At 56.6% G+C, this 115,343-nt stretch carries 99 protein-coding genes, 4 tRNA genes and 1 pseudogene (1 of these 104 running past the window's edge); 72 read left to right on the top strand and 32 right to left on the bottom strand.

The window, feature by feature from the left end; genetic code table 11:
• On the top strand, positions 1-170 hold the final stretch of the coding sequence (gatA, locus tag MHK05_RS06930; protein WP_239205676.1) for an Asp-tRNA(Asn)/Glu-tRNA(Gln) amidotransferase subunit GatA. Its footprint begins 1,318 nt before the window's first position; the window shows 170 of its 1,488 coding nt (coding positions 1,319-1,488); its start codon lies beyond the left edge, outside the window; its stop codon occupies positions 168-170.
• 87 nt (positions 171-257) lie between these two features.
• On the top strand, positions 258-752 hold the full coding sequence (locus MHK05_RS06925; RefSeq protein WP_239205674.1) for an META domain-containing protein: 495 nt from the start codon (positions 258-260) through the stop codon (positions 750-752).
• Between the two features lie 74 nt (positions 753-826).
• Here the strand turns inward: MHK05_RS06925 and MHK05_RS06920 are convergent, their stop codons facing one another.
• Positions 827-1,150: a hypothetical protein gene (locus tag MHK05_RS06920; RefSeq protein ID WP_005323344.1), complete on the bottom strand. Its 324-nt coding sequence runs from the start codon at positions 1,148-1,150 to the stop codon at positions 827-829.
• Positions 1,151-1,197: 47 nt separating this feature from the next.
• Here MHK05_RS06920 and MHK05_RS06915 point away from each other — a divergent pair, with 47 nt between their 5' ends.
• The 3 genes from MHK05_RS06915 (at position 1,198) to MHK05_RS06905 (ending at position 4,693) form a co-directional block, all read left to right on the top strand.
• Complete coding sequence (locus MHK05_RS06915; protein WP_239205672.1) at positions 1,198-2,574, top strand: DHA2 family efflux MFS transporter permease subunit; 1,377 nt, start codon at positions 1,198-1,200, stop codon at positions 2,572-2,574.
• 24 nt (positions 2,575-2,598) lie between these two features.
• A complete protein-coding gene (locus tag MHK05_RS06910) occupies positions 2,599-3,630 on the top strand; it encodes an ATP-dependent 6-phosphofructokinase (RefSeq protein ID WP_023021719.1) in 1,032 nt (343 codons plus the stop codon).
• Positions 3,631-3,709: 79 nt separating this feature from the next.
• A complete protein-coding gene (locus MHK05_RS06905; RefSeq protein WP_396130080.1) occupies positions 3,710-4,693 on the top strand; it encodes a bile acid:sodium symporter family protein in 984 nt (327 codons plus the stop codon).
• On the opposite strand, the gene MHK05_RS06900 is transcribed toward MHK05_RS06905, so the two are convergent.
• A complete protein-coding gene (locus MHK05_RS06900; protein ID WP_239205668.1) occupies positions 4,690-5,475 on the bottom strand; it encodes a DUF4261 domain-containing protein in 786 nt (261 codons plus the stop codon). The two genes, MHK05_RS06905 and MHK05_RS06900, sit on opposite strands and share 4 nt — an antisense overlap.
• Positions 5,476-5,532: 57 nt before the next feature.
• Here MHK05_RS06900 and gatB point away from each other — a divergent pair, with 57 nt between their 5' ends.
• The 4 genes and pseudogenes from gatB to MHK05_RS06880 all read left to right on the top strand — a co-directional run bounded on the left by gatB (position 5,533) and on the right by MHK05_RS06880 (position 10,947).
• Positions 5,533-7,038 (top strand): Asp-tRNA(Asn)/Glu-tRNA(Gln) amidotransferase subunit GatB, encoded by a 1,506-nt coding sequence (gene gatB, locus MHK05_RS06895; RefSeq protein ID WP_234288100.1) that lies wholly within the window; start codon positions 5,533-5,535, stop codon positions 7,036-7,038.
• A gap of 138 nt (positions 7,039-7,176) precedes the next feature.
• A pseudogene (locus MHK05_RS06890) lies at positions 7,177-8,229 on the top strand (NAD(P)-dependent alcohol dehydrogenase).
• Positions 8,230-8,432: 203 nt separating this feature from the next.
• Complete coding sequence (locus MHK05_RS06885) at positions 8,433-9,860, top strand: YkvI family membrane protein (RefSeq protein ID WP_086588772.1); 1,428 nt, start codon at positions 8,433-8,435, stop codon at positions 9,858-9,860.
• A 7-nt stretch (positions 9,861-9,867) separates the two neighbouring features.
• Positions 9,868-10,947: an aldo/keto reductase gene (locus tag MHK05_RS06880; RefSeq protein ID WP_239205666.1), complete on the top strand. Its 1,080-nt coding sequence runs from the start codon at positions 9,868-9,870 to the stop codon at positions 10,945-10,947.
• Positions 10,948-10,968: 21 nt separating this feature from the next.
• Here the strand turns inward: MHK05_RS06880 and MHK05_RS06875 are convergent, their stop codons facing one another.
• Entirely contained in the window at positions 10,969-11,661 is a 693-nt protein-coding gene (locus MHK05_RS06875; protein ID WP_239205664.1) for a LysE/ArgO family amino acid transporter, read from the bottom strand.
• Positions 11,662-11,731: 70 nt separating this feature from the next.
• Between MHK05_RS06875 and MHK05_RS06870 the strand changes: the two genes are divergently transcribed.
• The 4 genes from MHK05_RS06870 (at position 11,732) to MHK05_RS06855 (ending at position 14,519) form a co-directional block, all read left to right on the top strand.
• Entirely contained in the window at positions 11,732-12,604 is an 873-nt protein-coding gene (locus MHK05_RS06870) for a LysR family transcriptional regulator ArgP (protein ID WP_239205662.1), read from the top strand.
• Positions 12,605-12,673: 69 nt separating this feature from the next.
• The gene (locus MHK05_RS06865) at positions 12,674-13,621 is read left to right on the top strand and encodes a DoxX family protein (RefSeq protein ID WP_239205660.1); all 948 of its coding nucleotides are present in this window, start codon (positions 12,674-12,676) and stop codon (positions 13,619-13,621) included.
• Between the two features lie 126 nt (positions 13,622-13,747).
• Positions 13,748-14,212, top strand: a complete 465-nt coding sequence (locus MHK05_RS06860; protein ID WP_239205658.1) for a hypothetical protein — start codon at positions 13,748-13,750, stop codon at positions 14,210-14,212.
• Positions 14,205-14,519, top strand: a complete 315-nt coding sequence (locus MHK05_RS06855; protein ID WP_200287647.1) for a transcriptional regulator — start codon at positions 14,205-14,207, stop codon at positions 14,517-14,519. The genes MHK05_RS06860 and MHK05_RS06855 overlap by 8 nt, the downstream gene beginning before the upstream one ends.
• Here the strand turns inward: MHK05_RS06855 and MHK05_RS06850 are convergent.
• The 3 genes from MHK05_RS06850 to MHK05_RS06840 form a co-directional block, all read right to left on the bottom strand.
• Entirely contained in the window at positions 14,494-15,768 is a 1,275-nt protein-coding gene (locus MHK05_RS06850) for a glycosyltransferase family 87 protein (RefSeq protein ID WP_239205656.1), read from the bottom strand. The two genes, MHK05_RS06855 and MHK05_RS06850, sit on opposite strands and share 26 nt — an antisense overlap.
• A gap of 77 nt (positions 15,769-15,845) precedes the next feature.
• Positions 15,846-17,699, bottom strand: a complete 1,854-nt coding sequence (ilvD, locus tag MHK05_RS06845; RefSeq protein ID WP_239205654.1) for a dihydroxy-acid dehydratase — start codon at positions 17,697-17,699, stop codon at positions 15,846-15,848.
• A 54-nt stretch (positions 17,700-17,753) separates the two neighbouring features.
• Entirely contained in the window at positions 17,754-18,296 is a 543-nt protein-coding gene (locus MHK05_RS06840; RefSeq protein ID WP_239205652.1) for a PH domain-containing protein, read from the bottom strand.
• A 306-nt stretch (positions 18,297-18,602) separates the two neighbouring features.
• Here MHK05_RS06840 and MHK05_RS06835 point away from each other — a divergent pair, with 306 nt between their 5' ends.
• The 9 genes from MHK05_RS06835 to MHK05_RS06795 all read left to right on the top strand — a co-directional run bounded on the left by MHK05_RS06835 (position 18,603) and on the right by MHK05_RS06795 (position 29,235).
• Entirely contained in the window at positions 18,603-20,453 is a 1,851-nt protein-coding gene (locus MHK05_RS06835; protein ID WP_239205650.1) for an acetolactate synthase large subunit, read from the top strand.
• A gap of 2 nt (positions 20,454-20,455) precedes the next feature.
• The gene (gene ilvN / locus MHK05_RS06830) at positions 20,456-20,974 is read left to right on the top strand and encodes an acetolactate synthase small subunit (RefSeq protein WP_086589129.1); all 519 of its coding nucleotides are present in this window, start codon (positions 20,456-20,458) and stop codon (positions 20,972-20,974) included.
• 100 nt (positions 20,975-21,074) lie between these two features.
• Positions 21,075-22,088, top strand: a complete 1,014-nt coding sequence (ilvC, locus tag MHK05_RS06825) for a ketol-acid reductoisomerase (protein WP_239205648.1) — start codon at positions 21,075-21,077, stop codon at positions 22,086-22,088.
• 113 nt (positions 22,089-22,201) lie between these two features.
• Positions 22,202-23,992, top strand: coding sequence for a GmrSD restriction endonuclease domain-containing protein (locus MHK05_RS06820; RefSeq protein WP_239205646.1), 1,791 nt, complete (start codon positions 22,202-22,204; stop codon positions 23,990-23,992).
• A gap of 103 nt (positions 23,993-24,095) precedes the next feature.
• Complete coding sequence (locus tag MHK05_RS06815; RefSeq protein WP_239205644.1) at positions 24,096-24,887, top strand: hypothetical protein; 792 nt, start codon at positions 24,096-24,098, stop codon at positions 24,885-24,887.
• Between the two features lie 63 nt (positions 24,888-24,950).
• Positions 24,951-26,537: a phosphoglycerate dehydrogenase gene (gene serA, locus MHK05_RS06810; RefSeq protein ID WP_239205642.1), complete on the top strand. Its 1,587-nt coding sequence runs from the start codon at positions 24,951-24,953 to the stop codon at positions 26,535-26,537.
• A 120-nt stretch (positions 26,538-26,657) separates the two neighbouring features.
• Positions 26,658-27,677, top strand: coding sequence for a 3-isopropylmalate dehydrogenase (locus MHK05_RS06805; protein WP_239205640.1), 1,020 nt, complete (start codon positions 26,658-26,660; stop codon positions 27,675-27,677).
• A 181-nt stretch (positions 27,678-27,858) separates the two neighbouring features.
• Entirely contained in the window at positions 27,859-28,668 is an 810-nt protein-coding gene (locus MHK05_RS06800; protein WP_049360951.1) for a fumarylacetoacetate hydrolase family protein, read from the top strand.
• 201 nt (positions 28,669-28,869) lie between these two features.
• Positions 28,870-29,235 carry a hypothetical protein gene (locus tag MHK05_RS06795; RefSeq protein ID WP_411338689.1) on the top strand — a complete coding sequence of 122 codons (366 nt, stop codon included), beginning with the start codon at positions 28,870-28,872 and terminating at the stop codon, positions 29,233-29,235.
• Here the strand turns inward: MHK05_RS06795 and MHK05_RS06790 are convergent.
• The gene (locus MHK05_RS06790; protein WP_023021695.1) at positions 29,232-30,335 is read right to left on the bottom strand and encodes an isochorismate synthase; all 1,104 of its coding nucleotides are present in this window, start codon (positions 30,333-30,335) and stop codon (positions 29,232-29,234) included. The genes MHK05_RS06795 and MHK05_RS06790 overlap by 4 nt on opposite strands.
• Before the next feature lie 100 nt (positions 30,336-30,435).
• Between MHK05_RS06790 and MHK05_RS06785 the strand changes: the two genes are divergently transcribed.
• On the top strand, positions 30,436-31,551 hold the full coding sequence (locus MHK05_RS06785; RefSeq protein ID WP_239205638.1) for an alpha/beta hydrolase-fold protein: 1,116 nt from the start codon (positions 30,436-30,438) through the stop codon (positions 31,549-31,551).
• 85 nt (positions 31,552-31,636) lie between these two features.
• Here the strand turns inward: MHK05_RS06785 and MHK05_RS06780 are convergent, their stop codons facing one another.
• Genes MHK05_RS06780 through MHK05_RS06750 form a run of 7 tightly spaced genes read right to left on the bottom strand, consistent with a single transcriptional unit; the run spans position 31,637 to position 41,190 of the window.
• Entirely contained in the window at positions 31,637-33,118 is a 1,482-nt protein-coding gene (locus MHK05_RS06780; protein WP_239205636.1) for a choice-of-anchor M domain-containing protein, read from the bottom strand.
• A complete protein-coding gene (locus MHK05_RS06775) occupies positions 33,115-34,023 on the bottom strand; it encodes an anchored repeat-type ABC transporter permease subunit (protein WP_023021692.1) in 909 nt (302 codons plus the stop codon). The genes MHK05_RS06780 and MHK05_RS06775 overlap by 4 nt, the downstream gene beginning before the upstream one ends.
• Positions 34,020-34,748 (bottom strand): anchored repeat-type ABC transporter ATP-binding subunit, encoded by a 729-nt coding sequence (locus MHK05_RS06770; protein ID WP_239205634.1) that lies wholly within the window; start codon positions 34,746-34,748, stop codon positions 34,020-34,022. Before MHK05_RS06770 ends, MHK05_RS06775 begins: the two co-directional genes overlap by 4 nt.
• The gene (locus MHK05_RS06765; protein WP_023021690.1) at positions 34,741-35,619 is read right to left on the bottom strand and encodes a choice-of-anchor M domain-containing protein; all 879 of its coding nucleotides are present in this window, start codon (positions 35,617-35,619) and stop codon (positions 34,741-34,743) included. The genes MHK05_RS06770 and MHK05_RS06765 overlap by 8 nt, the downstream gene beginning before the upstream one ends.
• Positions 35,612-37,111, bottom strand: a complete 1,500-nt coding sequence (locus MHK05_RS06760) for an anchored repeat ABC transporter, substrate-binding protein (protein ID WP_239205632.1) — start codon at positions 37,109-37,111, stop codon at positions 35,612-35,614. The genes MHK05_RS06765 and MHK05_RS06760 overlap by 8 nt, the downstream gene beginning before the upstream one ends.
• The gene (locus MHK05_RS06755; RefSeq protein WP_239205630.1) at positions 37,111-38,712 is read right to left on the bottom strand and encodes a choice-of-anchor M domain-containing protein; all 1,602 of its coding nucleotides are present in this window, start codon (positions 38,710-38,712) and stop codon (positions 37,111-37,113) included. Before MHK05_RS06755 ends, MHK05_RS06760 begins: the two co-directional genes overlap by 1 nt.
• Before the next feature lie 36 nt (positions 38,713-38,748).
• Positions 38,749-41,190: a choice-of-anchor M domain-containing protein gene (locus MHK05_RS06750; RefSeq protein WP_239205628.1), complete on the bottom strand. Its 2,442-nt coding sequence runs from the start codon at positions 41,188-41,190 to the stop codon at positions 38,749-38,751.
• A gap of 232 nt (positions 41,191-41,422) precedes the next feature.
• Between MHK05_RS06750 and gltX the strand changes: the two genes are divergently transcribed.
• From gltX to MHK05_RS06730, 4 genes are all read left to right on the top strand, one after another.
• Complete coding sequence (gltX, locus tag MHK05_RS06745; protein WP_239205749.1) at positions 41,423-42,916, top strand: glutamate--tRNA ligase; 1,494 nt, start codon at positions 41,423-41,425, stop codon at positions 42,914-42,916.
• Between the two features lie 246 nt (positions 42,917-43,162).
• Positions 43,163-43,234: transfer RNA gene (locus tag MHK05_RS06740), tRNA-Gln, on the top strand.
• Between the two features lie 38 nt (positions 43,235-43,272).
• Positions 43,273-43,345 (top strand) — tRNA-Glu (locus tag MHK05_RS06735).
• Between the two features lie 691 nt (positions 43,346-44,036).
• Positions 44,037-44,112, top strand: a tRNA-Glu gene (locus tag MHK05_RS06730).
• 299 nt (positions 44,113-44,411) lie between these two features.
• On the opposite strand, the gene MHK05_RS06725 is transcribed toward MHK05_RS06730, so the two are convergent.
• The 4 genes from MHK05_RS06725 to MHK05_RS06710 form a co-directional block, all read right to left on the bottom strand.
• The gene (locus tag MHK05_RS06725) at positions 44,412-46,619 is read right to left on the bottom strand and encodes a YhgE/Pip domain-containing protein (RefSeq protein WP_239205626.1); all 2,208 of its coding nucleotides are present in this window, start codon (positions 46,617-46,619) and stop codon (positions 44,412-44,414) included.
• Positions 46,620-46,622: 3 nt separating this feature from the next.
• A complete protein-coding gene (locus tag MHK05_RS06720) occupies positions 46,623-49,274 on the bottom strand; it encodes a YhgE/Pip family protein (RefSeq protein WP_239205624.1) in 2,652 nt (883 codons plus the stop codon).
• 198 nt (positions 49,275-49,472) lie between these two features.
• A complete protein-coding gene (locus MHK05_RS06715) occupies positions 49,473-49,784 on the bottom strand; it encodes a hypothetical protein (RefSeq protein ID WP_239205622.1) in 312 nt (103 codons plus the stop codon).
• A gap of 190 nt (positions 49,785-49,974) precedes the next feature.
• The gene (locus MHK05_RS06710; RefSeq protein ID WP_034656457.1) at positions 49,975-50,658 is read right to left on the bottom strand and encodes an IclR family transcriptional regulator; all 684 of its coding nucleotides are present in this window, start codon (positions 50,656-50,658) and stop codon (positions 49,975-49,977) included.
• Positions 50,659-50,710: 52 nt separating this feature from the next.
• Here MHK05_RS06710 and leuC point away from each other — a divergent pair, with 52 nt between their 5' ends.
• The 3 genes from leuC (at position 50,711) to MHK05_RS06695 (ending at position 53,821) form a co-directional block, all read left to right on the top strand.
• Positions 50,711-52,132: a 3-isopropylmalate dehydratase large subunit gene (leuC, locus tag MHK05_RS06705; RefSeq protein WP_239205620.1), complete on the top strand. Its 1,422-nt coding sequence runs from the start codon at positions 50,711-50,713 to the stop codon at positions 52,130-52,132.
• 21 nt (positions 52,133-52,153) lie between these two features.
• Positions 52,154-52,744: a 3-isopropylmalate dehydratase small subunit gene (gene leuD, locus MHK05_RS06700; protein WP_239205618.1), complete on the top strand. Its 591-nt coding sequence runs from the start codon at positions 52,154-52,156 to the stop codon at positions 52,742-52,744.
• Positions 52,745-52,945: 201 nt separating this feature from the next.
• Positions 52,946-53,821: a hypothetical protein gene (locus MHK05_RS06695; protein WP_239205616.1), complete on the top strand. Its 876-nt coding sequence runs from the start codon at positions 52,946-52,948 to the stop codon at positions 53,819-53,821.
• 104 nt (positions 53,822-53,925) lie between these two features.
• On the opposite strand, the gene MHK05_RS06690 is transcribed toward MHK05_RS06695, so the two are convergent.
• Positions 53,926-54,924: an NUDIX hydrolase gene (locus MHK05_RS06690; RefSeq protein ID WP_239205614.1), complete on the bottom strand. Its 999-nt coding sequence runs from the start codon at positions 54,922-54,924 to the stop codon at positions 53,926-53,928.
• A 162-nt stretch (positions 54,925-55,086) separates the two neighbouring features.
• On the opposite strand from MHK05_RS06690, the gene MHK05_RS06685 reads away from it, so the two are divergent.
• Positions 55,087-56,085 carry an NAD(P)H-dependent glycerol-3-phosphate dehydrogenase gene (locus MHK05_RS06685; protein WP_023021677.1) on the top strand — a complete coding sequence of 333 codons (999 nt, stop codon included), beginning with the start codon at positions 55,087-55,089 and terminating at the stop codon, positions 56,083-56,085.
• 22 nt (positions 56,086-56,107) lie between these two features.
• Entirely contained in the window at positions 56,108-57,169 is a 1,062-nt protein-coding gene (locus MHK05_RS06680; RefSeq protein WP_239205612.1) for a D-alanine--D-alanine ligase family protein, read from the top strand.
• A 14-nt stretch (positions 57,170-57,183) separates the two neighbouring features.
• Here MHK05_RS06680 and MHK05_RS06675 read toward each other — a convergent pair whose 3' ends face one another.
• A complete protein-coding gene (locus MHK05_RS06675) occupies positions 57,184-58,083 on the bottom strand; it encodes a DUF3515 domain-containing protein (protein WP_239205610.1) in 900 nt (299 codons plus the stop codon).
• Between MHK05_RS06675 and MHK05_RS06670 the strand changes: the two genes are divergently transcribed.
• From MHK05_RS06670 to MHK05_RS06635, 8 genes are read left to right on the top strand one after another with little or no spacing between them, the layout of a single operon-like run.
• On the top strand, positions 58,031-59,068 hold the full coding sequence (locus tag MHK05_RS06670) for a thiamine-phosphate kinase (protein WP_086588490.1): 1,038 nt from the start codon (positions 58,031-58,033) through the stop codon (positions 59,066-59,068). The two genes, MHK05_RS06675 and MHK05_RS06670, sit on opposite strands and share 53 nt — an antisense overlap.
• Before the next feature lie 2 nt (positions 59,069-59,070).
• Complete coding sequence (locus MHK05_RS06665) at positions 59,071-59,709, top strand: uracil-DNA glycosylase (protein ID WP_023021673.1); 639 nt, start codon at positions 59,071-59,073, stop codon at positions 59,707-59,709.
• Positions 59,710-59,719: 10 nt separating this feature from the next.
• Positions 59,720-61,063: a DAK2 domain-containing protein gene (locus MHK05_RS06660; RefSeq protein ID WP_239205608.1), complete on the top strand. Its 1,344-nt coding sequence runs from the start codon at positions 59,720-59,722 to the stop codon at positions 61,061-61,063.
• Between the two features lie 2 nt (positions 61,064-61,065).
• Positions 61,066-63,198, top strand: a complete 2,133-nt coding sequence (locus MHK05_RS06655) for an ATP-dependent DNA helicase RecG (protein WP_239205606.1) — start codon at positions 61,066-61,068, stop codon at positions 63,196-63,198.
• 19 nt (positions 63,199-63,217) lie between these two features.
• The gene (locus MHK05_RS06650) at positions 63,218-63,430 is read left to right on the top strand and encodes an acetyl-CoA carboxylase biotin carboxyl carrier protein subunit (RefSeq protein ID WP_239205604.1); all 213 of its coding nucleotides are present in this window, start codon (positions 63,218-63,220) and stop codon (positions 63,428-63,430) included.
• Positions 63,431-64,012 (top strand): 16S rRNA (guanine(966)-N(2))-methyltransferase RsmD, encoded by a 582-nt coding sequence (gene rsmD / locus MHK05_RS06645; RefSeq protein WP_023021669.1) that lies wholly within the window; start codon positions 63,431-63,433, stop codon positions 64,010-64,012.
• Positions 64,013-64,041: 29 nt separating this feature from the next.
• Positions 64,042-64,515, top strand: coding sequence for a pantetheine-phosphate adenylyltransferase (gene coaD / locus MHK05_RS06640; RefSeq protein ID WP_023021668.1), 474 nt, complete (start codon positions 64,042-64,044; stop codon positions 64,513-64,515).
• Positions 64,512-65,255 (top strand): sulfite exporter TauE/SafE family protein, encoded by a 744-nt coding sequence (locus MHK05_RS06635; RefSeq protein WP_023021667.1) that lies wholly within the window; start codon positions 64,512-64,514, stop codon positions 65,253-65,255. The genes coaD and MHK05_RS06635 overlap by 4 nt, the downstream gene beginning before the upstream one ends.
• 84 nt (positions 65,256-65,339) lie before the next feature.
• On the opposite strand, the gene MHK05_RS06630 is transcribed toward MHK05_RS06635, so the two are convergent.
• The 4 genes from MHK05_RS06630 to MHK05_RS06615 are packed head-to-tail and all read right to left on the bottom strand — an operon-like array spanning position 65,340 to position 68,773.
• A complete protein-coding gene (locus MHK05_RS06630) occupies positions 65,340-66,104 on the bottom strand; it encodes an amino acid ABC transporter ATP-binding protein (protein WP_275436463.1) in 765 nt (254 codons plus the stop codon).
• Complete coding sequence (locus MHK05_RS06625) at positions 66,104-67,057, bottom strand: amino acid ABC transporter permease (RefSeq protein WP_023021665.1); 954 nt, start codon at positions 67,055-67,057, stop codon at positions 66,104-66,106. The genes MHK05_RS06630 and MHK05_RS06625 overlap by 1 nt, the downstream gene beginning before the upstream one ends.
• Positions 67,050-67,937 carry an ABC transporter substrate-binding protein gene (locus tag MHK05_RS06620; protein WP_023021664.1) on the bottom strand — a complete coding sequence of 296 codons (888 nt, stop codon included), beginning with the start codon at positions 67,935-67,937 and terminating at the stop codon, positions 67,050-67,052. The genes MHK05_RS06625 and MHK05_RS06620 overlap by 8 nt, the downstream gene beginning before the upstream one ends.
• A complete protein-coding gene (locus tag MHK05_RS06615; protein ID WP_034656484.1) occupies positions 67,937-68,773 on the bottom strand; it encodes a DUF368 domain-containing protein in 837 nt (278 codons plus the stop codon). The genes MHK05_RS06620 and MHK05_RS06615 overlap by 1 nt, the downstream gene beginning before the upstream one ends.
• 443 nt (positions 68,774-69,216) lie before the next feature.
• Here MHK05_RS06615 and MHK05_RS06610 point away from each other — a divergent pair, with 443 nt between their 5' ends.
• A complete protein-coding gene (locus MHK05_RS06610; protein WP_239205602.1) occupies positions 69,217-71,448 on the top strand; it encodes a LamG-like jellyroll fold domain-containing protein in 2,232 nt (743 codons plus the stop codon).
• A 60-nt stretch (positions 71,449-71,508) separates the two neighbouring features.
• Here MHK05_RS06610 and MHK05_RS06605 read toward each other — a convergent pair whose 3' ends face one another.
• A complete protein-coding gene (locus MHK05_RS06605) occupies positions 71,509-71,691 on the bottom strand; it encodes a hypothetical protein (RefSeq protein ID WP_239205600.1) in 183 nt (60 codons plus the stop codon).
• Between the two features lie 758 nt (positions 71,692-72,449).
• Positions 72,450-72,523, bottom strand: a tRNA-Leu gene (locus MHK05_RS06600).
• Positions 72,524-72,672: 149 nt separating this feature from the next.
• Between MHK05_RS06600 and polA the strand changes: the two genes are divergently transcribed.
• The 3 genes from polA to MHK05_RS06585 all read left to right on the top strand — a co-directional run bounded on the left by polA (position 72,673) and on the right by MHK05_RS06585 (position 76,714).
• Positions 72,673-75,321: a DNA polymerase I gene (gene polA, locus MHK05_RS06595; RefSeq protein WP_239205745.1), complete on the top strand. Its 2,649-nt coding sequence runs from the start codon at positions 72,673-72,675 to the stop codon at positions 75,319-75,321.
• A complete protein-coding gene (locus MHK05_RS06590) occupies positions 75,305-76,264 on the top strand; it encodes a DNA glycosylase AlkZ-like family protein (protein WP_275436461.1) in 960 nt (319 codons plus the stop codon). The genes polA and MHK05_RS06590 overlap by 17 nt, the downstream gene beginning before the upstream one ends.
• A gap of 93 nt (positions 76,265-76,357) precedes the next feature.
• Positions 76,358-76,714 (top strand): hypothetical protein, encoded by a 357-nt coding sequence (locus MHK05_RS06585; protein ID WP_023021657.1) that lies wholly within the window; start codon positions 76,358-76,360, stop codon positions 76,712-76,714.
• Here the strand turns inward: MHK05_RS06585 and MHK05_RS06580 are convergent.
• Together MHK05_RS06580 and MHK05_RS06575 are read right to left on the bottom strand one after the other, a co-directional pair.
• Positions 76,678-77,148, bottom strand: coding sequence for an RDD family protein (locus tag MHK05_RS06580; RefSeq protein WP_239205598.1), 471 nt, complete (start codon positions 77,146-77,148; stop codon positions 76,678-76,680). The genes MHK05_RS06585 and MHK05_RS06580 overlap by 37 nt on opposite strands.
• Before the next feature lie 9 nt (positions 77,149-77,157).
• On the bottom strand, positions 77,158-77,889 hold the full coding sequence (locus MHK05_RS06575) for a class I SAM-dependent DNA methyltransferase (RefSeq protein WP_239205596.1): 732 nt from the start codon (positions 77,887-77,889) through the stop codon (positions 77,158-77,160).
• 249 nt (positions 77,890-78,138) lie between these two features.
• Here MHK05_RS06575 and rpsA point away from each other — a divergent pair, with 249 nt between their 5' ends.
• The 7 genes from rpsA (at position 78,139) to MHK05_RS06540 (ending at position 86,308) form a co-directional block, all read left to right on the top strand.
• A complete protein-coding gene (rpsA, locus tag MHK05_RS06570; RefSeq protein ID WP_239205594.1) occupies positions 78,139-79,599 on the top strand; it encodes a 30S ribosomal protein S1 in 1,461 nt (486 codons plus the stop codon).
• A gap of 298 nt (positions 79,600-79,897) precedes the next feature.
• Positions 79,898-81,946 (top strand): glucose PTS transporter subunit IIA, encoded by a 2,049-nt coding sequence (locus tag MHK05_RS06565; RefSeq protein ID WP_239205592.1) that lies wholly within the window; start codon positions 79,898-79,900, stop codon positions 81,944-81,946.
• A gap of 81 nt (positions 81,947-82,027) precedes the next feature.
• The gene (coaE, locus tag MHK05_RS06560) at positions 82,028-82,636 is read left to right on the top strand and encodes a dephospho-CoA kinase (protein ID WP_239205590.1); all 609 of its coding nucleotides are present in this window, start codon (positions 82,028-82,030) and stop codon (positions 82,634-82,636) included.
• Between the two features lie 67 nt (positions 82,637-82,703).
• Positions 82,704-83,066, top strand: a complete 363-nt coding sequence (locus MHK05_RS06555) for a DUF4259 domain-containing protein (RefSeq protein WP_051138343.1) — start codon at positions 82,704-82,706, stop codon at positions 83,064-83,066.
• 40 nt (positions 83,067-83,106) lie between these two features.
• Positions 83,107-85,200: an excinuclease ABC subunit UvrB gene (uvrB, locus tag MHK05_RS06550; protein WP_239205588.1), complete on the top strand. Its 2,094-nt coding sequence runs from the start codon at positions 83,107-83,109 to the stop codon at positions 85,198-85,200.
• A gap of 131 nt (positions 85,201-85,331) precedes the next feature.
• Positions 85,332-85,784 (top strand): universal stress protein, encoded by a 453-nt coding sequence (locus MHK05_RS06545; protein ID WP_023021649.1) that lies wholly within the window; start codon positions 85,332-85,334, stop codon positions 85,782-85,784.
• Positions 85,785-85,867: 83 nt separating this feature from the next.
• Positions 85,868-86,308 (top strand): universal stress protein, encoded by a 441-nt coding sequence (locus tag MHK05_RS06540; RefSeq protein WP_005323273.1) that lies wholly within the window; start codon positions 85,868-85,870, stop codon positions 86,306-86,308.
• 67 nt (positions 86,309-86,375) lie between these two features.
• Here MHK05_RS06540 and MHK05_RS06535 read toward each other — a convergent pair whose 3' ends face one another.
• The 4 genes from MHK05_RS06535 to MHK05_RS06520 all read right to left on the bottom strand — a co-directional run bounded on the left by MHK05_RS06535 (position 86,376) and on the right by MHK05_RS06520 (position 91,492).
• A complete protein-coding gene (locus tag MHK05_RS06535; protein ID WP_239205586.1) occupies positions 86,376-87,392 on the bottom strand; it encodes an App1 family protein phosphatidate phosphatase in 1,017 nt (338 codons plus the stop codon).
• Between the two features lie 20 nt (positions 87,393-87,412).
• Positions 87,413-89,638: a HelD family protein gene (locus tag MHK05_RS06530; protein WP_239205584.1), complete on the bottom strand. Its 2,226-nt coding sequence runs from the start codon at positions 89,636-89,638 to the stop codon at positions 87,413-87,415.
• Between the two features lie 157 nt (positions 89,639-89,795).
• Entirely contained in the window at positions 89,796-90,812 is a 1,017-nt protein-coding gene (locus tag MHK05_RS06525; RefSeq protein WP_023021646.1) for a DoxX family protein, read from the bottom strand.
• A gap of 77 nt (positions 90,813-90,889) precedes the next feature.
• Positions 90,890-91,492: an MBL fold metallo-hydrolase gene (locus MHK05_RS06520; RefSeq protein ID WP_200287571.1), complete on the bottom strand. Its 603-nt coding sequence runs from the start codon at positions 91,490-91,492 to the stop codon at positions 90,890-90,892.
• 65 nt (positions 91,493-91,557) lie between these two features.
• Between MHK05_RS06520 and uvrA the strand changes: the two genes are divergently transcribed.
• From uvrA to tyrS, 21 genes are all read left to right on the top strand, one after another.
• Positions 91,558-94,398, top strand: a complete 2,841-nt coding sequence (gene uvrA, locus MHK05_RS06515) for an excinuclease ABC subunit UvrA (protein WP_023021644.1) — start codon at positions 91,558-91,560, stop codon at positions 94,396-94,398.
• 8 nt (positions 94,399-94,406) lie between these two features.
• Positions 94,407-95,255 carry a serine hydrolase gene (locus MHK05_RS06510; RefSeq protein WP_239205582.1) on the top strand — a complete coding sequence of 283 codons (849 nt, stop codon included), beginning with the start codon at positions 94,407-94,409 and terminating at the stop codon, positions 95,253-95,255.
• Positions 95,256-95,525: 270 nt separating this feature from the next.
• Positions 95,526-96,047: a translation initiation factor IF-3 gene (gene infC, locus MHK05_RS06505; RefSeq protein WP_080970442.1), complete on the top strand. Its 522-nt coding sequence runs from the start codon at positions 95,526-95,528 to the stop codon at positions 96,045-96,047.
• A gap of 36 nt (positions 96,048-96,083) precedes the next feature.
• The gene (rpmI, locus tag MHK05_RS06500; RefSeq protein ID WP_023021641.1) at positions 96,084-96,278 is read left to right on the top strand and encodes a 50S ribosomal protein L35; all 195 of its coding nucleotides are present in this window, start codon (positions 96,084-96,086) and stop codon (positions 96,276-96,278) included.
• Between the two features lie 55 nt (positions 96,279-96,333).
• Positions 96,334-96,717, top strand: a complete 384-nt coding sequence (gene rplT / locus MHK05_RS06495; protein WP_005323264.1) for a 50S ribosomal protein L20 — start codon at positions 96,334-96,336, stop codon at positions 96,715-96,717.
• A 155-nt stretch (positions 96,718-96,872) separates the two neighbouring features.
• Positions 96,873-97,325, top strand: a complete 453-nt coding sequence (locus tag MHK05_RS06490; protein ID WP_239205580.1) for a TM2 domain-containing protein — start codon at positions 96,873-96,875, stop codon at positions 97,323-97,325.
• A gap of 107 nt (positions 97,326-97,432) precedes the next feature.
• Positions 97,433-98,236 carry a TrmH family RNA methyltransferase gene (locus MHK05_RS06485; RefSeq protein ID WP_034656460.1) on the top strand — a complete coding sequence of 268 codons (804 nt, stop codon included), beginning with the start codon at positions 97,433-97,435 and terminating at the stop codon, positions 98,234-98,236.
• Between the two features lie 101 nt (positions 98,237-98,337).
• Entirely contained in the window at positions 98,338-99,384 is a 1,047-nt protein-coding gene (pheS, locus tag MHK05_RS06480; RefSeq protein ID WP_023021638.1) for a phenylalanine--tRNA ligase subunit alpha, read from the top strand.
• A 23-nt stretch (positions 99,385-99,407) separates the two neighbouring features.
• Positions 99,408-101,921, top strand: coding sequence for a phenylalanine--tRNA ligase subunit beta (gene pheT, locus MHK05_RS06475; RefSeq protein WP_239205578.1), 2,514 nt, complete (start codon positions 99,408-99,410; stop codon positions 101,919-101,921).
• 151 nt (positions 101,922-102,072) lie between these two features.
• Positions 102,073-103,116 carry an N-acetyl-gamma-glutamyl-phosphate reductase gene (gene argC, locus MHK05_RS06470; RefSeq protein WP_023021636.1) on the top strand — a complete coding sequence of 348 codons (1,044 nt, stop codon included), beginning with the start codon at positions 102,073-102,075 and terminating at the stop codon, positions 103,114-103,116.
• A gap of 16 nt (positions 103,117-103,132) precedes the next feature.
• Positions 103,133-104,302, top strand: a complete 1,170-nt coding sequence (argJ, locus tag MHK05_RS06465; protein ID WP_239205576.1) for a bifunctional glutamate N-acetyltransferase/amino-acid acetyltransferase ArgJ — start codon at positions 103,133-103,135, stop codon at positions 104,300-104,302.
• Positions 104,303-104,315: 13 nt separating this feature from the next.
• A complete protein-coding gene (gene argB, locus MHK05_RS06460) occupies positions 104,316-105,251 on the top strand; it encodes an acetylglutamate kinase (RefSeq protein WP_239205718.1) in 936 nt (311 codons plus the stop codon).
• Positions 105,248-106,426 (top strand): acetylornithine transaminase, encoded by a 1,179-nt coding sequence (locus MHK05_RS06455; protein WP_239205574.1) that lies wholly within the window; start codon positions 105,248-105,250, stop codon positions 106,424-106,426. Before argB ends, MHK05_RS06455 begins: the two co-directional genes overlap by 4 nt.
• Positions 106,423-107,343, top strand: a complete 921-nt coding sequence (argF, locus tag MHK05_RS06450; protein ID WP_023021632.1) for an ornithine carbamoyltransferase — start codon at positions 106,423-106,425, stop codon at positions 107,341-107,343. Before MHK05_RS06455 ends, argF begins: the two co-directional genes overlap by 4 nt.
• A 3-nt stretch (positions 107,344-107,346) precedes the next feature.
• A complete protein-coding gene (locus tag MHK05_RS06445; protein ID WP_023021631.1) occupies positions 107,347-107,829 on the top strand; it encodes an arginine repressor in 483 nt (160 codons plus the stop codon).
• Between the two features lie 80 nt (positions 107,830-107,909).
• Positions 107,910-109,130 carry an argininosuccinate synthase gene (locus MHK05_RS06440; protein ID WP_239205572.1) on the top strand — a complete coding sequence of 407 codons (1,221 nt, stop codon included), beginning with the start codon at positions 107,910-107,912 and terminating at the stop codon, positions 109,128-109,130.
• Positions 109,131-109,136: 6 nt separating this feature from the next.
• Positions 109,137-110,567 (top strand): argininosuccinate lyase, encoded by a 1,431-nt coding sequence (gene argH, locus MHK05_RS06435; RefSeq protein ID WP_239205570.1) that lies wholly within the window; start codon positions 109,137-109,139, stop codon positions 110,565-110,567.
• 220 nt (positions 110,568-110,787) lie between these two features.
• On the top strand, positions 110,788-112,305 hold the full coding sequence (locus MHK05_RS06430; RefSeq protein WP_239205568.1) for an amino acid permease: 1,518 nt from the start codon (positions 110,788-110,790) through the stop codon (positions 112,303-112,305).
• A 12-nt stretch (positions 112,306-112,317) separates the two neighbouring features.
• Complete coding sequence (ocd, locus tag MHK05_RS06425; RefSeq protein WP_005323253.1) at positions 112,318-113,355, top strand: ornithine cyclodeaminase; 1,038 nt, start codon at positions 112,318-112,320, stop codon at positions 113,353-113,355.
• A 56-nt stretch (positions 113,356-113,411) separates the two neighbouring features.
• Positions 113,412-113,585, top strand: a complete 174-nt coding sequence (locus MHK05_RS06420; protein WP_005323252.1) for a Trm112 family protein — start codon at positions 113,412-113,414, stop codon at positions 113,583-113,585.
• A gap of 24 nt (positions 113,586-113,609) precedes the next feature.
• A complete protein-coding gene (gene tyrS / locus MHK05_RS06415; RefSeq protein WP_239205566.1) occupies positions 113,610-114,869 on the top strand; it encodes a tyrosine--tRNA ligase in 1,260 nt (419 codons plus the stop codon).
• The last annotated feature ends 474 nt before the right edge of the window (positions 114,870-115,343 follow it).

The following is a 115,343-nucleotide window of genomic DNA, read 5'->3' as shown; positions in this document are numbered from 1 at the left end:
ACCTGTGCACTCTGCCGCTGAACCTGGCTGGCCTGTGCGGCATGTCTGTGCCATCCGGTATGGCAAGCGATACCAATTTGCCCACCGGTCTGCAGATCATGGCGCCAGCCTTCCAAGATGACCGCCTGTACAAGGTCGGCGCTGCCTATGAAGCTGGCCGCAATAAATAAGCGACTTCCTGTGGGGTCCCTGGCAATTCCATAAAGGTTTATCTGCCCCCGTTGAATTTATATTCGGCGGGGGTAAAATTATCGGGTATGCATTTCAAGAAGACCGCAATTTTTTCGCTGTCCGCCGCTGCACTCATGGGCGTGGGCGTTGCCAATGCCGCGCAGGTGCCCTCCATTGATCCGGGGTTCAGCATGACCGCGCCGACCAACTCTGGGCTTATTGCCCCGCTGCCGAAGGGCGCGGAGAAGCTGGAGCCTCACATCGAGGGGCAGACCATCACTGGAACTCTCCACTCCATTAAGGAAGAAGGAAAGTTTAGCGTCGAATTTGCCAAGGACCACTCCTTGGTGATGAATGATGGCCGCAATACTTACACCACCACCTACAAGGTGGCTGCGGATGGCACCATCAGCGTCGGCGAGTTTAACTCCACCCGCGCGGCGTGCGATGAGCATACGCAGCAGCTTTCCGACGCCCTGCTCGGCCTCCTTGAGTCCAAGCCTTCCTTCTTTAACCTCCCTGGCGGCACCGTCGCCTTGGGCAGCGAGGAAGCTGCGGCCGAGTTTAGTGTTGCCAAGTAAAAACTCGCAGCACACTAAAACTAAAAATGCGCACCATGTCTTCGGGCATGGTGCGCATTTTGTGTGTGTGGGGATTACTTGGCGTCGGAAAGCGCATAGGCTGCGCCCGCCGAGGCCGCGGTCACGCTAAGGACGGCTGGCCAGGCGCCAATCTTCTTCGCCAACGGGTGGGAGGCGCCGAATGCGCCCACGTAGAGTGCACACAGGCCAGCAGTGGTAGCCGGAGTGGTTTTCTTTGCCCAAGAGCGGCCTGCCCACACGCCAGCGGCGGCGAGGATAACGCCGCCGAGCGGGCGGATTCCGGTCTCGCGGGCGGTCACCCACCCGCCGATAAGGCCGAGGGTGACAGTAGTGGCGGTAGATACGTCTTGGGGCTTTTTGATATCAATCATGGACATGCGGCCAGTCTAGGCCGATAATTCTGGCCCCGCTAGACTTTATGGCTATGACTGTGGAGACGCACTTGCCGCCTGAGCGCCAAGCATGGCGCGCCATGTTTGCACTGTCCCTGGGATTCTTTGTGTCTCTTCTGGACCAATCCATGGTGGCGGTCGCGCTGCCGAACCTGCAACGTGATCTAGACGCGGGTGTAAACCAGGCCATGTGGGTATCCGCGTCCTATTTATTGGCTGCAGTGGTGCCGTTGCTCTTCGCCGGCCGTCTGGGCGACGTTTTGGGCCAACGCCGGATGTTTTGTCTGGGCGTGGCTATCTTCGGGGTCGGTGCGATGGTTTGTGCCATAGCTCCCCAAGTAGAAGTACTCATTGCCGCGCGTGCCGTGCAAGGCGTAGGGGCATCTCTCCAGATGCCGCAAAGTATGTCCGTCATCAACCGAATCTTCGCACGCGAGCGCCGTGGACGTGCGTTGGGCGTGTGGGGTGTAATCGGCTCGATTGCAGCACTTGTCGGTCCACTCGCCGGAGGCTTCTTAGTGGGAAACTTCGGTTGGCAGGCCGCCTTTTGGGTACACATTCCTTTCGTGGTGCTGGCCATCGTGCTGGCGCTGTTGTGGGTGCCCGAGTTGCCTACTACCCCGCAGTCCATCGATGCGCCATCGGCCGTTGTTTCTCTGATCGCGTTGGCGGCGATTGTCTTTGGCATCCAACAGGGACCAGTACTGGGGTGGGGCTGGACCATTTGGCTTATTCTGCTCGCCGGAGCAATCGCTAGCGCAGGTTTTATTCGGTTGCAGGCTACCGCCGATGCCCGCGGGGCGAGCCCGCTGGTGCCGCTGACGCTCTTTCGCGACCGCAATTACCTTGCCGGCTCGGTGGGCATTATTGCCATGGGGTTTATGGCGGCTGCAGTGATGCTACCCATCATGTTGTGGCTGCAGACCATGCAGGGCATTCCAGCAGGCGAGGCTGGCATTATCGTGGCGCCAATGGCTCTGGTTTCTCTACTGATATCTCCGCTCGCGGGAATTATGGCGGATTATGTGAATCCTCGAATTCTTGGATTGGTGGGATTTTCCCTCCTTATTCTTTCTCTGCTTGCGGCATGGTGGGTGATGCATGTAGACGCCTTGCCGTGGGTGCTCGGGCTGCCCATTGCAGGCCTTGGCGTGGGGCAGTCCTTCATCTGGGGTTCCAACGCAGCTACCACCTTGCGCGATATTTCGCCGGAGCTCATGGGTGCTGCATCCGGTGTGTATAACACCTCCCGCCAAGTGGGATCCGTAGTGGGCGTCGCCTTAGTGTCTGCCGTTATGCAAACAGGTGACCCAGCAGTGGCACTTATTAATTCGCTCCTTGTCATCGTAGTTGCGCTGGTGGTGGGCTTGGTTTCTGCTCTCTGCTTTCGGGACACTCTGCAGGGCTAAAAATAGCGCGCTAGATTGGTAGGTATGCGTCTAGGTGTTTTAACGTCCGGTGGCGATTGCCCCGGCCTCAATGCTGTAATTCGTGCGGTTGTGCGTACCGCATCCAATGAATTTGGAGATACCGTCGTAGGTTATGAAGACGGTTGGGTGGGCTTGATGGAGGACCGCCGTCGCGATCTCTATGATGATGCAGAAATCGACCGCATTTTGTTGCGCGGCGGCACCATCCTAGGCACTGGCCGTCTGCATCCGGATAAGTTTAAGGCGGGTCTTGATCAGATTAAATCCAATATGGCCGACGCCGAAGTGGATGCCCTCATTGCCATCGGAGGCGAGGGCACCCTCAAGGGGGCAAAGTGGCTATCCGATAATGGGGTGCCGGTAGTAGGTGTTCCAAAGACCATTGACAACGACGTCAATGCCACCGACTACACCTTTGGTTTTGATACCGCAGTATCTGTAGCTACCGATGCTATTGACCGCTTACATACCACCGCGGAATCTCATAACCGTATTCTGATTGTGGAGGTAATGGGCCGCCATGTGGGGTGGATTGCCTTGCACGCGGGCATGGCTGGTGGCGCGCATTACACGGTGGTGCCCGAGGAGCCCTTCGATATCGCAGAAATCACCAAGGCGATGGAGCGCCGCTTCCAAATGGGTGAAAAATACGGCATTATTTGCGTTGCAGAAGGCGCCCTCCCCAAGGAGGGGACGATGGACTTCGAAGCCGGCGGCGTGGATCAATTCGGACACCAGACTTTCAACGGTATTGGCCAGGTTATTGGCGATGAGATCAAGGCGCGCACTGGATATGACGTGCGAACGACGGTGCTGGGACACATCCAGCGCGGCGGTACACCGACTGCCTATGACCGCGTTCTGGCAACTCGATACGGCGTGCACGCAGCCCGTGCTACCCATGAAGGCAAGTCAGGTATGTGTGTAGCTCTCCATGGCGAGGATATTGATCTAGTTCCGTTGGAGGAGGCCGTGGGAACCCTTAAGACAGTGCCGGAATCGCGTTACCGCAATGCACAAGCGCTCTTTGGGTAGAGACCACGCACATTTCGAATATTAGGATAGCGCTCCCACTGGGTGGGAGCGTATTCTTTTGTCTATGAGTATCGATAGCATGACAGATAATCGGATGGCGGCGGCTACTGTGCCCTCCGCAGCTCAAGACCGCCAAGCGTTTATCGCAGCGCTAGGCTTTCCGGTGCTCGTGATTATCGGCGGCGTGATTGGATACTTTGCACCGAATACCGCGGCATCCTTTGCCCCGCAGGTCACCCCGCTGCTGGGCATTGTCATGTTTGGTATGGGCCTTACCCTCAAGCCGGTGGACTTTGCCTTGGTGGCCCGCCGGCCGCTTCCCGTGCTCATCGGAGTAGTTGCGCAGTTTGTCATCATGCCGATGGTGGCATTGGCGGTGGTAGCAATCATGGACCTCCCAGAAGCGGTAGCGGCCGGGGTCATTCTTGTAGGCTGCGCTCCCGGTGGAACGAGCTCTAATGTGGTGTCCTATTTAGCGCGTGGCGATGTAGCCCTGTCGGTGACCATGACCTCGATTTCCACCCTATTGGCACCGGTGTTTACCCCGTTGCTGACCTTGTGGCTGGCAGGGGAGTATATGCCGGTTTCCGCTTCGTCTATGGCATGGTCCATTGTGAAGGTGGTGCTCATTCCTGTCGTCGCCGGCATCCTCATAGGCATGCTGGCGCCGCGGGTGGTGGCAAGGATTAACTCGGCATTGCCTTGGATTTCGGTTGCGGCGATTTCCGCCATCGTGTGCATCGTGGTGGGCGGAGCGCACGACACCATCGCCAGCGCCGGTGCGCTGGTCTTTGCCGCCGTGATTATCCACAACGGGTGTGGCTACGGTCTGGGCTACCTAGCCGGATTGATAACCAAGCAGCCAGTCGCTGCTCGGCGCACGATGGCCGTCGAGGTGGGCATGCAAAACTCCGGCTTGGCCACCTCCTTGGCATCGACGTATATGAACCCATTGGCTGCTCTGCCAGGAGCCGTCTTTTCCGTGTGGCACAACCTTTCCGGTGCGGTGCTGGCTGCCATCTGCCGCTATGTGGATTCCCGTAGGAAGGAGAGTACTAGCTAGAAACCAATCGTGACCGCTGGAAGAGACTCGTCTACAAACCAGGGTTCTTCCTGTGCGGTCAGGGGCGGCTGACCTTCTTCGAAGCTTAAGGTGTCGCCGTCCTTGACGGTGGCGCCTTGGAGAACGTGGTCTGCGATATTAGCCAGCTTGTAATAGAGATCGGTGGGATCCATCGATTCGGTGGCCGCTTGGACTTCGGGGTGACCTGCTTGGACTAGCCCCACGGTATAACCCAGAATCTTGTTTCCCTTTTGGGTGAGCCATACTGGCGCAATGTGCATCGGGGCAAGGTTGTCCCGAACGGCCTCGAGGAACGTATTCGGAGCGATAGATACGTTGCCTCTGGGGTTGTGGACGATGAGGCATTCTGGGTGTTCGGCTACCACAGCGGTGGCTTTAGAGAGCAGCTCTAGGTGCTCGCGGCGAGCCTCACGAAACTGCTTGGCACCGTTGTCTTCTGCATCCCGGGGAAGTACGGAGACGAGGATTTGTGCGGTGGCAGAATCGAGACCGCGTGCGTCCGCGCTCAAAATGGGGTGGAGACCATAACTATCGCGGGTGGGAGGGGTATCGATGGCTTGGTAGTGCAATAAGAATGAATCATCGAGCTCGGCCATGAGGCTACCGGGATTCTTGCCCGGAGTGATGTCTCCCAAGCGATCGGCAAAAGTGGTGGTCAAACGCTCGCTTACCTCCTCGGGCGTGGGGGCAGTGCGAAAGACTGCGATGTTGATCAAAGGGGCATCGATAAGCTGAGCATCAACGCTATGTGGTGTAGTCATAATATTCAGCTTAGGGGCGTGAGCGCGCGGGTGCATGGACGTATTAAGATGGCACGCATGACTGCTGCGATGTATGACCTGATGGACTTTGATGAGGTCCTAGAAAAGTTCGAGCCGGTAATGGGCATGGAAGTCCACGTAGAGCTGGATACGGAAACCAAGATGTTTTCTACCTCTCCTACGAACTTCAACGCAGCGCCTAACTCCAACGTTGACCCGGTCTCACTGGGTCTGCCCGGTGCGCTGCCGGTAGTAAATTCCAAGGGCGTGGAGGGCGCCATCAAGATTGGCTTGGCGCTTAATTGCTCCATTGCCGAGTCCTCTCGCTTTGCCCGCAAGAATTATTTTTACCCGGACCAACCAAAGAACTACCAGATTTCCCAGTATGACGAGCCGATTGCCTACGACGGCTACCTGGACGTAGTTCTGGAGGACGGCACCGAGTGGCGGGTGGAAATTGAGCGCGCGCACATGGAGGAAGACACCGGCAAGCTGACCCACTTGGGCGGCGTGGACGGCCGTATTCACGGTGCTACGGCTTCCTTGGTGGATTGCAACCGTGCGGGCATTCCTCTCATTGAAATTGTCACCAAGCCGATCGTCGGCGCCGGCGAGCGTGCACCGGAGGTGGCTAAGGCCTATGTTTCCGCCCTGCGTGAGCTCGTGGCAGCCCTAGGCGTTTCCGATGCCCGTATGGATCAGGGCTCGATGCGAGTGGATTCCAACCTGTCTCTGCGCCCAGTGGGGCAGGAAGAATTCGGCACCCGTACCGAGACCAAGAACATCAACTCCCTGCGTTCTGTGGAACAGGCGGTTCGCTTCGAGATGCAGCGCCAGGCACAGGTACTTGAAGATGGCGGCACCATCGATCAGGAAACCCGCCACTACCAAGAGACCGACGGCACTACCTCCAAGGGGCGTCCGAAGGAGACCGCGGAGGATTACCGTTACTTCAATGACCCGGATCTTCCACCGGTCATCGCCCCACGCGAGTGGGTAGAAGAACTGCGCCAGACCCTTCCGGAGCTGCCATGGGTTCGCCGTGCGCGCATTCAGGAAGAGTGGGGCATCAAGGATGAAGAGATGCGCGACTTGGTCAACGCCGGCGCACTCGACCTCATCGTGGATACCGTTGAGGCCGGCGCGAAGCCGGACGAGGCGCGCTCTTGGTGGGTTTCCTATCTAGCAGGCAAGGCCAACGAGAAGGAAACCGATCTTGCAGGTTTGTCCATTACCCCGCAGCAGGTGGCGCGCGTTATCGCGCTCGTCAATGAAGGGAAGCTGACTACCAAGCTGGCGCGTAAGGCGGTAGATGGCGTGTTGGCGGGCGAAGGCGACGTCGATGAGGTCGTCGAAAAGCGCGGCTTGGAGGTCGTGCGCGACGATGGAGCCATTGAAAAGGCCGTGGATGATGCGCTGGCAGCTAACCCGGACATCGTGGAGAAGTACCGTGCCGGCAATAAGAAGGTAACCGGTGCCATTGTGGGTGCGGTCATGAAGGCCACCCAGGGAAAGGCCGATCCTGGTCAGGTCAATAAGCTCATCGCAGAGAAGCTGAACTAAGCACCACGTTAAGCCAGCCGCGCTCGCACTTCCTCGAACAGGACGCGTGGCTGGCTTTTTTGTACCCTCATTTCCTGTCAAAATTGGTGATTATTTTCGTTAGGCGAGGTTAGCAGGGGTAAGCGTAGGGTTGTGGGCATGCCAATTAAGAGCAAAGTATTGCAAAAGGAAAACCCTGAAGCACCCTTTAAGGTCGTAGAAATCGAGCGCCGCGATCCGCGCGAGGATGACGTGGTCATTGATATCAAAGCTGCAGGCATTTGCCACTCCGATATCCACACCATTCAAAACGAGTGGGGCGAAGCCCACTTCCCACTGACGGTGGGCCATGAGATCGCCGGTGTTGTAGAAGCCGTGGGCGATAAGGTCACGAAGTTCAAGGTGGGTGACCGCGTTGGCGTGGGCTGCCTAGTAAACTCCTGTGGCGAGTGCGAGCAATGCCGCAATGGACAGGAACAGAACTGCCTTAACGGCAATGTAGGAACCTATAACTCCGAGGACGTAGACGGCACCATTACCCAAGGTGGCTATGCACAGAAGGTAGTCGTCAATGAAGGCTTCGTGTGCACCATCCCCGAGGGTATTGACTTTGATGAAGCAGCCCCGCTGCTGTGCGCGGGAATCACCACCTATTCGCCGCTGGCCCGCTGGCAGGTCAAGGAAGGTGACAAGGTCGCTGTAGTCGGCCTAGGCGGATTGGGCCACATGGGTGTCCAAATCGCGGCGGCAAAGGGTGCGGAAGTGACCGTGATTTCCCGCTCCTTGCGCAAAGAGAAGGAAGCCTACGAGCTTGGTGCGAAGCACATTTTGGCCACCGGTGAAGACGAAGACTTCTTTGCCAACCACCGCGGCGAATTCGATGTCATCCTGTCCACCATTTCTGCCCAGTACTCTCTCGATGATTACCTGCAGCTGCTTAAGCCGCGCGGCATCATGTCCGTGGTCGGCCTTCCGCCATAGGAACTGGGAATCCACATGGGCAGCCTCGTCGGCGGCGGCAAGGTGCTGACGGGAAATAATATCGGCGGTATCGCCGAGACCCAGGAGATGCTGGACTTTTGTGCGGAGCACGGCATTGGAGCCGTCATCGAGAAGATCGGTGTCAACGATGTCGATGCTGCCTATGAGCGCGTGGTAGCCGGCGATGTGAAATTCCGCTTTGTGATTGATACCGCAACCTTCGAAGACTAAGGCGTTTGGTTGATTTCACTGAATCTCCATATGTGATTTAGCACAACATCGGTATGCGTCAGTAGGTGTTTGGCGGGTCACTTACGTACCATTCTTTAAGGAACGCATATCGGTGTTGCGTAGCCCACGTGCTGGGGAGCGGGGGACAAAGGGGCCGCGCGCACCAGTATGCGAGAGATATTCGCTACAAAAGTTAGGCAACTGTGTCTTCTAAAAACATTATCGCCATTGCAATGTCCTTCGTGGGCTTGTTGGTCGGCGCAGGCTTTGCCACGGGACAAGAGGTGGTGCAGTACTTCACTGCCTTTGGTACCTGGGGTATTCCTGGCATCATTATCGCCGCACTCATCATGACCCTCGCAGGCACAGTGTTCTTGCAGTTGGGAAGCTATTTCCACGCCTCGGAACACAATACTGTTTTCCGCAATGTTACCCACCCGATCGTCTCCAAATTGCTGGATGTGGCGGTCATCATCACCCTCTTTGCCATTGGCTTTGTGATGTTGGCTGGTGCTGGCTCTAATATGCAGCAGCAGTTTGGCTGGAAGACGTGGATCGGTTCCACGCTCATGCTGGTCTTGGTTCTGATTGTTGGCATGCTCGACGTGGATAAGGTTTCCAAGGTTATCGGTGCGGTAACGCCGACCATCATCATTGCGGTCATTGGTGTAGCCATCTATACCGCACTTAATATGCCGGATGATATCGGTGCTGCCATGGATGCCTCCAGTCAGATCGATACTCCGATTGGCAACTGGCTGATTTCCGCACTGAACTACAACGGCCTTGCTCTGATGCTAGCCGTATCTATGTCCCTGGTTATCGGCGGCGATAATATTAGCCCGCGCGAGGCCGGCTGGGGCGGCGTCGTGGGCGGCATTATCTACTCCGTCATGATGGGTCTTGCCGGTTTCTCTTTGCTGATGAACTCGGATAAGGCACAAGGCTCAGATATTCCGATGTTGTCTCTGGTCGATGACGTCAATCCCACATTGGGCGCTGTCATGGCGGTCATCATTTACTTGATGATCTTCAATACCGCCATCGGCATGTTCTACGCGCTGGGTAAGCGCCTGTCTGCCGGCCATGAGAAGCGCTACCCGGTCATCTTCGTCATCGGCTGCTTGGCTGGTTTCGCTGTTTCCTTTGCCGGTTTTAAGACCTTGATGAACTACATCTACCCAATCATTGGCTACATGGGAATCCTCATGGTCGCCATCTTGGTTTTTGCGTGGTTCCGTAGCCAGTCCCAGATCCAGGACGAGGCAGTGCGTCGCGAGCGCGTACGTGCCCTCATGCACCTGAAGCTGCACCCGGACAAGGAATATGACGCCGAGCGCTACGATGATGAAATTGGCCAGCACATCGAGGACTCCAATATGGATAACGAGGCCCTTTATGATGAGCTGGTGGAGGAAGTCACCGAGAAACTCGACAGCGACGATGACGTGGACTTTGACAAGGAAAAGTACGAAGAAAAGCGCCACGATTACTCCTACTACACCGAGCGTGATGCGGTAGAAACCGACCGTACCCCGGAAGAAATTGAAAAGTGGGTCGAAGAAACCGGTGCATCCGGCGATCCCGAGGAAGATGAGCAGCAGCCGAAGGCTGACAAACCGAAGAATTAAGCGGACAATGGGTGTCATGAGTATCTATGCACCCGCATCTGACCGTTATGATTCGATGGAGTACCGCCGAGTAGGTAACTCTGGTCTGAAGTTGCCGGCCATTTCCCTTGGTCTATGGCAGAACTTTGGAGACGATCGTCCCCTGGCCACGCAGCGCGAGATTCTACGCGCAGCGTATGACCGGGGGATTACTCATTTCGATTTGGCTAATAACTATGGCCCGGAACCTGGCGCCGCCGAAGCCAACTTCGGCCGCATCTTCGCTCGCGATTTCCGTCCCTTCCGTGATGAAATGATCATCTCTTCCAAGGCCGGCTGGGTGATGAATGATTCCCCCTACGGCTTTGGTGGCTCCCGCAAGTACCTGGTGAGCTCCTTGGACGCGTCCCTCAAGCGAATGGGCTTGGATTATGTGGACATCTTCTATCACCACCGCCCGGATCCAGATACCCCGCTGGAAGAGACCCTGTATGCACTGCGCGATATCGTAGCTTCCGGCAAGGCCCTCTACGTGGGCATTTCCTCTTACGGGCCGGAGCTTACCGCGGAGGCCGTGCAATTTATGGAAGAGGAAGGCTGCCCATTGCTGATTCATCAGCCAAGCTATTCCATTCTCAACCGCTGGATTGAACGTCCCGGCGAAGACGGCGAGTCGCTGCTTGACGTCACTGGGCGTAGCGGATTGGGAGTCATCGGCTTCGGGCCGCTGGCACAGGGCATGCTGACGGATCGCTATATTGATGGCATTCCCGCAGATTCCCGCGCAGCAAAAGATAAGACCTTGGAAAAGGATTGGCTTAATGAGGAGAACCTGTCCATGATTCGCGCTCTTAACGATATTGCGCGCAAGCGTGGGCAGTCTTTGGCTCAGATGGCTATTTCGTGGGTACTGCGCGACCAAGGCGACCGCACGCTAACCTCGGCGCTATTGGGCGCCTCTTCGGTGGAGCAGCTCGAGCACAACCTGGGGGCACTGGATAACCTCGACTTCAGTGCGGAGGAGCTGGGCGCGATTGACGACGTCGCCCATGACGCCGGGATCAACCGGTGGGCCGGTGCGACCGCGTCGCGCGTTCGCGGCAATTAGGCGGCCCTTTGAACCCGGCCCCTAGAGCAGGAGCAACTTGAGCGTTAGGCCAATCATGATGACGCCGATACCGAAGTTGATCCAGCGCCATACCGTGGGTCGGGACAACACGTGGGAAAAGCGTGCGGCGCCAAAGCCGATGAAGGGGAACCAAGTGAAGCTGGCGCAGATAGCACCCACGGCGAAGAGCCAGCGCCCTGATTCGCCGTATTGGTTGGCGATGCTGCCAAGCATGACCACCACGTCTACGTAGGCGCCTGGGTTCAGCCACGTTAAGGCCAGGGCGGTCAATAGTGGCTTAACCCAGGAGGGGGAGCGCTTTATCTCCACCCGAGTTTTAGTCTTCGTCGTGCTGTGTGAGGTGGAACCATCGAAGGTGGCTACTTCCTGCGGGACCTTAGGCTGTGTGGATTCGACCTCAATGGCCTCGCCCTTGGTCTTTAACGCATCGCGGAAGCAGGTAAAAGTAAAATAGGCCAGGTAAGCCGCGCCAACGTATTTCAGGACTTGCAGGGCGTTGGGAAACTTTTCTACCAGGTAGCCCACGCCGGCTGTGCCGGAGGTAATCAGGATGACGTCGGAAAGCGCGCAGACGGCAATGATTAAACCGATGTGATCACGGCGGATGCCGAATTTAAGCAGCATGGCATTTTGCGGGCCGACGGCCACGATGAGCGATAATCCCAGAAAGAAACCAGCAAGCACGATGGACATGCCTTCTAGTGTGAATTCTTAGGTTGGATTAGTCCAGTTAATGCTTCTTCAGTTGGTTTAGAATAGCTTCATGAACCCGGTGCACCTAGAAACCTTGCTTGCGATCGTGGACGAAGGCAGCTTTGACGTTGCCGCGGCCGTGCTCGGTATATCGCCGTCTGCGGTGAGCCAGCGTATCAAGGCCTTGGAGTCGAGCACCGGACGAGTACTCCTTCGCCGTGCCACCCCGGTAACCGCCACGGAAGCGGGCGAGATCCTTGTCCAGTCCGCCCGCCGCATGGCGTTAGTGCAGGCAGAAACGGATGCCCGCCTAGGCCATCGCCTGGCCCGGGTCCCGCTGTCTGTGGCCGTGAACTCGGATTCCCTGGCGACATGGTTTACAAAGGTCCTGAGCGATACCGCACGGCGGGGCGACGTAGCTTTGCGCATCCGGATTGAGGATGAAGCACGCACCTTAGCCATGTTGCGGCGTGGCGATGTGCTGGGTGCAGTAACGAGGGAAGCTACGCCGGTTTCGGGCTGCGAGTCTAGCTTTTTGGGCACTATGCGCTATTACCCAGTGGCGGCGCCGCATATTGCAGATAGCTTTCATAGCGGTAGGCTGACCTGGGAAACTGTGCCCTTGGTGGGGTACGGGCCTAACGATCAGGTATTGGATGATGCGATGCGCGAGCGCTTTATTGACTCGGCCGTGGTGCGTGCCCGGGTGTCGCAGATTCCTTCCTCTGAGGGCTACCTAGAGGCCGTTCGCGTCGGCCTAGGATGGGGATTGCTGCCCCAGGCCCAGGCACTGCCGCTTTTGGAGACTAAGGAGCTGGTGCTTCTCGATGACTCCCCGCTCGATATCGACCTTTATTGGCAGCGTTGGCGTTTGGAATCGGAGGTTTTGGGTGAACTTACGCGTTCGGTGATTGAGGCCGCAAGCGGCTTGGAAGCACTCTAGTCAGTTTGCTGCAACGGCGCGCCGTGGCGGGTACCACAAAAGCGCAGGCCCGTGCCTTAAATTGGAGCTATGAGCGATAAACAGCCGGATAAAGCCACACCGTTAGATGAGGATATGGACGTGCCTACCTACAACGCCAAGCCCGCGAGCAAAGATTCCGTTTCCAGCGAGAAGAACTCGAAGCCGGGCCTTTTTGAGCGCGCCGGCCGCGCCGAGCCGCAGGAGATCAAGCCTTCCCAAAGGCAGCAGGACCACCCTGAAACCGAGGTTATGTCCTACTCCAGCGCGAATGAAGCCGCGCGTCAGCAAAGTGGCGCCAGCGAGGAGACCGTAGCATTCGCGCAACCGGAGGAAGCCACGCCGGGCAGTGCCGAGGAGGAATCGGCACTTGCTACTGCCGACACCCCCGCGGAAAGCACCCTCAGCACTGAAACCGCAGAGGAGCGCGAGGCCCGCCTGCAGGCGGAACAAGAAGAAAAAGAAGGATATCACCGCTACGGTCGCCGCGGCACTATCGACTTTGGTCTGCTTTTCATTCGCATCGCACTGAGCGCCTACCTAATCATTGCCGGTGCAAAGACCTTTTTCGAGCTCGGTGATAGTCAGGGCTTGTCCGGTCTAGAGGGCGACTTTGCTAACTATGCCTGGGATACCGCACTATCCATTGCGGTTCCGACCATGCAGCTTATCGCTGGTGTATTCCTGTTGCTGGGTCTCATTACGCCTCTGGCTGCCATGCTCGGATTGGTAGTGACCGGCTTTAGCGCTGTGCATGAACTAGCGCAGGCCGGCGCCGGCTTGGACGTCTTTAGCTGGCCAGATTCCGTCTGGCTTTCTTTGGTCCTCTTCGTTATCGCTGTGGGCCTGCAGTTTACTGGCCCGGGCTTTATTTCCCTAGACTTCAAGCGCTCCTGGGCACGCCGCCCGCTGGTCACCTCCTGGGTCTTTGTGCTTATCGGCGTAGCGATTCTCGTTGCACTCTGGTTCTTCGGTGCGGGAGTTAATCCGCTGAACTAATCGCCAATAGATTATCCGTCGCGCACGCGGCGGATTTTCTTTGCCCCTTGCTTTCTCGAGTGGAAAGTATGATACTTTCTAAAGTGGAAAACAACGGAGAGTCAAGAGTGAAAGGAATCGACAACTATGGAAGACAGCGTGCACGAGGCACTGGCATTTAATGAAGAAATGGAGCAAGACCAGAGCGCAGGGCGGAAGACCGCGCTTAATGTATTGTTTGCTGCGGCGTTAGCAGGACTGTGGTTTGGCCTGAGCCAATTTGGGGAAGGTATGCCGCTATGGTTATCTCTCGGAGTCATAGTTGCCTGCGTGGGTGTAGGCCTTTGGGTAGGCGCTAAAAAGCGTGACGTACGTGCAGGCTATAGACAAAATCCTTTTGACCAGCCGCAGCCGGACTGGAAATACTATCTCGGATTTTTTCTAATGTTTGCCCCTACGTTTTTCCAGACCTTTCTCGAAGGGCACATGGTGATTGCGGCCACCGTATTCACGCTGTGGGGCGTGGGTGTGTTTTGGGCTCTCAATTCGGGAGCAATGGATATGTCCACGCGTGGCCATAGAGACGACAAGCAGGCGAGCGGTGATGAGTGAGCTTGATCCAGTAATTCACCCGCTTAACCGGTTTAAGATTTGTGCGGTACTTAATGCTGCCGGGGCAGTGGAAGGTGCCATTAATAAGGAGATGCGCTTTGCGGCGATCCGGGACAAGGTGAATCAATCCGATGCCACGCTGTCTAAGCAGCTAAGCGCACTGGAAAAAGAGGGGTATGTCAGTCGCTTTCGTGAGTATGGATCCTCACGTGGCAAGGACACGGTATGGGTAATGCTCACAACTAAAGGTAAGGCCGCATTCGATTCGCACCTTGCAGCGCTTAAGACGCTAGCGGGACAGGAGTAGCGGTATTCGCGTTCCGGTTATTGCGCTGGGATGCATAGAAAGCGGCTACGAAAAGTGCGACGGTCAGTATGGTTAGCCACACGAAGTCATCCACCCAGAACTTCTGGTAGCGCTCCATGGCGTGGACATCGACTTGATCGCCCCACCACCACTTGGGCGGGACGGTCAGCAGCATGGCTGACCAGGCGACGAGGACGGTAAGAAGGCTGCCCGCGGCCCATCCCGTAGAAAGCCAGCTCCAGGCGCGGTAAAGAAAGACTGGGATGATGAGCGTGAGCCAGACCCAGTGGTGTGACCAGGAAACGGGGGAGATGAGGAGGAGAGTGAGGGCGGTGACCATTTGGGCGTCGACAAGCAAATGCTCCTCGCACTGGCGCTTAATAAGCCACGCCGCGAATGCAATGACCACGAGGGAGGCGGCGATCCACGCGATGTTGATGGCCAGACCATTAGCGTCCATGGCCTCCGAAGAAGAATACATGCGCTGAATGGCGCCCTTGATAGAGCTATTGGACTGGTAATCAGTCCCCACGCCGAAGTCGCCGCCAGAGCCCATATCGAGCAATTTGGAACTGAAGAACTCCACGAACGCGTCCCAGCGGAAGGCTGCGGCAAGGAGGGTGGCCGCAACAGCGGAAAGGAGCGCTGTGGCAATCTGCTTCCACTCCTTGCGCACGAGGAAGTAAAGCAGCATGGCCAGAGGGGTTATTTTGATGGCGGCCGCCAGACCGATCAGGATTCCTTGCGGTAGGAAGCGCCGGCGCGGAACGAGGTCGAGGACAACGAGCGTCATGACCACGATATTGATTTGGGCAAAGCCGTTATTGAGGTCAACCGGCTCAAAGCGCAATACAATTGCCCAAGTAATGGCGGCGACGGGCAGGAGGAACTCCGGCTTTTTCAGCACTGCCTTGAATACAAGGTAGAGGCAGAGGAGCACGAGAAGATCAGAGAGGACGACCACGATGTCGCCTGCCGTGTCGTGGTCAATACCGTCGAAGGCCGTTAGCGGAACCATGACCAACGCGCCAAAGGGCGGATAAATAAAGGGCAATTGAATATCGCCAGCCAGCATGGGTTCGCTGTAGACAGAGCGGTGTTCAAGGAAGGCCTTGACGCCTTCGCGGTAGACCACCATATCGATGGGGAAGTCCGTAATGTGGATATCTTGGACGATCTTCCGAGCGCCAAGAATGAGCCCCAGTAAGGCCAGGGCATAGCGGAATAACGGGGTACGCGCGAATTTCATCGCAGGATATCTTATGTGATTTGCAGGCAAAAGGCGCGCACCCCACCGAGGCACAGCAATTTAGCAGCTATCTCCCGCTAATTCACATAACCGTCAACCACGCGAACCGCGCCGCGGTCAGCTGAGGTTGCCATTGCCGCATATGCACGCAGTGCCTTAGTGATCGGGCGGTTGCGGCTTACGGGGGTCCAAGGGGATTCGCGCTGTTCTTGGGCGGCGCGGCGGCGCTCCAGTACTTCCTCATCCACGTCTAGGGTGAGCTCGCGCTCGTGGATATTAATAGAGATGGTGTCGCCGTTTTCGATCAGCCCGATAAGTCCTTGGTGAGCAGCCTCGGGGGAGATGTGTCCGATGGATAGGCCGGAAGTGCCGCCGGAGAAACGGCCATCGGTAATCAAGGCGCATGCCTTTCCCAAACCGGCGCCCTTGAGGAAGGAAGTCGGGTGGAGCATCTCCTGCATGCCAGGGCCACCGGCCGGGCCTTCATAGCGGATGACCACGACATCGCCCGGCTGAACCTCCTTATTGAGGATGATAGATACCGCTTCCTCCTGAGATTCCACGACTCGTGCAGGGCCGGAGAAGGTCCACAGCTCCTCTTCGACGCCTGCTGCCTTGACGATGGCCCCGTCGGGAGCGAGGTTGCCGCGCAGTACAACGAGGCCACCGTCGGAAGAAAAGGCATGCTCGGCGTCGTGGATGCAGCCATTGGCGGCGTCGGTATCGAGCTCGTCCCAGCGGTTGGATTGGGAGAAGGGCTCCGTGGTGCGCACGCCGCCGGGGGCGGCGTAGTAGAGTTCGCGGGCCTCATCGGTGGCGTGAGGGTTGCGGATATCCCAGTCATCGAGCCACTGTTCGGCGTTGTCATATAGCGCTGTATGTACCTTGAGATTGAGGTGCCCGGCGCGGCGAAGCTCGCCCAAGATTGCGGGAATGCCGCCGGCGCGGTGAACATCTTCAATGTGGTAGGTCCCGTTGGGTGCTACCTTGGACAAACACGGCACGCGGTAGGAGATGTCGTTGATGTCATTCAGGGTGAAATCCACCTCGCCTTCCTGCGCGGCCGCCAAGGTGTGCAGGATGGTATTGGTGGAGCCGCCCATGGCCATGTCTAGGGCCATGGCGTTAGTGAAAGCTTCCTTGGTAGCGATGTTGCGCGGAAGGACCGATTCGTCTTCTTCGCCGTAATAGCGACGGCACATATCGACGATGGTGGTGCCGGCCTTTTCGAATAGGCCGCGGCGGGCCGTGTGGGTGGCCAAGGTGGTACCGTTGCCGGGCAGTGCAAGGCCGAGGGCCTCGGTCAGGCAGTTCATAGAGTTGGCGGTAAACATGCCGGAGCAGGAACCACAGGTGGGGCAGGCAGATGCTTCGACCTGGGTCAGTCCTTCATCCGAGACCTCATCATTGGCGGAGGCCGTAATGGCCGTAATGAGGTCGGTTGGGGCGTGGGCTACGCCATCTACAACGACCGCCTTTCCTGCCTCCATTGGCCCACCAGAGACAAAGATGGTGGGGATATTCAAGCGCAGGGCAGCATTGAGCATGCCGGGGGTGATTTTATCGCAGTTGGAGATGCATACCAGGGCGTCGGCAGTGTGGGCATTGGCCATGTACTCGATGGAATCGGAGATGATTTCGCGGGAGGGAAGCGAGTACAGCATGCCGCTATGGCCCATGGCAATGCCATCATCGACTGCGATGGTGTTGAATTCCTTGGGCACTCCGCCGGCCTCACGTACGGCATCGGCGACAATATCGCCGACGTTTTTGAGGTGCACGTGGCCGGGGACGAATTGGGTATAGGAGTTGGCGATGGCCACGATCGGTTTACCAAAGTCATTTTCCTTGGTGCCGGTTGCGCGCCACAGGGCCCGGGCGCCAGAGGCCTGGCGGCCGACGGTAGTTACTTTTGAGCGCAGCGGGAACATGGTTTAAAGTCACCATTCCTTCAAGGGATGTGGGGGAGAGCGTCGGTGGCGTATTTAGTTTTCGGCCGAGGGCTTGAGCTCGGGGTGGCGCTCAAGGTAGTCCGCATACTCTTCTTTGCTGAGCAGGACTTGCTGGCCGTCGCGGTGGACGATAACCACCTTTTCATCTGCCGCTTCACGGCCCTGGGTAAGGGCGTCCGGGATGCGGCCGCGGGAGCCCTCCGAAAGGCGTGGGAGCGAGTTAAAGGTGATACCGGGCAGGCTGTGCTCCGCGCCGCTTCTCGTACGAGCAAAGGTGCGGGAGCGTTGGAACCCGATACCGGCAAAATCGTCCCATGGGATCTGGACCTTTTTCCGGAAAGCATAGGAAATGTCGATCCCGGATTCGGAGACCTTGGTGCGGGATTTTATGACCCACCACAGCCCAAGGACGGGGATGATAAACAGCCATGCGAGGTATTTGGGGGCCCACCCAATGCTCAATAGCGCAATGGTGGACAGGATAAGGATGCCCAAGATGTGGTCACGGGATGGCTTGAAAACCTCTGCCTGGGTGGTGGACTGATGAGGTTTATTGTCCTTAGGTGGTGGAGTCATAGTGTGCAAGCCTAATTCACAGAGGTGGGTGAGGGCTAACCTATTTTCAGGTATGTCTCACCATGTGGGAAACTGATCCCAAATGGGGGTAATGGCCAGAAGTGTAATACCTATCAGTGTATAGTCATGCTCATGATCATTATTCGACTTCAGGTAGTACCAATGCGGCGGTGACCGCGGCGCTCATGACGTCGACGCTTTTCGCCCCCGCAGACACACCAGCCCGCGGGGGCTTTGTTCATATCTAAAGGCGTTAACGATGATGATCGCGACCAGTATTAGAGCAATCCAAGGAGCACATTAACCGTGGTTACGACAACTTCGCCCACGCCCGCTTCGGTGGCTGCAGCCTCACGCGCCCACGCTCCGGAGCGGATGAGTGGTGCCCACGCCATTGTCCGCACTCTTGAAGATTTGGGAACCGATCTTGTCTTCGGCATTCCAGGCGGTGCCGTGCTTCCGCTCTACGATGCTTTGCATACCTCGACCAAGCTGCGGCATGTGCTCACCCGTCATGAACAGGGAGCTGGACATGCTGCGGAAGGCTATGCGCAGGCTTCTGGCAAGGTGGGGGTGTGCATTGCCACCTCGGGGCCGGGTGCGACTAACTTGGTGACAGCGCTTGCCGACGCCAACCTAGACTCCGTCCCCATCGTCGCTATCACCGGCCAAGTGGGAAGCAATCTTTTGGGAACCGATGCCTTCCAGGAGGCCGATATCCGTGGTGTGACAATGCCGATCACCAAGCACAACTACATCGTGACGGAGCCTAGGCAGATTCCCGCTGCTATTGCTGCAGCATTCCATTTGGCTTCTACAGGGCGCCCAGGACCGGTCCTAGTGGATATTCCGAAAGACGTTCAAAATGGCCACTTGGACTACTCTTTCCCAACCGAATTCGATTTGCCCGGATATAAGCCAACGACCAAGCCACACCACCGTCAAATCGCGCAAGCGGTTGAACTCATCGCGCAAGCAGAAAAGCCGGTTATTTATGCCGGAGGTGGTGTCATCAAGGCAGAGGCGGCACGGGAGCTGCGTGCGTTTGCGGAATTTACCGAAATTCCAGTCGTGACCACACTCACGGCCTTGGGGTCCTTTCCAGAGTCTCATCCGCTGCATATGGGCATGCCGGGCATGCACGGCACCGTTCCGGCGGTCGCGGCGATGCAACGTGCGGATCTGCTCATTGCCATCGGCGCGCGCTTCGATGATCGAGTAACTGGGGATACCTCAACCTTTGCTCCTGAGGCCCAGGTGATTCATGCGGATATCGATCCTGCTGAAATCGGCAAAATCCGCGAGGTGGACGTGCCTATCGTGGGTGATGCGCAAAAAGTACTAGCGGGACTTTTAAAGGAATACCGTAAAAACTCCTCTCTGGATCTGCCGCAGACAGGTCCATGGCGGGACTACCTTGACGGACTCAAAGAGCGGTTTCCCCGTGGTTATGATCCCACTCCGGATGGGCAGCTAAATCCTCAATTTGTCTTGGAGAAGCTCAGTGAAACCGTAGGCCCCGAGGCAATTTATTGTGCCGGAGTGGGGCAACACCAGATGTGGTCGGCACAGTTTATTGACTTTGAACAGCCGCGTTCCTGGATTAACTCCGGCGGAGCTGGAACCATGGGCTACGCGGTACCAGCAGCCCTTGGCGCCAAAGCAGCATGCCCAGATAAAGAGGTATGGGCGATTGACGGTGATGGCTGCTTCCAGATGACCAACCAGGAGCTAACCACCGCAGCTTTGGAGGGCTTTCCATTCAAGGTTGCCGTTATTAATAACGGCAACCTAGGTATGGTCCGCCAGTGGCAAACCCTGTTCTTTAATGAGAACTACTCCCATACCAAGCTGCGAGAGCGCGATGTCTATACCCCGGACTTTGTCCGCTTGGCAGAAGCACTGGGGTGTGAAGCCATCCGGGTCACCTGCGAGGAAGAAGTGGTGCCAGCGATTGAACGGGCCCGTGCAATCAATGACCGCCCTGTGGTTATTGACTTCATCGTTGGAGAAGATGCCCAGGTGTGGCCGATGATTGGCGGTGGGGCGTCTAACGAAGAGATTCAATACGCCCGCGGTTTGCGCCCGCTATTCGATGAAACTGAATCGGCAGCAGAAAGTCCTGCCGATATCGACGAGACCATCCAGGAGGTATAGGCATGGCACCCACTGACGTTTCCCGGCATACCTTGTCGGTCCTGGTGGAAGACGTAGAGGGAATCCTGTCGCGGGTGACCGGAATGTTTTCGCGGCGCGGTTATAGCATCATTTCCCTGGTTTCCGCCCAAACGGAAAATCCGGGTATCAACCGGCTGACTATCGTGGTTGATGCATCCGAGACAATTATGGAACAGGTAACTAAGCAGCTCAATAAAATTGTTCCGGTCATCAAGATAGTTGAGCTTGAGGCTGACGCAACCGTGGCGCGAGCTCTGATGATGGTCAAGGTGGCTGCAAATAATACCAACCGGCCCCAGGTTGTCGATGCCGTCAATATCTTCCGCGCTCGCGTGGTAGATGTGGCGCAAGAATCCGTGGTGGTAGAGGCTACTGGTACCCCGGGAAAGCTGGCGGCGCTACTGGATGTATTAGAACCTTTTGGTGTACTCGAGCTGGTGCAGTCGGGTGACGTGGCCTTAGGGCGTGGGCCCAAAGCATTAGCTCCACCCCGAAATTAATGTCTCACTAGGTGGGCATTAAATCCCACACGCTGATACAATAGTGGGTGGGACGTTGATTCATTGAACTTTTAATCACTACAGAATTGAGGATTAGGACATGGCAATTGAGACCTTTTATGACGATGATGCGGATCTGTCCATCATTCAAAACCGCAAGGTAGCCGTCATCGGCTACGGTTCCCAAGGTCATGCACACTCGCAAAACCTGCGTGACTCCGGCGTTGAGGTTGTTATCGGCCTGCGCGAGGGTTCCAAGTCGGCGGACAAGGCTGAGGAAGCAGGCTTTGAGGTTAAGACCGTGGCAGAGGCTGCTAAGTGGGCAGACGTCATTATGCTGCTGGCGCCAGATACCTCTCAGAAGCAGATCTTTGAAGAGGAAATCGCCCCTAACCTGGAAGATGGCAATGCACTGCTGTTTGGTCACGGTTTGAATATTCACTTCAAGCTGATTGAGCCGCAGGCCAATGTCACCGTCGGAATGGTTGCTCCTAAGGGACCTGGTCACTTGGTTCGCCGACAGTTTGTAGATGGCAAGGGAGTTCCGTGCCTCATCGCTACTGAGCAGGATCCGAAGGGTGAAGGACATGATTTGACCTTGTCCTATGCCGCAGCCATCGGTGGCGCGCGTGCCGGCGTTATCCCGACCACCTTCGAGGCAGAGACGGTTACTGACCTCTTCGGTGAGCAGGCTGTCTTGTGTGGCGGTGTGGAATACCTGATTCGTACCGGCTTTGAGGTTCTGACTGAGGCTGGCTACGAGCCAGAAATGGCCTACTTTGAGGTTCTGCACGAGATGAAGCTGATTGTGGACCTGATGTTTGAAGGTGGCGTTGCCAATATGAACTACTCGGTATCTGATACCGCAGAGTTTGGCGGCTACATTTCCGGTCCCCGCGTTATCAATGCCGATACCAAGCAGCACATGAAAGACATCTTGTCTGATATTCAGGATGGCACCTTCACCAAGCGCCTGCTGGCCAATATTGAGGGCGGCAACAAGGAATTGGAGGACCTGCGCGAGGAATTTGCACAGCACGAGATTGAAAAGACCGGCGCTAAGCTGCGCGATTTGATGAGCTGGGTCAAGAACCCACTGGATGCTACGGCCTAGCACATAAGGCCGCGCGAATAGCGCCAAACCCACGGTGAATTAGGGGTGTTCACCGGGGGTTTTTCTGAATTATCGGCAGGAAAGAATTAATCCTTGGGGGTAGGATGTCGGGCATGGGCTTTACGACGCCAAGTTATGATCTCAAAGACCTCTTTGCACGGATTAATCGCGGGGACATCCAGCTACCTGATTTCCAACGCAGCTATGCCTGGGACGAAGATCGCATCCGTTCACTCATTGTTTCTGTGCTGCGCGGCTATCCCATCGGGGCGCTTATGGCACTTGATACTCGAAACGAAAAGATGCGCTTTCGCCCCCGCGCCCTCGCCGGCGCGCCGGATACCGGCGTCGACCCCGGCTTGCTCCTTTTAGATGGACAGCAGCGTTTGACCACGCTGTATCACTGCTTCAACGGCGAGGGCTTTGTAGACACAACTGACTTCCGCAAGAAGAAAATTCATCGCCGTTTCTTCATTGATATTCGAGCTGCCGTGCGGGGCGAGATTATGCCGGATGACGCCATCTTTGCAGTCGATCACAAAGGAAAAATTCGATCGCACTTCGCACCGACGATTGAGGGGGACATTCTTTCGCGGGAAGACGCCCTAGAGAATATGTGCATTCCTGTTGCTTCACTATTGAGTGAAGATGGCGTTGGCATGCTCTTTGAGCTTGCAGCGACCAAACAGGAATACAGCGCGGAGCTAGCAGCGTTTAATAACCGCATCGTTAGACCATTGTCCGGCTATGACCTGCCGATGATTCGGCTTTCCCGAGAAACAGAGCGAGCCGGCATCGGGTCGATTTTCGCGCAGGCAAATTCGGCAGGCCTGCAAATGGACGTATTCGATTTACTCACCGCAGTATTTGCTTCCGAGGATCCCACGTTCCACCTGGCCACTGATTGGCAAGAAGTGGAAAAGGATCTGCGTAAGTCCCCAGCTTTGGACGGAATTGGGCGCACAGAATTTCTTTCTGCAGTATCGCTTTTAGTCTCCGGAGAAAAGGGCCGTGCTGGTGGGCAGCGCGAGGACATCTTAAAGCTGTCCCTAACGGAGTATAAGGCGGCGGCCAATGATTTACGCATTACTTTCCGTGAGGTATCTGAGTTTTTGGCGGAACGATGCATCCTTAACACGGATCAGGTTCCGTTTAATGAACAGATTGTTCCTCTAGCCGTCATCATTGCCCGCCTGGCTAAACGCGGGGGAGCGCTGTCTACCCAGCAATCGTGGGACCGCATGAACCAATGGTTCTGGTGCGGCGTCTTCGGCGAGCTTTATGGCTCGTCTGCAGTGCAGCTGCGCGCCGCTCGCGACGTGGATGAGGTCACCGAGTGGGTAGCGGGCGCAACGGATGAGGCCCCGAAGACTGTCACCGATGCCACCTTCCGGGAATCCCGTTTGCTCTCTGTGGATGATAATGACGGTGTATGGCATGGTCTCTATGCCCTCCTTATGGCGCGCGGCGCAAAGGATTGGCGCACAGGAAAGGCGTTTAATAGGCGCACATTTGAAGAGCTTAAGCCGGGCTTTTTCCCGGTGTTCCCGCTGAATTGGTGCAAGCGCCACGGAGTGGACCCCGTTTTGGCGGAGTCCGTGATGAACTACACCCCAATGGGCAAGCGAACTGAGGTAGTACTCGATGGCTTCGCTCCCGATCGCTACCTGCCGCGCGTTCAGTCCAAGTCCATCATGGAAGACAGGCAATTTGATGAGGTACTAGCGTCCCACGATATGAATTTGAATTACCTGCGGGCGTCACAGCCGCGAGAATTCCTAGCAGACCGTCGTCAACGGTTCCTTGACATCGTGGAATATGCTTTAGGTAAACCTGTCATCCGTGATGTGGATGAAGCAAACCTGTTTGGTGGAGAGGAAGGCCCGCAAGCTTTTGATCGCTAATTCTGTGCGCCTGACTGCCACAGTGCTTGTCGCATCGCTCGCATTAGCTGCCTGTGGCACGCCAATTACTGAAACCAAACTGGTCAGGCGGGGATTGTCTGATTTGGATGAGTCTGAAATTGACCTCAATAAGGCCAAAGCGGAGAACCAAAACCGGCTGATTGACCCGAAATTTGACGGCAGATTCGTCATTGTCAATGACCCCATAGGCATCGAGGCTAGCCGCCTATTTTTTGAAGATTCCGATTCGCTCGTCCTCTTTACCGCGGATGATAAATCTATTCTGCGTGCAGCAACGTTGGCGGTAAACCAGCATTTGCCTGCGGTGCAGTATGACGACGCTAGGCGATTGGAAATCCATAAGCTACTCACGGACCTGGGAGTACGACGCTTGGTGATTGTCGGCGATGTGCCGTGGACACAAACATCTGGGGACTTCGAGGTGATTAAGGATCCAGGTACGCACAAAGCGCTGGGAGAGTTTACGGCATTCCAATACGGCTCCAAGGTGGTAGCTTCCCCAGAGCAAATGGTCAAAGATATTGCGCGATTGGACAAGACTCCCCAAGTGGAGCTGCGGCCCGCATGGGTGCCGTATGAAGGCGAGCCTGAGGCTGATGGGAAAAAGAAAAAACCTGTCCCAGCACAGTCCCGCAGGGATGCCCAGATGGCGCCGAATATCATTGCGACAAAAGACAGCCCCATCGCGAACGTCATTACGGCGGCAGCCTATGGCGGCAAGGTGTTGGTGGTGCCGACTGTTGATCCATTGGAGGATAAGCACAGCATGGCCGCTGTTGCAGGCCTTGAAGATGGTGCCTTAGTAGCCCTTGGACCGGAATTCGGTCGAGTGAAAGAATTTAAGGCAAAAATCAAGCAGGGCACTCCTTCCTGAACTACACTTCCTTGACACGCGGGAATTCCGCGTGCACCGCATCACACTTAAGCGAAGGAAGATATGTCGAAGCCGGTAGTCCTTATTGCCGATAAATTAGCTCAATCCACTGTTACGGCCTTGGGGGATTCAGTTGAGGTTCGTTGGGTCGACGGTCCAAATCGTGCGGAGTTGCTCGCCGCAGTTCCGGATGCAGAGGCTTTGCTGGTGCGTTCTGCAACTACTGTTGATGCAGAGGTTTTAGAAGCAGCTCCAAAGCTAAAAATTGTGGGCCGTGCAGGAGTAGGCCTAGATAACGTTGATATTCCGGCGGCAACGGAGAAGGGCGTCATGGTGGTAAATGCACCTACGTCTAATATTCACTCGGCGTGCGAACAGGCCATTGCGTTGCTCTTGGCGACGGCGCGCCAGGTACCAGCAGCCGACCAGTCGCTGCGTGAGGGGGAATGGAAGCGTTCTTCTTTCAAGGGCGTGGAGGTATATGGAAAGACCATCGGTATTGTTGGTTTTGGACACATTGGTCAGCTCTTCGCACAGCGTCTGAAGTCTTTTGAAACGACCATCATTGCCCACGACCCCTATGCCAACCCGGCTCGTGCGGCGGCACTGGGCGTGGAACTGGTCGAATTGGAAGAGCTCATGTCTCGTTCCGATTTTGTGACCATTCACCTTCCGAAGACCCCAGAGACTGCCGGAATGTTTGATAAGGAGCTTTTGGCTAAGGCGAAGAAGGGGCAGATTCTCATTAATGCGGCTCGCGGCGGATTGGTGGATGAGGAGGCCTTGGCTGAGTCTATCGAACAGGGCCATCACCGGGGCGCGGGTTTCGATGTCTTTGCTACGGAACCATGTACTGATTCTCCGCTCTTTAAGCTGCCGCAGGTCACCGTTTCCCCACACTTGGGAGCCTCCACTGTAGAGGCCCAGGACCGAGCAGGAACCGATGTGGCGGCTTCGGTGCTCAAGGCTCTCGCTGGTGAGTTTGTCCCGGATGCGGTAAATGTCTCCGGTGGTGCTGTAGGAGAAGAAGTTGCTGGCTGGCTGGATCTCGCGCGCAAGCTAGGACTTACGGCTGGACGTCTGCTGGGGCAGGCACCCGTTGCCATTGAAGTAGAAGCTTGCGGTGAGCTGACTACCGAGGATGTAGAAGTTTTAGGTCTTTCTGCTGTCCGGGGTCTGTTTAGTGGCGTGACATCGGAGCCGGTGACATTTGTTAATGCCATGCAGATTGCGCAGAGCCGTGGGGTAGAGGTGGAGGTATCTACCAACGCGGAATCCAAGGGGCACCGCTCCTCCTTGCAGGTGAAAGTTATCGGTGCTGATGGAGAAACTTCCTCGCTGACCGGTGCGCTTATTGGCATCGATGGAACCGAGAAGTTTATTCGTATTAACGGCCGCGGCGTCGATATGCGCGCTACTGGTCGCAATCTTTTCTTCCGCTATGCAGATGCTCCGGGCGCGTTGGGAACGGTGGGTACCAAGCTAGGTGCTGCTGGAATCAATATCGTGGCGGCGGCGCTTACGTATGGCAAGCAGGAATCTGATGCGGTTCTTATTCTGCGTGTGGAGGCCGAGGTTCCGGAGTCTCTCATTGCTGAGGTCAATGCGGCATTAGGTGCGCAGTGTGAACAGCTGGATATGGACGCATAAAGCTGCTGGTGCAGAATCCGTGGAGCATATCCCGCGTAGTGACAGGTAACTTCCTGCGCTGCGCGGGTCCTTTTTGATAGAGTTGGTTAAATCCACTATATGAGAAAGGAATCCTACATAATGAAACTTGCGGTAATTGGTGGGGATGGTATTGGGCCCGAGGTTACGGCTGAGGCTCTCAAGGTGCTGCATGCCGTTCGCTCCGATATTGACACCACCGAGTATGACCTTGGTGCCCGGCGCTACCTACGCAACGGGGAGCTTCTCACGGATGCGGATTTAGCTAGTCTCCGCGAACACGATGCCATCTTATTAGGGGCTATTGGTGCCCCGGGTAAAGTGCCTCCAGGCGTATTGGAGCGAGGGCTATTGCTCAAGATGCGATTTGCGCTGGATCACTACGTAAACCTCCGTCCTTCCAAGCTGTATCCCACTGCTTCTTCGCCGTTGGCCGATCCTGGAGACATTGATTTTGTGGTGGTGCGCGAGGGCACCGAGGGGCTGTACTGCGGAAACGGTGGTACCTTGCGCGAGGGCACTGAGCATGAGGTGGCCAGTGAGGTATCACAAAACACCCGCTTTGGCGTGGAGCGCGTAGTGCGCGATGCCTTTGCGCGGGCTGAGCAGCGCCGCAAGCACCTGACCTTGGTGCACAAAAACAATGTATTGGTCAATGCGGGTGGGCTGTGGCAGCGCACTGTCGATGACATCGCCGCTGAGTTTCCAGAGGTTCAGGTGGATTACCAACATATTGATGCTGCGACCATTTATATGGTTACGGATCCGGCGCGATATGACGTAATAGTCACCGATAACCTTTTTGGAGACATTCTTACCGATCTTGCCGGTGCCGTAGTGGGTGGCATTGGCCTTGCTGCCTCCGGAAATATTGATGCTTCAGGAGCGAATCCCTCGATGTTCGAGCCGGTCCATGGTTCTGCGCCGGATATCGCTGGGAAGGGGATTGCGGATCCGACGGCTGCTATTTTGTCGGCGGCCATGCTCCTTAGACACGTAGGCGATGAAGCCAATGCGCAACGGATAGAGGATGCGGTGGCGCAAGACGTTGCCCAACGCGGCGATGGGCCGGTGAATACCACTGACGTCGGCGACCGAATTTCGCGCGCCCTAGCTACATAGGAGCAAACCTGCCCTGCACGATGCGCTTGCCGACGCCCCCGGATCCGAACGGTTGCTTTCATCCCCTCTTCCAGGGGCTTGCAATGGCGTTTGAAAGAACACCGCAATTTACTCAAATTAACTAATTAACACCGTAACCTTTGCACACATGTAAAGGGAGCGATTGAGTAGGATTACCGCTATGCGTTTAGGACGAATTGCACACCCAGAAGGAATCTGTTTCGCCATTATCGATGGGCCGAAAGACGCCCCGATGCAAGAGCTAGTAGCAAAAGAAATTGCTGGCACGCCTTTCACTCCGCCGGAGCCAACCGGGCGCGAGTGGAAGCTTAACGAGGTTCGCCTCTTGGCACCGACCCTGCCTACCAAGGTTGTGGCGCTGGGCCGCAACTATGCGGACCACGTTGCGGAAGTCTTCAAGAAGTCTGCCGATAGCTTGCCGCCCACCATCTTCATTAAGCCGTCCACCGCGGTCATCGGCCCGGATGCCGCGATCAAGATCCCAGACTATGCCACCAATGTAGAGTTTGAGGGCGAGCTTGCCGTAGTCATTTCCAAACCGTCGAAGAATATCAAGGCCGAGAACTGGCAAGACCACGTACTGGGCTACACCATTTGCAATGATGTTTCCTCCCGTGACCTGCAGTTCAAGGACGGACAATGGGCTCGTGCCAAGGGAATCGACACTTTCTGCCCGCTCGGCCCATGGATTGAGACGGATCTGGATAGCTTGAATCTGGATGACCAGAAGATTAATGCCTACCTGACGCACGAGGGCTCTCGTGAACAAAAGCAGGATTCCAATACGGACCAGATGATTGTGAAGATGGGCGGCATCTTGGAAGAGATTTCCGCCGCCTATACCTTGCTTCCCGGCGATGTCATTACTACTGGTTCACCGGCCGGCACCGCTCCGATGGTCCCGGGGGATACCATCGAAATCGAGATCCCAGGCCTGGGAACCCTACGCAATTCCATCGACCGTGCATAACTCCCACCAGAGCGAGCATCGCCCCTACGTTCCCACTCCCGCGGAAATGGAGGAGCGGTACCGCAGCACTGATCGCGTGTGGTCAGGAAAGCCGAACTCCACCCTTGTCGATTATGCTGCGGAGCTTGCGCCTGGCTCTGCCCTGGACATTGGCTGCGGAGAAGGCGCGGACGCGCTCTGGCTTAAAACCACGGCTAGGATGTGTTGGGCATTGACTTCGCCCCGACGGCCGTAGCCCGCACTCGCGCCCTCGGCGTTGCCGCACAGGTTGCTATGTTTAGTGGCTTTAGCCATGAGCCCTTTGACTTGGTAAGCGTCCACTACGGTGGGATACGCGCAACGTCGGAAGAGGTCGAAAAGCTTGAGCACTTGGTAGCTCCAGGGGGAACACTGCTTTATGTTCACCACGATATGGAGTCCACAGAACTGGCGATGCCGGAATGGTTGGCGCACAACCTGCGCGAATTGGAAACTGTCACCCTAGCCCGCCGGGAGCGCCACTTGGCTGAAGGTGCAGGTGCGCACCACCGCACCGACGTCGTGCTCGTCGCCAAGCGCGTGGGCTAGAGGCTTAGCGCCTTCAAAATGGTGCGCAGCTTAGCGGTGGTTTCTTCCAACTCCGCTTGGGCATCAGAATCGCCGACGATGCCTCCACCAGCCCAAGCGCGTGCGGAGAGTCCATCGCCGGCAACCTCTGCGCAGCGAATGGCTACCATATATTCGCCGTCACCTGAACTATCGCACCAGCCGACCGCGCCGGCATAGAAACCACGGTCAGTCTCCGCAGTCTCAATAAGGGCTTGGGCGGCTTCGGCCGGGGTGCCACAGATAGCCGGTGTGGGATGGACCGCTAGGGCAAGCTCGAGCGCAGTCAAGTCTTTATCCTTGAGCGTTCCGGAAATCGGCGTGCCAAGGTGCCACATTTCATTTGTGCTTATCAGTTGTGGGACGTCCGGAATATCTAGTCGCTCGCACAATGGGGTGAGCGCCCGGCGCAGGTGGTCGACCACAAAAGCGTGTTCGTGGAGATCCTTGGAAGAATGCAAGAGGTCCTGTCCTGCGAGGTGATCCTCGGCCGCCAAGGCGCGGCGCGGAGACGAACCCGCCAAGGGAAAGGCTGACACAGTCGAGCCTTGACGCTTGACTAGAACCTCCGGGGAGGAGCCGACAAGCATCGCGCCCGGCCTTCCAGCGGGAGAGAGATCAGCAATGAACCCGTCACGGTTGGCGGAGAGATCGATAAGGCGCGCCGCCACGAGGCGCGGATCGATGGCTTCAGGGAATTCGATGTCTACCGCGCGGGCTAGAACTACCTTTTCTAGTTTGGAGGTTTCAATCGTGCCGATGGCTGCCTCCACGCGGCGAAGGTGTTCCTCAGGCTCTGGATCGAAGCCAACTACGCGGGAGCTTAAACTCTGGTTGCGATAATAAGCGTGCGGTTCCAGCGGGCCCTCTTCGCGGATGATGGCCTCCGGTACGGTTAGTGCCGCGGGGGTGTCCGAATCGAAGGGGATCGCACCGACGACCATCTCTACATCCTTGCTGCGGAGAGCGGAAATTGCCGCATCGGCGTCATTAAAAGTGTGGCGCGCCCCTTGGGTACGGACAGACCCCGTTGCCCGTGAGAGCAAAAAATCGGGGGCGGTGCTTGGTCTGTCTTCGTGCATGAAAATATAGCTTAATGCCTTGGGCTTTTCTTACAGAATTGAGTGTGCACTGGGCGTGTAAACAGTGTCTCTAGTGAAAAATGTGGTTAGTTTTAACCTTGTGGCTAATGTTACTAATTTTCTTCGCTATTTCCTTTACCTGATTGTTGTTGGTGTGCTGGCTTGCGGGGCGCTGCTGAGCGTGTCTCCTGCCCACGCGCAAGAAGCGCCTGCACCTGCACCGGCACCAGCACCGGCACCGGGGCCGGCACCCGAAAACGCGAAGCCGGTTATTCCGCAGCCAGATGGATCCCACCTCGTTCCAGAAGGCGTGAAAGAATCCACCCCGGCACCAGCAGATAAAGGTGCTGACCAAAACAACCCGGCACCTGCTCCTGAGGGATCATCGCTTCCGGAGCCGGCACCGCGGCCAGCGATGGTAGATACCAGCATCAACCCCAACCCGCCATTTAAGCCGGGCTCTATACAGTCGCTCACTATGGAGCACGAGGGAAAGACCCGCAGGTATCTATTGCGCATTCCCAATAACTATTCGCCGGAAAAGGCTGCGCCTGTACTTTTCGGCTTCGGTGGATGGGGAGATTCCCCGGAAAACTATTCCAGCTACGCACGCATGCAGACCACTGAAGCCAATAACGAGGCAATCATCGTCTACCCGGAGGGTTTTGAGCGTGCTTGGGAGGCAGCACCTTATGCCAAGACGCACGATGGTGAGGACATCCGCTTCATCAAACGCATTCTTGACTCTGTGGACAAGGACTACCACGTTGACCGCAACCGCGTCTATGCCATGGGTATGTCCAATGGTGGCGGCTTTACCTCAGTGCTGGGCTGCCACGCGCAGGACACCTTTGCCGCTGTAGCCATGGTCTCGGGTGCTTTTTATAACCCGGTCGAGGTTAACTGTGCCGATGCGCCGATGAATACCCTCATCATGCATGGCGTCAATGACAAGATGATGACCTATGAAGGCGGTGACCGGCACGAGGCTGGCTACTTACCGGTGCGCACGGTGCTTGGCGGCTACCTGAAACGCAATCGATGCGACATGACCTTCCAGGCGACTCCAGAGGCTGGCGGTTCCGAACGCCTGAACTTTAATGGTTGCCAGAAGGACGTACAGCTGGTCAAGGTTCCGCAGGACCACACCTGGTTCTGGCAGCCAGATACTCCAAAGGTGGTCTGGGACTTCCTCTCGTCCAAGACCAGGGTATAAAAACAGCGGCTCTTAGCCACGGATGAGGCCCAGAGGAGAGATCCTCTGGGCCTCGTTCTATGGTTGGCCGATAACTAGCACTGCGCTAGTCGACGCGCGGCAAGTGGGCCGTGGCATCATCGGCCGGCTGCTGCGCTGGGACCTTCTTCTTGCGGAAGAACCGGACATAGACCAGCAGGCCGATTCCGAGCACCAGAGCGAATGCGCCTAGTCCGGCTAAAAGGCCCGCCCAGAAGCTGCTTTTAGCCAGGGTGGCGGTATACGCAGCGGCATTAGTCAGTACATTTCCAGTGTTTTTGCCTTCCGCAGCGCCGGCATCCGGCACCCTCTCTGCACCAGCGGTGCCTGCGGCCTTGCCCTTGGTACGCTTTGCGGACTTTGCGTCCCGAGAGCCGGTGGACTTTTTGGCCGTCGAGTGGGAAGAACCGCTGGTGGAAGCAGAACGGTGTGAGCCCGTGCCAGCGCCTCCGCTTTTTCCGGATTTCGCAGTGGAGGCAGAATCATTGACACGGCTAGCCGAATGGTGGGTCGTAGCCCCAGAACCAGCACCAGACTTTCGCGTAGTACCAGAGGCGTGAGCCGAACCCGTGGACGGCGTCTTATGTGACGCTCCATCCTTCCCAGCGTCTTTTTCCTTGGTGCGGGAGGGCTGCTGGCGCTTGCCCGCGCTGTCCTCGTCAGAACCCTTCTTGTCTTCTTGTGGCTTGCCACCTTCTAGGAATTTCTGGCCCTCCTGCAGGGTATTGTCGAGTTCTTTGTCTAGCCCGGCGATGGCTTTGTCTACGTCTTTGACGTCTTTTTCCAGTTGCTTGGGGCGGCTATTTGAGTCGCCACCGTTGCCGTTAGCAGCGTCCGCATCGGTATAGTCCACGCCGCATAGATCTTTCGCATCTGCCTGCTCGCCGACGAGGAAGCCAGCATGGAGGTGATGGCGGGAGCCGTCGGGAAGCTCGAAGGTAAAGCTCACCGCGTAAGTACCCGGCTCGGTAAAGGCAAAGGCCGGGTGGGAATGGGAGTTGCCGGGGTAGTCCCAGGCAGAGCCATCGGCAGTGTCCATAAGCACCTTGGGGTCACCAAGATTCACCTGGTAGGCTAGGATGCGGCCATCTTCGGGGCCCTGTGCGATAGCCATGCTCAAGTTAGCGGTATCTCCAGTGGCGAGGAGATCCTGAGACAGCTCTTGGGTATTAAAACCTAGCCAAGGAGCATCGGGGTCTTGCGTTTGCGGCAGAATCCAACCTTCATCGGGCAGGGAAGAATCACCGAGCTCCGATAGCGGTTGTTTAAGGTCATCAGATACCTCAATGGCAAAGGACTCAGAGTCATGCTCGATGCCCTTGTCATCATCTTTCACCGTGAAGCTGAGATCACCGGAATCGCCGCTGAGCGCCATGTCCTGGTGGCCCTTGGTGATGAGGTCGAAGTCGCTGGAAGAGCATTCCTCGGTGGATTCTTCGGCATATGCGGTGGCGGGCTCGAAGGGTTCTACTCCCGCTCCCGGAAGGGCGCCGAGGCTAATAAGTCCGGCGGCGCCAAGGGCCACCGCGGTGCGGCAGACAGGTTTCATGAGGAGACGGATTCCTTTCGTGGGGTGGGGTGTGGGGCGTCGGAAAGCGAGGCACCTGCGTGCTTGCGGGCGCCGAGCAGTGGGTGGATAGCCCAAACGCCCAAGAAAATGACGGTGAGGGTGAGCACGATGGTGGCGCCGGCTGGCAGGTCAATGGCCCATGCTAGGTAGATACCGAGGAAGCTAGATAGCGCGCCAATGAGGGCGGATAGCCACATCATGGTCGTGAGGTTTGCGCTAAGTAGGCGTGCCGTCGCGGCCGGAGTGATAAGCAGTGCGAGGACCAAGATATTGCCGATCGTGCTTACGGAAATGACCACTGCGGCCGTGACACACAGGTACAAAATGATATCCAGCACAAAGACGGGCAAGCCCATTGCGCGGGCAGTTTCCCGGTCCAAGCACGTGGCGTTGAGTTGGGGGCCAAAGGCTATAACGATGGCGATAACCACGGCACATACGCAGGCCGCGATGATGATATCGGTGCGGGATACGCCGGTGAGTGAGCCGAAGAGGAAGCTTGTCAACGAGGCACTATAACCATCGGTGCGCGAGATGATCACCATGCCCAAGGCGAAGGCCGCGGCGAAGAAGATACCGATGATGGAATCCGCTCGTACGTGGCGACGCTGCGAAAAGGCGGCGATGAGCAAGGCCACAACCGCACCGGCGACTGCGCCACCCACGAGCACCGAGGCTTGCAGGGCGAAGGCAATGGCTAGGCCAGGAAATACCGCGTGGGAGACGGCATCGCCAATAAAGGCCATGCCGCGCAGCACGACATAGCAGCCGATGACGCCGCACACGATGGCCGCCAGCAAGGAGATGCCTACCGCGCGAGCGAGGAAGTCAAGGTGGGGATTAACCAGGTCGCGCAGGAAATCGAGGAAGGAAATTTCTATCATGCGGAGACTCCAATGGAAGAAAGCAAAGGCGAACCGGCACGCACGCCAAAGGTGTGCGTCCACGGATCCGTCTGGCGAAGAAGGCGCGAAGCGGAATCATCGGCTACCACGGTGCCGTTAAAAAGAATGAGGCGGTGGCAGGAATGTGCGGCTTCAGAAAGGTTATGAGTGGACATAATGATGGAGGTGCCGCGGTGGGAAAGCTCTTCAAAAAGCTCGAGGAGCGATTCGGTATTGGGCGCATCTAGCCCGGTAAAGGGCTCATCGAGCAGCAGCACGTGTGGTTGTGTGGCGAGTGCCCGGGCGATGAGCACGCGCTGGCGTTGACCACCGGAGAGTTCTTCGATGGGGCGGGTAGAAAACTCTTCCATGTGAACCAAACGAAGCGCCTCTGCCGCCGCGGCGTGGTCCGTGGCGCGCGGTCGCTTGAGCCAGCCGATAAGGCCGGTGCGGCCGCTGAGAACGGTGCGATAGACATTGATGGGAAAGCCCCATTCCACCTCGTGGCGCTGGGGAACATACCCCACAGTGCCGGAGATGCTGCGAGTTCCGGAGGAAGGAATGAGCCCTAAAATCGCGCGCATGAGGGTGGTCTTACCAGCACCATTGGGCCCGAGGAGCCCGATGAATTCGCCCGGGCAGACAGTGAGGTTGGCATCGGTGATGACGCTGTGGTGCGAGAGCGAGACGTTGAGATCAGCAACGGAAATAAGCGGTTTAGCCACGGTTATCGCCCCGCTTGGCTGAACGCAGGGCGAGTCCCAGGGCCAGTAGCAGTACTACGGCGCCGACACCGGCGAGGACAAAGACCCAGGTGGGAATAGAGGAGCCCGCGGTCTGGGCATCGTCTGGATTCCAGGTGGTGTCCTGGGCCGCTTGGACGTCGGCATCATCGCCCACGGCGAAGGTGAGTACGCCATCGGTGCTGAAATCGGCACCGTCCTTGGTCTTGCCCTTTACCCTGATGCCTACCTGATGGGTGCCTGGCTCCGTAAACGTCCAGTTGGCGTGGGTGTGGGTATTGAGGTCTACCCAGAAGTCCTCGTCGCTCTTCTGCGCGGTGGACCACAAGAGCTGTGGCGCTTCGAAGCCGCCGTTTTGCAGGAAGAGGGAGAAATCGCCTGGCCCGGAATGGCCGAGAAATTCCATGGTGACTCCACGATCGGCGGCGTCGACAAGTGAGGGCGCCTGGGTATTCCACCCCAGCCAGGGAACACCGACTTGTTCGGTTTGGGGAACTACCCAGACCTTATCGCCGGATTCAGCGCCAACGAAGCCAAAGTCATCTGTATCGGGAAGGGTTTGTTGCGCCTTATCGCCCACGGAAAACACGAGGTCATCCAGGTGACGCCAGACTGGCTTATCGCCGGCATCATCGCGGGCCATAAGCTCAGAATCCGTGCCATCAAGCAGGGCACCAACGTCTACGTGACCGGTATCGATGACCTTTTCCTGGCCTTGTGGGGCAACGTGTTCATCGGCACCGACTACCTGGGCGAGGTCGCCCGCCCAAGCAGGACTGGTAGAAAATGCCAGGCCTGCAGTAAGGACGCAGGCGGCGGTGCGGGTGGCGGTACGAGTAGCGAATTTAAGCATTTTTATCTCCATCGGTGGGGGTGGGGGTGAGGCAGCGCTGAAGGGAATCAGCGTTAAATTTCATAAGTTCGATGTAGGAGCTGACGGTGTCATCGAACGTGTCGCCGTAGATGGGGCACAGCTCCACGCCTTGCTCCGCGGCAGCCTGCTTCAATGTCTCGGCGCTTGCCTGCTGCACGGGTTCTACAAACACCGCTGGCAGATGTAGGTTCTCCAGCGTGCGGCGCAAGGAAATGACTTCGCGTGGGGAAGGCTCGATGGCCGGATTGGGAGTGACGAAGCCGGCCACCGACATGTCATATCCTTGCTCCAGATAGGCGTAGCCGTGGTGGGTCGTCACGAGGTGCCGGTTTTCTTTAGGGATAGAAGAAATGGCGCGGTCAACATAGGTATCCGTATTCCGCAAGCGCTGGGTGTAGGCCTCCGCCCGTTGGCGGTAGGACGCCCCGTGGGAAGGATCTGCTTGCGCCATTTCCTCGGCAATGACATCGACGTAGGCGATGGCGTTGTCCACGTTGTGCCATAGGTGCGGGTCCACCTCGCCGTGGATGTGCTTACCTAGGACCGCCTGCGGCAATAGGTAGGCATCCGCGCCCGGCCTGCCCAGGAAGCGGTAGGCAGGATCAGGCGGAATGGGCTGCAGCACTGAAGAGGGGATGGACACCACGGTGGTGGCAGGGTCGAAACGCTTGTCCTGATCGCGCAAGTCAATGCTGTGCTTGGCTAGGTCACCTGCAATATCCAGGTGTCCGGAATCTATCACTTGCATGCCTTTAGGTGGGTTTACTCCCACGGCCACAGTGAGGTGTTGGACGTCGGTGCCGTCTGCTTGGAACCCGAGGTGATAGATCCCTGGCCAAGAGACGTGCGTGTGGGCGTTGGCCGGCAGGGTCACTGAGTCTTCTTTTCCATCGATGCCATCGGCCGAGTTAAAAAGGACCTCCGGGGTGCCGAAGGTAGAGACCACATAGGCCGCGACGTTACCTGGTCCGTCGGCAGAGACCATGCGGAAGTCCACTCCGGAAGAGCGCTGTTGTGCGCCGCTGATACGCAGGCCCAGCCAAATTGCCTCGAGCGAGACATCTTCTACCAGCGGCACGAGAGTGGCACCGCGAGTGGAGGCAGCATCGGCGACTTCCACCACGGGGGCATCGGTGGATTCGTGCAGCGTATCGATGAGAGACTGCGGCTCCAGCAAGTAGCCATTGCTCAGCTCCAAGTCGGCATTGGCAACATCGCGTACCGTGCGTAGCGTTGGCTCAAAGGTATGCGGATCTTTTCCACTGGGGATAAGGCTTTGTACGCGGGCATCTTCTCCCGCAATGTTGCGCGCGAGATCCGCGAGGATCGGGGTGGTGGCCACCACGGTGAATTTCTCTCCGTCTCCAGCATCCAACGCGGCCGAGGGGGCACAACCAGTGGCTAGCAGGCAGGAGCCCAGCAGCGCGCCTATGGTCCGAAGCCTGCGTCTATGGGAAAGCGCACGCGCCATTAGTCCGCTGCCTTAGCTACAGCTAGGCGGGCAATGCCCAGGCCGAGGAAGAGCATGCCCAAGCCCAGTGCTCCGATGCCAAAGGGAACAATGGGAGTCCCCGTATTGGCTAAAGAACCGCCCTTGCTGGGGGCCTGCGCGGCCTGGCCAGTGCTTGTTCCGGTACTTGTGGAAGAGCCACCAGCGCTTGCCGACGCCCCACCTGCCGCAGCACCATCCCCGCAGTCTCCGCCCTCCGGATTTACCGCAGCGCCTAGGTCGAAGTGCCCGTTGTCAAAGGCTTCCGCCGGCTTGTCGCCGCCGACCACGAAGTGAAGTGTCGCTTCGCCGGCGACTTGCTTGCCCTCACCGGTCTTGGCCACCTGGCGGATGGTGACGTCATAGGTGCCCTGCGCACCAAAGACCCAGTTGGGGTGCACGTGCGTATTAGGGGCAATCGAATAGGTGCCCTCCGCCGCATCGGCATTGCCTCGGAACCACTCATCGCCCACAATCTTTCCCAGTCCGCCCTGGGAGTAGACCATCATCGGGCCAGGGCCCTTGAAGCCTGCTAACTCCCAGGTGACATCGCCAGGGATATTCTCGCGCATGGTCGGACTTTGGGTATTAGCACCGAGCCACGGCACGCCATCGACCTGGGTAGAACCAATCATCCACGCCTGACCAGCTGGCACTGGGCCTACCTCTTGGGGCAGATCGACGCTGGATTTGTCGGAGAGATAAAAGGTAGCGCCATCAGCATCGCGCCACTGGGAAGGAGAGACAGTATCGTCCTTGATTTGCGGCGTCATACCCGGGGTGCACTCTTTATCCGTAGCTGCACCGGATTTATCTGCGGCTGCAGCGCCGCCCTTGTCTGCTGAACGCGGGGTGCTCGTAGCTTCTTGGTCATTGCTAACCTCGCCGGTATCAGCCGATCGATCGGCTGCGGATGCATCGCCGCCGTCGCCCACCTCCCAGGTGTAGGTCACAGCATTGCTGGATTCGCCGTTGGAATGGGCTTGCACCGTCATGGTGTACGTGCCGGCCTCGCTAAAGGCCCAGTTGACGTGCCGGTGAGCAGGATTGGGCTGGTTGATGACCTCGCCGCTGGTGAGCTCCATTGAGCCGGAATCGGTCACCGTCTTCACATCGCCAAAGCCGCTGGTCTCAAAGACATAAACAGAACCCGGGCCGGAAACTTCGGCGAATTCTAGGTCAACGTTGTCAAAGCCGCCGTCGCGTGCAGGCTGGGTATCCCAGCCCGGCCAAATGATGCGTTGATCCTGGGTCTGCGGCAGGAAATAGGTGGGCTGGCCGATCTCCGGCACGGCCTCGGTGGCATCGGACCAAGCGTCCTCCACAACCTTGAGCACCACATCATCGCCGGAGCGTGGAACGCTCGATCCAGTGATGTCTTCCTTCATCGATAGGTGTAGCTGACCATCTGGGGCCGTGACATAAAAGGCGTCTACGTGGCCAGAGTCGAAGACCTCATCAAAGGCAAGTGCCGCGGCGGGGGAGAAGAAGGCCAGTGCTGTGGCAAAGACGGCGGCGAATACGTGAATGAATCGGCGCCGCAGCGGGACGCGCCGAGGGGCAAAGGAGGGTGAATGATGCATTGTGGTTTCCCGTCTAGTTGGTGGGGTAGAAGAGGCTTAGAAGTTGAGGCCGAAGCGTTTGCGGATGAGGTCCTCGTTATCGCGGAAGAAGTTATAAAAGGCCTTGAAAACCACCACGAGAACCGCTGGGAGGACCAGGCTCCACGGGCTAAATGAGGAACCTGTCGGCTCTTCTGGCCTACCGGGGTGAGCTGGCTTGTCCGGCGTATCTGGGGTGGATGGTTGGGTGGAAGGCTTCTGGGAAGGCTCCGCGGAAGGCCTATCCGTTGGACTTTCGCTGGGCTCTCCGCTCCCAGAGGTGCCCGGCGCGCGGAAGGAACAGGAATCCAACGTCTTATCGCCCACGGCAAAGGTGAGGGTTTGGGGCGCGGACTTTAGCTCCTTGCCGTCTGTGCCCGTGGCCGTATAGGTGGCCTCAAAGGTGTACAAGCCAGGCTTGGAAAAGGCCCAGTGCGTATGGGTATGGGCCGGAAAGTTGGTTTCGATGGTGTAGTCTTTAGCCGCAGAATTGGCGAGGACCGAAAAGCCCTTACCATGGGTGCCATCGATGAATGCGCCCCACTCGGCGCCGTCCGGCGTGGAGGTGGGCTTCAAGTTGAGGTTGACGGCATTGTCCTTGGTTAAGGAATAGTCCAGATCCTGGGTGTTATAGCCTGGCCAAATGATGTTTTGGTCCTGGGTTTGCGGCAGGTGATAGAAGCGCTCACCGGGCTTTCCTAGAAAATCAAACTCCTTGCCCGCGAGCTTCTTATTGCGTGGGGTAAGAGCATTATCGTGTACACCGAGTACAACATCATCGAGTTTGCGGTCAACAGATTTCTTGTCTACCTGCGCCGTGTCATCGCGCAGAACGGTTGCAAAGCCTCCCTCGGCAGGCTGGGCCTTGATATCTACATGCCCACGGTCTAATAGGTACTTGTCGCTGCATTGTGCATTGCCGGTTTGCGGTTTTTCGGTGCCTGGCTGCGGCGCTGAAGACGGAGTACCTTGCTCGCCGGGAGTAGTCTCCGGTTCGTCAGTGGAAGTAGAAAACTTCCCATTGACTTCATAATTTTCGCCGAAAGCAAAGGACTCGGTGATTACGCTGCTGGCATGTCCGGCCTTCAGAGTGGAATGGGGGAAGAGGTCAACCTTGGCAAAATAGCCCTTGAAGTACTCGCCCTCATCAAAGGAGACCTCGCCGTGGCCATTAGTAATAGGGGTTTCCAGATCCACGGTGGGGTATTTCGCCCCTTTGGTGTCATAGAGCCCGCCGGTGAGTAGGCCGTTGAAGTTTTTATCTTCGGTATCCACCACGATCTTGGTGCCGCCATCGCCCTGCTTGCGCATGCGGATGGTGTAGCCCAGTTCCTTTAGCTCGGTTTCCTGGGTGGGGGCAAGCTGGCGCGGCTGGGAGGTTTCCTGCCACGTATCAGCGGCGGCAGAAGAATCGGTGTGGCTGGATTTACCGGGTTGGAAGTCAAGAGGTTGGGATATCCAGCGTGGGGCATCACCCTCTGGGGTAAATACAGCCTGCACCTGGGAAGGGTCGGGGCCCATGTATTCGTCCCACTGAGCATGCCCATCCTTAACGGGAAGGTCGGTGAGGAAGTAGCCGTCGATAAGCAGCGTAAGGGTGCCTTGCGCCTTGTTCTTGGCATCGAAGGAGATGGTGGTGAGCTTGTCATCACCGTCTTTTTCGGGATTGGACTTCGGCGCCATGCGCAGGCTGTAGCCTGCAGCAGCGGCGTTACCGGCTGCGGATTGTGCGAAGCGTTCCTTGAGGCTCGGCGTCTTTTCTTCTTTGGGTTTCTGCCCGCCCACTTGGATGGTGGTGGTCTGTGGCTCATTGGCTATGAGCTGGCCGTCCCTTCCGCGCGCACTAGTGCGGTAGGTCAGGCGGTATCGTCCGGGCTTGGTAAACAGCGTGGAGTTGTGCGTATGCGTGCCGGCAACAAGGTAAGCAGAGTGCGGCGAATCCGGGAAGGAACCGAGCATGCGGTGCAGCTGGGTGCCGGCCTCATCATCTTTATTGGTAAAAAGCTCTACCTCGCCGGGGCCATCGACGCTGAGCAAATCAAGGAACGCGACCCCGTCACGGAATTTGTCCGTGGGCAAGGAGGTATCGGCGCCAAAGCCCAGCCAAATGGGTGAAGTATTGCCGGATACTTGGTGCGGCGCTGTGTAGTAGGTTGTACCAGGTGCCCCAATGTAGTCTTGGGTCCCGTTTGCCGGAAGCGTATAGAGATACTGGTTGCTGTTATCCGTGGCGCTGTAGCCCTTGCCCACCCAGGCAACGGTGTCGGCTATCGGGGGCTCTTGACCGCCAAACTCGGATTTCAGGACGAAATCGTTGTTCTCCCAGAAAGACTTGGGGGAGTCAACGTGGGTATTGGTAGCGATGTGCTTGCCATCATCCGGGCCCGCGACAGCCGTGGCGGGAGTGATTAGCGCCAACGTGCTCAGCGTGGCAAGGAATCGGGTGTGTGGGGAAGCCACAGTTGGGAAGGCCTTTCTACAGTTCTCACAAGTTCACCAGAAACTATAGAAAATGATTCCCATAACCTGTTAGCCCTAATGGAAGTCAGTTTCATTGACCTGTGGTTTTGTAGTGAAACCTGTTTCCAATTACCCCAATTTGCGTGTAGGAATAAACTGCAAACCGCTACGCGCCGGGCAGGTTTCAGGGGCGCCTGGGCTGGTGCGGACTGGAATCGGCGGCTCCACTACGATGGTGGGCATGACTGAAGTACGCGTTAGATTCTGTCCATCCCCAACCGGCACACCGCACGTAGGCATGGTGCGCACCGCACTATTCAACTGGGCCTACGCCCGTCATACCGGCGGAAAGCTGGTATTTCGCATCGAGGACACCGATGCCGCCCGTGACTCTGAAGAGTCCTACCAGGCCATCATTGATTCCCTGACCTGGCTCGGGCTGGGCTGGGATGAGGGCATCAATGTTGGTGGCCCGCACGAGCCTTACCGTCAGTCCCAGCGCATGGACATCTACAAGGAAGTCCTAGACAAGCTCATCGAAGGTGGCTTTGTCTACCCGGCATATTCCACCGCCCAAGAGGTAGAGGAGCGCCACAAGGCGGCTGGCCGTGACCCGAAGTTGGGCTATGACAACTTTGACCGTGATCTCACCCAGGAGCAGATCGACGCTTTTGAGGCCGAAGGCCGCAAGCCGGTGTGGCGCCTACGCATGCCGGATCAGGACTGGACCTGGACTGACTTGGTCCGCGGGGAAATGACCTTCAAGTCTGAAACCCAGCCGGATTACGTGGTTGCTCGTTCCAACGGTGCGCCGCTCTACACCCTGGTTAACCCGGTGGATGATGCCCTAATGCGCATCACCCATGTGCTGCGCGGTGAAGATCTGCTGTCTTCTACTCCGCGGCAGCTCGCGCTTTACGACGCCCTGCAGAAGATCGGCATTGCCGAGTTCACTCCAGAGTTTGGTCACCTACCGTTCGTGATGGGCGAGGGTAATAAGAAGCTCTCTAAGCGTGATCCGCAGTCCAACCTGTTCAACCACCGTGATAATGGCATTATCCCGGAGGGCATGCTTAACTATCTCTCCCTGCTAGGGTGGTCGCTGTCTGCAGACCAGGATATTTTCAGCATGGAAGATTTGGTGAAGAACTTTGATGTCCACGATGTGCTGGGGAATCCGGCCCGCTTTGATCAGAAGAAGCTCGAGGCTATCAATGCCGACCATATCCGCCAGCTGGAACCAGAAGAGTTTGCCTTCCGTCTGCGCAACTACCTGACGGAATACACCGACTTCCCGGCCGACTATGACGGCGAGAAATTTGCCTTCGCGGCAGATCTGGTACAGACCCGTATCAAGACGCTTTCCGATGCTTATAGCCTCATGAGCTTCTTGGTTACCCCAGATGCGGAACTTCAACTCGATGAGAAGGCAGCGAAGAAGAACCTCAAGGAAGAGGCCGTGCAGCCTCTGGAGGTAGGTATTGAAACCCTCGAAGGCGTTGCCGAGTGGAAGACCGAGAATATCGAGGCGGCCCTTTCCCAGGCGCTTATTGAAGACCTAGAGCTGAAGCCTCGTAAGGCTTATGGTGCGCTGCGCGTAGCTATTTCTGGTGCCCAGGTTTCCCCACCGCTCTTTGAGTCCATGGAGCTGCTGGGTAAGGAATCTACCTTGGCCCGCCTGCGTGCCGCACGCGAGGTGACTCCCTACGTCCCGGCGGCGCAGTAGGTAACGCTGCGGCAAGCGCTGCAGTCAACGCTGGGATTAAGAACTCCTCTCGCGTTAGCGCGGTGGATGACGGCTGAACTACAGCACTGTCATTCACCGCATTTTTAATGCCGCCTTTATGGGCTGAAAAAGCGTTATGCGCTGGCGATTTGGCAGTTTACGCGAAGATCATTATAGTTATTACACGTTGCAGCGAGCAAGGGAGAACGGCTGAAAGGCAGTTAGCTTCCCTAGCGAGTCAGCAAATGGCCTATGGTGTAATTGGCAACACAGCGGTTTCTGGTACCGCCATTCTAGGTTCGAGTCCTGGTAGGCCAGCAGTGAAAATGCTTTAATGGCAGGCTCACTAGTTCTATGCCCCGTTCGTCTAGCGGCCTAGGACGCCGGCCTCTCACGCCGGTAACACGGGTTCAAATCCCGTACGGGGTACAAAGACGTCCAGCTTAGTGCTGGAGGATTTTTCATATCCGAGGCGGTATCTTATCGGGGCTTAAAGGGGGGAGGTATCGATTGTGAGGTGTCGTCTAAAGGCCACGTGGAGATGTGGTCAAGCATGGGGGACTGGTTATAACCTAACCCCGGACCATTGGTAGCTTTCGCGCAGGCAGCGACGCGCCGCCGATAAGACCAGGGTTAAGACCACCGCGAAGTTGTGCAAACCCCTTCCAGTCCTGCAAGTACAGGCATAGACTGCAAGTACAGCAGAAAACAGACAGAAAGGAGAGCGGGTGACAGAAATCGAAACGCACCACAGCGAAGGCGCACAGGCCGAAAGCATAGCCAGGTAGTAACGCTATAATCCACAACTTCCTTCCCACCAACATTTGTACGAAGTATAGGAGCCTGCAGTATATGCACTTCGACGCACAGCGCCATCCCGAGTCCTACTAGCACAGCGTTCTCGGCCACGGACTATTCACAGATTGCATGCGGAATAACCACTGATTCGATCCGCACCTCGGCCATGAAGAAACCTCACTGCAGTAGAAGACTCGGGACCCTTTTCGTTTTCCTAGCCTCCGCCCTCAAAACCGCCCCTAAGCGTGCGATTTGTGCTCAGTTAACCCATCGTTTACTCTTAACGAGTCCGCAACGCACAGTGTGTGCTTGCTGCGAACGCGCCCCGTTCGTCTAGCGGCCTAGGACGCCGGCCTCTCACGCCGGTAACACGGGTTCAAATCCCGTACGGGGTACCACTACCAAGCTGCGAGCCTCATGGCTCGCAGCTTGTTGTTTTCCCTAGCTCCCCCCCCAAAAAAGCGCATTCTTTGAGACTGTTGGGGCATATAAGTCGGCCTTTCAGGCGCCTGTATTTTTCAATTCTCGCTCGATTCTCGTCGATCGCCCTAACAGTGCAGCAGGCGGCGTTGCACCTCCCTAGAGTGAGTTCTGAGCGGTCAGCTGCGCCCTGCGCTAGACCGCAGCAAGAAAGAAGCCCAACGGGCCGTGAAACGGCTCGCTGGGCTGTATAGAGGAGGGCGTCGCCAAGCGCTGGCTATGCCATCACCTTCGTCTTCTTAATCGCCTTTTGTAGGCGCTTATGATAGGCGTCCATGGCGCGGCGTATAAGGAGCCCGACGAGCAATGCTGGGATGGTAAACAGCAGCAGCATGCCCAGCTCACGCCAAATATCGCCATGGTAGATGCCCGCGATGGCGCTGCGGAAGGCATCGATAGCATAAGTAGCTGGCAACCAAGGGCTCACGTTCTGGAACCATTCAGGCAGCAATGGCAACGGGTAGGCTCCGCCGGAACCAGACACTTGTATCACAAGCAGCAATACCGCCAAGGCCTTGCCGGCACTATCGAGTGTGATGACCAGTGAGTAAATGATCAACATGAATACCAGCGAAACTACCCATGCTGCGAACATGAGCATGAATGGATGTGCAGGCTCGATTTGGACGAAGAAAATGAGGCTAAGCACCACCAAGGTGGCTTGAGCCAGACCGACCAACGCAAGCGTGGCAAGGCGACCGAAGAATGCCTGGCCACGGGTGAAATCGCTTTCGTCGTACTTTCCGTTCTCGTCTTTTCGCAAGTACTTGCGCTCGGCGTTGGTATGGACCAGCACGCACGCCAAGAGGGCACCTACCCACAGCGACAAGGTGAGGTAGAACGGTGTCATGCCTACGCCGAAGGCGGCCACAGGATAGACCGGTTCACGGTCCACAGCCACAGGAGCAGCAATGCGGGAGGCGAGCAGCTCTGGGTCAGAGCCAACGATATCGGCCAGTTTGCTTAGGTCGCCGCCATGGCGAACCTCGTCGATCTTGCGTCCCATGTCCGCGAAACGGCCGCTTTGCTCCCGCAGGGTGTCAGCGAGGCCAGCAGTAGTATCGCGGGCGCGGGCCAGGCTTTGTTGTGGTGACTCGTTATTGCGAGAAACCGAGTCGCGAATACCAGCTATGTCCTGCTTAACAGCATCAATATCGCCGGCCACCACAGAGACGCTTTGGTTGAGCTGATCCAGCTGGGGCTTGAGGTTCTCGTTATAGGAAGTGCGCGCCTTCTCTGCGGCGTGCTTCGCATTGGCGATGGCATCCTTGGTGCGCTGGCGCGATTCTTGCGAGGTACCACGGCCCTGCTCAATATCATCGGCGGTCGAAACCAACGAATCATGTAGCGCGTTGCTCTGGGCGATAGAAGTATCAATCTGGCCCATCAACGCCTTATAGCCGCCAGCGACTGGAGCCGGCAGCGCCGCTTTATCGGCTTGCTCCTTGATGGAAGCGCGTACGCCCTCAAAGGCGCTCGTTTGCTCATCTACACGTTCAGCTGCGGTGCGGTAGGTCTGCGCCGTTTGTGCGGTGGCGTTACTTGCGTTATTGAGCAACTCATCCACCTGGGCAGAAAGCGCATCGTAGCTTTGCGTAGTAGCCGCTAAGGAAGCGTCTAATGAACCTGCAGAGTCATTGAGGGTGGAGCGCAGAATGTCGATGGGGTTTTCGCCTTGGGCATTGTCCGTCTCCGTGGCCTGGCGGCCGGCCTCGGCGAGGATATTATCCGCTGCCTGCGTAAGCGGCAGGGTGGAATCGACAAGATTGCTTAGTGCACCTACGGTTCCTGAAGCCGCATCGAGGCGAGTGCTGACATTATTGATGCGGTTGTGAAGGTTATTGAGTGCCGTCTGGGTGTCGTCTTCGTTGAGGTATTTATCTAAATCGGATACGACGCCGAGGCCAACATTGGACACCACGCGGGTGAAGGACTCGTCGATTTTTTGAATGACGCCGTCCGCACTCTTTTGCGTGATGGTGGTAGACAGCGCGTTCTTCTTCTCATTGGTATAGAGATTGAGCTTGCTGGGCTCGGTTCCTTCTACATAAAAGGTAAGCAGATCCGCGCTGAAATCCTTTGGCAGGACGATGCCGGCATAGTATTCACCGGATTTTGTTCCCTCGACCGCATCGGCGCTGTCGGTAATGACCCAATCAATATCGTGATTGCGGCTGAGCTGCGAGAGTACTTCATCGCCCAAATTAAGCTTCAATGAGGCTAGGTCGCTTTCGTGTCCCTCATCTTCGCTGGCAACAGCAATCTTGAGCTGGTTGGTATTGGAAAAAGGATCCCAGCTGGCGAGCACGTTGAAGGAGGTAAAAAGCAATGGAATGATAGCAAGACCGAAGATAATGACTGCGGTCATGACATTGGTGCGAATGGCGTGGAGGTCATCGCGGAGAATGGTCAGAACGTTTTTCATGACTTACTCGCCGCCCTTTCCGGAGTCATCGCCTTCAACGGCGGGTATTTCTTTGGTCTCGGTGGTATCAGCAGGTGCGGATTCCTCGTCCAAATCTTCCAGGAGGTAGCGGTTTGGATGTTCCTGCTGGTGCTCGAGGTGCTCCTGGATTTCCTCGTCGCTAAGATCCGCCAGGCGGTTATCATGTGCGATGCTCTGCTTGACGTACTCGAGGGAACAGATAACACCCACCGCGATGAGCGTAACCAGGCAGGCCAGGCCGAAGATGATGGCCTTTTCTCCAGGGTTAATGCGTGAGTAGATACCCAAAGCGACAACCAGCGCCAGGCCCACCGCCACGGTGATTTTCATCAACTGAGAGTAGTTCCTGCGCGCCATGCCCCACTTATTCTCAAGGCTTTGTTGATAAGCCTCGCGGTCGTTCAAGGCATAGAGGAGATCGGTGAAACGGTAGCGGCTTCCTACAAGGTGGACCTGTTCATTGATAACCAATCCACCCTTGCGCAGTTCGTCGTTGACCAACATATTGACGTTGGACAAGCCACGGCGCATCACCGAACCGATGAGGTAAGCAATCGCCGCCATGCCGATGAGGGCGCAGAGATCACGTGCGTAATGGTTACCGTAGAAACCTCCGACGGTTTCTCGCATGGCGTCAATGCCGTAGGTAAAGGGGAGGAACGGGTGTACCGCACGGAAGAAATCTGGCGTCATCTCAATCGGGTAGAGGCCGGAAGCGCCAGGAATCTGGATGAAGGCAAAGACCACCGCGATGCCTCGGCCCACGTGGCCAAACGTAGACACCAAGCTATAGGTAATGCTCAGATAGCACAGGCCGACGATGACTGCGGTACCGACATAAGCCACTGCATTGGCATGCTCCACTCCAATGGCAAGGTTGCCGATGGACACGATGAGCGCCTGGGCGATGGCAAAGAAGGAGAGTAGAAGGAAGCGGGCAAAGTACGCCTTGGTGATGGTGAGGTTCTTGCGGCCCTGCGGGTCTACCTCAGCGCGGAAGATGATGAGCAGCATGAAAGCGCCGATCCACAACGTGAGGTTGATAAATAGGGAGGACATGCCCGAGCCATAGTGCTTCACCGGGAAGACGGCGTGGCTTTCCATCTCCGCAGGGGAGGCAAGGAAGGAGGAAACCTCGTCGGTATTGAGGCCCTTGACTGACTGCAGGATGGAATTGTTATTGGCGGTATTACTCAACGCCAGCACATCGCTGCGGGAGGCCCGGAGTCCCTGTTCAATGCCATCGAGGTCTACAGAAAAGCGCTCGACCACCTGTTGGGCTTGGTTGAGCTGCTTGTCGACGCCGCCTAAGAGCCCATCGGTCTGGCCCACCAGTGCCTTTTGGCTTTCGAGCGAGGCGGAAAGTTTTCCGGTGGTAGCTGTGACGTCGGAAAGCGCGGCATTGAGCTTGGGCAAGCCTTCGGCCACATTATCGCGCAGCGCGTGGGAGTCATCGCGCGTTTGGGCAGCCATCTTATCCAGCAAGCTCGTTGTCTTATTGAGCGAATCGATGGTGTCGTTGGTATCGCCGTTGAGAGAGTCCAGGTCACCGAGGACTGCGCGGTTCTGATTATTGCGTTCACGCAAATCTCCCACCTGATCTTTAATCTGCTGGGAAACCTGCGGGGGCAGGGCTGGAGATGAGGCGAGCTTATCGAGCTGGTCAATAGCCCGATCCGCTTCACCAACGATGCCTGCTGCGCCAGCAGAAGCGGCATCGACGCGAGTGAGGGCACCGCGTAGCTTGCCAGATACCGAGCCCACGGTAGCGTTGGCAGAAGCAGTGCCGTCTGCCAACGCGGTCGTTCCTTCCACATAAGCGGCCGTGGCGTCATCGGAGAAAGAAGTGACCTCGCGCTGGACCTCAGCGGTAATGGAATTAACTTCGTTCAACGCGGTCTGCGCGTCATCGACGGTCTGTTGGACCGTACCGAGCGATTCGCGGGCTTGCGCGATAGTCGGGCGTGCGTCATCGATGGTGGCGTGAACGTCGGCCAACTGGCTGCGCGAGTTGGCTACAGTGTCTGCGGTTTCCGAAAAAGAATCCGCGGTATCGCCCGCGGAACGGTTAATCTTCTGGCTTAAATCACCACCGGAATTTTTAAGCTCCGTCGCCACTGAATCTGCCACCTGCTCATTGAAAGTAGTGCTAATAGTGGTATCCAGAGTCGAAGCGCCGGTATCAGTAATCTTCGGCGCGATTGCATTGAGCTTTTCGTTAACGTGGTATTCGAGCGTGGGCTGAGAATACGTACCTTTAAACAAGCTGACGAAATCGGCCGAGAAGTCCTCGGGCACTATTACCGAGGCGAAGACGTCGCCCTTCTTAACGGCGTCCTCGGCTTCTTGCCTGTCCATGAATTGCCAGCCAAGCCTGTCGTTATCATGCAGCTTGTCAATCATTTGTCCGCCGACGTCTAAGTGGCCGGTCATCTCCGAGGTGGCGCCCTTGTCCTCATTTACAACGGCGACCTTGAGGTGTTCTGTGTTTCCGTAGGGATCCCAGAAACCGGAGATGTTTACCCAGGAATACAGGGCTGGGGTGATCATCAAACCAATAAGGATCACCGAGACCTGCGGGGTCCGCCACAAGCGGACAAAATCTTGGAGAAAAATCTTCCAACTAGTAATCACTCGAAGAACCGTAGCACCCAACCGGAAAGAACTAATAGTCTGACTGTCAATTTTAACAGAAATGAGAGAGTGTGTCCTGTCGAGCTCGCAGATATGTTTCTGGTGTGAATTTCGGGGCGCTCTTTAGCGGAAGGGTAGACATAGAAATGGCCGCCGAGACCCACAAGGTGAAGGGCCGAGGCGGCGCATAATGAGGGGCTAAGCCCCGAGCTGCAACTCGTGCTCGTCGTAGTGATCGCCGTGTGCGGCGTGGCGGTGGCCGTCGTGCAGGTAGTCCACATGGTCGCCGTGCGGGATTGCTACGTGGCCGCAGCCTTCACCATGAGTGTGGTCGGTGTGAGCCTCGGCTTCTACGTGCTCGGTGGTCTCGCACTCGTCCCAGTGGCCATCGTGCTCACGGTGGATATGACCTTCGTGGAGGTAGTCGGTGTGGTCGCCGTGTGGGAAGGATACGTGGCCGCAATCGGTGCCGTGGGTGTGGGTGTGGTTCTCGTGGGTGGTGTGGGTCATGATGACTGGTCCTTTCTGGCGGGGATTAGTCCCCGTTGTTTTCAACGTATTTTCATTAAATCGTATTTTCAGTTTGGTTTCAATAGCTGGCGGCGAGTTTCCTCAAATTTTTTTAAATGAGTAGAAAAAGGCAATGCCCGTCTCTGCAAGGATTGGGCAGAGACGGGCATGGTGGGGGGCGAGGGGAAGCTTAAAGCTGGCTGCTCAATTCGCGAGCGGCTGCCGTGAGGGTATCCGCGTACTTTTGGGCGGGTGATGGCTGGAAGCGCTCGACAGATCCGGAAATGGACAAGACTGCCAGGAAAGTTCCGGCTTCGTCGAAAACCGGTGCAGAAATAGAGGCTAGCCCGGCTTCGCGTTCTTCAATGGACTCCGAATACCCTTGGCTCCTTGCCGCTTCGATGTCCTGGAGAGTAAACGAGGCGTCTTCGATATTGACCTCTACATAGGCGGCAATGATGCGCGCTGCGGATCCGGAGCTAAGCGGTAGCTGGCGTCCGACGGGGACGACATTATGAAGGCCAGACTCGGGTTCCCTAGTGGCAATACAGGTGCGGGTATTTCCAGTGACCTCGTAAAGCTGGATGGACTCGCCGGTGTCTTCGCGCAGCTTCTCCATAATTGGACCCGCCACTTCCAGTAGGTGGTCACGGTTGCCAGGGAGGGCTGGACCGGCCTTCCACTTTCCTTCGGGGGTGCGAACGAGGATGCGGTGCGCTTCCAGTGCGGTGGCTAGCCGGTGTGCCGTCGCCCGAGGTAGGCCCGTGGTTTCACATAGTTCGTTGAGGGTGGAGGGGTGGTTGGCGGCGGCCATCATGATGGCCATTGCTCGATCCAACACTTTAATTCCGGAAACTGCGCTATACTCTCCCATACAATGAAATCTACGTCCCAAATTATGAGATTTCAAGTGTGGAGAGATGTTTATGAACCAGAAGCTGACATTGGCGGAAAAAGTGTGGCGCGATCACGTCGTCCAACCCGGTGATGCTGGGGCACCAGACCTCATCTTTATTGACTTTCAGCTACTACATGAAGTTACCAGTCCACAGGCCTTTGATGGTCTGCGGCTGGCTGGGCGCACACTGCGCCACCCTGAACTGCACTTGGCAACCGAGGACCATAACGTTCCCACGCAAGGCATTAAGTCTGGCAACCTCTTGGAAATCAAGGATGAGGTTTCTCGCACCCAGGTATCGACCCTGCGTAAGAACTGCGAGGAATTTGGTGTGCGCTTGCATTCCATGGGAGATGCACAGCAAGGCATTGTCCATACAGTTGGCCCACAATTGGGTATCACCCAGCCAGGTATGACCATTGTCTGCGGCGACTCGCATACCTCCACCCATGGTGCCTTTGGCTCAATCGCAATGGGCATCGGCACCTCTGAGGTGGAGCACGTCATGGCCACGCAGACGCTTTCCTTGAAGCCTTTTAAAACGATGGCGATTGAGGTGACGGGCGAATTGCAAGAGGGAGTCTCCGCCAAAGATCTCATCCTGGCCATAATCGCCAAAATCGGTACCGGCGGCGGACAAGGTCACATCATTGAGTACCGTGGTGAGGCGATCCGCAGGATGTCCATGGAAGAGCGCATGACTATCTGCAATATGTCTATTGAGGCAGGAGCCCGCGCCGGCATGGTCGCCCCAGATGAGACCACCTTTGAATATGTGAAGGGACGCGAGTTTGCTCCCAGCGGGGCGGACTGGGACGCTGCGGTTGACTATTGGAAGACGCTTCCCACCGACGAGGGGGCGGAATTCGATACCGTCGTTGAGATTGATGGTTCTGCCTTGACCCCGTTTGTTACGTGGGGAACCAATCCTGGACAAGGTCTGCCATTAGGGGAGAGTGTTCCAGATCCAGAAGACTGCGGTGACGAAAATGAAAAGGCCACTGTAGAAAAGGCCCTCCAATATATGGACCTGCAGCCGGGGACTCCGCTGCGCGATATCAAAATAGATACCGTATTCGTCGGCTCATGCACCAACGCTCGCATTGAAGATTTGCGCGCCGCTGCCGGTGTGGTCAAGGGCCGCACCATCGCCGAAGATACGCGGATGCTGGTAGTGCCGTCTTCAGCAGCTGTCAAGGCCCAAGCAGAGGAAGAAGGCTTAGATGAGATCTTCCGCCAGTTTGGAGCCGAATGGCGTACCGCTGGTTGCTCGATGTGCCTAGGAATGAATCCAGACCAACTAGCGCCGGGAGAGCGCTCAGCTTCAACCTCTAACCGCAACTTCGAAGGCCGACAAGGCCCAGGTGGGCGCACACACCTAGTCTCGCCCCAGGTGGCTGCCGCTACAGCCGTGACCGGATACCTGTCTAGTCCTGCTGACCTGAATTAAGCGCTTAGAAAGGCATTGATAATGGAGAAATTTATAACCCATACCGGAACTGGCGTACCGCTGCGCGTTACTAACGTGGATACTGATCAAATCATTCCGACGCGCTACCTGAAGTCGGTTAAGCGTACAGGCTTTTCTGAAGGGCTGTTTTCTAATTGGCGCCCCGAAGAAAGCTTCGTGCTTAACCAAGAGCAATTTAAAAATGGGTCGGTGCTTTTTGCAGGAAGAGACTTTGGCACCGGTTCCTCCCGGGAACATGCAGTATGGGCGTTGAGTGAATACGGGTTCCGTGCCGTGCTTTCTTCCCGCTTTGCAGATATCTTCCGCGGTAACGCAGGAAAGTCCGGCCTTCTTACCGGTTTGATGGAACAAGAGGACATCGAGCTTATCTGGAAGCAGCTGGAATCAGGAGAAACCCAGGTCACCGTTGACTTGGAGGCGCGAACGGTCACGGTTGGAGAAAATACCTACCGCTTTGACATCGATGATTACACCCGTTGGCGGTTGATGGAGGGCCTCGATGACATTGATATCACCCTCCGTAACGAGGGCGATATCGCTGACTATGAAAAGCGACGCCCCGGCTTTAAGCCCTCTGTTATCGCCCCATAGATGCGAGTGCGGTTGGGGATGAACTTGCGCCAACACCCCTTCAGTCCTTTCTAAAGAAGGGGCGGTGGGGTGCTTTGCACTTGGGTATGAGTCTTGAGTACAAACCTTGGGGGAGCTGCGGGGGGTAAAAATCGGTAACGTAAGGGTAACAATCACCTGCTCCAGTTTCCTGTGACAGAGTATGCCCCTAGCTTTAAATCTATGAGCAATCCCTATTCGAATAATGATTCTTTTAATTCAGGAAACAATGGTCCAGGTACTCCCGGACCTGCGAGTGAATCTGCGCCCTACGGAAACGGCGCGAACGGCCAACCAGGCTACGGGCAGCAGTACAGTCAGCAACAGTTCGGGCAACCCGGATACGCTGGAAGCACCTACCAAGGAGAAGATTCCCCTATTGGTCGTGACGTAGACGCCATTCAGGTCATCGCGGATAGCTTCCGCTACTTCGGCCGCAATTGGGCGCAGTGGATTTTCGGTCCACTGGTGCAGATGGTAGTTCTCTCCATCCTCTATTTGCTGTTGGTCGCCGTCCTAGCAGGCAGCGGTACATCCATTGACGCCCTAGCCAAAAGTGGCTCAGGTTCTGACGCGCTTACCGGTGGCCTCATTGCAGTAATGTTCTTAGCCATTATCGCCATGTTCCTCGTGTTTATTTGGGCAGCTAGCACCTGGTACAAGGCTGCTAATAAACAGGTTGATACCGGGATGCTGGAGATAAAGGACTTTCTGAGCTTTAAAAATGTCGCCGGTCTCATGGCGGTGTATGTGCTTTCGACCCTGGTTATTTCCCTGGGCTTCATTCTCCTGATTATTCCGGGACTCTTCGCCGCCTTCTTCTTTACCTGGATGCCGGCTGTTAAGGCCGCACGCCCTGAGCTATCCGTTGGCGAGACCTTTGGGGCTTCCATCGAAGTAGCGAAGGAGAATGTCGGAGTGACCATCCTAGTAGCCGTCTTGATTGCCGTCCTGTACGCAGTGTTGAGCTTTACCTTCGTCGGCATGCTTCTGTTCCCAGCACTGAACACCCTCATTTTGGTCCTCTTCGTCCGTCGCACGCTCGGCTTGCGCGGTTAGAAAACCCCGCAGCCGCACGATAGTTGCGCAAGTAAGGCCCTGCTCGTCCGCCGCATGAGATGGAAGGCAGGGCCTTAATTGTTGGTCGGGGAGGAACTAGGAAACTAGCGCACCGGCAGTGGGCTAGCCAGGTAATCGGCGCCGGTGAGCTCGCCATTGTTGAAAGACAAGACCCACACAGAAGACTTCTTGAACTTCAGCTTGTCCACCGGCTTTTTAAGGAACTTTGGGGCGAGGTCCTCGATGATGCCGGGGATGGTGCCGCCTTGGCTGACAATAACGGGCACCCCGCCTTCGTTTACCACGCGGCGGAAGGCCTTCTTGGCTGCTTCTGGGTCGTTTTCCCAAGCCTCGTCGCCAAAGTTTTTGTTGATGGAGATGTCCTTGCCCAGTTCGTCGGCAAGCGGGGCAGCTGTCTGCTGGCAACGTTGGGGCAGCGCAGAGTAAATGGCAGTGGGCTGATAAGCGCTGAGCATCGGGACCAGCATTTCCGCTTGGCGACGCCCCTTCTTATCAAGCGGCCGCAGGTTATCATCGCCTTCCCAGCTGCCGCTTTCATGCGCGTGGGCGTGGCGGACATAAAGAACGCGCGTGGCCGGCGCGATGCGCAGGCGTTTGGCGGCTTTAGCCACCACTGCGGTATCTACGTCGTAGGACAAGAGATTTTGCGCCTCGTCGATAGGCAGCCAGCGCAACTCATCGGTCTCACTATTGGCGGAATAGGTGCCGCCCAAATACTTAGCCACCCAGTAGTAGACGACCTTGGTCCGCCCCTGGACCGGATAGGTTACCTTGCCAATGAGCTTGCCTAGCCGGACGCTGAATCCGGTCTCTTCCAGGATTTCCCTGGCTGCGGTGGTAGGAAGAGACTCGCCGGGATCCACCTTGCCCTTGGGCAGCGACCAATCGTCGTAATGGGGACGGTGGATTAGCGCGATTTCCGGTTCCTGCGGAGAACCACGCCAGATAACGGCGCCGGCGGCAAGGGTAGTGCGGTGGAATTCTTTGGCTGGATCCACCGGGATTTCTTGATGGCGACCGGAAATGAATTCCTCGTGCTGTTGATCCTTGTCGGTTTCGTGCATCTTTTTAATATTGGGCATCGTCTGCCTCCACGGGGCCTTTCCACAGTAATTGGCTTCATTTAAACAACGTCTAAGCGCCCATTGTCCCACGGGTTAGGCGCGGTGTGCATCCCTGCCACACGGTCGGACAGACATGCTTTAAAGTTGAGGTTATTGCTTTGCACGTTTGGAGGAGACACCATGGTTAATGTTGCGGTGATGGGTGCCGGTTCTTGGGGCACTACCTTGGCCAAGGTCTTTGCGGATGCCGGAAATGACGTTCGCCTGTGGGCCCGCCGCGCAGAGTTGGCGCAAGCTATCAACGAGACCCACACTAATCCGGACTACTTGCCGGATACCCGCCTACCGGCGGCTGTGCGGGCGACTCATGATGAAGTGGAAGCATTGTCATGTGCCGAGGTCGTCGTATTCGGCGTTCCCTCCCAAACTTTGCGCGGCAACGTGGAAAAGTGGGCCCCGCATCTGCCTCAAAACGCGACCTTGGTCTCCATTTCCAAGGGTGTGGAGACCACCACGCTCAAGCGCATGAGCGAGGTCATCATGGATGCGGCGGGAGTGCCAGCAGACCGCGTGGCGGTACTTTCTGGCCCGAACCTGGCTAAAGAGATTGCCGCAGGCCAAGTGGCCGCCACAGTAATCGCCTGCCCAGATGAGGAACGCGCAAAGCGCGTCCAGGCGGCGGTGGCCGCGCCGTACTTGCGCCCGTATACCAACACCGATGTTATTGGTGCGGAAATCGGCGGCGCCTGCAAAAACGTCATCGCATTAGCCTGCGGTATAGCCTCTGGCAAGGGATTAGGCAATAACACCATGGCCACCATCATTACCCGCGGTTTGGCAGAAATTACCCGCCTCGGAGTGGAGTTGGGGGCGGATCCATTTACCTTCTCCGGCTTGGCTGGCTTGGGTGACTTGGTGGCAACATGTACCTCGACATTGTCGCGCAACCGTACTTTTGGCTATCGCCTGGGCCAAGGCGGCACCATTGAAGAGGCCAAGGCCGCCACCAACGGGCAGGTTGCGGAGGGCGTCTACTCCTGTGATTCTATCTACCGCCTAGCCCAGCAGGCAGACGTAGAGATGCCGATTACCCACGCGGTTTATGGTGTCTGCTACGAGGGCATGGCGGTGGAAGATATGATCATCGCTCTGATGGGTCGGTCCAAGAAGTCGGAGTAGGTCAAGGGTAAAATCTGCGGGCATGACTGAAAAGACCCGCGTGGCCGTTATCTATGGCGGCCGTAGCACCGAGCACTCCGTATCCTGCGTCTCTGCAGGTGCGATCATGAATCACCTCGATCCTGAAAAATTCGAGGTGGTGCCTATCGGCATCACCCGTGAGGGCACGTGGACGCCCGGCACCACTGAGGGACTAGAGATTGTCAATGGTGTCATGCCAGAAGTCAGGCGAGGGGCGGAACTAACGCTTTCCCTGGATCCTAATGCCAGGGGCCAGTTCCATAACGTCACCGATGGCACGCTCTTTGCTGAGGTTGATGTGGTATTTCCCATCCTGCACGGGCCCTTTGGCGAAGACGGCACCGTCCAAGGTCTCTTTGAGCTCTCCGGCCTGCCCTATGTCGGGCCGGGCGTATTGGCTTCCTCGGTGGGCATGGATAAGGAATTTACCAAAAAGGTGCTGGCAGCGGCAGGCCTGCCCGTAGCGCCCGAGGTCATTCTGAAGGGTCGTACCGAGCTCAGCGAGGAAGAAAAGCAGCACCTAGGGTTGCCCGTCTTTGTAAAGCCCGCCCGGGGCGGATCATCAATCGGCGTATCCAAAGTGAATAGCTGGGAAGAATTCCCCGCAGCGGTTGACCTTGCTCTAGAAGACGACGAGAAAATCCTGGTGGAGCCAGAAATCGTAGGCCAAGAGGTAGAAATCGGTGTTTTGCACTATGCCGACGGCACACTGTTGGCGTCTGCTCCAGCACTGCTGGCGGGCATTGATGATTCTGACGAGGGCTTTTATGGCTTTGACACAAAGTACCTCGATAATGTGGTTACCGCGGAAATCCCTGCGCCTTTCACGCCTGAGTTGACCGAGAAGCTGCGCGACATGGCTGTTCGCGCATTCGAGGCCCTAAATTGTGAGGGCCTATCCCGGGTGGATTTCTTCGTTACCGAAGATTCCGTGTACATCAATGAAATCAATACTCTGCCGGGCTTTACCCCGATTTCGATGTATCCCCAGGTGCTCGCCGCTTCGGGTGTGGAGTACCCCGCTTTGCTTGAGGCTCTCATTGAGCAGGCGCTAGCAAAGTAGGGACGGAGTACTTTCTACTTTTCAGCGGTGTGCTTGGCAAGCACACCGCCAATCTCCACCAGTGCCGCTTGCGCGGCATCCTGTGGGGCGTGCAGTGCTAGGTAGTTGTCGCGGCCCAGGGCGAACCACGTGCCGGCTGTGGTGCCATGGGCCAAGGTGGTGTCCTCGAACCACGGAATCTCGTTGACTTGCTGCAGCTTGACCCCAGCACGATAGTTTTCGGGCTTGGCCACACCGCAACGGGCCACGATGTCTTCGCGGCCATCGGCGCTCCACACAAAGGTATTCTTCTCCGCAACCTCGCGGCGGTGGTAGCCTTCGGCCACCGAATCAGGCAGGGACTTTTCTATATCGGCGCACCTTTGGTCATCGCCCGCCTTGAGCTCCTTGAGCGGAGCCTTATGAGCGGGGGCAGGCTTTTCTTTGAGTGCTGAGAGGGCGTCGTTAAGCTCGCCCGGCTCGGCGTCGGTGGGGGCAGTAACGGCGACGATAGGGAAGCGCTGCGCCGCATACCAGGTGGTTAGGTTGGATCCCGGCGTGGCATCGCGCACCTTGTACCACTTTTCTCCCTCTAGGTCTTGGGTCTGGGCATACTCGGTGTACTGGAAAGGCATGTCCACGCCGCAGCGCACGGTGACCTTATCCTCAGAGTTAGCTGCCCACGCAGCGACACCGGAGGGCACAGGCTCGGCAATGTCTGCGCGCGGCTTATCCATGACCTTATCCGGCAGGGCGTCGATAAAGCTATGGCAGGCTTGTGAATCTGCTTCCTTGGATTCCACGGGGGAGACCGCCACGGGTGCTTTGGCGATGTTGTTGAATACGTACTTTGCGCCGAAGAGGACCGCCAGAACCATCACTATGGACAACCCAAGTGAAATGAAGATCGCGGTGCGGTTAAATTGGGATGTCATAAGGGCTCATAGTATCGAAAGGACGCTGGTGAACTTAACTCAGACTCTCGCAGAGGTGGGAGAACGCAACGCCATTCGGGAAATTACCTCTGTGGCCTCGAGCAGGCTCAACGGAGATGACGCGGCGGTATTGCCTAGCGCACCACCGAATTCCCGCACCGTGGCAGCCACGGATTTGATGGTGGAGGGGCGTCATTTCCTGCGCGAGTGGTCTACCCCGCGCGAGATTGGTAAGAAAGCTATCTTGCGCAACTTCGCCGATGTTGAAGCCATGGGGGCGCGACCTGTTGCTGCCCTTTTAGCCATCGCCGCGCCAGGTGATACCCCAGTGTCCTTCGTGCGGGGCATCGCTGAGGGCATTGCGGAGCATAGCTCTTTCTATAATGCCGAGTTGGTGGGCGGTGACCTCACGAAGTCTGATCTTTTGGTCATCAACATTTCGGCCGTGGGTTTCCTCGGCGGCAGCCTTCCTGCCCTGACCTTGGACGGTGCGCGGGCAGGCCAGCACGTGGTAGCGCATGGCAAGATTGGCCACTCGGCCGCCGGCTTGGCCTTGTTAGAGCGCTTCGGCCGACAGCTCCCCGCTGGGTACGAGCACCTCCAGCCGCTTATTGACGCCCATTGCGCACCCTGGCTCAATCCTGGCCGCGGTGTCATTGCCCGCGCCGCTGGGGTTACCGCCATGACGGATAACTCCGACGGCTTGATCCAAGACTGCACCACGATGTCTGAACACTCTTGCGTGCATATGGATTTGGATCCGCAGGCTTTGCAGCCGGAAGATTTGCTGTGCCAGGCCGCAGACCTTGTGGACCGTGACCCGTGGGAATGGGTGCTAAGCGGCGGTGAAGACCACACATTAATAGGCACGACCGCGAAAGACACCCCCTCCGGATTCCGGAAAATTGGCACCGTAACTCGGGGCTGCGGGGTTACGGTGGGAGGAAAGACACCGAGCTATCAGAAAGGCTGGCGAAGCTTTTAAATATGCACCCCACCTATCACCCTTCATGGGAGCCGGTGCTGGCGCCGGTAATAGAAGAGCAATGGCCACGGATTTCTCACGCCCTTGAGGGCCAGGAATATCTGCCCCCAGCTGAGGATGTTTGTCGCGCGCTGCGCATGCCACTGGATGAGGTCCGTGTGCTCATCGTGGGCCAAGACCCGTATCCCACCCCAGGGCATGCCATGGGCATGGCCTTTTCTACTCGCCCCGGCGTGAAGCCCCCGCGTTCTTTGGTCAATATTTACCGTGAACTTCACGATGATGTGGGGATCAACGGCCGAGAGGACGGCGATTTGAGTGCTTGGGCTGACCAAGGCGTATTGCTACTTAACAGGGTGCTGACCGTAGCCCCAGGCCAAGCAGGCTCGCACCGTCGCATCGGATGGGAAGAAATCACCGAGGCTGCCATCCGCGCGCTCAACCGCAGCCCCATGGTGGCGATCCTCTGGGGCCGCGATGCGCAAGCGTGTGAGCGCTTTCTTCCCGACGTCCCGTGCATCAAGTCTCCACACCCCTCACCGCTTTCTGCCAGCCGTGGCTTTTTCGGTTCTAGGCCCTTTTCCCGGGCAAACGCCCTTTTGCGGGACCAAGGCGCGCAGGAAATAGACTGGCGCTTGTAAACTATTGCGCATGTCATATCCCAGCACGCTGGATTCCTGCGGTCTGCGCAATTGGGCTACCCGCGCCGTGGGGGAATTAGCCCATCGCCGCGAGGAAATTAACGCCCTCAATGTGTTTCCCGTACCGGATTCGGATACTGGTTCAAATATGGCGCACACCATGGAAGCAGCGGTTGCGGAGCTCGACAAAGGTGACGATGTAGCTGATTCCCTCGCGCGTGGGGCGGTGCGTGGGGCACGCGGAAATTCGGGCATGGTGTTGTCTCAGGTTCTGCGCGGCGTAGCGGAGTCCACGGTGGACTCAGTTATTGACGGCTCCGTTTTTGCCCGTTCTTTGCAGCAGGCCGTGGAGTTGGTGGACCTAGCCATCGCCGAGCCAGTGGAAGGCACGGTTATTACGGTTTTGCGTGCAGCAGCGGAAGCCGCCGACGACTCCGCGGCGCGTCCTGGCGCGACCTTGCACGGCATCGTCAGCGGCGCAATCTCGGCCGCTCGGACTGCTCTAGAGCGCACCCCATCGCAATTGCCAGCCCTGCAGGAGGCTGGAGTAGTGGATGCTGGCGGAGCCGGCCTCGTGATTCTCTTAGAGTCCCTTCTCGCGGAGATTGAGGGCTCTACTGGGCATGCAGGTCTACCCGCCCCAGAAGAGGTCACCGTGCTGGAAGTGGTCTTTTTCTATGAAGGAGATATCGACGCGCTGCAGGCGGCAATTGCACCGATGGGAGATAGCTTGGTCATTGCTCGCGCTACCGAGGACAGCGCTAATGTGCATATCCACTCTCCGCAGGCGGGCGCCGTCATTGAAACCGCCTTTGCTAAAGGAAAGGTGACCAACTTGCACCTTGAGGTGCTGCCGGCTCCCACCGAACCCGCCGCCGAAGAATCAGTTGCTCGCCGAGTATACGCAGCCGCGCCGGCCGGGCCTATTACCGATCTTTTGGAATCTGCGGGCGTTACCGTTGTGCCACCGGAGAAACCCATTGCGGCCGAAGATGAGGACATTGTCCTAGTTACGGGGCTGAGTTCGCAGACTGGTGCCGGGCGAGTAGTGCCTGCACAGTCGCTAGTTGCTGCCTTGGCCGCTATCTCTGTCAATGAACCTAATAACCCAGATACGGGTGCTGTGGTCGCTGCTATGCGCGATGCAGCCAATTCCATGCGCGTAGCTCATCCCAGCCAGGAAACCCTTGCGTCAATCAGCGCCACCTGTCGCGATCTCTTGGCAGAAGGCGGGGAGCAGGTCACCATCTTAAGTGCCCTTGACGTAGATGAGGAGGATTTGGGCCAACAGCTACATGTGGATGTGGTGGCGCTTAACGTTCCGGATATTGCAACCGAAATCGGAGTGGAGTAGCAATGCTCGGCTGGCAGGACAACCGACCGTTGACGGAGGTTCTTGCGGCGAAAGACGCCGCGAAGATTACCAAGGCGTTGGGGTATGAGACCTGCGGTGAGCTTTTGGCTCACTATCCGCGAGACTATATTCGCCACAACAAGGACGTTGGCCTAGGAGACGCTGCGGAGGGCGATATCGTCACCGTTACCGGGACTATTACCGGCTTCAACCGGCATGACAGGGGCAAGACCACCATCATCAATGTGCAGCTCGATGACAGCATTATGGCGACTTTTTTCAATGCCAATTACGTCATGCGCATGCTGAATCGCGGACAGCGCGTCATGATGAGCGGCAAGCTCAAATTCTTCCGCAACCAACCGCAGCTGCAACAGCCAGACTTTGTGGAAATCGATGCGTTCGGCCGTCCCGATGGTGAAGTGGATGGCTACCGCCAGCCGGCGGCCGAATCTGGAAAGAAGAATCGGCCCAAGGCCACCGGCTCATTGCGGAACCTCTCACAGTTTGGGAGGCTCGACCAGCTCCTTTTGGAACGAGAATGGATCCCGGTGTACCCAGCCACGTCCAAGGTGACCTCCTGGTACATCATGGGGGCTATTCACTACGTCCTATCAAAGACCCCGCCCATCGAAGAGCCACTGGATTATCAAATGATAATCAGCCTGGATAAAGCGGTGCGGGAAATTCACGAGCCTGGTAAGGCAGGGCCTTATCGTGCTATCCAAAGGCTTAAATATAACGAGGCTTTGTCAATTGGCTTGGTGATGGCATTGCGCCAGCGCGATGCGGAAGCTCGAACCGCTCCGACCATGCCGGAAACCTTAGGCGGCTTCCGCGAAGAACTGCTAAGCCATTTGCCTTTCGAGCTCACCCAAGGGCAGCGGCGTGTTATCAGTGAGATTGAAGATGACCTAGCCCGCCCATTGCCCATGATGCGTTTGCTGCAAGGCGAGGTCGGCTCGGGCAAAACCATGGTGGCTACCTGCGCTATGCTGCAGGCTGTTGACGCAGGAACTCAAGCGGCGTTGCTAGCGCCTACTGAGGTGCTGGCTTCCCAGCACGCTGCCTCCATCGGAACCGCAGTTCCTGAAGGCGTCACGGTGGTACTTCTCACCGGCTCGATGCGCACTGCGGATAAACGGCAGGCATTGCTGGATATCGTTTCCGGAGATGCGGACATCATTATTGGAACCCATGCCATCATCCAAGACACAGTGGAGTTCTTCAACCTTGGACTAGTGGTAGTAGATGAGCAGCACCGGTTCGGCGTAGAGCAGCGCGATAGCCTGAGACTGAAGGCTAACGAGGGACTAAGTCCCCACGTACTGGTGATGACGGCTACGCCGATTCCTCGCACCATCGCGATGACCGTCTTCGGCGACCTTGCCGTATCGACCCTTACTGAGCTGCCTGGTGGCCGCAAACCTATTCAGTCAGCGGTGGTAGCTGAGTGGCGCCCTACCTGGGTATTACGCGCCCTCGAGCGGATTCGCGAGGAAGTGGCCCACGGCCACCAAGCCTATATCGTCTGCCCGCGCATTGAGGGAAAAGGCGGAGTGCTAGAGCTTGCGGAGCAGCTAGAAAACGGGCCGTTTAAGGGGCTGCGCATAGCAATCTTGCATGGAAAGATGCCTAATAAAGACGAGGTTATGACGTCATTTGCTAGGGGAGAAATCGATGTCTTGGTCTCTACCACGGTCATCGAGGTGGGTGTGGATGTTCCCAATGCCACGGTGATGCTCATCCGTGAGGCCGAGCATTTCGGCGTCTCCCAGTTGCACCAGCTGCGTGGGCGTGTGGGACGAGGCGGCAATGCCTCTATCTGTCTTCTGCACACTATGGCAGGCGATAACACTCCGTCCTTCCGCCGCATCAATCAGATTGCCCAAACCTCGTCCGGATTTGAGCTGGCCGAGCTCGACTTGCGTCAGCGCCAAGAGGGAGACATTTTGGGCACCATGCAGTCCGGAACACACCGTACGCTGCGGCTATTAAATCTGGCGGATGACCAAGACATTGTGGAACGCACCCATACGGATGCCCGCGCAATGGTGATGCGCAATCCCGAGTTGGCCGAGGAACTCACGCGCAACTTGAGTGAAAGCGAACAGGAATACTTGGAGAAGAACTAAGACAGGTTAACCTAGAAGCATGAACGTCCTTGCCCCCTTTGCAGGCATCTTCCGCTGCCAGGTGAATGGGGGAGGCACCGTTGGTATCGGCGTCGCGCCCGCGATCGTCGACGCCACGGAACTAGTTGCTTCCGTAGCGAGCCCAAGACTAAGCAAGGCATACCGCATTGTGGTCGCTGGCTTGAGGGACGTGGTAGCCGGAGACCTTTTGATGGAGATTGGAGAAAAATAAATGACGCGCATTATTGCCGGCGAGGCCCGCGGCCGCACCATTAAGGTGCCCACCGAAGGAACCCGGCCTACTGCAGACCGTGCCCGTGAAGGGCTTTTTTCATCCCTCGCGGCACGTTGGGGCTTTGCCGGTTCTTCGGTTCTTGACCTATTTGCTGGTTCCGGCGCACTAGGCCTTGAGGCAGCTAGCCGTGGAGCAGAAGAAATTGTACTAGTGGAATCTTCGGCGGATGCGGTGAAGATCATTCGGCATAACATGGGCGTCGTCAAGCACCCCGGCGTGCGCGTGCAAGAGATGAAGGTAGGCACCTACCTGGGAAGTGCCCCGCGGCGGCACTTCGATCTGGTGTTGGCGGACCCGCCCTATGCTTTTGATGAGGTAGATGAGCTCATCGCCGCTATTGAACCGGTGCTCTGCGATCACGCCATGGTAGTCATTGAGCGCCACGTTGATTCCGCGGCAACTGCGTGGCCTGCAGGTTTTGAGCCCACTGGTCAGAAACTGAAGAAGCGTACCTTTGGCATCGCGCGCATGGATATGGCGGTCTATACCCGCCCTGGCAGCGAGGAACCCGAAGACTAAACCCCTGAAGAAAAGGAAGCGACAAAAGCATGACTAAGGCCGTGTGCCCAGGATCATTCGACCCCGTGACCTTAGGTCACGTCGACATCATTAACCGCGCTAAGCAAATGTTTGATGAGGTCACCGTATTGGTAACCGGTAATCCTGACAAACCCTCCGGGCTCTTTAGCGTGGATGAGCGTATGGAACTAATTCGCCAGAGCGTGGATTCTTCCATCAAGGTGGACTACTGCTCTGGGCTTTTGGTGGACTACACCACTGAGCATGGGGTGGATGTTTTGGTGAAAGGGCTGCGCAGCTCCCTAGATTATGAATATGAGCTGCCTATGGCGCAGATGAATCGGCGCCTTTCCGGCATTGATACCGTCTTTCTGCTCACGGACGAAAAATACGGCTATATCAGTTCCTCACTGTGTAAGCAGGTGGCGAAGTTTGGCGGGGACGTGACCGGCATGTTTCCTGAAGCCGTAGGCCGTGCGGTAAAGGAGAAATACCGAAAGTGAGCCTAGCACTGGTCATTTTTCTCGTTGTGGTCGTAGGCTCGACCCTCCAGCGAGTATCTGGAATGGGCCTCGGTCTCATCGGCGGTCCTATTCTCATGCTGATTATGGGGCCGGTAGAAGGAATCTTGGTCATCAACGTTTTAGCCTGCATTAATGCGGTGCTGACCACTTATTCCGTGCGCGAGAATGTCAGCTGGAAGAAATTTGGACTCATAGCCCCGGTCATGGTGATTGGTTCCTTGGCCGCGGCGCTGCTCATTAGGCGCATGGATACAGCAGGTCTTATGGTCGTTGTGGGCCTTGCGCTTTTGGCCGCGCTGACGGTAGTGACCTTTGGCAAGAAGTTTGTCCCGGCAATGGAAGGCAAAGGCCCAGCGATTTCCGCGGGCATCCTCGGCGGCTTTACCAATACCTTGGCCGGTGTGGCAGGCCCAGTTATTACCGTCTACGCGCAAGCGGCAAAGTGGCCTCAGCAAGTGTACGCAGCTACGCTGCAACCCATTTTTGTCGTAGGCGGATTTTTTTCTGTCATGACAAAGACGCTTACGGGGGCGGCACACTTTGATGGTTTGCCCTGGGTAATGTGGCCCGCCGGAGTTATGGGAATGTTCGTCGGGATTTGGGCCGGCACCCGCATCGCGCAGCGTGTGCCCCGGGAGAAAGCCCGCGTGCTCTCGCTTAGTGTTGCCGGACTGGGCGCAGCGAGCGCATTGGTTCGCGGCCTGGTGAGCCTCGGTTAAACACCTCCACCATGAACAAGGCCCGTCGCCTCTGCAGAGACAGAAGCTGACGGGTCTTTGCACAGTCAATCATGTGCTATGGGCTTAGAGTAGATTGGCCAAAAAGTCCTTGGTACGTGGCTGTTGCGGATTATCCAGCACTTCAGCGGGGCTACCAGACTCGATGACCACGCCGCCGTCCATGAAGAAGACTTTATCTGCCACCTCGCGGGCAAAACCCATCTCATGGGTGACTACGAGCATGGTCATGCCCTCGGCCGCGAGATCCTTCATTACGTGTAGTACTTCGCCGACAAGCTCTGGGTCAAGGGCTGACGTGGGTTCGTCGAAAAGCATGAGCTTAGGATCCATGGCTACCGCACGAGCGATGGCAACGCGCTGCTGCTGGCCGCCGGAGAGCTGTACGGGGTAATTATTGGCCTTGGAGGCTAAGCCAACATCCTCGAGCAACTCCATGGCGCGGGCGCGGGCGGTTTCCTCTGGGATTTTCTTCACCTGCACCGGTGCCTCAATGATGTTTTCAATCACCGTTCGGTGGGGGAAGAGATTGAAGGATTGAAAGACCATGCCGATATCGGAGCGCTGCTCGGCGGCTTCCTTTTCGCTGATCTCATAGAGGGTGCCGTTTTTCTCGCGGTAGCCAATCAGCTCGCCGTCGACGTATAAGCGCCCGGCCGTTGCTTTGTCCAAGTGGTTAACGCAGCGCAGGAAGGTAGACTTGCCGGACCCCGAAGGTCCTAAAAGGCAGGCCACCTCGCCGGCTTGGACCTCGAGGTTAATGCCTTTGAGGACTTCAAGCTGCCCGAAGGACTTGTGGACGTTCTGGGCAGAAATCATGGGAGTAGCCATTATTTTTGAGCCTCCGAAATCACGGATACGTTGCGGGGAATGGTTCCTTCAGCATCTGCAAGAGCAGCTAGCTGGCGGCCGGTGAGTTCGCGGGTTGCACCGCGCTCAAAGCGGCGCTCCAAGAAGTACTGACCCACCATAAGTAGGGAAGTAACCACGAGGTACCAAGAAGCCGCGACTAATAGTAGCGGGATGGGCTGGAAAAGGGCGGCGGAAATATCCGTGGTACGGCCGAAGATTTCCTCTGTATAAGGAATGGCCACCACGAGGGAAGAGGTCTTGAGCAAGGAAATAAACTCATTGCCCGTAGGGGGAATGATAATGCGCATGGCCTGCGGAAGGACGGTTCGGCGCATGGTCATCCACCACGACATGCCGAGTGCCTTGGAGGCCTCCTTTTGGCCCTCTGGAACGGAAGTGATGCCCGAGCGCACAATCTCAGCCATATAGGCCGCTTCATTAAGTCCTAGGCCCATCACCGCAAGGAAGAAGGCGTTGGTGAGGATGGTCTGCAAAGACACCTCGGTAAAGCCTAGGTTGATGGACTGGTAGATGGCAGAGAGCAGACCCCAAAACACCAGCTGGACATAAATCGGCGTGCCACGGAATACCCAGAGGAAAATCCAGGAGACGGCGCGCAGCACCGGGTTAGGTGACATGCGCATGACCGCAAGCACGGCACCACCGATAACGCCGATGATCATCGACAAAATAGTGATGGCGATGGTGTGCAGGGAAGCGAGCGCGATGCGCTTATCAAAGAGGTACTGGAAATAGGTTCCCCAGCCAAAAGCCTCGTTGCGGGCGGAGGCAATGATGAACCACACTCCCAGCACGATGAGTAGACCAGCGAAGACCCAGCGCCATGGATGGCGCAGCGGGCGGGCCTCGATCTGCGCGGGTTCTTCTTTAGGCTTGGCCGTAGCCGGCGTCGCCGCATTCTCATTAACCATTGATCGGCCTTTCATTAATCATTGCCTGGTCTATTAATCCATCCTCGATGCCCCAGCGGGACAAAATTTCTGCATACTCGCCGGTTTCGATGAGGTGCTGCAGCGCTGCGGCCGATGCCTTGCCCAAATCGGAATCTTTAGGAACTGCGAAGCCATACGGCGAGGCTTGGAACATATCGCCTACCTGCTGCATTTTTCCCTCAGAGCGATTGACCGCCCACGCTGTGACCGGGGAGTCCGCAGACAGGGCATCCGCGCGCCCCATCAGGACGGCCAGCGCGGCGTTATCCCCGGTGTCATAAGACAAGACGGTGAGATCGCCATTACAAGCTTCTTGCTTAGGGCGAACATCATCGGTTTCGGAGACCGTTGTGCGCTGCACTGCGACTGTCAATCCGCAGGGGTTATCGGGGTCGACCTTCCTAGGCCCGTCCACGCGCTCGGCCCACTGGATACCGGCGTAGAGGTGGTCTACAAAGTCGAATTCATTCCGGCGGTCTGGGTTATCCGTAAAACCGGAGACACCCATATCGATCTGGCCCGATTGCACGGCCGGCAAGATCATGGAGAAGTCCTGCTCCAAGGGCTGGAAGTCGAGGCCCAAGACACCTGCTACAGCGCGGGCTAGGTCAAGCTCGACGCCTTGGAGGGCTCCGTGGGAATCCTTAAGCTGAAATGGCGCGTAGGGCGGGTTAGTGCCAGCGGTGAGGACGCCATCATTGTCGTCATACATGGCGGCAATCTCCGGTACTACAGAGGTGTGGGGTTCTTCCCAGCCCTCTGGAGTGGAATCTTCCTCGTTGGTGACGCAAGCGCTTAAACCCAAAGTTGGGATAAGGACCGCGGCAATTGTAGCGCGGCGAGAAAACGTGCGCGGCATTATTTCTGCGCCGTCCTTTCATCTATGGCGCGTGCTTTCTTCAGGTCAATGAAAATGAACGCGGAAACGATAAGAGCGCCGATGATGAACATGCCGATGATAATGCCGCTGGAGGCATCCTGGTCAGCTCCCCACGGCCACAGTGCACGCAAAGAACCGAGCATGAAACCTGCCATGGCCATCAGCGTAGGGGCTCGGTGATGATCCAGTAAGAAGTTCAAGACCTTGATAAACGCGGCGAGGCCGCACAAGGCACCCAGCGCAAAGACGGCTATGGTGCCAAGGTCTCGATCCGATACAGCGCCGATGATGGGTTGGTAGAGCCCCATGGTCAACAAGATGAGCGAGCCGGAAATGCCCGGCAGGATGAGTGCGCACACAGCAATGGCGGCGGCAAAGAAGACCACGATAAGGCTGGGGTTCTCATGCGGCTCGGAAGTAAAGCCGGTGATAAAGAAGATGGCAATAGTGGCGATCACAAACGCAATGATGGAAGAAGGGCGCAACCGCTCCTGCTTGGACAGCATAGACAGTGGTACGAAAATAGACACGGCAACCATGCCCAAAAATAGTGCCCCGGACGCGGATACGTGATTTTCCACGAAGTTAGATAGCACGGTGGACATTGCGAAGACTGCGATAAACATGCCGACTGCTACGGAGACAAGGAAGCTCCACTCGACTCTCTTGAAGCGACCAGAGATGAGGTCATTGGCATTGTGGACTGCGCGTTCATAAATACCCACGATGAGCGCCACGGTGCCACCGGAGATTCCGGGCACAAGTTCGGCCATGCCGATGAGGGCACCGCGGATAGCGTTCAAAATGTATTGCATAAATTTAAAATCTACCTGGGAGAGGGCTGGAGTGGCGGGCGACTGGCCTAGGCGGGCGGGGAGAAAGTGCTTCCCGGTGGTGGCCATGTGGACCGCTGTTAATAGTGATGCATATCTTTCATTGAAAGGCGATTGGTTATCCGCCACGGAAAGGGACGTGATTTCTCTAACCGTAGAGGTGAAACAATCATTGAGGCGAATCCTCGTTCATGAATATTCTGTCAGAATAATACACTTAAGTGCAACTATGCAGTTTGGGGCATGGTAGGCGCGGCCTCCTGCAGTCAGGGCTGTTCTATATGGAAGAAACTAAAAGTTTCCCATTATTCAGTCTGGTGTTTACGTAGGCGTCAACTAACTGAAAGATTGACTGCCTACTATTTCCTGCGTATTCCCGTCTTTCTCCCGTGCAAACATTCCTTTTCAGTGACCAAGGACTCTCTATGAAGAATCGTTTTGTCCTGCCCGCGGTGACTGTCACCGCGGTGGTGGGAAACCTCATTTTTGTGCCGGCAGCAAGTGCTGCGGAGGGGGCGCCCGAGGGGGCGTCGCCAAGCGAAGGCTCTCGTTTTAGCATCGGTGTACTGCCGGATACCCAGTTCTATTCGCGCTATTCCACCCCAGAGACCGGCAACCTGGCCCAAGCTCGCTACGGCAGCGAACCCTACTTGGCGCAAACCCAATGGTTAGTGGACCATCAAGACGAGTTGAACATGGACTTCGTCACTCACCTGGGTGATGTTGTAGACCAGTGGAACGTGGAGGGCGAATGGCAGGTAGCTGATAAGGCCATGCAGGTCCTCGACGATTCGGACTTGAACTATTCGATCCTGCCAGGCAACCACGATATGGATGTGGAAGGTGCGGCAGCCCACCCGTATGACAAGTGGTTTAGCGCCGACCGCGCTAAGGCCGCCAACCCGGAGACTTTTCAAGAGCGCTACACCGCGGTCAATAATGATTCCGAGGCACATATCTTTGAAGCTGAAGGCCAGAAATATCTCAATCTAGCCCTGGGCTGGCGCGCTGATGAGAAGGCTATTGCCTGGGCGCAAGGCATCATTGATAAGCATCCAGACCTTCCGGTCATTGTGACCACTCATGAGGCGCTCAATATCGATGGTGAAGGAAACGTCTTCTATTCCGATGACTATGGCAAGGGATTGTGGGATAAGTTCATCAAGAGCAATGATCAGATCTTTCTCGTGATGGGCGGCCACCACCACGGTGCCGGATACCGCGTGGACAAGAACGATGCCGGACATGACGTCGTTTCCATCTTGCAGGACTATCAGATGGCCTACCAGGGTGGCAATGGCTTATTGGGCGTGCTCGAGTTTGACCTTACGGGCAAGCAGCTGGAGATGACCGCGCTTTCGCCGTGGGTGGCGCAAAAGCCGCATGAGGAGCTCACGCAGTTCGATAAGCTCACCTTGGATGATAAGGGCGATAGCTATAGCATTCCGTTCGATTTTGAACAGCGTTTTTCCTCTTTCGCGCCAGAATTCACCGTGGGTGAGGGGCACCAGCCGGACTTAGCGCAGCGCGCCCGCGACATCGCCGCTGAGGGCTATAGGCCCTACACCATTGCGGAGGACGAGCTTCCTAAGGGTGCGGACGATTTTGCCACAAACGACCACACGGTATTCCACTGGCGCCCGGGCGAAGCGCGGGACAAGGATGGGCATGCGCTTGTCGATGGCGCCCCTGCCGGCCGTGGCACCACCATCCCCGATATTGCCAGCGATTCTGGCAGCGACCTGCATCGCGCTGGCGCCATGCTCGGAGACAGGGTGACCTATAGCACCGACCATCACCCGTTGTCCTCTGATGCCGGCTCCCTCTTCTGGTCTGACCCTGCCGGCAAAGTTGGCAATGCCGAGTTCCGTACCGATAAGGGCGCGGCTGCCAATAGCGTCGATACCACCAAGGGATATACCTTCGAATCCTTTGTCAAGATTCCGGAGGATTTCAACGGCGCACAGCATGGTTGGGGAAGTGCGCTCAGCCGTGACTCTGCCATCAATAAACTGGTAGACGGCTCCGAGGACACGGACCCAACCGTCATGTTCGGTATCTCTAACCTCCGCGAGCTGCGCTGGTGGGCGGAGCCGAAGCAGGGAAGCGGCTCTACCGTGTGGTCCCACGAGGTTCCCAAAGACGAGTGGATGCATATCGCCGTGGTCAATGATCCCGAACGCGATAGCGTCGAAATGTTCATCAACGGCGCGCCCATCCTGCGCAATGCCGTAGGCGCCGAGGGACTCCTCCCGCGCGACCTGCAGTGGGTCATGGGTGGTGGCTTTGACAACCAGCGCCCACAAGACCCGTGGTATGGCTGGATCGGCGAGACCCGCCTGACTCAGGGCGTCCTGGGCAAGGACCAGTGGCTTACCGCCCGTGCACACAACGATGGCAAGCCGGCCGATACCGCGCAACCTGCCACGGATGGCTCCGCGTTGAGCTCTAGTACGAGTTCGAAGCCTGCCATCTTAGGAGCAATCCTTGGTATCGCAGGGGTGGCTGGCCTCATTGGACTAGCACTGCCGCAACTGAAGGCTTCCATCCCGCAGATTAACGCGCTCCTGCGTAAGTATCACCTCCCGACTCTGCCCGAGTTGGGCTCTAAAGCACTGGGTAGAGGGATTTTGCAGTATCAGGCTTTAAAGCTTTAGCTGCACCAAAGCGCTTAGGTTCTTCGCCATAAGGGGAGAGAACCTAAGCGGGTTTTGGTTTTAATCTTCGCCCTGCTTGGAGAGATAATCCACCTTCCACCAAAACCAAGCGGAGGCTGCACCCAACACGACGGGTATCCAGGCTAGGGAAGGGGATTGCACGGCCATCATTGCCAACAATGTAATGAGCGTCAACGCAGTGAAAACTATCGCTTTTATTCTTTCCACTCGCAATCGGTTCATGAAATCTCCTCAATGTGGAAGGTGTGCCAAATTTACACAGCCCAAAATAGGAGACTCTTGTCAGAGTGTCAATGATAGTTTACGGTATGTAACGTGAAATGTGCTTAAATTTTGGAATCGATGTCCTAGATTGTTTCGCTGGCGGCTGAAAGGCGCCTCGAGCACAAGGCGGCGAGATGTGAGGTTTGGGAAATGTCTAGTGATCAAACACAGAAGTCTGGGGACAACCTAGGGGATAAGGTCGAAGGAATGTTCCTGGCGGTTGTTGCGTTCGTTCTCATGCTTTCCGTACTTGGCTTAGTTCTGTGCATAGTTCGCTTCGACGATTATGTCGACGCTTTTGTCGTTATTCACCGTAGTTCATTCGACGGAATCGAGGATGCACGCGTGAGGCGGTGGATAATGGGTGTACTTCTACTTATTCGCTCCCTAGCAGCCCTTTCGTGGGTTACATCCTTTTTCCACCTTAAAAAGACGTTAGCTAAGGCGACTAGAAAGAGATTTCTGTTAATGGGGGTGTACTCCATCGCCTCTGCCTGCGGCTTTGGCTATCTCGCGTTGAGGGCGGAACTGGCGAGCTTGGAAGCCATACGGGTCACACAGGCTAGTATTTGCGGCTTTTTGACGGCCTATCTATGCTTCCAGAGCTTGAAATCCTGGCAAGCTTCTACCCGTTCAACTACACGTCGGTAGGAGGGGCGAACATGAAAAAGACCCCGCTTTTCGATTTACCGTACATGCGAGGTCTTTTCTATCTGTGCCCCTGGTGAGACTCGAACTCACACTGGACGGGTTTTGAATCCGTTGCCTCTGCCAATTGGGCTACAGGGGCGCACAGTGCCAAGGCTTGCTGCCTTTGACTGTGAAAATAGTAGCGCAGGGACTAGGGGAATTCCTAATTGGGTAGAGGAAGCGGGGGAATGCCCACGTCATCCAATAAATGTGCACCGGGGTGTTCGTATGTCGGCTCGCTTCTCTAGGATGGGGCAGGTGACTACTAAACAGCCTCGAATTCTGCTCATTGACGGCCACTCTATGGCCTTTCGTGCCTTCTACGCCCTGCCGGTGGATAACTTTTCTACCTCGGGCGGCCAGCACACCAATGCCGTATATGGCTTTTTATCGATGCTTTCCAATATCGTGGCGGAGGAGAAGCCCGATGCCATCGCGGTGGCATTCGATGTAGGGCGAAAGACCTTCCGCACCGAAATGTTCCCAGACTACAAGGCGCAGCGTGAAGCCGCGCCGGAGGAATTTAAGGGCCAGGTTGACATCATCCGCGAGGTGCTCGAGGTGCTGGGGATTACCACCCTCTCCCGCGAGAACTTCGAGGCCGACGACATCCTGGCCACGCTGGCGACTGAGGCGCAGGCTTATGAGACCCTCATCGTCACCGGTGACCGTGACTACCTGCAATTGGTAAACGATTCCACGACGGTGCTCTATCCCATGAAGGGCGTATCCACTCTCCACCGTTTTACGCCCGCCGCGGTGGAAGAGAAGTATGGTCTCACACCTGCGCAGTACCCAGATTTTGCTGCATTGCGCGGTGATCCGTCCGATAATTTGCCGGGCATTCCCAAGGTGGGCGAGAAGACGGCGACTAAGTGGATTGTTAAATACGGAGACTTGGCATCACTGGTTGAGCACGCCGAAGAAATCAAGGGCGTGGTGGGCAATAACTTCCGCGAGCGCATCGATCAGGTGCAGATGAATCGCAAGCTCACCCAAATGATCACGGATATGGACCTAGAGGTTGGCCCTGACGATCTGGCTTTCAAGGAGGCGAAGGTTGCGGACGTTGCTGCTAAATTCGATGACCTCGAGTTTGGCACCAACCTGCGCGATCGCGTCCTGGCCGCCATTCCCAATGACGGCGCTGAGGCAGCGGAGCAGACCGAGGAGGTCCAAGAGCTAGAGACAGTCATCGATGATGAGCCATTGTCCCAGTGGCTGCCTGGTCGAGAGCATGTTGCGGTCTATGTCCAAGGCGAGGGAAACCCTGGACAGGGTGATGCATCGGCGATTGCCTTCGTAGACCAGGAACGCCACGGCCTGCAAGTGGAGCTGGGCGACCTTTCTGTCGAGGACGATAAGGCCCTAGCGCAGTGGTTGGCCTCCGATGCGCCGAAGTATTTCCACGAGGCCAAGGCCGCGTTCCATATGCTCGCCGGCCGCGGCATTGAGCTGGCGGGTATTGCCCATGACACGGCCATTGCCGCCTACTTGCTGCGCCCTGGTCAGCGCACTTACGCGCTTGCCGACGTCTACCAGCGCCACCTCCTAAAGACCCTCGGCGCCGCCACGGAGCAGCTTTCCTTGCTGGATGATTCCACCTTGGTAGATCAAGCCGCAGCCATTATGGAATTGGCGGAAAGGTTGACCGCGGAGCTGCAGGAGATTGATTCTTTCGAACTTTATACCGACTTGGAGCTGCCCCTGGTGACCATCTTGGCGCGCATGGAAGCTACCGGCATTGCTGTTGACGTAGACATTCTCGAAACACAAAAGGATGCCTTCGTAGAGCAGGTCGCCGAACAAGAACGTGCCGCCCGCGAGCTTGCCGGTGACGATAAGCTCAACCTCAACTCACCCAAGCAGCTACAAACCGTACTCTTTGAGACTTTTGATCTGCCCAAGACCAAGAAGACAAAGACCGGCTATTCCACCGCGGCCAAGGAGATTGAACAACTCGCGGTTAAGAATCCCCACCCGTTCTTAGACCACCTTTTGGCTCACCGTGAGTACCAAAAGATGAAAACCACCCTCGAAGGTCTAATCAAGACCGTGCAGCCGGATGGACGAATCCACACCACGTTTAATCAGACGGTGACGTCGACTGGCCGCTTGTCCTCGACGGAGCCAAATCTGCAGAATATTCCGGTGCGGACCGAGGCTGGGCGACAGATTCGCTCCGCGTTTGTCGTAGGCGAGGGCTACGAAGAACTGATGACCGCGGACTATTCGCAGATTGAGATGCGTGTGATGGCGCACCTCTCGGCAGATCCCGGGCTTATCGAGGCCTATAAGGACGGCGAAGACCTGCATAACTACGTCGGCTCCCGAGTCTTCGACGTCCCCGTCGACCAAGTCACGCCGGAGCTGCGCCGCCGCGTTAAGGCCATGTCTTATGGTTTGGTCTATGGCCTGTCCGCATTCGGCCTATCCCAGCAATTGGGCATCCCGGCTGGGGAAGCGAAGTCCATCATGGAAAGCTACTTCGAGCGTTTTGGCGGGGTAAAGAAATACCTCGATGAAGTTGTGGTCCAGGCACGTAAGGATGGGTATACAGCCACCCTCTTCGGCCGCCGCCGCTACTTGCCAGAGCTCAACTCCGATAACCGCCTAGCGCGCGAGAATGCAGAGCGAGCCGCATTAAATGCACCGATTCAAGGTACCGCGGCAGACATTATCAAGGTGGCAATGATTCGCGTGGACCGCGCATTGCAGGGCATGAAGTCCCGCGTGCTGCTACAGGTCCACGATGAATTGGTAGTTGAGGTCGCCCGTGGCGAGGCTGACCAGATCCGTGACATTCTCGAGCGGGAGATGGACTCTGCTATCGAGCTCAACGTGCCGCTGGAGGTCTCCGCTGGTGCCGGCAAGGATTGGGATGCCGCAGCCCACTAGCGCGGCTTCTTTCTCTCGCCGAGAAAAGGCGCGCCTTAGGCTCGCCTCGCAAGGCTTAACCGTTCAGCGGTGGCAGAGCGCGGAAGAGGTGGCCCGCGCTTTCGGCGTTATGCAAGGCCAAGACCTGCACTCTGTGCGCCGATCGCTGGCCTTGCGGGCGCAAGACCACTCGGATGCCGGAAATATTGTGCGTGGATATCCCATGCGTCATACGCTTTTTGCGGCTTCTATCAAGGACATAGGCTGGATAACTGAACTCTGTGCTAAACGGCGAAAGGGCGACGCAGAGTTAGTGGCAAAGGTAAACAAGCTTATTGATCGTCCGCTTTCGCGTGCCGAGCTTAAGGAGCGGGCTGCCACAACGTTGCCCGAGGTGCCCTTCTGGCATGTTGTGCGTGTAGCAATGGAAAGCGGACACGCCGTCTACTCCGGAGTCGAACAACTCATCACACCGGTTGAGTTGCCGGGATTAGACGAAGCCTTCAATGGAGACCAGGTCGCAGCTACCGCTGACCTAATGGTCCGATATTTCCGCACTCACGGCCCAGCGACGCTGCGGGACTTTGCGTGGTGGACAAAGCTACCGCAAAGACTAATTAGGCTAGCAGCTGACAGCCTTCCGCCGGACATCGAGCGGTGTGGAGAAGAGTCCCAGGACTTTGTCTCGAAAGTTGTAATGGATATGGCCGAGGCGCGAAGAAAGCGTTCGGTGCTCTTATTGGGAGCTTTCGACGAGTACATCCTGGGATACCGAGATCGGTCATTTGCAATGACTTCAGAAGTTCACGAGATACTTGCCCCTGGAAACCGTGGTGTATTTCGCCGCGCTGTTGTGGTGGACGGCCAAGTTCGTGGGACGTGGAATAAACAAGCTATCGAGGATCTGGGTATACCCGGCTACGCAGAGCGGAAGGTTCAGAAACTTTGGCGGAATGCGCGTTAAGTTTTTTTAGATAGCCTGTTCATTGTAGAAAAGTTATGGATATACGGTTCTTAGAACACCGATAGACATTCAGACAGAAAGGAAAAGCGCACAGTGACTCCGGAAGAGAAAATAAATAAATGGAATCTCCGCACTTTTGAAAGCCTGTGGGCAATTCAAGTGAATCTTCCTGCAGCCGATATTAATGAACTCGGGCTAGCCCAATTCCTTGAAGAATATAAGGTTTCTGCAATTTCGTACCCGGTTTTAGCCGGGTGTTACTTTTTGATGGCCATGATCATGGCGCGCGTGGCGCCAAACCCTAAGGTCAGGCGATTGACGGCCGTTGGGGTGATGGTCGTATCCACGGCGCTTGCGTTTCTCTTTCCGTCCGGGTGGATGTTTGCTGCGTTGGTTATTTTCGCACTTGCTTATTACCTCTGGCCACGAAAAGAAGGCGTGTCTATCTGAGGCCGGCGCTCCACTAGGCAATTGGCGAGCATGTCGAAAGGGGTTTGACCAAAAGCGAGCATGCTTATGCTGAGAATTGCTAAAAGTAGCGGCATTACTCCGGGCCAGCCTGTCAGCGTCAGCATTGTGAGCAATAGCCAGGAATTTCGCAGGCAAGCGGTGAAGAATCCTGGGTGGGTGGCAATGATTTCTAGCTGGAGTGACCACTTACCTAGCGAGGTGGATTTCGTAGCTTCCACCCATACTCGATAGACGTAAAAGACCACGGCGGCGGCAATGGCATTATAGAGTTCTAAGGTCTCTCCAGTAAGCGGATGGTCGGCTGCCGCATTCACTACCCACCGCACCACCATGACGATGGCAGCGGCTAGGAAACTGTCAATCCACCAGGCAATGCCACGTCGTATCAATAAGCCAATCCGGTCCAAAACCATGCTCATAGGTTAGCGGGAATTGCGGCAGACGAAAATAATCGTGCCGGGAAAGATTTCGCCGCGCTCCGGAGACCATTGGCCCCAGGTGATCCTAAGGTCTTGCGGCCACTCGGGTTCAATGATGTCCTCGATAAGGAACGGGCCTTTGCCCTGCAAGGCCTGGAACCAGTCGGCGATGGTGCGATGGAACTCAGCATACGTGAGGTTGCCATCGCGGTCTTGCTCCAGATAGGCGCGGTCGAAGTAACTAATATCAGCCGTTAAATCGGCAGGATCATCGGGGAAGATCCAGCGCATGGGATGGGTGACTGAGAGGACAAAACTACCGCCTGGTTTAAGGACCCAGGAGACCTCCTGTAGAGCTAAGTCGAGATTAGCGAGGAAGGGAAAAGCGCCGAACGCAGAGAAAGCAGCGTCGAAGGATTCTGTGGCATAGGGGAGCGACAGCGCATCGGCTTGCGTCAAAGGAAGTGCACCAGCAGCGTGGTTGAGCATGCCGCGAGAGATATCGAAGCCAGTGGCAAAGCGGGAACGCGTTTGGAGCCACTCGGTGCACGGTGCGGACCCGCAGCCAATTTCCAGGACGGAAGAATCCGAGACGTCGCCAAGCAAGTGCACTTGGTCCTCATGGAGCATCTCTGGGCACCAATAGAAGGAAGAAAGGTAGTCGGGGTGCTCGGCATGGTAGGTAGCGGCGTCGCCATCCCAGTAGGCCTGATTTGCTTGTGATGGGGAAATCACAGTGGGGGAAGAACTCCTTGGAGAAAAAGTTGCGTCTTGTATTTGCCCTTTAAGCTGGACAGATGTAGGGTTGAACGGGCGTGTCTATGCCACGGGTTGTTCTAAGCCGTTGTAGGAAGGCTTTAAGCAATCACGAGGCGGGATCGAATACTTTTCTTTTGCTGCTTTGGGCAGCTTAGCAAGCTTTTTTCGAGAGACGCGCAGTTGTCCAATTTCGATTTCCTACATTTATTCGGAGCATTTCTTAATATGCCATCTTCTAACACCCCGCAGGTTGCGATCAACGATATCGGAACCGCAGAGGACTTCCTCGCAGCTGTAGATGCCACCATCAAGTACTTCAACGATGGTGACATTGTCGAGGGTACCGTCGTCAAGGTTGACCACGACGAGGTACTGCTGGACATTGGATACAAGACCGAAGGCGTTATCCCTTCTCGCGAGCTGTCCATCAAGCACGACGTCAACCCAGATGAGGTTGTCGAGGTCGGCGATGAGGTTGACGCACTTGTTCTCACCAAGGAGGACAAGGAAGGTCGCTTGATCCTGTCCAAGAAGCGTGCGCAGTACGAGCGCGCTTGGGGCGCCATCGAGGAGCTGCAGGCCAAGGAAGAGCCTGTCACCGGTACCGTTATCGAGGTTGTCAAGGGCGGCCTCATTCTGGACATCGGCCTGCGTGGCTTCCTGCCTGCATCTCTGGTTGAGATGCGTCGCGTCCGCGACCTGGAGCCGTACATCGGCCAGGAGCTGGAAGCAAAGATCATCGAGCTGGACAAGCAGCGCAACAACGTTGTCCTGTCCCGCCGTGCATACCTGGAGCAGACCCAGTCCGAGGTTCGTTCCGAGTTCCTGCACCAGCTGCAGAGGGGTCAGGTCCGCAAGGGCGTTGTTTCTTCCATCGTCAACTTCGGCGCCTTCGTCGATCTCGGCGGTGTCGACGGCCTGGTTCACGTTTCCGAGCTGTCCTGGAAGCACATCGACCACCCATCTGAGGTTGTCACCGTTGGTGACGAGGTAACCGTTGAGGTTCTGGACGTAGATCTGGACCGCGAGCGCGTTTCCCTGTCCCTGAAGGCTACCCAGGAAGATCCGTGGCGCGTATTCGCCCGCACCCACGCTGTGGGCCAGATCGTTCCGGGCAAGGTCACCAAGCTCGTTCCATTCGGCGCTTTCGTTCGCGTCGAAGAGGGCATCGAGGGCCTGGTTCACATCTCCGAGCTGGCTCAGCGCCACGTCGAGGTTCCGGACCAGGTTGTCACCGTTGGCCAGGAGGTTATGGTCAAGGTCATCGACATCGACCTCGAGCGTCGTCGTATCTCCCTGTCTGTTAAGCAGGCAGACGAGGACTACACCGAAGAGTTCGATCCGTCCAAGTACGGCATGGCTGACTCCTATGATGAGCAGGGCAACTATGTCTTCCCTGAGGGCTTCGACCCTGAGACCAACGAGTGGAAGGAAGGCTTCGACGAGCAGCGTCAGGCTTGGGAGGCACGTTACGCAGAGTCCGAGCGTCGCTTCAACCTGCACACTGCTCAGATCGAGCGCAACCGCGCCGCAGCCGCTGAGGCTGCTGAGTCTGCAGAGTCCTCCAACTACTCCTCTGATTCCTCTGATGCAGCTCCGGCATCCGAGACTCAGGCAGAGGTTGGCGGCTCCCTGGCTTCCGACGAGCAGCTCGCCGCACTGCGCGACAAACTCGCTGGCAACTAAAGCTTCCGCTTAGTTCCCTGCTGAGTTTAGAGCTCAGCTTCAAGGCCGCGTTCACTTCGTCATATAGACGGGGTGGGCGCGGCTTTTGTGATCTTTGAGACAGGCCCTGCAAACGTTTGCTGAGCCATTTGAGGTTTTTAAGTGGCTGACCAGCGCAGTTAAGAAGGGGGAGGCAAAAATCTCCTGGCAAGCCCACAAAACGGGCTTTTGTTCATGTGGGAATCCTCTTATACTCAACTATGACGTTATAGCCAGTGCTGCACTGGTTATAAGTGGTATTTGAACTTAGGAGTAAGAAGTGGCATCTACCAAGGACACTTCCGCCCACATCGTTGAAAGTATCGGCGGCGCTGACAATATTACGTCGCTGACGCACTGTGCGACGCGCTTGCGTTTCCAACTTGCTGATGCGGGGAAAGTTGATAAAGAAAAGCTCGACAGCGACCCAGCGGTGCTAGGCACCGTGCCACAAGGCGCCCACGGCTACCAAGTAGTCATGGGTGGCGGCGTTGCTGACTACTACAACGAAATCATCAAGCAGCCCGGTGTACACGCTTCCGGTGAGAAAACGGCGTCCTCCAAGAAGGAGTACGACGGCGTCCGCGGCAAGTACGACTGGGTAGATTACTGCTTCGAGTTTCTTTCTGATACCTTCCGCCCAGTTCTCTGGGCACTGTTGGGCGCCTCGCTCATCATCATGCTGCTGATCTTGGCGGACACCTTTGGTATTCAGGACTTCCGCGCGCCGCTGGATGAGCAGCCGGAAGGCTTCCGTTTGGCTCACGCCATGTTCCAGTCGGTCTTTTACTTCCTACCTGTAATGGTGGGTGCGACCGCGGCTCAGAAGCTGGGTGCAAACATGTGGGTCTCCGCCGCTATCCCAGCGGCACTTCTTACCCCGGAATTTTTGTCCCTGGGCGAAGCAGGAGATACCGCTAATGTCTTTGGCCTGCCGTTGGTTATTAACTCCTATGGCTCCCAGGTATTTCCCCCGATTCTGGCTGCAATCGGCCTGTACTGGGTGGAAAAGGGACTGAAGAAGATTATCCCAAGTGCGGTACAAATGGTTTTCGTACCATTTTTCTCCCTGCTAATTATGATTCCGGCGACGGCCTTCCTCCTTGGCCCGTTCGGCATTGGCGTGGGCAACGGCATTTCCTGGGTCCTTTATCAAATCAATGATTTCTCTCCATTCATCTTGGCTATAGTTGTTCCGCTGCTTTACCCGTTCCTCGTTCCCATGGGCTTGCACTGGCCGCTGAACGTCATCATGATCCAGAACATCGCCACCTACGGCTACGACTTCATTCAAGGACCGATGGGCGCATGGAACTTCGCCTGTTTCGGCGTCGTCGGCGCGGTCATGGTCATCTCCTTCAAGGAGAAGAACAATGCTATGCGCCAGGTTTCCATCGGTGCGTTTGCAGCGGGCATCCTAGGTGGCGTGTCGGAACCTTCCCTGTACGGCATCTTGTTGCGCTTCCGCCGCAGCTACTATCGGTTGCTGCCAGGTTGTGCCTTGGGTGGCGCAATCATCGGTCTTTTCGACGTCCGTGCAGAAGCCTTCGTCTTTACCTCGGCGTTGACCACCAGTGCCATGACCCCGCATTTGGGCTATGTCCTTGGTATTACGACTGCATTCCTTACTTCTTTCTTGCTCACCTTGTTCTTCGGCTACCGCACGGCAGAAGAAAAGCAAGCTGACTTGGAGCGCATTGCGCGCGAACAAGGCGAGACTGTTGACGATGCAGCTGCTCGCGCAGAGATGAAGTTCCTTAAGGGCAATGGTACAGACTCCGCGATCGAGGGCGGCGCCGTTCCCGCCAGCTCCGCAGGCGCTGCTGCTGCCGGCGTGGCCACTAAGCAGGCTGGGAAAGATGCTATTGCGCTGGAATCTCCCCTCGAGGGCGAGGCGGTCGCTCTATCGGAAGTTCCGGATCCCATTTTCGCCGCGGCAAAGCTGGGCCCGGGTATGGCGGTCCAGCCGGCGGGCAATGCGGTCTTTGCGCCTGCCGACGGCAAGGTGCTCACCGTTCAAAAGTCTGGCCATGCGGTAGGACTGAGTTTGGACAACGGCGTACAGCTACTCATTCACGTAGGTCTCGACACCGTGGAGCTGGGAGGCGAAGGTTTTGAAGTCCATGTGGAAAAGAAGCAACGCGTTTCCGCAGGCGATAAATTGATTTCCTTTGACCCGGAATTTATCCGCTCCAAAGGCTATAACCTGATTACCCCTGTGGTAGTTACTAACGCCACCAAGTTTGGAACTGTCACCGGCGAGCCTGGCCAGGTTTCCTCGAGCGATGTGTTGCTGCACATTTCTCCAAAGGCGGAGGACGCAGAGTAAAAGAGACGCTTTCTCCTGAATTGCAATGAAGAGCCCCACCATCGCGTATGGTGGGGCTCCTTTTCGCGTAGGGTGGCGACCATGAAACTCATTGGCCTTACAGGTGGCATTGGCAGCGGTAAGTCAACAGTTGCATCCTTGTGCCGTGAACGCGGGTGGCGAGTGGTCGACGCCGATGGCATTGCACGCGACGTTGTGAAGCCTGGGAAGCCTGCTTTATCCGAGTTGGCCGCAGCTTTCGGAGAGGAAATCCTGCTGTCGGATGGCAGCCTTAACCGCAAGGAATTGGCACGCCGGGCCTTTGCGGACAAAGAGCACACTGAGTTGCTGAACTCTATTACCCATCCACGCATCCAAGAGGAGACACAGCGGCAAATTGCGACGGCGCGTGGAGATGGCTGTGACTTCGCCGTTTATGATATGCCGCTGTTGGTGGATAATGGCCTGGACAAAGACATGGACTACGTCATTGTGGTCGATGTGGATCCTGAAGAGCGCGTTCGTCGGCTGGTGGCTTTTCGAGGGATAGAAGAGGAAGATGCGCGCCGTCGCATTGCGGCACAGGTACCGGATGAGGTGCGGCTTGCCGCGGCCACGCACGTCATTGATAATAACGGCACGCTTGACCAGCTACGTGTGCGAACGACTGAGGTCCTGGACCGCATTGAAGCGGAGTCACCGAAGGTTTAACCATTGGGTAGCTAAAGTTTACGCCATTTCGAAGTCTTGTTAACCTCGGCAGCTTAAGCTACCCGCCGTGGGAACGTGGGATACTGGGCCTTTTGATAATCACGCGGCGCGAGAACTACTCGCAAGCTTGCGGGATGGTTCCTTCGATCTCAAAAGCTTTCAGCAATCATGTTCCACAGAGCCTATCGACTCGGATGACGCAGAAACTATGATTGCACTCGGCGCCTTGTTGAAATTAAAGGCTGATGCACTGCCGGAAGGCATCGAGCGCGAGGATCTCGCGCCCCTGTACACGCCGCAGTCAAAGGCTTGGCTGCGCCGCCGCATCAATAGTGCGATGCGGCCCGAGACGTCTTCCGTTTATGCGCTGTGGGAGACCACTGGCGAGTTGGAAGAATGGCTTCGCACCGCGCAGAACTCCTTGCCCTGAACGTAGCTAGGCGCGCCACCTAAACAGTAGAGTAGTGGGTATGGCTTTTGCTGCTGAACATCCCCTTATTCCAAATTCCGAGCACCGCGTTGTCAGCGAGGTCGAGCGCACCCCGGGCGAGTTTCAGGTCGTTTCTGAATATGAACCGGCTGGTGACCAGCCCTCCGCCATCGCAGAGCTCAATGACAGACTCAACCGTGATGAGCGCGATGTTGTGCTGATGGGTGCTACCGGTACCGGTAAATCTGCCACCGCCGCGTGGCTCATCGAAAAGCAGCAGCGGCCCACGTTGGTGATGGCGCCCAATAAAACCCTGGCTGCGCAGCTAGCGAACGAGCTGCGCCAGCTCTTGCCGCATAACGCAGTAGAGTACTTCGTTTCTTATTACGACTACTACCAGCCAGAAGCATATATTGCGCAGACCGATACCTATATTGAAAAGGATTCCTCCATCAATGAGGACGTAGAGCGCCTGCGCCACTCGGCTACGTCGGCACTATTGTCTCGCAGGGACGTGGTCGTAGTCTCTTCCGTGTCCTGCATTTATGGCTTGGGCACTCCACAGTCTTACCTGGATCGCTCGGTAATCATTTCTGTTGATGAGGAGCTGGACCGCGATCGGTTCCTGCGACTGCTGGTGGATATCCAATATGAACGCAATGACGTGGGGTTTACCCGCGGCACCTTCCGCGCCAAGGGCGATACGGTAGATATCATTCCGGCCTACGAGGAACGTGCGGTGCGCATTGAATTCTTCGGCGACGATATCGATTCCCTGTATTACATTCACCCCGTGACTGGCGATGTCATAGAGGAAGTAGATGAGGTTCGCATCTTCCCGGCCACGCACTACGTGGCCGGGCCCGAACGCATGGAAAAGGCCGTGGCAGCGATTAAAGAGGAATTGGCTGAGCGCTTGGAGGATCTAGAAAACCGCGGCAAGCTGCTTGAAGCGCAACGTCTGCGCATGCGCACCGAATACGATCTGGAGATGATCGAGCAGGTAGGTTTCTGCTCCGGTATCGAGAACTACTCCCGTCACGTCGATGGTCGTCCGGCTGGCTCAGCGCCGGCTACGCTACTCGATTACTTCCCAGAGGATTTTCTCACCATCATCGATGAGTCACACGTTACAGTTCCACAGATTGGCGGCATGTTCGAGGGCGATATGTCGCGCAAGCGCAACTTGGTCGAATTCGGTTTCCGTTTGCCGTCCGCAGTGGATAACCGGCCGTTGACCTTCGATGAGTTTGAACAGCGGGTCGGACAAACCGTATACATGTCCGCCACCCCAGGCGATTTCGAGCTTACGTCCTCGGATGGCGAATACGTAGAGCAGGTAATTCGCCCGACTGGTCTGGTGGATCCGAAGGTTACTGTCAAACCCACCAAAGGGCAGATTGATGACCTCATTGATGAGGTGCGCACTCGCATATCGAAGCAAGAGCGTGTGTTGGTGACCACGCTAACTAAGCGTATGGCAGAGGACCTTACTGACTACCTGTTGGAGCAGGGGATAAAGGTGCGCTACCTGCACTCGGATATCGATACCTTGCAGCGCGTCGAATTATTGCGGCAATTGCGCTTGGGAGAATTCGATGTCCTCGTGGGCATTAACCTTCTGCGCGAGGGCCTTGACCTTCCTGAGGTCTCGCTCGTTGCCATTTTGGACGCGGACAAGGAAGGCTTCCTACGTTCCACAACCTCGCTTATTCAGACCATTGGCCGCGCTGCCCGTAACGTGTCTGGCGAGGTCATCATGTATGCCGATAAAATCACCGACTCTATGCAAGAGGCAATTGAGGAGACGGAACGGCGCCGTGAGAAGCAGATTGCCTATAACCGGGAACATGGCATTGATCCGCAGCCGTTGCGTAAGAAGATCGCGGATATCCTTGACCAAGTCTATGAAGACGGCGGAGACGAGGAGGCTAATTCCGATCCTTCAGCCATGGTGGAAAAGCGGGATATTTCTAATATGGCTACCGATGAGGTGCAGGCGCTTATCGACGACCTCTCGGCCCAAATGGGTGCAGCCGCGCGTGAGCTCAAATTCGAGCTGGCCGGCCGCCTACGCGATGAGATTGCCGATCTGAAGAAGGAGTTGCGCGGCTTGAAAGAAGCGGGAATTTAGTTTTCTCCCCCTAAAAGTGTGCTGATTGATTCTGCGGGTGCTTCTCTAAACGGCTGCGCTAGTTATACTGAATAGGTGCCAGAAGCGCCGTTTAGTTGTCACTGTGAAATGGTTCAACTGCAAGGAGAATGATGCTTACCTATAAAAACATTGCCGTCGGCACCGATGGCTCTGAAACCTCCCTGCGCGCGGTTCGCGCAGCGGCGTCCATGGCACGGGCGTACGACGCCAAGCTGATTATTATCTCAGCTTTTTATAACCACGCTGGATCCATGCTTGGCGCTCCGAGGGGCGACGAAGCCGGTCTGCCCGTTGTAAGTGAGGACATGGCTGGGACCTATTTGACCAATGCCACCCGTATCGCCGAATCGGAAGGTGCGGAGCACATTGAAATCGTAGGAAAATCTGGAGACCCAGTAAAAGCCTTGTTAGAAGTAGGCCAGGACTATGATGTGGACCTGTTCGTTGTGGGCAACCGCGGCGTGAATTCCGTCCGTGGTCGAGTCTTCGGTTCTGTGCCAACGGAACTAACCCACAAGTCAACGGTAGACGTCGTCGTAGTTAATACCACCGAGGAACGTTAATCGTTTCTCGTTGTTACACTGGCAGTAATGCCCCTGTAGGCTAAATAAACACACCGGGTACATTCCCACAAAGAAAGGTCATCATGAGCGACTACAACTCGATCGTTGTCGGTACAGACGGTTCTAAGTCTTCCCTCCTCGCTGTAGAGCGAGCAGCAAAGATTGCCGCCGCATTCGATTCCAATCTGATCATCGGTTGTGCTTACTACGAGAACCAGGAGCAGGCTTCCAAGACCCTGCGCCAGGATTCCGTTACCATTTTGGGCGATGAGAAGGCCGAGGCTAACCTGAAGGACGCCAAGGCTCACGCCGAGAAGTTCGGTGCTTCTAAGGTCGAAACCGCTGTTCGCCCTGGTACTCCGGTGCAGGCCCTGATGTCCATCGTCAATGACAACGATGCTGACCTGCTCATCGTGGGTAACCGCGGCATCAACTCCCTGACCGGCCGCCTGCTGGGCTCCGTACCTGCAGACGTTGCTCGCCAGTCGGACTGCGACGTGATGATCGTTCACACTGTCAGCTAAATGTGGTGATTGAACCCGCCTTGGTCTTGTTAAAGAGGCCAAGGCGGGTTTCGTCGTTAAGCGCTGCTTACTCCGTGGGGTGCGCGGCGTTGAAGGCTGCGGCAAGGGCACTGCCGTTTGCGCCCTGAATCAGTGGGATTGTGAAATGGCCCTCTTCATTGGCATCTGCCAGGGGGCTCAGGGAGCCATGCGAGAGCAGCTGCTCCTGCGGGCTTAGATTGCGGATGATCACAGAGTGAATCCGGTCTGGGTGCTCGTTAGCCACATCGCCGTAAGTCAATGGATCGTGCTGTCCGTCATCGCCGATCAGGATCCATTGCATGTCCGGGTAAGCGATGAGTAGATTGCGTAGCTGAACCCGCTTATGTTCTTGTCCGCTGCGGAAAAGGCCCGTCTCGGTCGGACCCCAGTCCGTGAGCAGCATGGGGCCTGCGGGGAAATTATGATGGGACAGGAATTTTTTCAGCGAGCTAAAAGTATTCCATGCTCCCGTAGAAAGATAGAACACTGGGGCCTTTGGGAATCGCTGTTGCAGCTGAGCATAGAACTCGGCCATTCCAGCAACGGCCTGTCGCTTGCTGGGGCGCTTAGCCCAAGAGTTCCACGCCGCTGTCAACGCACGTGGCAGCCACGTAACTAAAACCGTGTCATCAATATCGCTGATGATGCCAATCTTGGCGCTCGGATCCACGATGAGCACCTGGACTTCCACGGCTTGCGCGTTGGCGGCCTCGATCGTTGCCGTATGCCAACCAGGTTCTAACCCATGTTCGTGAACGAGGATGTCAACGTACCCGTTGCTATTGGTTGTGCCCGCGACGGTCTTTTCACCAATAGTCACTGAAATGTCGTGGTTTCCCACCTGAATAGTAAGAAACTGCTGGTAGCCGCGTTCACCCCAGGAATCCTTTTTGCCTTCATCAGGATCGTGCATGAGTATGCGGCCAAAAACCCTTACTTGCTCGGTGGTGCCATACCCGGTATAGCCCACAATCTGGGGCTTCCATCCCCGCCGTAGAGAACGCTTCAAAGTAAAGGTGTTCAGCGAGCTTTCAGTTTTGCGCGCAATGTCAGATAAGGCCATGGCCTAAAGCTTACGGGAGCCTAAAGAACTTCGCCGCAGTCACCGACGAGGGTAAGCGACTGGGTAGCACGAGTGATGCAGACATAGAGATTCTGCAAACCCTGCGGGGAGGCATCGACGATCCTCTTCGGATCGAGTACCACCACATGGTCAAACTCTAAGCCTTTGAAACGTTCTGCCGTGGCGGCGTCAATAACTGCTGTGAGCCTGCCGTCTGCCTCCCTGTGTACACCAGGGGTGTAGCTGCCCTGTGCAAGTCGGCGCACCTGCACGCCATCACGGATGGCTGTAGCCGGGATGGCATCAGGGTTAATCATCTCTAATAGTCCATTAGCCAGCTCAGTGATGGGCTGCGGGGTGCGATAGTTGACGGTGAGAAAATGGTGACGGAAGCGCTGCGCGACGAACGGCTTCAGGGCCTCGCCCCAATCATCAACACCCGCCGGTGAGCCGGTCTGGGAAGTATCGCCCACCAAGGTCATCCACCGCGAAGGGCAACGACGAAAGAGCATCCGCCATTCCATGGGAGTTAATTCCTGGGCTTCGTCCACGATGATATGACCATATGCCCACGTATGGTCTTCGCGGGCGCGTTGAGCAGTGGTGCGCTTATCGCGTACCTCCTGACGGTGTGCCAAGGTCTCGGCGTCGATGACATCATGGGCAGAAAGAATTTCCGCTTCAAACATGTCATCGTCATTATCTGTGGACTCGGAAGAAGACAAGATATCTAGAGCGTCTTCTGCCTCTGCCACTTGTTCGCGCCACGCAGCATCGTCAGCTGCCTTCTTTTCCTCAGGGTTGGGCAGGCCGATGAGGACGGCTAGCTCATCTAGGAGGGCGGCATCCGAATCTGTCCATGCTCGCCCTTGTTCTCGGTAGAGCGCCTCTTGAGTTTCATCGTCGTACCCGCGGGCAGCAGAGGCAATGCGCTCAGGTGAGGAGAATAGGCTAGCAAGCACGTCGGTGGGGTGGAGCTCGGGCCAGAACTCATCGATCAATGCAGTAACGGCCGTATCTTCTGCAAGGTCATCGTGGAATTGATCGATATCGGCGCGCGAAAGGAGGTTCTTCCCGCCGAGCGGATCGGCCCCGACTTTTTCAGCCATCTGCAATGCAAGGTCTTCTACGAGGTGCTCAATAAAGGCACCGCGAGCCTCATTGTGTGGCTTTCGCGAGCGCCGGGCCCGGGTGCGGGCTCTTTTCACCATGTTGGGCGTAACGCTTAAGCTGAGTCCGTCAATTGCCAGCTCGCGTGGGTCGGCAGGAAGAAGCTGATAGTCCTTGACCGCGGTGGAGAGAATCTCCACCATGGCGGCACTACCTTTGATTTCGCGAGCGACGAGGTCTTCCTCGTGCTCTGGTTCGATTCCGGGGAAGAGCCCGCCGATGGTTGATAGCACCACGCCAGTCTCGCCCAGTTCTGGCAGCACGCGTGAAATATAGTCCAAAAAGCTGCTATTAGGGCCCACGATGAGGACGCCCGTGGCAGAAAGTAGTTCGCGGTGGGTATAGAGCAGGTAAGCCACACGGTGCAGAGCAACAGCGGTCTTACCCGTACCTGGGCCGCCTTCTACTACCATGACGCCGCGGGTGTTATCGCGGATAATCTCGTCTTGCTCTCGCTGGATGGTCTCCACGATTGACGCCATGTGGCCGGTACGTGCCCGTTGCATGGCGTGGTAGAGCGCCGATTCGCTCGCGACTCCTGCTTCTTCTTCTCGCACACCGGGGCCGGAAAGAACCTCATCGTGTATTCCGGTGACGGTGCGTCCCTTGGTGCGAATTTGGCGACGGGTGTGGACGCCTTCCGGTTGGGCCGTGGTAGCGAGATAGAAAGGCCGCGCCATTGGGGCACGCCAATCTAAAAGCAGTGTGCGATAGTCATCTTCGCGTGCATCTAGTCCCATGCGGCCGATGTAGCGGCGGTCTAGGCCTTCGGGGGTGGGATTATCGCCGGGGGCGTCGATATCAATGCGGCCAAAGACCAAGCCCATTTGGGCCACATTGAGACGATCAAGCTTTGCCTGCAGCCCGTGGTATTCGGTTTCACGGCGCACCAAGGCGTCCGCGTCCGGCGTGGAAGGATCTACATCCGCCTGCACCTCATTAAGCCTTCTATTGGCTGCCGCCACCTCATCGTCGAGGCGCGAAAAAAGTCCGTCCACATAATCTTGCTCAGTAGCGATGGCTGTGCGCTCCGAGGAACCTGCAGCCGCCGCGTGCCTATTGGATGCTGAGTTCACGTGACTCCTTGGTAATTGGACGTTGATGGGGATGGGCCGGGCACGCTGTCCGGCAAGGGGAGAGATGAGTTTAGACCCTGCCGTGACAAAGAACAACGGCCCAGCATAAGGCTGGGCCGTGTGTCACTGCCGAGTTATTCGGCCGCAGAAGTTGTGGCTACTTAGAGCGCTTTTCCAGCTTCTTGATTGCTGCCTCAATCTTCTTATTTGCCTCTTTTTGCAGCTTCTCAGCATGCTTGGAAGCCTTCTTGCTTGCGCGCTTGGACTTCGCACCATCCAGCTTGGCGACGGCCTTATCTGCACGTGCCTGAGCCTTGGTAGCGGCCTTTACAGCACCGGTACGGGCGGTGTCGCGATTGGCTTGTGCGGACTCAAGCCAGTCACCCTTGTTGTCTTCAACATAGGTCTTGGCGTTATCGACAGAGTCCTCAATGAAGGACTTTGCGTTGCCCAGCAAATCGCGGCCAGACTCTTGCCAATCGTCCTTATTGTCTTCAACATAAGTCTTGGCATCGTCAACGTAAGACTTTGCGGTATCGAGCAACCCGCGGCCGGTGGACTGCCAGTCATCCTTGTTGTCATCTACATATGCCTGTGCCTTTGCAGAGGTTTCGTTGATCCAGTCGCCGGCCTTGGTGGAAAACTCGTTGGCACGGGCGGAGAGCTCTTCGCGCTTCTGCTCGGACTCAGACTTGGTAGGCAGCGCCTGCTGAATCTTCTTGTTCGTGCGCTGACCAGCCTTTTGTGCGCGCCAACGAAGGGATGGCTTGCCCTCGGTGTCCTGGGTAGCGATAAACAAGGCGCCGAGCAAAGCGGTATTGGTAAGGAAGCCGTTGCGGCGAGTTTCCTTGTCTTCCTTGTTATCTGCAGCCCAGAAGTTGTTCTTAGCAATCAAGTTGGGCAGAGTTGCGGCGGCCAGAACCGCAGCGGAGGTGCGCGGTGCCTTGCCCAGAGCCAAGGTGGAGCCGGCGCCTACCTTAGCGCCGCCAATAGCGCGGGTAACCAGTTCCGGGTCATTGGGAATATAGCCCTGGTACTCAGAAGGAACGGCCTTGCGCACGGTCTTGAGGAAACCTTCGGTTTCCTTTACATGCTCGGACGCGTTGCGCAGGTTGTCTACGCCTTCCCATACAAATACAGATGCCAGCATGGGGCGGGCAAGCTTGCGAATCATAGTCCTTAAAGCTCCTTAGCTCGTTGTTTTAGACCTATCGTGTGCTAGACCATTGTACGCGGAAATTGGCCACTGGATCACCAGCGGCGCTCCCACCAGTCTTCCAGCTTGGGGCGCTCCTCGCCCAAGGTAGTGGACTTGCCGTGACCGGGGCGCACGATCGTATTGTCCGGGAACTCATCAAAGATGCGCGCGGTGACGTCCTTATACAGGCGTACGAAGTCACCTTCAGAGGTGGTCTTGCCCAAGCCGCCCGGGAAGAGTGAATCGCCCACGAAAAGATTAATTACGCCATCGATGTTTGTAACTAGTGCGGCGCCGCCTGGGGTGTGGCCGCGCAAGATGATGATGGGGAGGTCGAGGCCCGCGAACTTGATGGAGTCGCCTTCGCGGAGCTCAACGTCTACCTCGGCTGGGATAGCCGGAGAATCAAGGAAGGACGCGTAGTGGATAGCGCCGGTCTCAGAGAGAACCTCTTTGAGCGCGCGTACGTGGTCCCAGTGGCGGTGGGTGGTTAGTACCGCGGTGATTTTAACGCCGGCCTTCTGGGCCATGTCGAGGAGTGCGGGGGCGTCATCGGCGGCGTCGACAAGCAAGCCTTCTTCGCCCGCCTGCAAAAGGTAGCAGTTATTGTCCATCTCGGACACAGAAATCTGATGTAACTGAAGCTCGTTAGTCATGTGTCCCAGCCTACGGGTACATTCGAGGGAAGATTGCAATCCCTAGTACTGGAGGTCTGAGCACAGTGGCTGATCGTTTGGTGGTGCGCGGTGCCCGCGAGCACAACCTCAAGGGCGTGGATATCGATATCCCTCGCGATAAAATGGTTGTTTTTACTGGTCTTTCCGGATCTGGTAAATCTTCGCTGGCTTTTGACACCATCTTCGCAGAAGGCCAGCGCCGCTACGTAGAATCCTTGAGTTCTTATGCCCGCATGTTTTTGGGGCAGATGGACAAGCCTAATGTGGAGTTTATTGACGGTCTGTCACCCGCAGTGTCTATCGATCAAAAGTCCACCAACCATAATCCGCGTTCTACGGTGGGCACGATTACGGAGATCTATGATTACCTGCGTTTGCTCTTCTCCCGTGCCGGAACGCCACACTGCCCAAAGTGTGATGCCGTAATCGAGCGCCAAACGCCACAGCAAATCGTCGACGCCGTGCTGGCGCTGGAAGAGAAACTGAAGTTTCAGGTGCTCGCACCGGTGGTGCGCAAGCGCAAAGGCGAGTTTGTTGATCTCTTCCAGGATTTGTCCGCTCAGGGCTATTCCCGCGTCCGAGTGGACGGGGAGACCTATCAGCTAAGCGATCCGCCCAAGTTGAAGAAGCAGATCAAGCACAATATTGAGGTAGTGGTTGATCGCCTGCAGGTAAAGGCCTCGCAAAAGCAACGCTTAACGGATTCGGTGGAAACAGCGCTGCGCTTGGCAGATGGTCTAGTCACCATTGAGTTCGTGGATAGGGAAGAACTCACCCATACCTATTCGGAGAAGGCGGCCTGTCCGAATGGCCACACGTTGACCATTGAAGAATACGAGCCCCGTGCCTTTTCCTTCAATGCTCCGTTTGGCTCCTGCCCGGTGTGTGATGGCCTGGGTACCAAATTGGAAGTTGATGTTGATCTGCTCATTCCGGATCCAGATGCTCCAGCTGTAGATGCCATTCAACCCTGGCACTCCAGCCCCAATTCCCGCTACTTTGTCAAGTTAGTAGAGGGTTTAGGCAAGGCTATGGGGTTTGACCCCAAAACTCCGGTGAGTGAATTAACCGAGGAACAGCGCCACGCGCTGATCTATGGCACCGATGAGGAAGTCCAGGTTCGATATAAGAACCGTTACGGGCGCCAGCGTAATTGGACCGCCCCATTTGAAGGCGCTACCGGGTTTATTCACCGCAAGCTGGAAACTACCGATTCTCAATCCCAAAAGGATCGCCTGCTGCAATATACCCGCCGCGTGCCGTGTAGCACCTGTAAGGGCACCCGGCTGAAGCCGGAGATCTTGGCCGTCCGCTTGGCCTCTACGACTCACGGTGAGCAGTCCATTGCCGGGCTTTGTGCGCTCTCTATTGAAGACGCCTCTGAGTTCCTAGACTCCCTGGTGCTGGGGCACCGTGAGGAAATCATTGCCGGGGCAGTGCTTAAGGAGACTCAAGCCCGCCTGCGTTTCCTCCTGGACGTCGGGTTGAATTACCTCACGCTCGATCGCGGCGCGTCCACGCTTTCCGGCGGTGAGGCGCAACGTATCCGTCTGGCTACTCAGATTGGCTCCGGCTTGGCAGGGGTTCTGTACGTGCTCGATGAGCCATCCATTGGTCTGCACCAGCGTGATAACCAGCGACTCATCAAAACCCTGCAGCGGCTGCGCGATATCGGAAACACCCTCATTGTGGTCGAACATGATGAGGACACCATCCGTGAATCAGATTGGCTCGTCGATGTAGGCCCGCGTGCGGGCGAATATGGCGGCGAAGTGGTCTACCAAGGCGAACCATCCGGAATCGAACAGGTAGAAGAGTCCCTCACCGGACAATACCTTTCCGGCAAGAAGGTGCTCGCCGTACCGGACCAGCGCCGAGAGATTGATAAGGACCGCACCCTAAAGGTGGTTGGTGCTCGGGAGAATAATCTCAAGGGCATCAACGTGGAAATCCCGCTGGGAGTGCTGGTATGTATTACTGGTGTGTCTGGCTCGGGTAAATCCACCGTGGTCAATGAGATTTTGGCTAAGACTTTGGCCAATAAACTTAACCGCGCCCGCCAGGTTCCCGGACGTGCCAAGCGCGTCGAAGGTGTGGAGCACCTAGATAAGCTGGTGCAAGTTGACCAAAGTCCGATTGGCCGTACCCCGCGTTCTAACCCGGCGACCTACACGGGTGTCTTTGACAAAATCCGTAACCTTTTTGCCGAAACCCAGGAAGCAAAAGTCCGCGGCTACAAGGCTGGACGCTTCTCCTTTAATGTCAAGGGTGGGCGCTGTGAGGCGTGCCAGGGCGATGGCACCATCAAGATCGAGATGAATTTCCTTCCAGATGTTTATGTGCCGTGTGAGGTGTGTGAAGGAGCACGCTATAACCGCGAAACCTTGGAGGTGCACTACAAGGGCAAAAACATTGCCGAGGTTCTAGACATGCCAATCTCTGAGGCAGCGGACTTCTTTGAACCCATCAACTCCATTCACCGCTACCTTGCCACGCTTGTCGACGTCGGCTTGGGTTATGTACGCCTCGGCCAAGCTGCTACTACGCTTTCCGGCGGCGAGGCGCAGCGCGTCAAGCTAGCTTCCGAGCTGCAAAAGCGTACCAACGGTAGGACGATTTACATTCTGGATGAGCCGACTACTGGACTGCACTTTGAGGATATTCGCAAGCTGATGCTGGTTATCCAAGGCTTGGTGGACAAGGGTAATTCGGTGCTTGTTATTGAACATAACCTTGATGTCATCAAGGCAGCGGACTGGATTGTTGATATGGGCCCGGAAGGCGGTGCGGGCGGCGGTACCGTTGTGGCGCAGGGAACCCCTGAAGACGTTGCGCAAGTAGATGGCTCCTATACCGGTGGCTACCTAAAGGGCATGTTGAAGTAGGGCAAAGCGTGAAAAATATCCGCCTTGTAGTTAGCCTGCTCGCAGCTCTCGGTCTGTGTACCATGAGTGCCTGCTCTAGCGACCCCAAGATAGAAGATGCCCCAGTGTCAACGACTACCTCTGCGGTGCCGGATCCAGCTGAGGTGCGTGCTCAGCTTGACCGTGCGGTGGACAAAACCGCAAAGAAGTATCATGCAAAGGTAGGGGTCGCCATTTCCGCAGGTGAAGACACTTTTGCGGCGGGCGATAAAGGTGAGGGGCCAGTGTGGTCCACCATCAAGGTGCCCATCGCCATTGCGGCGCTCAAAGACGGTGCGGATAAAAGCTTGGTGGACTTGGCTATCAAGGAATCTGATAATGATGCCGCTTTTGCCTTGTGGTCGCAGGTGCAATGGCGCGAGGGCTCGGCAGAAAATGCGGTCAAAGCTTTACTCGACGACTACGGATCACACGCAAATATTCACGACTCCGCTTTTGGATATTCCACGTGGTCGTTAAAGGACCAAGCAGTATTTGGCGCTGAACTGCCGTGCATTCCAGAAGCGGACTACGTCCACAAGGTGCTCAAAGACATTGTGTCCTGGCAAAGGGTAGGTCTGTCTGCGCAGCCGCGAACCCGTGCGAAAAGTGGTTGGGGACTGGATGAGGAAGAAAACGAGTACACCTACCGTCAGTTTGGAGTTCATGAGGTGGATGGAAAGCGCGTGGGAGTAGCGCTATCTGTCGTGATGGACGGGGAGGACTACGCCGATGCCGAACCAGCGGTTAAGTACCTCGCCCATCAGCTGGTAGATATCGTGGATACTGGGGTAGATGCAGGGGACATTAAAGCAGTCGCCCATTGTAAAACCCGCTAGGAACGTAGCAATTTGGTAGGAGGGGGAGGAGCTGCTATTGTCAAAGGCACTACCGCCCATGACGCCTTGTCGAGGTTCGTGGGTCACAAGCGGAGTTTCTCCCACCCGATGCCGCGAACACGCTTCGTAGGATAAAGGTAAAGGTAACCAAGCATTCATGCTTGGCACTGTGAGAACTCCCGGCTGTCTATGGCAGACCGGGTTTGCTTCGTTTGTGGTCCCGGTAGGTGAACTACTTACTCATACACCCCCTAATCGAGGAGAACCACAATCAGCGCTGAAGCTCGCATCAATGAGCGTATCCGAGTACCCGAGGTCCGTTTGGTAGGCCCCGGTGGTGAACAGGTGGGCATCGTCCGTACCGATGATGCTCGCAAGCTTGCATACGAGGCTGACCTTGACCTAGTCGAGGTAGCTCCGAAGGCAAAGCCCCCAGTGGCCAAGATCATGGACTACGGCAAGTTCAAGTACGAGCAGGCTCAGAAGGCTCGCGAGGCCCGTAAGAACCAGCAGCAAACCGTGGTGAAGGAACAGAAGTTCCGTCCAAAGATCGATGATCACGATTATGAGACCAAAAAGGGTAACGTAGTCCGCTTCCTCGAGAAGGGATCCAAGGTCAAGGTGACCATCATGTTCCGCGGTCGTGAGCAATCGCGCCCGGAGCTCGGTTTCCGCCTCTTGGAGCGTTTGGCTGATGACGTTGCCGAAGTTGGCGTCGTTGAGTCGCGCCCCAAGCAGGATGGTCGCAATATGACCATGGTCTTGGGTCCGGTTCGCAAGGGCAAGAAGTAGACCAGATTCCACGTAGGATTTAAGGACTTAATACTCATGAAGCAGAAGACCCACAAGGGCACCGCAAAGCGTATCAAGGTGACCGGTTCCGGCAAGCTGCGCCGTGAGCAGGCTGGCCGCCGCCACCTGCTGGAAGGCAAGCCGTCCAAGCGTACCCGCCGCCTGAAGGGCACCGAGGCAGTCGCAAAGCCTGACACCAAGCGCGTAAAGCGTCTGCTCGGCCGCGCTTAGTAGCGCCGAATCAACCCACATCCGCCATCACAATCTGAATTAAGGAAGTATCACTGTGGCACGAGTAAAGCGCTCAGTTAACGCCAAGAAGAAGCGTCGCGCGATTCTGAAGTCCGCTAAGGGCTACCGCGGCCAGCGTTCCCGCCTGTACCGTAAGGCGAAGGAGCAGTGGCTGCACTCCATGACTTACGCTTACCGCGATCGTCGCGCCCGTAAGTCTGAGTTCCGTAAGCTGTGGATCCAGCGCATCAACGCTGCTGCCCGCATGAACGACATCACCTACAACCGCCTCATCCACGGCCTGCGCCTGGCTGAGATCGAGGTTGACCGCAAGATCCTCGCTGAGCTTGCTGTTAATGACTTCGAGGCATTCTCCGCACTGTGCGAGGCTGCCAAGGCTGCTCTGCCTGAGGACGTTAACGCTCCTAAGGCTGCCTAATCATTAAAGCTTTTGTGCCCGCATTCTCCGGCCTTGTTAACCGGGGTATGCGGGCATTTTGGTTTTCGTTACCTTTGTTTAACTAGGGTGCTCGGCCTCACATGCTAGATTTATCCCAGACCCCGTGAAAGCCGAGACCCAGGAGAACATTTCCTATGACGAATCCAAACGGAGACTACCAACCTGATAATGGCGAGTACTCTGGCCCGTCCGATTACAATAACCATGGTCAGCAGTACAACCCTTATAACCAGCAAGCTAACTACCAGCCGCAGTATGGCCAAGGCTATGCACCGCAACCGAACATGGGTGCTTACCCGGTGCAGCAACAGTATGTGGCTCCGGGCCAGCAGAAGTCGTGGATCGCCACCTTGCTATTGTGCTTTTTCCTAGGCTCTTTCGGCGCACACAACTTCTACACTGGCCGTACGACTTTCGGCGTGTCACAGTTGGTGCTCAATATCTTGGGCTGGGCTACCTTCTGGTTCTTGCTCGGATTCGCCTTCTGGGCCATCCTCGGTCTTTGGGTGTTTATTGAGTTCATCATGATCATCGCCGGTGCCGGTGATTACGACAAGGACGCCCGCGGCGTCCCGCTCGCTAAGTAGAACTCGCCTATACGATCCTGTTGCCGTGCGGCAGCAGGATTTTTCGTTCCTATAAGGGACTCAGGGGTGAGTCTGAGAAGAAGGAATTGGCAGGTAGGGTAGTAGCCATGAATTTGGATTTTGACTCTGCCTTTACTGAACGCACTCCGCGCATTGTTAACGCAGCTAAGCTGCACCGTGCGGCTAACCGGAAGAAGGCGAAGCAATTCCTCATTGAGGGAGAGAATGCGGTAGACGCGGCGGTATCTACCGGCGCTGCAGTCGACGTTTTTGTTACTGAGAAGGCGGCAGAGCGTTTTGGCGACATCATCACTGCGTGCGGCTACATGGGAGTGTACGTCCATCCCATCACCGATAAGGCGGCTAAGCACCTTTCCGATACAGCCACGACTACGGGACTCTTTGCGCTTTGCAAGCCGGTGCTCTGGTCCGCGGGCAAAATCCTGAACGGCAAACCAAGCCTCGTTTCCGTTCCCGTGCTGACTTCTGAGCCGGGCAATGCCGGCACCTTGATTAGAACCTCGGATGCAATGGGCGCCGATGGTGTCATCTTCGCAGGTGAAACCGTTGATCCCCTTAGCTGCAAGGTAGCGCGCGCTTCGGCCGGCTCGCTGTTTCACGTACCTGTAGCGCGGGACCCCAATATTAAAGACGTGCTGGGTCAGCTGCGTAAGTCGGGCATGCAGATTGTGGCAACTGCTGCCGACGGTGAAGTGGACCTAGCGGAGGCAGACCTGTCCCAGCCAACAGCGTGGCTATTTGGCAATGAGGCACACGGGCTCGGCGAGCTGCTGGAGGAAGCAGACATGCGGGTGCGGATTCCACTGCGTGGACGCGCAGAATCTCTTAACCTCGCAACTGCCGCAAGCATTTGTCTTTATGAGTCGGCTAAGGCGCAAGCGGATAACTAGTGTGACCCGAATGAAAAGGGGGTCCCTGGCGCGGTCGCGCTAGCCGCAACAGAGTAAGATTGCACGCGTTAGTTTTCGCGCGAGAAGAAGGTACGAAATACGTGTCCGATACACCGCAGATCGAATTGACCGAAGAGGCTCTTGGGGCCGCGGCCGATAAGGCTATCGCAGCCTTCGACGCGGCCGAAACACTAGATGAGTTGGCTGCTGCCCGCCGTGAGCACCTAGGAGACGGCGGCTATATTCCGCAGGCTCGCCAATCGCTGGGGCAGCTGCCCAAGGACCAGCGCAAAAGCGCCGGCAAGGCCGTCAACATGGCCCGCGGCAAAATGGAAAAGCGCTTTGCTCAGGTCAAGGATGTCTTGGAACAACAAGCTCGCGAGGAGCAGTTGCGAGCCGAGACCGTAGATGTCACGATTCCTACCACCCGCACCCAGACCGGTGCCCTTCACCCGATTACCGCGTTGTCTGAGCGCATCGCTGATATTTTCGTCGGCATGGGATGGGAAATTGCGGACGGCCCAGAAATCGAGGCAGAGTACTTTAACTTCGATGCTCTGAACTTCAAGCCGGACCACCCAGCACGTACCTTGCAGGATACGTTCCACGTCTCGGGCGAGGGTTCTAGGCAGGTGCTGCGTACCCATACCTCCCCGGTACAGGTGCGCACCATGTTGGAGCGCGACGTGCCGCTTTATATTGCCTGCCCGGGGCGCGTATTCCGCACAGATGAGCTGGATGCCACCCATACCCCGGTTTTCCACCAGGTAGAAGGATTGGCCGTTGATAAAGGCCTGACCATGGCTCACCTGCGCGGCACACTAGAGCACTTGGCCAAAGTACTCTTTGGGCCGGAAACTACTACGCGTATGCGCGTGAACTACTTCCCATTTACTGAGCCCTCGGCCGAGGTCGATGTGTGGTTCCCCAATAAAAAGGGCGGCGCTGGCTGGATCGAGTGGGGCGGCTGCGGCATGGTCAACCCCAATGTTCTTCGCGCCGTAGGCGTAGATCCAGAGGAATACACGGGCTTTGCCTTTGGCATGGGCCTTGAACGCACACTGCAGTTCCGCAATGGATTGACCGATATGCGCGATATGGTCGAAGGCGATGTTCGCTTTACTCTACCGTTCGGCGTACAGGCCTAAACCCAGAAAGGATAGACACACTAATGCTTATTTCCCAAGACTGGGTTACCCGCATCCTCGGTGCTAAGAACCCCGGTTGGAGCGTTTCCGCTGCCGATATGGATTCCGGATTCGTGCGCGTAGGTTTTGAGACCGAGGGATACGCCGCTGTTCCAGAGAGCACGGGGCCGCTGGTTATTGGCCAGGTCGTAGAGATTGAAGAGCTCACTCAGTTTAAAAAGCCCATTCGCTACTGCCAGGTGAATGTAGGCCAGGCTAATGGCACAGGCGAACTGCAAGGCATCATTTGTGGCGCTCGCAATTTTCGCCTGAATGACTATGTTGTCGTTGCGCTTCCCGGCTCGGAGCTTCCTGGTGGCTTCAAGATCGCGGCACGCGAGACCTACGATCACATTTCTAATGGCATGATGTGCTCCGGCGCTGAACTCGGCTTGGGCGCGCAAGCCAACGGCATCATCGTCTTAGGCGATGAAGTCGCCGATAAAGTGGGTGAGGATGCGCGCCCGATTATCGGCTTGCACGATACCGACTTTGACGTCAACATCACCCCAGATCGTGGTTATGCACTTTCCGCACGCGGTTTGAGCCGCGAGATTGCCTCCGCTTTTGATCTGGAGTTTGCCGATATTGCCCAGGATCCTTCCGTGGCTGGCATAGATACCTCCGCTGTGCCGGAGGCGCAGGGCTCGCTTATCGACGTCACTGTGGCCCCCGAAACCAAGGCACAGCGCTTTGGCCTCCGCAAGGTCAGCGGCATTGACCCGCAGGCACGCACCCCGTTTTGGCTGGAACGCGAGCTAATGCTCTGCGGCCAACGCAGCGTGAATCTGCCTACGGACATTACTAATTATGTGATGTTGCTTTTGGGCGCACCAATGCATGCCTTTGACGCCAACGTGATTCAGGGGAACCTTGTTGTCCGTAACGCAGCGGAGGAGGAGAAGTTTGAGACTCTGGATCATGTAAAGCGAGAACTTTCTGCAGAAGACGTGGTCATCTGTGATGACAATGGCATCCAGTCCTTGGCCGGCGTGATGGGCGGGACTACCTCTGAAATCTCGGCGGAGACCACAGACGTTGTCTTCGAATCTGCTATTTGGGATCCGATTACCGTCGCGCGTACCTCTCGCCGCCATAAGTTGTCTTCCGAATCCTCTCGCCGGTTTGAGCGCGGCGTAGATCCGGCGATCGTAGAGGTCGCCCTAGACACCGCATGTGCGCTGCTCCAGCAGCTAGCAGGCGGCACCATTGAAAAGGGTCGTACGCTTATCGGGGACGTCGCCAAGCGCGAGCCCATTGCTCTGCGCACCGCAAAAGCCAGTGAATATGCCGGCGTTGACTACTCCCGTGATACCGTTATTTCCCGTCTTGAAGAAGTCGGCTGCACCGTCGGGGATGAAGGTGAGCAACTGCAGGTAACACCAGCAACCTGGCGCACCGATATTGCAATGGATGTTGACCTCGTCGAGGAGATTCTGCGCCTTGAGGGCTTGGAGGATATTCCTGCCGTGCTGCCTACCCCGGCCGGCGGCCGCGGGCTAACCCCTGCGCAGAAGCGTCGTCGGGCTATCGGACATGGTCTTGCCTATGCCGGCTATGCCGAGGTATTGCCTGCACCGTTCGTGGCTAATAATACGTTTGATGTATGGGGCCTCGACAAGGATGATGCTCGCCGCCGCACCGTAGAAGTGCAAAATCCGCTTGAGGCGGATAAGGCCATCTTGTCTACGACGCTGTTGCCGAACATGTTGGAGGCCATCGCCCGCAATGTGGCTCGTGGCCGCAGCGATCTCGCCCTGTATGGGCTGCAGCAGGTGGCGTTCAAGCGCGCTGCGGCATCCCCTATGCCTTCCGTAGAACAGCGACCTTCTGCAGAGGTGGTTTCTCAGCTCCTTGATACCCTGCCTGAGCAGCCGCTTCACGTTGCTACGGTGGCTACGGGCAATATTGAGCATGAAGGACCGTGGGGCGAGGGCCGTGCATATAGCTACGCCGATGCTATCGAATCCGCCCGTCAGGTCGCCCGCGCCGCTGGTGTGGATATTGAGCTGGAGGCAGCACAGGTTCTGCCGTGGCATCCTGGCCGCTGTGCAGCCGTGAAGGTGGCTGGCACCGACGTAGTACTGGGCCATGCTGGTGAGCTGCACCCGCAGGTCTTGGAGGCCCTGAACCTACCTGCGCGCACGTGCGCTATGGAGCTGGACATTAGCGCCATGCCGTTGGAAGAAAAGTTCCCCGCACCGGTGTTGTCCTCGTTCCCCGCATTGCACCAAGACATTGCCTTGGTAGTGGATGAAGACGTACCCGCCGAGCGTGTGCGCGCCATCGTGGAAGAGGGAGCAGGAGAGCTCATCGAGTCCGTCGAACTCTTCGATATTTTCCGTGGTGAGCAGCTAGGAGATGGCAAGAAGTCCTTGGCCTTCCAGCTTCTATTCCGCGCCGCGGACCGCACGTTGACGGATGACGAAGTCAACGAGCACCGCATGGCGGCGGCGGAATTGGCTAAGCAGCGCCTGGGCGCAGAAATGCGCGCGTAGTTAAACCCTGCTCAGGGGGCGGTGAGATTTACCTCACTGCCCCCTTTTTTTCATACATTATTTTCATTACTCGACGTTCATTTACCTGCGGAATCGGACAATCTGACTGAATAACATACGGTTGGGTGTATTTATTGCTATAGTCCCTTCTATGACGATTTCAGTAGCAATAGCAGGTGCGACCGGGTACGCGGGAAGCGAAATCCTTCGCCTGCTGCTGTCGCACCCGGCGTATCTTGGCGGCGAACTACGCATTGGGGCGCTAACTGCCTATTCCACCGCAGGGAAGAAGGTCGCTGAGCTTATGCCGCACCTCCCGCAGCTGGCAGACCGTGCCATTGTGGGCACGACCGCTGAAAATCTTCGCGGGCACGACATTGTATTTTTGGGCCTTCCACACGGTCATTCTGCGGCGATTGCTCAGCACGTGGGGCCGCAGACCACAGTGATCGATTGTGCGGCCGATTTTCGCCTTCGCAATAAGAAGGACTGGGACGCCTTTTATGGCGGAGAGTACGCCGGGCATTGGCCTTATGGAATCCCCGAGATTCCAGGCAATAGGGAAGTGCTGCGCGATGCCAACCGGGTAGCTGTGCCGGGGTGTTTTCCCACGGCGGTAACCCTCGCAGGTTTGCCGACAGTTGCCCACGAACTCATTGAGCCGAGCCTCTCGGTGATTGCTATTACCGGTGTTTCCGGAGCCGGGAAGAAGGCCTCCGTGGCGCAACTCGGCGCGGAAACTATGGGAAACCTGAAGGCATATAAGCCCGGCGGCACGCACCGACATACCCCGGAAATCGTGCAAAATCTGCAGCCGTTTGCGCAGGAAAAGCTTGACGTCAGCTTCACTCCGGTTCTAGCTCCCTTAACCCGAGGCATCTTGGCGACCATAACGGCGGGGATGAAAGAGGGCGTCGGCAAGCGGGAAGTAGAGACTGCATTCGGTGAGTTTTATGCCCAAGAGCCCTTCTGTCACGTGCTTCCCGCCGGTCAGCAGCCCGAGACCCAAAACGTTGTAGGTACCAATATGGTTCACCTCCAAGCCCATGTGGATGAACGCGCCCGACGCCTCGTGGTTACCGCAGCACTGGACAACCTGTGCAAAGGAACAGCCGGCGCCGCCGTGCAATGTATGAACCTAATACTCGGCTGGGATGAAACTTTGGGCTTGCCGCAAGCGGCCGTAGCCCCATAAAAACTAGGAGAAGATTATGAATGCAGCAGGAATTACTGGCCCGGCCGGCTTTAGCGCCGGCGCTACCACAGCGGGGATTAAACCCTCAGGCAAACCCGATATGGCATTAGTTGTCAATAATGGACCACGCTTTGATGCGGCGGCGGTATTTACCCGTAATCGTGTTGTGGCCTCGCCGGTGAAACTCTCCCGCAAGGCGGTGGCCGATGGCCAGCTTGCCGCTATTGTCTTTAACTCTGGAAACGCCAATGCGTGCAATGGCCCGCGGGGTGATGCGGATGCCTCCGCGCTGGTAGCCGAGGTTGCCCACTCCTTGTCCCTTCCAGAAGGAAATATTGCCGCCTGTTCGACCGGGCTTATAGGCGAGCCTTTGCCTATGGAAAAAGCGTTGGCTGGTGCAGGCGCTGTGGCGAAGGCCCTAGGCGGCAGCGCGGACCATGCTCACGCAGCGGCCGAGGCTATTTTGACCACCGATACCGTAACTAAGGAAGCCGCCTATGTTGGGGCCGGCTGGTCCGTTGGGGCCATGGGCAAGGGGGTGGGCATGATGGCCCCCTCGCTGGCGACGATGTTGGTGTGCCTTACTACCGACGCCGCCGCAAGCGCCGCTGCCCTCCAGAGTGCCCTGGACAAGGCCGTGTCGCAGACCTTCAACACCCTCGACGTGGATGGATCAACTTCTACTAATGACACGGTGATCCTCATGGCCTCTGGGGCCTCGGGTGTTTCGCCCAGCCAAGAAGAATTTGAAACGGCGGTGCTGGCGGTTTGCTCAGACATTGCGGAGCAATTGCAAGCAGATGCAGAAGGTGTAACCAAGCGCGTCAAGATCACTGTGGAAGGCACTGCGACCGACTATCAGGCCCTCAACGCCGCGCGCACCTTGGGCCGCGACAACCTGTTCAAGTGCGCCATGTTCGGCTCTGATCCGAACTGGGGGCGCGTCCTTGCGGCGGTGGGGATGGCAGATGCAGAAATGGACCCGGAAAATATCTCGGTCTATTTCAATGGCCAGGCGGTGTGTCGTGCCTCGACGGGTGTACCCGGCGCGCGCGAGGTGGACCTTAGCGGGACTGATATCGATGTCTACGTGGACCTTGGAACGGGAGGTACTGGGTCTGCGTTCGTGCGGACCACGGATCTCTCTCACGCCTACGTGGAAATCAATTCGGCGTATAGCTCCTAGGGAGGAGATGAAAATGTTTAGTGGGCTTAGTGATCAAGAGCGCGCCACCGTCCAAGCGGATGCCCTCCCGTGGCTCCAACATTATCGGGACACCATCGTAGTGGTGAAATACGGCGGCAATGCCATGGTGGACGAAGAACTTAAAGCTGCCTTTGCTGCGGACATGGTCTTTTTGCGCACCGTGGGCGTTAAGCCGGTGGTGGTGCATGGTGGTGGGCCACAGATCAACTCCATGCTCCACAAGCTTGGTATAGAAGGGGAGTTTCGAGGCGGCTTTCGCGTGACCTCTCCGGAGATCGTGGAAGTAGTTCGCATGGTGCTTTTTGGGCAGGTAGGTCGCGGATTAGTCAACCTCATCAATTCGCACGGCCCATATGCGGTGGGGACCTCTGGCGAAGACGCGGGACTATTTCGGGCCACCAAAAGGTTGGTGGAAGTCGATGGAAAACCTACCGATATTGGGATGGTCGGAGACATCGTAGAGGTCAATCCAACGGCCGTGATGGACATTATCGACGCTGGGCGCATTCCAGTGGTCTCGACCATCGCACCGGGGGAGGAAGGCGCAATTTATAACATCAATGCCGATAGCGCGGCTGGGGCTTTGGCTAGCGCAATCGGGGCAGAGCGTTTGGTCATTCTCACCAATGTGGAAGGACTATACACAGACTGGCCGAACCGCGATTCCCTCGTGTCCAAGATCGAGCGTGGTCAACTTTCCAGACTTCTTCCCCGACTGGACTCTGGGATGATTCCCAAGATGGAATCTTGCCTCAAGGCAGTAGAAGGCGGGGTATCGGCCGCGCACGTTATCGACGGCCGGATTGGCCACTCAGTGCTCTTAGAGCTTTTAACTCCGGGTGGCGTCGGAACCATGGTGTTGCCAGATGATTATAAGCAACACGACTACCCCGAAGGGACCATCTTCAGGAAGGATGATGCAGCATGAATAAGCCACAGAGCTTGACACAGCGGTGGTCGGAGACGGTCGTTGATACCTATGGCATACCGTCTATAGGTCTCGTCTCCGGCCAAGGGGCAACGCTTAACGATGAGCAAGGTAAGTCTTATATTGATCTACTAGCAGGCATTGCGGTTAATTCCTTGGGATACGGCAATGAGCACGTAGCACAAGCGGTATCCCACCAGGCGCGCACTTTGGCGCATACCTCGAACCTCTTCGCCACTCAGCCAGTGTTGGATGCGGGAGCGAAGCTGATTGAGCGCGTGGGAGACGATAGCGCCCGAGTGTTCTTCTGTAACTCCGGCGCCGAATCCAATGAGGCTGCATTTAAGCTTGCTCGCTTGACCGGGCGCCGGCGAATCCTCGCTGCCGAGCACGGCTTTCATGGACGAACCATGGGGGCACTGGCCTTGACCGGTCAGCCCGATAAACAGCGCTCTTTCCGCCCGTTGCCGGGAGGAGTGGAGTTCTATCCGTTCGGGGATGTGGAGTATCTGCGTCAGCTGGTGGAGCAAGACCCCCAGGACACTGCGGCCATAATCCTGGAACCTATTCAGGGAGAAACTGGCGTCATTCCGGCCCCTGCGGGGTTCATGAAAAAGGTCAGCGAGCTGTGCGATGAATACGGAGTCCTATTAATCGTTGACGAGGTACAAACAGGCGTAGGCCGTACCGGGACCTTCTTTGCCCACGAGGTAGAAGGAATTCAACCGGACGTTATCACTATGGCGAAAGGCTTAGGTGCCGGACTACCCATCGGCGCAACGATTACCCGAGGGCGTGCCAAGGGTCTTTTTGGGCCTGGCTCTCATGGCACTACCTTTGGCGGGAACCCCGTGGCGTGCGCCGCGGCAAATGTTGTTCTTGACACCGTAAATGCCGAATTTCTCGCAGGGGTGACCCGCAAGGGGGACTATGTGCGGCAGGAATGTGAAAAGTATTCAATTGTAGATCGCGTGCGCGGCCGAGGTCTTATGCTGGGCCTTGTATTAAGCGCACCGGTGGCTAAGCAGGCCGTGCGGGACGGGCTCGAACACGGGCTTATTCTCAACGCTCCCAACGAGAATGTTCTTCGACTAACCCCACCTTTGGTCATTTCCCAGCATGAACTCGACACAGCACTATCAACTCTCGGAACCATATTGGAGGAACTGGCATGAGCCTGCGGCACTTCCTAGCTGACGATGATCTCAGCCCACAAGAACAAGCGACGGTTTTAGATTTAGCTGAAAAGCTAAAGAAGGAGCCCTTTGCAGAGCGCCCCTTAGAAGGCCCCAAGACCGTGGCGGTTCTCTTTGATAAAACGTCTACGCGCACCCGCTTTTCCTTTGAAACCGCGGTAGCGAATATGGGCGGCAGGGGTATTACCGTCGATACTTCTACAACCCAAATGGGCAAGGGGGAATCTTTTCAAGATACGGCGGCGGTGCTTTCAAGGTACGTGGAGGCCATTGTGTGGCGTACGTTTGCGCACGACAATCTGCTCCAGATGGCCGAGACTGCTACCGTACCTTTGATTAATGCACTTTCTGATGACCTACATCCGTGCCAGATCCTGGCTGATTTGCTGACCTGTCGCGAGAATCTAGGTGATCTGCCGGGTAAAAAGGCCGTCTACCTGGGCGATGGCGATAATAATATGGCCAACTCCTACATGATCGGTTTTGCCACGGCCGGTATGGACGTCTCCATCATTGCGCCAGAGGGATTTCAGCCTCGCCAGGAATTCGTCGACCGCGCGCGTCAGCGGGGCAATATCACCATTACTGATGATGTCAATGAAGTAGAAGGCGCAGACGTCGTGATTACGGATACCTGGGTTTCTATGGGACAGGAAAATGATGGTCGTGATAGGCGCACGCCGTTCCTGCCCTATCAGGTTGATTCGACCATAATGAGCAAAGCACATAAGGATGCAATATTCTTACATTGTTTGCCGGCGTACCGTGGAAACGAGGTCACGACTGAGGTGATCGATGGTCCGCAGTCGCGAGTCTTCGATGAAGCGGAAAATCGCCTGCATGCGCAGAAGGCGCTTCTCGTCTGGTTGCTCGAAATAAATAAGGAGATCAACTAAGTAATGAACACCCCGACCACCCGCAATGCTCGGCAGGCCAAGATTCTAGAGATTTTGGACCGCAATCGCGTCACCAGCCAGGTGCAACTATCCGAGCTGCTTCTTGCAGATGGCATTGACATCACGCAAGCTACTTTGTCCCGTGACTTGGATGAGTTGGGAGCGAAGAAGGTAAAGCGTGATGGCGGCCGTTCCTATTACATGGTCGGCGGTGAGCTGGAGCAATTTGAAGATCAGGTGGGCGGGCCCCGCGAAAAGCTGCGACGCATGCTCGATGAATTGGTGGTATCCCATGATTCTTCCGGCAATATTGCGATGCTGCGCACGCCAGCTGGCGCGGCCCAGTACCTGGCTAGTTTTATTGACAGGGTAGGGCTGCACGATGTCATTGGTTGTATCGCCGGTGATGACACCATTTTTGTCTTGGCGCGCGAGGGGGTTACGGGCGCAGATCTGGCTGTGACGCTCACCACGCGGAATATTTAAACGGTGAGAGTGGAAATTTATCACACGCTCGTATATTATGTACCTAAATGAATTCTTTTCAATAGATTAAGGAGATTTCCATGTCTGCACGCGTAGTCTTGGCCTACTCCGGTGGCCTTGATACTTCTGTTGCTATTCCGTATCTGGCAAAAATGACCGGCGGCGATGTTGTTGCCGTTTCCCTGGACTTGGGTCAAGGTGGCGAGGATATGGAATCGGTGCGCCAGCGTGCACTTGACTGCGGTGCCGTAGAGTCCATCGTTATCGATGCCAAGGATGAGTTCGCAGAGGAGTACTGCGTTCCCACCATTCAGGCAAACGGCATGTATATGAAGCAGTACCCGCTAGTATCGGCCATTTCCCGTCCGCTCATTACCAAGCACCTTGTTAAGGCTGCCCAGGAATTTGGCGGCACCCACGTCTCCCACGGTTGCACCGGCAAGGGCAATGACCAGGTACGCTTTGAGGTCTCTTTCCGTGCCCAGGATCCTTCTCTCGAAATTATCGCTCCTGCACGTGATTATGCTTGGACCCGCGATAAGGCCATCGCCTTTGCGGAGGAGATCAACCTGCCAATTGAGCAGTCCGCCTCCTCGCCATTTTCTATCGACCAGAATCTGTGGGGCCGCGCCGTCGAAACTGGAGTCCTAGAGGATCTGTGGAATCCACCGACAAAGGACCTATACGCCTACACCGAGGACCCGGGTCTGGGCAATGCCCCGGATGAAATTATCCTCTCCTTTGAAAAGGGCATCCCCGTGGCGGTAGATGGCCAAAAGATGTCCCCGCTGCAGATCATTGAAGAGGTCAACCGCCGCGCAGGTGCACAGGGTATTGGTCGCCTAGATATGGTCGAGGACCGTTTGGTGGGCATTAAGTCCCGTGAGGTCTACGAAGCTCCGGGTGCAATGGTCCTTATCCAAGCGCACGAAGCGCTAGAGGATGTCACTGTGGAGCGCGAGTTGGCTCGCTACAAGCGCCTCACCGATGCTCGTTGGTCCGAGGAGGTCTACGACGGCCTCTGGCATTCGCCGCTGAAGCGTTCCCTGGACGCTTTCATTGCGGAATCTCAGGAAAACGTTACCGGCGATATTCGCCTAAGTATGCACGCCGGCACCGCCACGGTGACCGGGCGCCGCTCTGGCCAGTCGCTGTATTCCTTTGATCTTGCCACCTATGACACCGGCGATTCCTTCGACCAAACCGCCGCAAAGGGCTTTGTTCAGCTGCACGGCCTGTCTACCCAAATTTCCAATCAGCGCGACCGCGACGGCGGTTTCCCGACCAGCGCCCAGAAGTAGAAGCATATGGAACCACATAAGACTAATGAGGGTGCCCTGTGGGGCGGCCGCTTTTCCGGCGGACCCTCCGAGGCAATGTTTGCCCTCTCTGTATCCACCCACTTTGACTGGGTCCTCGCGCCTTATGACGTATTAGCCTCCAAGGCGCATGCGAAAGTGCTGCACAAGGCAGGCTTGCTATCCGACGTCGACCTGGAAACCATGCTCGCCGGTCTCACCGAGCTAGGGGAGAAGGTGGATTCTGGCGAATTCCGCCCGGCGCCGACAGATGAGGACGTCCACGGTGCGATGGAACGCGGGCTCATTGAGATTGTCGGGCCGGAAGTAGGCGGCCGCCTGCGTGCTGGCCGCTCGCGTAATGACCAGGTAGCGACGCTGTTTCGCATGTGGGTACGCGATGCCATTCGTGATACCGCCGCCCAGGTGAGTGACTTGGTGGATGCCTTGGCCGATCAAGCCGCATCCCATCCCGATGCCATCATGCCGGGCAAGACTCACTCGCAAGCCGCGCAACCAATTCTGCTAGCACATGAACTTTTGGGCCATGCGCAGCCGCTTCTGCGCGATATCGAGCGCCTGCAGGATTTGGACAAGCGCCTAGCCGTGTCTCCCTATGGCTCTGGCGCGCTTGCTGGTTCATCTTTGCAGCTCGACCCAGAGGCGATTGCAGAAGAGCTAGGGTTCGACTCCGCTGCTGAAAACTCCTTGGACGGCACTGCGGCTCGTGACTTCGCATCCGAGACTGCCTTCGTTTTGGCGCAGATCGCGGTGGATATGTCTCGGCTCTCGGAAGAAATCATCTATTGGTGCACACCGGAATATGGCTATGTCACGCTTGATGATGCTTGGTCGACGGGTTCGTCCATCATGCCGCAGAAGAAGAATCCGGACGTGCCGGAACTTACCCGCGGCAAGACTGGCCGCCTTATTGGCAATCTCACTGGGCTTTTGTCCACGCTGAAGGCTCAGCCGCTGGCCTATAATCGTGACCTGCAGGAAGACAAGGAGCCAATCGTTGACTCGGTGACACAGCTTAACCTGCTGCTGCCGGCCATGACCGGTCTTGTATCGACGCTGACGTTTCATGAGGACCGCATGCGCGAGTTGGCTCCGCGCGGGTTTACGCTGGCTACCGATTTAGCTGAATGGATGGTCCGCCAAGGTGTTCCTTTCCGTGAAGCGCACGAAGCCTCCGGCGCCTGCGTACGGATTGCTGAGGAACGTGGGGTGGACCTAATCGACCTCAGCGACGAGGACCTAGCGGGCGTCGACAAGCGGCTAAAGCCGGGCGTCCGCGAAGTGCTCACCATCGACGGAGCAGTGGCTTCTCGTGACACCAAGGGTGGCACGGCCGGCGCTCGAGTGGCAGAGCAACGGGAAAAGGCACGGGAACGGGTCGCTGCGGCCCGCACGTGGGCGCAGACGCCACTGCGCTAATGAGTTCTTTTCCCTGAAAACCGCATGGTCTATGGCCATGCGGTTCTTTTATGCCTAGAAGCGGGGGGTAGGGAAACGGTCCCTATTTCCAACCCTCCAACTGCATTGTTGAACACAATGGGGGTGCCGGTGACGTGGGTAACAGTATGGTGCGGTACTATCCTTGCAGAGAATGTGACCTAACAGACGCATTCCTGTCAATGAAAGGACGATCTCTCCCATGACAGTAAATTCGCCGCCGCCCACAGCGGGGCCGCACGAGAACGAGAAGGCGGTCTACGCTTCGGAAGACCACGGCCTGCAAAAGGGGATGGGCAATCGCCAGCTCCAGATGATCGCCATCGGTTCTGCCATTGGTACCGGTCTTCTTTTGGGTACCGGTAGCCGCTTGCAAGAAGCCGGACCGTTCCTAGCGGTGCTGTACCTTATTTGTGGCTTCTTTGGCTATATCATCCTGCGTTCTCTTGGCGAGCTCATTGTCTATCGCCCCAGCTCCGGTTCCTTCGTCTCCTATGCCCGTGAGTTCTACGGTGAGAAGACCGCTTTTGTCACAGGCTGGTTGTACTGGGGAAACTGGGCGATGACCTTGGTGGCGGACGGCACAGCCGTAGCTATCTACATCAAGTGGTTTAGCCAGTACACGTCGTGGCTCGACGCCGTTCCGCAGTGGGCACTGGCCCTCGTTGTTATCTGCGGCATCCTTGTATTCAACATGCTCTCGGTGAAGATCTTCGGCGAGCTGGAGTACTGGTTCTCCCTCATCAAAATTGTCGCGTTGATCATCTTCATGTTGGTGGCCATCGGTGTCCTTATTCTTGGCCACCCGAGCGGCGATCCCACCGGCTTTAGCCTCATTTCTGATAACGGTGGCTGGCTGCCCAATGGCCTCATGCCTGCCGTCATCGTTGTCCAAGGTGTCGTCTTTGCCTACGCCGGCATCGAGCTTGTTGGAACCACCTCCGGTGAGACTAAAAATGTAGAAAAGCATATCCCGCGCGCAGTCAACAATGTGCTGCTCCGCATCTTGATTTTCTACTTCGGCTCCGTGCTATTGCTGACCTTGGTGTTGCCATACACTAACTATGTCGCAGATGTTTCGCCGTTCGTGACCTTCTTTGAGTCCCTGGGCGTTGGCGCGGCGGCTCCGATTTTCCAGCTTGTCGTTATCACCGCTGCGATTTCCTCGCTCAACGCTGGCCTGTATTCCACCGGCCGCATTATGTACAACATGTCCACCTCCGGCTCCGGCCCGAAGTTTGGCGCTCGCATGTCCAAGTCTGGTGTTCCCTACGGCGGCATCGTCATGGCGGCCATGGTGGGCTTGGTAGGCGTCTTCCTCAACTATGTGGTGCCGGAGATGGCGTTTGAAATCGTGCTCAACCTGGCAGCCTTGGGTACATTGGCGTCCTGGGCGGCAGTTGCGCTCTCGCACCTCAAGTTTGTGCGCCTAGCCAAGAGCGGAAGCTATACCCGACCGGGATACCGCTCGCCGTTTGGCGAAGGCGGAGACTGGGCAGTGCTCATCTTCATTGGCCTAGTCATTATCTTGATGGCCTTTGACTATCCAATCGGCACTTTTGCACTTGCATCGACCCTGCTCCTCGTTCCGGTCTTTATGGCAATGTGGTACGCATGGCGCGACCGTATTCGTACAATCGCGGAAGAGAGGAAGGCCAAGCATCTGCCAACCTCCAGCTTCCCGGCCGCACCGCAAACAGACCTTCACCCAAAGAAATAGAAAGGAACTTTTATGAACCACGCAGTTAAGTTCGTAGACGTAGAAAATATGGCGCGCTGGATTCAGCGCGAGGGCGTTGAAAACATCATTACCGGAATGGTGGACTACCTCGAGGCTGACTACCGCGAGTGGGAGCGCTTTGACAAGATTCCGCGCGTTGCCTCCCACACCCCATTCGGTGTCATCGAGCTCATGCCGACCTCTAACGGTAAGGAGTACTCCTTCAAGTACGTCAACGGCCACCCGTCCAATCCGGCCCGTGGTTTCCAGACCGTTACCGCCTTTGGCGTGCTTGCCGACGTCGACAATGGCTACCCCACCTTCGAAGCCGAGATGACGCTGCTTACCGCACTGCGTACTGCTGCAACCTCCGCCATGGTGGCAAAGCACCTAGCGCGCAAGGACTCCAAGCGCATGGCCATGGTCGGTGCCGGATCCCAGTCTGAATTCCAGGCCTTGGGCTTCCGTGGCGTGATGGGCATCGAGGACATCACTATTTACGACATTGACCCTGAGGCGGTAGAGAAGTTCAAGCGCAATCTGGAGCCACTGGGCTTTAATATCACTGCCTGCTCTAGCGTCGACGAGGCGGTTCTTGGTGCAGACATTATTACCACCTGCACTGCAGACAAGGCACAGAACCAGATTCTGGCCGAGCGCCACGTCGCCCCAGGTGTCCACCTCAACGCTGTTGGCGGTGACTGCCCAGGTAAGACCGAGCTGGAAAGCTCCATTCTGGACAAGTCCAAGGTCTTCGTGGAGTTCCCGGAGCAGACTCGCATCGAGGGCGAAATTCAGCAGAAGCCCGAAGACTTCCCGGTTGTCGAGTTCTACCAGGTGCTCACCGGCCAGGCCACCGGCCGCGATGACGATGAGCAGATCACGCTTTTCGACGATGTCGGATTCGCTATTAACGACTTCTCCGCCCTGCGTTATCTGCGCGATTCCGTCAAGGGAACCGACTTGGAGTCTGAGATCGACATCATTGCCAACCCGGATGATCCCAAGGATCTCTTCTCCTTGGTGGCTAACGTTCCGTCCCTTCTTTAAGGCCAAGGTGGGGTAGAGGGATCCAACTTCTTCCTTTACCCGCTAAGATAAGGCGCATGAGTCTTGACCCGAAGTTGCTAGAGGTCCTTGTCTGCCCGCAAGACAAGGGCCCTTTGACATATCTGGAAGATAAACAGGTCCTCGTCAACGAGCGGCTGGGTATTGCCTATCCCATTGAGGATGACATCCCAGTCATGCTTGTAGACCACGCCCAGAAATGGCCCGCTTAACTTCGATTTCTAGAAAGACTTCCCATGAATATCATTGATGAACTGCAATGGCGCGGACTAATCAATCAGTCCACCGATCTTGAAGCGCTCCGCGAAGCATGCGAGAACCCTATCGCGCTGTACTGCGGATTCGACCCTACCGGTGACTCCCTCCATGCAGGTCACCTCGTTCCGCTTATTATGCTGCGTCGCTTCCAAGAAGCGGGGCACCACCCGATCGCGCTAGCGGGTGGAGCGACAGGATTTATTGGCGATCCACGCGACGTCGGCGAGCGTTCCATGCTCAGCGAAGAGGACTTGGCCCATAACCTTGAGGCTATCAAGGGGCAGCTACGTCGGTTTATTGATTTCGAGGGCGAACACGCCGCCACCATGGTCAATAATGCTGATTGGACCATGAATATGTCGGTCATTGACTTCTTGCGCGATGTGGGCAAGAACTTCTCCCTCAACACGATGTTGGACCGCGATACCGTCAAGCGACGCCTTGAAGGCGACGGTATTTCCTACACCGAGTTCTCTTATATGCTATTGCAATCCAATGACTTCGTACAGCTTCGCCGCGAGCGCGATTGCGTTTTGCAGATCGGCGGCGGCGATCAGTGGGGCAACATCGTTTCCGGCGTTGACCTCAACCGCCGCATTGACGGTGCGAAGGTGCATGGCCTTACGGTGCCGCTAGTTACCGACGCCTCTGGACAGAAGTTCGGCAAGTCCACCGGCGGCGGAAAACTGTGGCTCGATCCGGAAAAGACTTCCGCTTACTCTTGGTACCAGTACTTCCTCAACGCCGGTGACTCTGTCGTCATCGACTACTTGCGCTGGTTTACCTTCCTGACGCAGGAGGAAATCGCCGAGTATGCGCGAGCAGTCGAAGAAGAGCCCTACAAGCGAGCAGCTCAGCGCCGCCTGGCTCAAGAGATGACCGATTTGGTTCATGGTGCAGAGGCTACGAAGGCAGTCGAGCTTGCCGCGCAAGCGCTCTTCGGCAAAGCAGAGCTTTCCGAGCTGGACGAGAAAACCCTCGTCGGCGCTCTCTCTGAGACCACCGTTGCGGATGTTGCAGCCGGCGAACCGCGCACCATCGTTGATCTTTTGGTTGCCAGCGGTTTGGCCGATTCCAAGGGTGCTGCTCGCCGTACCATCAAGGAAGGCGGAGCGTATGTCAACAACGAGCGCATCGAATCGGCGGAGTGGGAGCCTTCGGCAGACGATCTTCTTCATGGGAGCTGGCTGGTGCTGCGCCGCGGCAAGAAGAATTTCGCCGGTGCCAAGCTGAGCTAAACAGCGGGAAATGACGTTCTTTCCACACGTTGGAAGGGCGTCATTCTTCGTTTTCCAGCCCATACTGGGGATTTGTGTTGTTTGGTTGTGGTGGACTACATTAATCCAAGTCGCCGAGAGGTAGCCGGGAGGTTACTTGATGGTGACATTTTGTACGGACTTGGTTCGATGATTTGACTTTGTTCTTTGAGTTGAGTAAGTTTGTACGGGCTGCCGATGAGAGGTTAACGGGAAGTTAATTTTCTGTTGGTTGGTGGTGATGTTTGAGAACTCAATAGTGTGCCAATGTACTTTTTATTTTTTGTGTGCATGGTTGTGTGTTGATTGGTTTGTCTGCTAGCAGGCTTAGTGGTTTGTTGGTTGGTGTGTGCCGGTTGGGTATGTGGAACACGTACCTTTTTGAATGCTGTTTGGTGTTTCGGCTGCATTGAGATGGATTGGTTGGCATGTGATTGTGTTTACCTTTTTTGGTTT

The organism is Corynebacterium nasorum (genome assembly GCF_022347325.1).
GTDB lineage: Bacteria > Actinomycetota > Actinomycetes > Mycobacteriales > Mycobacteriaceae > Corynebacterium > Corynebacterium kefirresidentii.
The sequence above is the reverse complement of the archived record's forward strand: the minus strand, read 5'-3'. Positions and strand labels throughout refer to the sequence as shown.

What these genes read in the sequence shown, in the direction of transcription:
- tyrS (WP_239205566.1), top strand. Translation starts at nt 113,610, where the DNA reads ATGAATATCATTGATGAACTGCAATGGCGCGGACTAATCAATCAGTCC.
- ocd (WP_005323253.1), top strand. Translation starts at nt 112,318, where the DNA reads ATGAACCACGCAGTTAAGTTCGTAGACGTAGAAAATATGGCGCGCTGG.
- MHK05_RS06855 (WP_200287647.1), top strand. Translation starts at nt 14,205, where the DNA reads ATGAGTGAGCTTGATCCAGTAATTCACCCGCTTAACCGGTTTAAGATT.
- MHK05_RS06710 (WP_034656457.1), bottom strand. Translation starts at nt 50,658, where the DNA reads ATGGGAGAGTATAGCGCAGTTTCCGGAATTAAAGTGTTGGATCGAGCA.
- coaE (WP_239205590.1), top strand. Translation starts at nt 82,028, where the DNA reads ATGAAACTCATTGGCCTTACAGGTGGCATTGGCAGCGGTAAGTCAACA.
- argB (WP_239205718.1), top strand. Translation starts at nt 104,316, where the DNA reads ATGTTTAGTGGGCTTAGTGATCAAGAGCGCGCCACCGTCCAAGCGGAT.
- coaD (WP_023021668.1), top strand. Translation starts at nt 64,042, where the DNA reads ATGACTAAGGCCGTGTGCCCAGGATCATTCGACCCCGTGACCTTAGGT.
- gatB (WP_234288100.1), top strand. Translation starts at nt 5,533, where the DNA reads ATGACTGCTGCGATGTATGACCTGATGGACTTTGATGAGGTCCTAGAA.
- MHK05_RS06820 (WP_239205646.1), top strand. Translation starts at nt 22,202, where the DNA reads ATGGGCTTTACGACGCCAAGTTATGATCTCAAAGACCTCTTTGCACGG.
- MHK05_RS06525 (WP_023021646.1), bottom strand. Translation starts at nt 90,812, where the DNA reads ATGATTCGCAAGCTTGCCCGCCCCATGCTGGCATCTGTATTTGTATGG.
- MHK05_RS06620 (WP_023021664.1), bottom strand. Translation starts at nt 67,937, where the DNA reads ATGCCGCGCACGTTTTCTCGCCGCGCTACAATTGCCGCGGTCCTTATC.
- ilvN (WP_086589129.1), top strand. Translation starts at nt 20,456, where the DNA reads ATGGCACCCACTGACGTTTCCCGGCATACCTTGTCGGTCCTGGTGGAA.
- MHK05_RS06625 (WP_023021665.1), bottom strand. Translation starts at nt 67,057, where the DNA reads ATGGTTAATGAGAATGCGGCGACGCCGGCTACGGCCAAGCCTAAAGAA.
- MHK05_RS06840 (WP_239205652.1), bottom strand. Translation starts at nt 18,296, where the DNA reads ATGACTCCACCACCTAAGGACAATAAACCTCATCAGTCCACCACCCAG.
- gltX (WP_239205749.1), top strand. Translation starts at nt 41,423, where the DNA reads ATGGTGGGCATGACTGAAGTACGCGTTAGATTCTGTCCATCCCCAACC.
- MHK05_RS06545 (WP_023021649.1), top strand. Translation starts at nt 85,332, where the DNA reads ATGCTTACCTATAAAAACATTGCCGTCGGCACCGATGGCTCTGAAACC.
- MHK05_RS06675 (WP_239205610.1), bottom strand. Translation starts at nt 58,083, where the DNA reads ATGACATCCCAATTTAACCGCACCGCGATCTTCATTTCACTTGGGTTG.
- MHK05_RS06430 (WP_239205568.1), top strand. Translation starts at nt 110,788, where the DNA reads ATGACAGTAAATTCGCCGCCGCCCACAGCGGGGCCGCACGAGAACGAG.
- MHK05_RS06910 (WP_023021719.1), top strand. Translation starts at nt 2,599, where the DNA reads ATGCGTCTAGGTGTTTTAACGTCCGGTGGCGATTGCCCCGGCCTCAAT.
- MHK05_RS06520 (WP_200287571.1), bottom strand. Translation starts at nt 91,492, where the DNA reads ATGACTAACGAGCTTCAGTTACATCAGATTTCTGTGTCCGAGATGGAC.
- MHK05_RS06440 (WP_239205572.1), top strand. Translation starts at nt 107,910, where the DNA reads ATGTCTGCACGCGTAGTCTTGGCCTACTCCGGTGGCCTTGATACTTCT.
- MHK05_RS06590 (WP_275436461.1), top strand. Translation starts at nt 75,305, where the DNA reads ATGCCGCAGCCCACTAGCGCGGCTTCTTTCTCTCGCCGAGAAAAGGCG.
- MHK05_RS06540 (WP_005323273.1), top strand. Translation starts at nt 85,868, where the DNA reads ATGAGCGACTACAACTCGATCGTTGTCGGTACAGACGGTTCTAAGTCT.
- rsmD (WP_023021669.1), top strand. Translation starts at nt 63,431, where the DNA reads ATGACGCGCATTATTGCCGGCGAGGCCCGCGGCCGCACCATTAAGGTG.
- MHK05_RS06610 (WP_239205602.1), top strand. Translation starts at nt 69,217, where the DNA reads ATGAAGAATCGTTTTGTCCTGCCCGCGGTGACTGTCACCGCGGTGGTG.
- MHK05_RS06860 (WP_239205658.1), top strand. Translation starts at nt 13,748, where the DNA reads ATGGAAGACAGCGTGCACGAGGCACTGGCATTTAATGAAGAAATGGAG.
- MHK05_RS06615 (WP_034656484.1), bottom strand. Translation starts at nt 68,773, where the DNA reads ATGCAATACATTTTGAACGCTATCCGCGGTGCCCTCATCGGCATGGCC.
- MHK05_RS06755 (WP_239205630.1), bottom strand. Translation starts at nt 38,712, where the DNA reads ATGCATCATTCACCCTCCTTTGCCCCTCGGCGCGTCCCGCTGCGGCGC.
- MHK05_RS06715 (WP_239205622.1), bottom strand. Translation starts at nt 49,784, where the DNA reads ATGACCCACACCACCCACGAGAACCACACCCACACCCACGGCACCGAT.
- MHK05_RS06905 (WP_396130080.1), top strand. Translation starts at nt 3,710, where the DNA reads ATGACAGATAATCGGATGGCGGCGGCTACTGTGCCCTCCGCAGCTCAA.
- MHK05_RS06800 (WP_049360951.1), top strand. Translation starts at nt 27,859, where the DNA reads ATGCGTTTAGGACGAATTGCACACCCAGAAGGAATCTGTTTCGCCATT.
- MHK05_RS06875 (WP_239205664.1), bottom strand. Translation starts at nt 11,661, where the DNA reads ATGTCCATCGTGCTTGCTGGTTTCTTTCTGGGATTATCGCTCATCGTG.
- MHK05_RS06880 (WP_239205666.1), top strand. Translation starts at nt 9,868, where the DNA reads ATGGGTGTCATGAGTATCTATGCACCCGCATCTGACCGTTATGATTCG.
- rpmI (WP_023021641.1), top strand. Translation starts at nt 96,084, where the DNA reads ATGAAGCAGAAGACCCACAAGGGCACCGCAAAGCGTATCAAGGTGACC.
- MHK05_RS06695 (WP_239205616.1), top strand. Translation starts at nt 52,946, where the DNA reads ATGAGCAATCCCTATTCGAATAATGATTCTTTTAATTCAGGAAACAAT.
- MHK05_RS06780 (WP_239205636.1), bottom strand. Translation starts at nt 33,118, where the DNA reads ATGAAACCTGTCTGCCGCACCGCGGTGGCCCTTGGCGCCGCCGGACTT.
- argF (WP_023021632.1), top strand. Translation starts at nt 106,423, where the DNA reads ATGAGCCTGCGGCACTTCCTAGCTGACGATGATCTCAGCCCACAAGAA.
- uvrB (WP_239205588.1), top strand. Translation starts at nt 83,107, where the DNA reads ATGGCTTTTGCTGCTGAACATCCCCTTATTCCAAATTCCGAGCACCGC.
- pheT (WP_239205578.1), top strand. Translation starts at nt 99,408, where the DNA reads ATGCTTATTTCCCAAGACTGGGTTACCCGCATCCTCGGTGCTAAGAAC.
- MHK05_RS06685 (WP_023021677.1), top strand. Translation starts at nt 55,087, where the DNA reads ATGGTTAATGTTGCGGTGATGGGTGCCGGTTCTTGGGGCACTACCTTG.
- MHK05_RS06490 (WP_239205580.1), top strand. Translation starts at nt 96,873, where the DNA reads ATGACGAATCCAAACGGAGACTACCAACCTGATAATGGCGAGTACTCT.
- MHK05_RS06485 (WP_034656460.1), top strand. Translation starts at nt 97,433, where the DNA reads ATGAATTTGGATTTTGACTCTGCCTTTACTGAACGCACTCCGCGCATT.
- ilvC (WP_239205648.1), top strand. Translation starts at nt 21,075, where the DNA reads ATGGCAATTGAGACCTTTTATGACGATGATGCGGATCTGTCCATCATT.
- MHK05_RS06870 (WP_239205662.1), top strand. Translation starts at nt 11,732, where the DNA reads ATGAACCCGGTGCACCTAGAAACCTTGCTTGCGATCGTGGACGAAGGC.
- MHK05_RS06725 (WP_239205626.1), bottom strand. Translation starts at nt 46,619, where the DNA reads ATGAAAAACGTTCTGACCATTCTCCGCGATGACCTCCACGCCATTCGC.
- MHK05_RS06760 (WP_239205632.1), bottom strand. Translation starts at nt 37,111, where the DNA reads ATGGCGCGTGCGCTTTCCCATAGACGCAGGCTTCGGACCATAGGCGCG.
- MHK05_RS06650 (WP_239205604.1), top strand. Translation starts at nt 63,218, where the DNA reads ATGAACGTCCTTGCCCCCTTTGCAGGCATCTTCCGCTGCCAGGTGAAT.
- argJ (WP_239205576.1), top strand. Translation starts at nt 103,133, where the DNA reads ATGAATGCAGCAGGAATTACTGGCCCGGCCGGCTTTAGCGCCGGCGCT.
- MHK05_RS06605 (WP_239205600.1), bottom strand. Translation starts at nt 71,691, where the DNA reads ATGAACCGATTGCGAGTGGAAAGAATAAAAGCGATAGTTTTCACTGCG.
- ilvD (WP_239205654.1), bottom strand. Translation starts at nt 17,699, where the DNA reads ATGTTCCCGCTGCGCTCAAAAGTAACTACCGTCGGCCGCCAGGCCTCT.
- MHK05_RS06665 (WP_023021673.1), top strand. Translation starts at nt 59,071, where the DNA reads ATGCACCCCACCTATCACCCTTCATGGGAGCCGGTGCTGGCGCCGGTA.
- MHK05_RS06865 (WP_239205660.1), top strand. Translation starts at nt 12,674, where the DNA reads ATGAGCGATAAACAGCCGGATAAAGCCACACCGTTAGATGAGGATATG.
- MHK05_RS06455 (WP_239205574.1), top strand. Translation starts at nt 105,248, where the DNA reads ATGAATAAGCCACAGAGCTTGACACAGCGGTGGTCGGAGACGGTCGTT.
- MHK05_RS06925 (WP_239205674.1), top strand. Translation starts at nt 258, where the DNA reads ATGCATTTCAAGAAGACCGCAATTTTTTCGCTGTCCGCCGCTGCACTC.
- MHK05_RS06900 (WP_239205668.1), bottom strand. Translation starts at nt 5,475, where the DNA reads ATGACTACACCACATAGCGTTGATGCTCAGCTTATCGATGCCCCTTTG.
- MHK05_RS06765 (WP_023021690.1), bottom strand. Translation starts at nt 35,619, where the DNA reads ATGCTTAAATTCGCTACTCGTACCGCCACCCGCACCGCCGCCTGCGTC.
- MHK05_RS06920 (WP_005323344.1), bottom strand. Translation starts at nt 1,150, where the DNA reads ATGTCCATGATTGATATCAAAAAGCCCCAAGACGTATCTACCGCCACT.
- MHK05_RS06660 (WP_239205608.1), top strand. Translation starts at nt 59,720, where the DNA reads ATGTCATATCCCAGCACGCTGGATTCCTGCGGTCTGCGCAATTGGGCT.
- MHK05_RS06850 (WP_239205656.1), bottom strand. Translation starts at nt 15,768, where the DNA reads ATGAAATTCGCGCGTACCCCGTTATTCCGCTATGCCCTGGCCTTACTG.
- MHK05_RS06680 (WP_239205612.1), top strand. Translation starts at nt 56,108, where the DNA reads ATGACTGAAAAGACCCGCGTGGCCGTTATCTATGGCGGCCGTAGCACC.
- MHK05_RS06670 (WP_086588490.1), top strand. Translation starts at nt 58,031, where the DNA reads ATGGACAACCCAAGTGAAATGAAGATCGCGGTGCGGTTAAATTGGGAT.
- MHK05_RS06655 (WP_239205606.1), top strand. Translation starts at nt 61,066, where the DNA reads ATGCTCGGCTGGCAGGACAACCGACCGTTGACGGAGGTTCTTGCGGCG.
- serA (WP_239205642.1), top strand. Translation starts at nt 24,951, where the DNA reads ATGTCGAAGCCGGTAGTCCTTATTGCCGATAAATTAGCTCAATCCACT.
- leuD (WP_239205618.1), top strand. Translation starts at nt 52,154, where the DNA reads ATGGAGAAATTTATAACCCATACCGGAACTGGCGTACCGCTGCGCGTT.
- MHK05_RS06915 (WP_239205672.1), top strand. Translation starts at nt 1,198, where the DNA reads ATGACTGTGGAGACGCACTTGCCGCCTGAGCGCCAAGCATGGCGCGCC.
- rpsA (WP_239205594.1), top strand. Translation starts at nt 78,139, where the DNA reads ATGCCATCTTCTAACACCCCGCAGGTTGCGATCAACGATATCGGAACC.
- MHK05_RS06420 (WP_005323252.1), top strand. Translation starts at nt 113,412, where the DNA reads ATGAGTCTTGACCCGAAGTTGCTAGAGGTCCTTGTCTGCCCGCAAGAC.
- MHK05_RS06445 (WP_023021631.1), top strand. Translation starts at nt 107,347, where the DNA reads ATGAACACCCCGACCACCCGCAATGCTCGGCAGGCCAAGATTCTAGAG.
- argC (WP_023021636.1), top strand. Translation starts at nt 102,073, where the DNA reads ATGACGATTTCAGTAGCAATAGCAGGTGCGACCGGGTACGCGGGAAGC.
- polA (WP_239205745.1), top strand. Translation starts at nt 72,673, where the DNA reads ATGGGGCAGGTGACTACTAAACAGCCTCGAATTCTGCTCATTGACGGC.
- MHK05_RS06630 (WP_275436463.1), bottom strand. Translation starts at nt 66,104, where the DNA reads ATGGCTACTCCCATGATTTCTGCCCAGAACGTCCACAAGTCCTTCGGG.
- MHK05_RS06805 (WP_239205640.1), top strand. Translation starts at nt 26,658, where the DNA reads ATGAAACTTGCGGTAATTGGTGGGGATGGTATTGGGCCCGAGGTTACG.
- MHK05_RS06690 (WP_239205614.1), bottom strand. Translation starts at nt 54,924, where the DNA reads ATGCCCAATATTAAAAAGATGCACGAAACCGACAAGGATCAACAGCAC.
- argH (WP_239205570.1), top strand. Translation starts at nt 109,137, where the DNA reads ATGGAACCACATAAGACTAATGAGGGTGCCCTGTGGGGCGGCCGCTTT.
- MHK05_RS06775 (WP_023021692.1), bottom strand. Translation starts at nt 34,023, where the DNA reads ATGATAGAAATTTCCTTCCTCGATTTCCTGCGCGACCTGGTTAATCCC.
- MHK05_RS06535 (WP_239205586.1), bottom strand. Translation starts at nt 87,392, where the DNA reads ATGGCCTTATCTGACATTGCGCGCAAAACTGAAAGCTCGCTGAACACC.
- leuC (WP_239205620.1), top strand. Translation starts at nt 50,711, where the DNA reads ATGAACCAGAAGCTGACATTGGCGGAAAAAGTGTGGCGCGATCACGTC.
- MHK05_RS06790 (WP_023021695.1), bottom strand. Translation starts at nt 30,335, where the DNA reads ATGCACGAAGACAGACCAAGCACCGCCCCCGATTTTTTGCTCTCACGG.
- MHK05_RS06580 (WP_239205598.1), bottom strand. Translation starts at nt 77,148, where the DNA reads ATGGTTTTGGACCGGATTGGCTTATTGATACGACGTGGCATTGCCTGG.